This window comes from Rhodanobacter sp. FW104-R8 (assembly GCF_001617365.1).
Lineage (GTDB): Bacteria > Pseudomonadota > Gammaproteobacteria > Xanthomonadales > Rhodanobacteraceae > Rhodanobacter.
Genome location: NZ_LVJR01000025.1, coordinates 1 through 105,417, shown reverse-complemented (window position 1 = coordinate 105,417; position 105,417 = coordinate 1). Strand labels below are relative to the sequence as shown.

The 105,417-nt window shown below is 67.5% G+C and carries 125 protein-coding genes, 4 tRNA genes and 1 pseudogene (1 of these 130 only partly in view); 73 read left to right on the top strand and 57 right to left on the bottom strand.

What is annotated here, in order from left to right; all coding sequences use genetic code 11:
* On the top strand, positions 1–1,406 hold the 3' portion of the coding sequence (locus RHOFW104R8_RS07630; protein WP_407071433.1) for a protein adenylyltransferase SelO. It extends 181 nt beyond the left edge of the window; the window shows 1,406 of its 1,587 coding nt (coding positions 182–1,587); its start codon lies off the left edge, out of view; it ends in the stop codon at positions 1,404–1,406.
* A 47-nt stretch (positions 1,407–1,453) separates the two neighbouring features.
* Here RHOFW104R8_RS07630 and RHOFW104R8_RS07625 read toward each other — a convergent pair.
* Positions 1,454–1,530 (bottom strand) — tRNA-Arg (locus RHOFW104R8_RS07625).
* Positions 1,531–1,684: 154 nt separating this feature from the next.
* On the opposite strand from RHOFW104R8_RS07625, the gene RHOFW104R8_RS07620 reads away from it, so the two are divergent.
* From RHOFW104R8_RS07620 to murB, 5 genes are all read left to right on the top strand, one after another.
* The gene (locus RHOFW104R8_RS07620) at positions 1,685–3,220 is read left to right on the top strand and encodes an aldehyde dehydrogenase family protein (protein ID WP_068091360.1); all 1,536 of its coding nucleotides are present in this window, start codon (positions 1,685–1,687) and stop codon (positions 3,218–3,220) included.
* Positions 3,221–3,304: 84 nt separating this feature from the next.
* Entirely contained in the window at positions 3,305–3,607 is a 303-nt protein-coding gene (locus RHOFW104R8_RS07615) for a DUF4190 domain-containing protein (RefSeq protein WP_068091356.1), read from the top strand.
* A 7-nt stretch (positions 3,608–3,614) separates the two neighbouring features.
* A complete protein-coding gene (locus RHOFW104R8_RS17595; protein ID WP_161487753.1) occupies positions 3,615–3,758 on the top strand; it encodes a hypothetical protein in 144 nt (47 codons plus the stop codon).
* Between the two features lie 3 nt (positions 3,759–3,761).
* Positions 3,762–4,799: a quinone-dependent dihydroorotate dehydrogenase gene (locus tag RHOFW104R8_RS07610; protein WP_068091352.1), complete on the top strand. Its 1,038-nt coding sequence runs from the start codon at positions 3,762–3,764 to the stop codon at positions 4,797–4,799.
* Between the two features lie 10 nt (positions 4,800–4,809).
* On the top strand, positions 4,810–5,838 hold the full coding sequence (gene murB / locus RHOFW104R8_RS07605) for a UDP-N-acetylmuramate dehydrogenase (RefSeq protein ID WP_068091349.1): 1,029 nt from the start codon (positions 4,810–4,812) through the stop codon (positions 5,836–5,838).
* 65 nt (positions 5,839–5,903) lie between these two features.
* On the opposite strand, the gene RHOFW104R8_RS07600 is transcribed toward murB, so the two are convergent.
* Complete coding sequence (locus tag RHOFW104R8_RS07600; protein WP_068091452.1) at positions 5,904–7,151, bottom strand: MFS transporter; 1,248 nt, start codon at positions 7,149–7,151, stop codon at positions 5,904–5,906.
* A 276-nt stretch (positions 7,152–7,427) separates the two neighbouring features.
* Between RHOFW104R8_RS07600 and ppk1 the strand changes: the two genes are divergently transcribed.
* Entirely contained in the window at positions 7,428–9,599 is a 2,172-nt protein-coding gene (gene ppk1 / locus RHOFW104R8_RS07595; protein WP_068091346.1) for a polyphosphate kinase 1, read from the top strand.
* A 146-nt stretch (positions 9,600–9,745) separates the two neighbouring features.
* Here ppk1 and RHOFW104R8_RS07590 read toward each other — a convergent pair.
* Both RHOFW104R8_RS07590 and RHOFW104R8_RS07585 read right to left on the bottom strand, forming a co-directional pair.
* Positions 9,746–9,821, bottom strand: a tRNA-Ala gene (locus tag RHOFW104R8_RS07590).
* 59 nt (positions 9,822–9,880) lie between these two features.
* A complete protein-coding gene (locus RHOFW104R8_RS07585) occupies positions 9,881–10,993 on the bottom strand; it encodes an HRDC domain-containing protein (RefSeq protein WP_068091343.1) in 1,113 nt (370 codons plus the stop codon).
* A gap of 99 nt (positions 10,994–11,092) precedes the next feature.
* Between RHOFW104R8_RS07585 and RHOFW104R8_RS07580 the strand changes: the two genes are divergently transcribed.
* The 6 genes from RHOFW104R8_RS07580 to RHOFW104R8_RS07555 all read left to right on the top strand — a co-directional run bounded on the left by RHOFW104R8_RS07580 (position 11,093) and on the right by RHOFW104R8_RS07555 (position 21,642).
* Positions 11,093–13,030 carry a formylglycine-generating enzyme family protein gene (locus tag RHOFW104R8_RS07580; protein WP_068091341.1) on the top strand — a complete coding sequence of 646 codons (1,938 nt, stop codon included), beginning with the start codon at positions 11,093–11,095 and terminating at the stop codon, positions 13,028–13,030.
* A 41-nt stretch (positions 13,031–13,071) separates the two neighbouring features.
* Positions 13,072–13,335, top strand: coding sequence for a hypothetical protein (locus RHOFW104R8_RS07575; protein ID WP_068091338.1), 264 nt, complete (start codon positions 13,072–13,074; stop codon positions 13,333–13,335).
* Positions 13,336–13,700: 365 nt separating this feature from the next.
* Positions 13,701–14,825, top strand: coding sequence for a protein adenylyltransferase Fic (fic, locus tag RHOFW104R8_RS07570; protein WP_068091337.1), 1,125 nt, complete (start codon positions 13,701–13,703; stop codon positions 14,823–14,825).
* A 3-nt stretch (positions 14,826–14,828) separates the two neighbouring features.
* Positions 14,829–16,943, top strand: a complete 2,115-nt coding sequence (locus tag RHOFW104R8_RS07565; protein ID WP_068091334.1) for a type I restriction-modification system subunit M — start codon at positions 14,829–14,831, stop codon at positions 16,941–16,943.
* On the top strand, positions 16,940–18,202 hold the full coding sequence (locus tag RHOFW104R8_RS07560) for a restriction endonuclease subunit S (RefSeq protein WP_201028719.1): 1,263 nt from the start codon (positions 16,940–16,942) through the stop codon (positions 18,200–18,202). Before RHOFW104R8_RS07565 ends, RHOFW104R8_RS07560 begins: the two co-directional genes overlap by 4 nt.
* Positions 18,203–18,222: 20 nt before the next feature.
* On the top strand, positions 18,223–21,642 hold the full coding sequence (locus RHOFW104R8_RS07555) for a type I restriction endonuclease subunit R (protein WP_068091330.1): 3,420 nt from the start codon (positions 18,223–18,225) through the stop codon (positions 21,640–21,642).
* 316 nt (positions 21,643–21,958) lie between these two features.
* On the opposite strand, the gene RHOFW104R8_RS17340 is transcribed toward RHOFW104R8_RS07555, so the two are convergent.
* The 25 genes from RHOFW104R8_RS17340 to RHOFW104R8_RS16920 form a co-directional block, all read right to left on the bottom strand.
* Positions 21,959–22,044: transfer RNA gene (locus RHOFW104R8_RS17340), tRNA-OTHER, on the bottom strand.
* 90 nt (positions 22,045–22,134) lie between these two features.
* On the bottom strand, positions 22,135–23,163 hold the full coding sequence (locus RHOFW104R8_RS07550; protein WP_068091327.1) for a tyrosine-type recombinase/integrase: 1,029 nt from the start codon (positions 23,161–23,163) through the stop codon (positions 22,135–22,137).
* Between the two features lie 2 nt (positions 23,164–23,165).
* A complete protein-coding gene (locus tag RHOFW104R8_RS07545) occupies positions 23,166–23,369 on the bottom strand; it encodes a DUF4224 domain-containing protein (protein WP_068091325.1) in 204 nt (67 codons plus the stop codon).
* The gene (locus RHOFW104R8_RS17965; protein WP_275484585.1) at positions 23,366–23,713 is read right to left on the bottom strand and encodes a J domain-containing protein; all 348 of its coding nucleotides are present in this window, start codon (positions 23,711–23,713) and stop codon (positions 23,366–23,368) included. The genes RHOFW104R8_RS07545 and RHOFW104R8_RS17965 overlap by 4 nt, the downstream gene beginning before the upstream one ends.
* Positions 23,706–23,975 (bottom strand): hypothetical protein, encoded by a 270-nt coding sequence (locus RHOFW104R8_RS17335; RefSeq protein ID WP_153021655.1) that lies wholly within the window; start codon positions 23,973–23,975, stop codon positions 23,706–23,708. The genes RHOFW104R8_RS17965 and RHOFW104R8_RS17335 overlap by 8 nt, the downstream gene beginning before the upstream one ends.
* A complete protein-coding gene (locus tag RHOFW104R8_RS07535) occupies positions 23,972–24,370 on the bottom strand; it encodes a hypothetical protein (protein ID WP_068091323.1) in 399 nt (132 codons plus the stop codon). The genes RHOFW104R8_RS17335 and RHOFW104R8_RS07535 overlap by 4 nt, the downstream gene beginning before the upstream one ends.
* A gap of 207 nt (positions 24,371–24,577) precedes the next feature.
* A complete protein-coding gene (locus tag RHOFW104R8_RS07525; RefSeq protein ID WP_068091319.1) occupies positions 24,578–24,838 on the bottom strand; it encodes a hypothetical protein in 261 nt (86 codons plus the stop codon).
* Between the two features lie 25 nt (positions 24,839–24,863).
* Positions 24,864–25,328, bottom strand: coding sequence for a hypothetical protein (locus RHOFW104R8_RS07520; protein ID WP_068091318.1), 465 nt, complete (start codon positions 25,326–25,328; stop codon positions 24,864–24,866).
* A gap of 131 nt (positions 25,329–25,459) precedes the next feature.
* Positions 25,460–26,533, bottom strand: coding sequence for a recombination protein RecT (gene recT, locus RHOFW104R8_RS07515; RefSeq protein WP_068091316.1), 1,074 nt, complete (start codon positions 26,531–26,533; stop codon positions 25,460–25,462).
* A 28-nt stretch (positions 26,534–26,561) separates the two neighbouring features.
* On the bottom strand, positions 26,562–27,404 hold the full coding sequence (locus tag RHOFW104R8_RS07510; RefSeq protein WP_068091315.1) for a YqaJ viral recombinase family protein: 843 nt from the start codon (positions 27,402–27,404) through the stop codon (positions 26,562–26,564).
* Positions 27,401–27,586, bottom strand: a complete 186-nt coding sequence (locus RHOFW104R8_RS17590) for a hypothetical protein (protein ID WP_068091313.1) — start codon at positions 27,584–27,586, stop codon at positions 27,401–27,403. Before RHOFW104R8_RS17590 ends, RHOFW104R8_RS07510 begins: the two co-directional genes overlap by 4 nt.
* A complete protein-coding gene (locus tag RHOFW104R8_RS07500; protein ID WP_235605137.1) occupies positions 27,583–28,605 on the bottom strand; it encodes a DUF1351 domain-containing protein in 1,023 nt (340 codons plus the stop codon). The genes RHOFW104R8_RS17590 and RHOFW104R8_RS07500 overlap by 4 nt, the downstream gene beginning before the upstream one ends.
* 179 nt (positions 28,606–28,784) lie before the next feature.
* Entirely contained in the window at positions 28,785–28,949 is a 165-nt protein-coding gene (locus RHOFW104R8_RS17800) for a hypothetical protein (protein WP_161487754.1), read from the bottom strand.
* Positions 28,946–29,185, bottom strand: coding sequence for a hypothetical protein (locus RHOFW104R8_RS07495; RefSeq protein ID WP_153021653.1), 240 nt, complete (start codon positions 29,183–29,185; stop codon positions 28,946–28,948). The genes RHOFW104R8_RS17800 and RHOFW104R8_RS07495 overlap by 4 nt, the downstream gene beginning before the upstream one ends.
* On the bottom strand, positions 29,182–29,451 hold the full coding sequence (locus RHOFW104R8_RS07490; RefSeq protein WP_068091303.1) for a hypothetical protein: 270 nt from the start codon (positions 29,449–29,451) through the stop codon (positions 29,182–29,184). The genes RHOFW104R8_RS07495 and RHOFW104R8_RS07490 overlap by 4 nt, the downstream gene beginning before the upstream one ends.
* The gene (locus RHOFW104R8_RS07485; RefSeq protein WP_068091299.1) at positions 29,448–29,711 is read right to left on the bottom strand and encodes a hypothetical protein; all 264 of its coding nucleotides are present in this window, start codon (positions 29,709–29,711) and stop codon (positions 29,448–29,450) included. Before RHOFW104R8_RS07485 ends, RHOFW104R8_RS07490 begins: the two co-directional genes overlap by 4 nt.
* The gene (locus RHOFW104R8_RS07480; protein WP_068091295.1) at positions 29,708–30,109 is read right to left on the bottom strand and encodes a hypothetical protein; all 402 of its coding nucleotides are present in this window, start codon (positions 30,107–30,109) and stop codon (positions 29,708–29,710) included. The genes RHOFW104R8_RS07485 and RHOFW104R8_RS07480 overlap by 4 nt, the downstream gene beginning before the upstream one ends.
* The gene (locus RHOFW104R8_RS07475) at positions 30,106–30,402 is read right to left on the bottom strand and encodes a hypothetical protein (RefSeq protein ID WP_068091291.1); all 297 of its coding nucleotides are present in this window, start codon (positions 30,400–30,402) and stop codon (positions 30,106–30,108) included. The genes RHOFW104R8_RS07480 and RHOFW104R8_RS07475 overlap by 4 nt, the downstream gene beginning before the upstream one ends.
* Entirely contained in the window at positions 30,399–30,650 is a 252-nt protein-coding gene (locus tag RHOFW104R8_RS07470; RefSeq protein WP_068091288.1) for a hypothetical protein, read from the bottom strand. Before RHOFW104R8_RS07470 ends, RHOFW104R8_RS07475 begins: the two co-directional genes overlap by 4 nt.
* A complete protein-coding gene (locus tag RHOFW104R8_RS07465) occupies positions 30,647–30,973 on the bottom strand; it encodes a hypothetical protein (RefSeq protein WP_068091287.1) in 327 nt (108 codons plus the stop codon). The genes RHOFW104R8_RS07470 and RHOFW104R8_RS07465 overlap by 4 nt, the downstream gene beginning before the upstream one ends.
* Positions 30,970–31,371, bottom strand: a complete 402-nt coding sequence (locus tag RHOFW104R8_RS07460) for a hypothetical protein (RefSeq protein WP_068091286.1) — start codon at positions 31,369–31,371, stop codon at positions 30,970–30,972. Before RHOFW104R8_RS07460 ends, RHOFW104R8_RS07465 begins: the two co-directional genes overlap by 4 nt.
* Positions 31,368–31,616, bottom strand: a complete 249-nt coding sequence (locus RHOFW104R8_RS07455; protein ID WP_068091283.1) for a hypothetical protein — start codon at positions 31,614–31,616, stop codon at positions 31,368–31,370. Before RHOFW104R8_RS07455 ends, RHOFW104R8_RS07460 begins: the two co-directional genes overlap by 4 nt.
* Before the next feature lie 3 nt (positions 31,617–31,619).
* Positions 31,620–31,826: a hypothetical protein gene (locus RHOFW104R8_RS07450; RefSeq protein ID WP_068091280.1), complete on the bottom strand. Its 207-nt coding sequence runs from the start codon at positions 31,824–31,826 to the stop codon at positions 31,620–31,622.
* Positions 31,827–31,966: 140 nt separating this feature from the next.
* Positions 31,967–32,257, bottom strand: coding sequence for a hypothetical protein (locus RHOFW104R8_RS07445; RefSeq protein WP_082823556.1), 291 nt, complete (start codon positions 32,255–32,257; stop codon positions 31,967–31,969).
* 556 nt (positions 32,258–32,813) lie between these two features.
* The gene (locus RHOFW104R8_RS16920; protein ID WP_082823555.1) at positions 32,814–33,320 is read right to left on the bottom strand and encodes a helix-turn-helix domain-containing protein; all 507 of its coding nucleotides are present in this window, start codon (positions 33,318–33,320) and stop codon (positions 32,814–32,816) included.
* A gap of 84 nt (positions 33,321–33,404) precedes the next feature.
* Between RHOFW104R8_RS16920 and RHOFW104R8_RS16915 the strand changes: the two genes are divergently transcribed.
* The 8 genes from RHOFW104R8_RS16915 (at position 33,405) to RHOFW104R8_RS07415 (ending at position 36,649) form a co-directional block, all read left to right on the top strand.
* On the top strand, positions 33,405–33,632 hold the full coding sequence (locus RHOFW104R8_RS16915) for a helix-turn-helix domain-containing protein (protein WP_082823554.1): 228 nt from the start codon (positions 33,405–33,407) through the stop codon (positions 33,630–33,632).
* A gap of 95 nt (positions 33,633–33,727) precedes the next feature.
* Positions 33,728–34,063, top strand: a complete 336-nt coding sequence (locus RHOFW104R8_RS07435; RefSeq protein WP_068091270.1) for a hypothetical protein — start codon at positions 33,728–33,730, stop codon at positions 34,061–34,063.
* Complete coding sequence (locus RHOFW104R8_RS07430) at positions 34,060–34,263, top strand: hypothetical protein (RefSeq protein WP_063089460.1); 204 nt, start codon at positions 34,060–34,062, stop codon at positions 34,261–34,263. Before RHOFW104R8_RS07435 ends, RHOFW104R8_RS07430 begins: the two co-directional genes overlap by 4 nt.
* Positions 34,260–34,430: a hypothetical protein gene (locus tag RHOFW104R8_RS17585; RefSeq protein ID WP_161487755.1), complete on the top strand. Its 171-nt coding sequence runs from the start codon at positions 34,260–34,262 to the stop codon at positions 34,428–34,430. The genes RHOFW104R8_RS07430 and RHOFW104R8_RS17585 overlap by 4 nt, the downstream gene beginning before the upstream one ends.
* A gap of 151 nt (positions 34,431–34,581) precedes the next feature.
* Complete coding sequence (locus tag RHOFW104R8_RS17710) at positions 34,582–35,589, top strand: DUF1376 domain-containing protein (RefSeq protein WP_082823553.1); 1,008 nt, start codon at positions 34,582–34,584, stop codon at positions 35,587–35,589.
* Positions 35,573–35,890: a hypothetical protein gene (locus RHOFW104R8_RS07425; RefSeq protein ID WP_161487791.1), complete on the top strand. Its 318-nt coding sequence runs from the start codon at positions 35,573–35,575 to the stop codon at positions 35,888–35,890. Before RHOFW104R8_RS17710 ends, RHOFW104R8_RS07425 begins: the two co-directional genes overlap by 17 nt.
* Positions 35,887–36,126 (top strand): hypothetical protein, encoded by a 240-nt coding sequence (locus tag RHOFW104R8_RS07420; protein ID WP_068091268.1) that lies wholly within the window; start codon positions 35,887–35,889, stop codon positions 36,124–36,126. The genes RHOFW104R8_RS07425 and RHOFW104R8_RS07420 overlap by 4 nt, the downstream gene beginning before the upstream one ends.
* A gap of 31 nt (positions 36,127–36,157) precedes the next feature.
* On the top strand, positions 36,158–36,649 hold the full coding sequence (locus RHOFW104R8_RS07415; RefSeq protein WP_068091267.1) for a RusA family crossover junction endodeoxyribonuclease: 492 nt from the start codon (positions 36,158–36,160) through the stop codon (positions 36,647–36,649).
* 197 nt (positions 36,650–36,846) lie between these two features.
* Here the strand turns inward: RHOFW104R8_RS07415 and RHOFW104R8_RS17325 are convergent, their stop codons facing one another.
* A complete protein-coding gene (locus tag RHOFW104R8_RS17325; RefSeq protein ID WP_153021652.1) occupies positions 36,847–37,068 on the bottom strand; it encodes a hypothetical protein in 222 nt (73 codons plus the stop codon).
* A gap of 131 nt (positions 37,069–37,199) precedes the next feature.
* Here RHOFW104R8_RS17325 and RHOFW104R8_RS07405 point away from each other — a divergent pair, with 131 nt between their 5' ends.
* The 32 genes from RHOFW104R8_RS07405 (at position 37,200) to RHOFW104R8_RS17310 (ending at position 62,119) form a co-directional block, all read left to right on the top strand.
* Positions 37,200–37,490: a hypothetical protein gene (locus tag RHOFW104R8_RS07405; RefSeq protein WP_153021651.1), complete on the top strand. Its 291-nt coding sequence runs from the start codon at positions 37,200–37,202 to the stop codon at positions 37,488–37,490.
* Complete coding sequence (locus RHOFW104R8_RS17705) at positions 37,487–38,128, top strand: DNA methyltransferase (protein WP_068091262.1); 642 nt, start codon at positions 37,487–37,489, stop codon at positions 38,126–38,128. The genes RHOFW104R8_RS07405 and RHOFW104R8_RS17705 overlap by 4 nt, the downstream gene beginning before the upstream one ends.
* Positions 38,125–38,337: a hypothetical protein gene (locus tag RHOFW104R8_RS07395; RefSeq protein ID WP_068091260.1), complete on the top strand. Its 213-nt coding sequence runs from the start codon at positions 38,125–38,127 to the stop codon at positions 38,335–38,337. The genes RHOFW104R8_RS17705 and RHOFW104R8_RS07395 overlap by 4 nt, the downstream gene beginning before the upstream one ends.
* Positions 38,334–38,813 (top strand): HNH endonuclease signature motif containing protein, encoded by a 480-nt coding sequence (locus RHOFW104R8_RS16905; RefSeq protein WP_161487756.1) that lies wholly within the window; start codon positions 38,334–38,336, stop codon positions 38,811–38,813. Before RHOFW104R8_RS07395 ends, RHOFW104R8_RS16905 begins: the two co-directional genes overlap by 4 nt.
* A complete protein-coding gene (locus RHOFW104R8_RS17580; protein WP_161487757.1) occupies positions 38,810–38,986 on the top strand; it encodes a hypothetical protein in 177 nt (58 codons plus the stop codon). The genes RHOFW104R8_RS16905 and RHOFW104R8_RS17580 overlap by 4 nt, the downstream gene beginning before the upstream one ends.
* A complete protein-coding gene (locus tag RHOFW104R8_RS07385) occupies positions 38,979–39,320 on the top strand; it encodes a hypothetical protein (protein ID WP_068091252.1) in 342 nt (113 codons plus the stop codon). The genes RHOFW104R8_RS17580 and RHOFW104R8_RS07385 overlap by 8 nt, the downstream gene beginning before the upstream one ends.
* A 31-nt stretch (positions 39,321–39,351) precedes the next feature.
* The gene (locus RHOFW104R8_RS07380) at positions 39,352–39,594 is read left to right on the top strand and encodes a hypothetical protein (RefSeq protein ID WP_068091249.1); all 243 of its coding nucleotides are present in this window, start codon (positions 39,352–39,354) and stop codon (positions 39,592–39,594) included.
* 2 nt (positions 39,595–39,596) lie between these two features.
* Positions 39,597–40,019 (top strand): hypothetical protein, encoded by a 423-nt coding sequence (locus RHOFW104R8_RS07375; RefSeq protein WP_068091246.1) that lies wholly within the window; start codon positions 39,597–39,599, stop codon positions 40,017–40,019.
* Complete coding sequence (locus tag RHOFW104R8_RS07370; RefSeq protein WP_068091243.1) at positions 40,016–41,365, top strand: PBSX family phage terminase large subunit; 1,350 nt, start codon at positions 40,016–40,018, stop codon at positions 41,363–41,365. Before RHOFW104R8_RS07375 ends, RHOFW104R8_RS07370 begins: the two co-directional genes overlap by 4 nt.
* 5 nt (positions 41,366–41,370) lie before the next feature.
* Positions 41,371–43,638 (top strand): hypothetical protein, encoded by a 2,268-nt coding sequence (locus tag RHOFW104R8_RS07365; protein WP_153021650.1) that lies wholly within the window; start codon positions 41,371–41,373, stop codon positions 43,636–43,638.
* 3 nt (positions 43,639–43,641) lie between these two features.
* A complete protein-coding gene (locus RHOFW104R8_RS07360) occupies positions 43,642–44,784 on the top strand; it encodes a hypothetical protein (RefSeq protein WP_068091234.1) in 1,143 nt (380 codons plus the stop codon).
* A 360-nt stretch (positions 44,785–45,144) separates the two neighbouring features.
* Complete coding sequence (locus RHOFW104R8_RS07355; protein ID WP_068091230.1) at positions 45,145–46,182, top strand: phage major capsid protein; 1,038 nt, start codon at positions 45,145–45,147, stop codon at positions 46,180–46,182.
* Positions 46,183–46,240: 58 nt separating this feature from the next.
* Positions 46,241–46,558 (top strand): hypothetical protein, encoded by a 318-nt coding sequence (locus tag RHOFW104R8_RS07350; protein ID WP_068091228.1) that lies wholly within the window; start codon positions 46,241–46,243, stop codon positions 46,556–46,558.
* A 51-nt stretch (positions 46,559–46,609) separates the two neighbouring features.
* Positions 46,610–46,987, top strand: a complete 378-nt coding sequence (locus RHOFW104R8_RS07345; RefSeq protein WP_068091225.1) for a hypothetical protein — start codon at positions 46,610–46,612, stop codon at positions 46,985–46,987.
* Positions 46,988–47,058: 71 nt separating this feature from the next.
* Complete coding sequence (locus RHOFW104R8_RS07340) at positions 47,059–48,144, top strand: hypothetical protein (RefSeq protein WP_068091220.1); 1,086 nt, start codon at positions 47,059–47,061, stop codon at positions 48,142–48,144.
* Entirely contained in the window at positions 48,141–48,884 is a 744-nt protein-coding gene (locus RHOFW104R8_RS07335; RefSeq protein ID WP_068091218.1) for a hypothetical protein, read from the top strand. Before RHOFW104R8_RS07340 ends, RHOFW104R8_RS07335 begins: the two co-directional genes overlap by 4 nt.
* Positions 48,881–51,697, top strand: a complete 2,817-nt coding sequence (locus RHOFW104R8_RS07330; RefSeq protein ID WP_068091215.1) for a putative Ig domain-containing protein — start codon at positions 48,881–48,883, stop codon at positions 51,695–51,697. The genes RHOFW104R8_RS07335 and RHOFW104R8_RS07330 overlap by 4 nt, the downstream gene beginning before the upstream one ends.
* Complete coding sequence (locus RHOFW104R8_RS07325; RefSeq protein ID WP_235604341.1) at positions 51,697–52,197, top strand: hypothetical protein; 501 nt, start codon at positions 51,697–51,699, stop codon at positions 52,195–52,197. The genes RHOFW104R8_RS07330 and RHOFW104R8_RS07325 overlap by 1 nt, the downstream gene beginning before the upstream one ends.
* Positions 52,194–52,817, top strand: coding sequence for a hypothetical protein (locus tag RHOFW104R8_RS07320; RefSeq protein WP_068091212.1), 624 nt, complete (start codon positions 52,194–52,196; stop codon positions 52,815–52,817). The genes RHOFW104R8_RS07325 and RHOFW104R8_RS07320 overlap by 4 nt, the downstream gene beginning before the upstream one ends.
* Positions 52,814–53,257 carry a GNAT family N-acetyltransferase gene (locus tag RHOFW104R8_RS07315; RefSeq protein WP_068091209.1) on the top strand — a complete coding sequence of 148 codons (444 nt, stop codon included), beginning with the start codon at positions 52,814–52,816 and terminating at the stop codon, positions 53,255–53,257. The genes RHOFW104R8_RS07320 and RHOFW104R8_RS07315 overlap by 4 nt, the downstream gene beginning before the upstream one ends.
* 1 nt (position 53,258) lies before the next feature.
* Positions 53,259–53,921: a hypothetical protein gene (locus RHOFW104R8_RS07310; RefSeq protein ID WP_068091207.1), complete on the top strand. Its 663-nt coding sequence runs from the start codon at positions 53,259–53,261 to the stop codon at positions 53,919–53,921.
* Positions 53,815–55,413 carry a hypothetical protein gene (locus tag RHOFW104R8_RS07305; RefSeq protein ID WP_153021649.1) on the top strand — a complete coding sequence of 533 codons (1,599 nt, stop codon included), beginning with the start codon at positions 53,815–53,817 and terminating at the stop codon, positions 55,411–55,413. Before RHOFW104R8_RS07310 ends, RHOFW104R8_RS07305 begins: the two co-directional genes overlap by 107 nt.
* Positions 55,410–57,689, top strand: coding sequence for a hypothetical protein (locus RHOFW104R8_RS07300; RefSeq protein ID WP_068091200.1), 2,280 nt, complete (start codon positions 55,410–55,412; stop codon positions 57,687–57,689). The genes RHOFW104R8_RS07305 and RHOFW104R8_RS07300 overlap by 4 nt, the downstream gene beginning before the upstream one ends.
* Positions 57,690–57,801: 112 nt before the next feature.
* On the top strand, positions 57,802–58,632 hold the full coding sequence (locus RHOFW104R8_RS07295) for a hypothetical protein (RefSeq protein WP_068091191.1): 831 nt from the start codon (positions 57,802–57,804) through the stop codon (positions 58,630–58,632).
* A gap of 1 nt (position 58,633) precedes the next feature.
* Positions 58,634–59,458, top strand: coding sequence for a hypothetical protein (locus RHOFW104R8_RS07290; protein WP_068091190.1), 825 nt, complete (start codon positions 58,634–58,636; stop codon positions 59,456–59,458).
* 2 nt (positions 59,459–59,460) lie between these two features.
* On the top strand, positions 59,461–59,781 hold the full coding sequence (locus tag RHOFW104R8_RS07285) for a tail fiber assembly protein (RefSeq protein WP_068091188.1): 321 nt from the start codon (positions 59,461–59,463) through the stop codon (positions 59,779–59,781).
* Positions 59,778–60,101 carry a hypothetical protein gene (locus tag RHOFW104R8_RS07280; RefSeq protein WP_153021648.1) on the top strand — a complete coding sequence of 108 codons (324 nt, stop codon included), beginning with the start codon at positions 59,778–59,780 and terminating at the stop codon, positions 60,099–60,101. The genes RHOFW104R8_RS07285 and RHOFW104R8_RS07280 overlap by 4 nt, the downstream gene beginning before the upstream one ends.
* Positions 60,098–60,340, top strand: coding sequence for a hypothetical protein (locus tag RHOFW104R8_RS17575; RefSeq protein WP_161487758.1), 243 nt, complete (start codon positions 60,098–60,100; stop codon positions 60,338–60,340). Before RHOFW104R8_RS07280 ends, RHOFW104R8_RS17575 begins: the two co-directional genes overlap by 4 nt.
* Positions 60,337–60,873 carry a glycoside hydrolase family 19 protein gene (locus RHOFW104R8_RS07270; protein ID WP_068091181.1) on the top strand — a complete coding sequence of 179 codons (537 nt, stop codon included), beginning with the start codon at positions 60,337–60,339 and terminating at the stop codon, positions 60,871–60,873. Before RHOFW104R8_RS17575 ends, RHOFW104R8_RS07270 begins: the two co-directional genes overlap by 4 nt.
* The gene (locus RHOFW104R8_RS07265; RefSeq protein ID WP_068091179.1) at positions 60,870–61,163 is read left to right on the top strand and encodes a hypothetical protein; all 294 of its coding nucleotides are present in this window, start codon (positions 60,870–60,872) and stop codon (positions 61,161–61,163) included. Before RHOFW104R8_RS07270 ends, RHOFW104R8_RS07265 begins: the two co-directional genes overlap by 4 nt.
* Positions 61,147–61,335, top strand: a complete 189-nt coding sequence (locus RHOFW104R8_RS07260) for a hypothetical protein (protein ID WP_068091175.1) — start codon at positions 61,147–61,149, stop codon at positions 61,333–61,335. The genes RHOFW104R8_RS07265 and RHOFW104R8_RS07260 overlap by 17 nt, the downstream gene beginning before the upstream one ends.
* A gap of 283 nt (positions 61,336–61,618) precedes the next feature.
* Complete coding sequence (locus RHOFW104R8_RS17310; RefSeq protein WP_153021646.1) at positions 61,619–62,119, top strand: hypothetical protein; 501 nt, start codon at positions 61,619–61,621, stop codon at positions 62,117–62,119.
* Positions 62,120–62,161: 42 nt separating this feature from the next.
* Here RHOFW104R8_RS17310 and RHOFW104R8_RS07250 read toward each other — a convergent pair.
* From RHOFW104R8_RS07250 to RHOFW104R8_RS07150, 21 genes are all read right to left on the bottom strand, one after another.
* Positions 62,162–62,247: transfer RNA gene (locus RHOFW104R8_RS07250), tRNA-Leu, on the bottom strand.
* Between the two features lie 27 nt (positions 62,248–62,274).
* Positions 62,275–62,856: a cysteine dioxygenase family protein gene (locus RHOFW104R8_RS07245; protein WP_068091170.1), complete on the bottom strand. Its 582-nt coding sequence runs from the start codon at positions 62,854–62,856 to the stop codon at positions 62,275–62,277.
* Between the two features lie 49 nt (positions 62,857–62,905).
* Positions 62,906–64,015, bottom strand: coding sequence for a homoserine O-acetyltransferase (locus RHOFW104R8_RS07240; protein ID WP_068091168.1), 1,110 nt, complete (start codon positions 64,013–64,015; stop codon positions 62,906–62,908).
* A gap of 2 nt (positions 64,016–64,017) precedes the next feature.
* Positions 64,018–65,067 (bottom strand): tetratricopeptide repeat protein, encoded by a 1,050-nt coding sequence (locus RHOFW104R8_RS07235; protein ID WP_068091166.1) that lies wholly within the window; start codon positions 65,065–65,067, stop codon positions 64,018–64,020.
* Entirely contained in the window at positions 65,064–65,489 is a 426-nt protein-coding gene (locus RHOFW104R8_RS07230) for a cytochrome c-type biogenesis protein (RefSeq protein WP_068091162.1), read from the bottom strand. The genes RHOFW104R8_RS07235 and RHOFW104R8_RS07230 overlap by 4 nt, the downstream gene beginning before the upstream one ends.
* 140 nt (positions 65,490–65,629) lie before the next feature.
* Positions 65,630–66,172 carry a DsbE family thiol:disulfide interchange protein gene (locus RHOFW104R8_RS07225; RefSeq protein WP_068091161.1) on the bottom strand — a complete coding sequence of 181 codons (543 nt, stop codon included), beginning with the start codon at positions 66,170–66,172 and terminating at the stop codon, positions 65,630–65,632.
* Positions 66,169–68,148, bottom strand: a complete 1,980-nt coding sequence (locus RHOFW104R8_RS07220) for a heme lyase CcmF/NrfE family subunit (RefSeq protein WP_068091159.1) — start codon at positions 68,146–68,148, stop codon at positions 66,169–66,171. Before RHOFW104R8_RS07220 ends, RHOFW104R8_RS07225 begins: the two co-directional genes overlap by 4 nt.
* Positions 68,145–68,615 (bottom strand): cytochrome c maturation protein CcmE, encoded by a 471-nt coding sequence (gene ccmE / locus RHOFW104R8_RS07215; RefSeq protein WP_201028721.1) that lies wholly within the window; start codon positions 68,613–68,615, stop codon positions 68,145–68,147. The genes RHOFW104R8_RS07220 and ccmE overlap by 4 nt, the downstream gene beginning before the upstream one ends.
* A 24-nt stretch (positions 68,616–68,639) precedes the next feature.
* Entirely contained in the window at positions 68,640–68,846 is a 207-nt protein-coding gene (ccmD, locus tag RHOFW104R8_RS07210; RefSeq protein ID WP_068091155.1) for a heme exporter protein CcmD, read from the bottom strand.
* Positions 68,843–69,601, bottom strand: coding sequence for a heme ABC transporter permease (locus RHOFW104R8_RS07205; RefSeq protein WP_068091152.1), 759 nt, complete (start codon positions 69,599–69,601; stop codon positions 68,843–68,845). The genes ccmD and RHOFW104R8_RS07205 overlap by 4 nt, the downstream gene beginning before the upstream one ends.
* 6 nt (positions 69,602–69,607) lie before the next feature.
* A complete protein-coding gene (gene ccmB / locus RHOFW104R8_RS07200; protein WP_068091150.1) occupies positions 69,608–70,294 on the bottom strand; it encodes a heme exporter protein CcmB in 687 nt (228 codons plus the stop codon).
* A 153-nt stretch (positions 70,295–70,447) separates the two neighbouring features.
* Entirely contained in the window at positions 70,448–71,083 is a 636-nt protein-coding gene (ccmA, locus tag RHOFW104R8_RS07195) for a cytochrome c biogenesis heme-transporting ATPase CcmA (RefSeq protein WP_068095723.1), read from the bottom strand.
* 61 nt (positions 71,084–71,144) lie between these two features.
* Complete coding sequence (locus RHOFW104R8_RS07190; RefSeq protein ID WP_068095725.1) at positions 71,145–71,552, bottom strand: DUF3293 domain-containing protein; 408 nt, start codon at positions 71,550–71,552, stop codon at positions 71,145–71,147.
* Complete coding sequence (locus RHOFW104R8_RS07185) at positions 71,545–72,999, bottom strand: NAD(P)/FAD-dependent oxidoreductase (RefSeq protein WP_068095726.1); 1,455 nt, start codon at positions 72,997–72,999, stop codon at positions 71,545–71,547. The genes RHOFW104R8_RS07190 and RHOFW104R8_RS07185 overlap by 8 nt, the downstream gene beginning before the upstream one ends.
* A 78-nt stretch (positions 73,000–73,077) precedes the next feature.
* Positions 73,078–73,839, bottom strand: a complete 762-nt coding sequence (gene phbB, locus RHOFW104R8_RS07180; protein ID WP_068095771.1) for an acetoacetyl-CoA reductase — start codon at positions 73,837–73,839, stop codon at positions 73,078–73,080.
* A 114-nt stretch (positions 73,840–73,953) separates the two neighbouring features.
* Positions 73,954–74,451, bottom strand: coding sequence for a polyhydroxyalkanoate synthesis repressor PhaR (phaR, locus tag RHOFW104R8_RS07175; RefSeq protein WP_068095727.1), 498 nt, complete (start codon positions 74,449–74,451; stop codon positions 73,954–73,956).
* A 79-nt stretch (positions 74,452–74,530) separates the two neighbouring features.
* Positions 74,531–76,093, bottom strand: a complete 1,563-nt coding sequence (locus RHOFW104R8_RS07170; protein ID WP_068095728.1) for a DHA2 family efflux MFS transporter permease subunit — start codon at positions 76,091–76,093, stop codon at positions 74,531–74,533.
* Positions 76,094–76,101: 8 nt separating this feature from the next.
* The gene (locus RHOFW104R8_RS07165) at positions 76,102–77,310 is read right to left on the bottom strand and encodes an efflux RND transporter periplasmic adaptor subunit (protein WP_068095729.1); all 1,209 of its coding nucleotides are present in this window, start codon (positions 77,308–77,310) and stop codon (positions 76,102–76,104) included.
* Positions 77,307–78,779 (bottom strand): efflux transporter outer membrane subunit, encoded by a 1,473-nt coding sequence (locus tag RHOFW104R8_RS07160; protein ID WP_068095731.1) that lies wholly within the window; start codon positions 78,777–78,779, stop codon positions 77,307–77,309. The genes RHOFW104R8_RS07165 and RHOFW104R8_RS07160 overlap by 4 nt, the downstream gene beginning before the upstream one ends.
* A gap of 11 nt (positions 78,780–78,790) precedes the next feature.
* Positions 78,791–79,315, bottom strand: coding sequence for a MarR family winged helix-turn-helix transcriptional regulator (locus tag RHOFW104R8_RS07155; RefSeq protein WP_068095733.1), 525 nt, complete (start codon positions 79,313–79,315; stop codon positions 78,791–78,793).
* Between the two features lie 79 nt (positions 79,316–79,394).
* Positions 79,395–80,162, bottom strand: coding sequence for a TatD family hydrolase (locus RHOFW104R8_RS07150; RefSeq protein ID WP_068095735.1), 768 nt, complete (start codon positions 80,160–80,162; stop codon positions 79,395–79,397).
* Between the two features lie 167 nt (positions 80,163–80,329).
* On the opposite strand from RHOFW104R8_RS07150, the gene RHOFW104R8_RS07145 reads away from it, so the two are divergent.
* Both RHOFW104R8_RS07145 and RHOFW104R8_RS07140 read left to right on the top strand, forming a co-directional pair.
* Complete coding sequence (locus tag RHOFW104R8_RS07145; protein WP_068095737.1) at positions 80,330–80,917, top strand: glycine zipper 2TM domain-containing protein; 588 nt, start codon at positions 80,330–80,332, stop codon at positions 80,915–80,917.
* A gap of 28 nt (positions 80,918–80,945) precedes the next feature.
* Positions 80,946–81,449 carry a glycine zipper 2TM domain-containing protein gene (locus RHOFW104R8_RS07140; protein ID WP_068095738.1) on the top strand — a complete coding sequence of 168 codons (504 nt, stop codon included), beginning with the start codon at positions 80,946–80,948 and terminating at the stop codon, positions 81,447–81,449.
* An 83-nt stretch (positions 81,450–81,532) separates the two neighbouring features.
* Here the strand turns inward: RHOFW104R8_RS07140 and RHOFW104R8_RS07135 are convergent, their stop codons facing one another.
* Positions 81,533–81,967 carry a cell wall hydrolase gene (locus RHOFW104R8_RS07135; protein WP_068095739.1) on the bottom strand — a complete coding sequence of 145 codons (435 nt, stop codon included), beginning with the start codon at positions 81,965–81,967 and terminating at the stop codon, positions 81,533–81,535.
* Between the two features lie 485 nt (positions 81,968–82,452).
* The gene (locus RHOFW104R8_RS07130) at positions 82,453–83,256 is read right to left on the bottom strand and encodes a folate-binding protein YgfZ (RefSeq protein WP_068095742.1); all 804 of its coding nucleotides are present in this window, start codon (positions 83,254–83,256) and stop codon (positions 82,453–82,455) included.
* Here RHOFW104R8_RS07130 and RHOFW104R8_RS18000 point away from each other — a divergent pair.
* The 14 genes from RHOFW104R8_RS18000 (at position 83,255) to lpxK (ending at position 96,429) form a co-directional block, all read left to right on the top strand.
* Positions 83,255–83,554: a DUF1674 domain-containing protein gene (locus RHOFW104R8_RS18000; protein ID WP_343123790.1), complete on the top strand. Its 300-nt coding sequence runs from the start codon at positions 83,255–83,257 to the stop codon at positions 83,552–83,554. The two genes, RHOFW104R8_RS07130 and RHOFW104R8_RS18000, sit on opposite strands and share 2 nt — an antisense overlap.
* 87 nt (positions 83,555–83,641) lie before the next feature.
* The gene (gene sdhC, locus RHOFW104R8_RS07125; protein WP_068095744.1) at positions 83,642–84,037 is read left to right on the top strand and encodes a succinate dehydrogenase, cytochrome b556 subunit; all 396 of its coding nucleotides are present in this window, start codon (positions 83,642–83,644) and stop codon (positions 84,035–84,037) included.
* Positions 84,034–84,447, top strand: a complete 414-nt coding sequence (sdhD, locus tag RHOFW104R8_RS07120) for a succinate dehydrogenase, hydrophobic membrane anchor protein (protein WP_068095745.1) — start codon at positions 84,034–84,036, stop codon at positions 84,445–84,447. Before sdhC ends, sdhD begins: the two co-directional genes overlap by 4 nt.
* A 4-nt stretch (positions 84,448–84,451) precedes the next feature.
* Positions 84,452–86,239 (top strand): succinate dehydrogenase flavoprotein subunit, encoded by a 1,788-nt coding sequence (gene sdhA / locus RHOFW104R8_RS07115; RefSeq protein ID WP_068095746.1) that lies wholly within the window; start codon positions 84,452–84,454, stop codon positions 86,237–86,239.
* 99 nt (positions 86,240–86,338) lie between these two features.
* Positions 86,339–87,121: a succinate dehydrogenase iron-sulfur subunit gene (locus RHOFW104R8_RS07110; protein WP_068095748.1), complete on the top strand. Its 783-nt coding sequence runs from the start codon at positions 86,339–86,341 to the stop codon at positions 87,119–87,121.
* A 206-nt stretch (positions 87,122–87,327) separates the two neighbouring features.
* Entirely contained in the window at positions 87,328–87,576 is a 249-nt protein-coding gene (locus RHOFW104R8_RS07105; RefSeq protein WP_068095750.1) for a succinate dehydrogenase assembly factor 2, read from the top strand.
* Positions 87,548–87,988, top strand: coding sequence for a protein YgfX (locus RHOFW104R8_RS07100; RefSeq protein ID WP_068095752.1), 441 nt, complete (start codon positions 87,548–87,550; stop codon positions 87,986–87,988). The genes RHOFW104R8_RS07105 and RHOFW104R8_RS07100 overlap by 29 nt, the downstream gene beginning before the upstream one ends.
* Positions 87,989–88,085: 97 nt before the next feature.
* Positions 88,086–89,327 carry a lipoprotein-releasing ABC transporter permease subunit gene (locus tag RHOFW104R8_RS07095; protein WP_068095753.1) on the top strand — a complete coding sequence of 414 codons (1,242 nt, stop codon included), beginning with the start codon at positions 88,086–88,088 and terminating at the stop codon, positions 89,325–89,327.
* Positions 89,328–89,334: 7 nt separating this feature from the next.
* Entirely contained in the window at positions 89,335–90,033 is a 699-nt protein-coding gene (gene lolD, locus RHOFW104R8_RS07090) for a lipoprotein-releasing ABC transporter ATP-binding protein LolD (protein WP_068095754.1), read from the top strand.
* 130 nt (positions 90,034–90,163) lie between these two features.
* Complete coding sequence (locus RHOFW104R8_RS07085; RefSeq protein WP_068095773.1) at positions 90,164–92,464, top strand: DNA internalization-related competence protein ComEC/Rec2; 2,301 nt, start codon at positions 90,164–90,166, stop codon at positions 92,462–92,464.
* 99 nt (positions 92,465–92,563) lie between these two features.
* Positions 92,564–93,214, top strand: coding sequence for a MotA/TolQ/ExbB proton channel family protein (locus RHOFW104R8_RS07080; RefSeq protein ID WP_068095755.1), 651 nt, complete (start codon positions 92,564–92,566; stop codon positions 93,212–93,214).
* An 8-nt stretch (positions 93,215–93,222) separates the two neighbouring features.
* Entirely contained in the window at positions 93,223–93,654 is a 432-nt protein-coding gene (locus tag RHOFW104R8_RS07075) for a biopolymer transporter ExbD (protein WP_068095758.1), read from the top strand.
* The gene (gene msbA, locus RHOFW104R8_RS07070) at positions 93,651–95,435 is read left to right on the top strand and encodes a lipid A export permease/ATP-binding protein MsbA (RefSeq protein ID WP_068095760.1); all 1,785 of its coding nucleotides are present in this window, start codon (positions 93,651–93,653) and stop codon (positions 95,433–95,435) included. Before RHOFW104R8_RS07075 ends, msbA begins: the two co-directional genes overlap by 4 nt.
* 10 nt (positions 95,436–95,445) lie before the next feature.
* Positions 95,446–96,429: a tetraacyldisaccharide 4'-kinase gene (gene lpxK, locus RHOFW104R8_RS07065; RefSeq protein WP_068095762.1), complete on the top strand. Its 984-nt coding sequence runs from the start codon at positions 95,446–95,448 to the stop codon at positions 96,427–96,429.
* Here the strand turns inward: lpxK and hutI are convergent.
* The 3 genes from hutI to RHOFW104R8_RS07050 are packed head-to-tail and all read right to left on the bottom strand — an operon-like array spanning position 96,415 to position 100,724.
* A complete protein-coding gene (gene hutI / locus RHOFW104R8_RS07060) occupies positions 96,415–97,644 on the bottom strand; it encodes an imidazolonepropionase (RefSeq protein WP_068095763.1) in 1,230 nt (409 codons plus the stop codon). The genes lpxK and hutI overlap by 15 nt on opposite strands.
* A 25-nt stretch (positions 97,645–97,669) precedes the next feature.
* The gene (locus RHOFW104R8_RS07055) at positions 97,670–99,139 is read right to left on the bottom strand and encodes a chloride channel protein (protein WP_068095764.1); all 1,470 of its coding nucleotides are present in this window, start codon (positions 99,137–99,139) and stop codon (positions 97,670–97,672) included.
* Positions 99,140–99,164: 25 nt separating this feature from the next.
* Positions 99,165–100,724: a bifunctional GNAT family N-acetyltransferase/carbon-nitrogen hydrolase family protein gene (locus tag RHOFW104R8_RS07050; RefSeq protein WP_068095765.1), complete on the bottom strand. Its 1,560-nt coding sequence runs from the start codon at positions 100,722–100,724 to the stop codon at positions 99,165–99,167.
* 83 nt (positions 100,725–100,807) lie between these two features.
* On the opposite strand from RHOFW104R8_RS07050, the gene RHOFW104R8_RS07045 reads away from it, so the two are divergent.
* The 3 genes and pseudogenes from RHOFW104R8_RS07045 to RHOFW104R8_RS17940 all read left to right on the top strand — a co-directional run bounded on the left by RHOFW104R8_RS07045 (position 100,808) and on the right by RHOFW104R8_RS17940 (position 103,272).
* The gene (locus tag RHOFW104R8_RS07045) at positions 100,808–102,175 is read left to right on the top strand and encodes a formimidoylglutamate deiminase (RefSeq protein ID WP_068095767.1); all 1,368 of its coding nucleotides are present in this window, start codon (positions 100,808–100,810) and stop codon (positions 102,173–102,175) included.
* A 109-nt stretch (positions 102,176–102,284) separates the two neighbouring features.
* Positions 102,285–102,674: pseudogene (locus tag RHOFW104R8_RS17995) on the top strand (multidrug resistance efflux transporter family protein); the annotation flags it as partial.
* A gap of 109 nt (positions 102,675–102,783) precedes the next feature.
* The gene (locus tag RHOFW104R8_RS17940) at positions 102,784–103,272 is read left to right on the top strand and encodes a multidrug resistance efflux transporter family protein (protein ID WP_255373815.1); all 489 of its coding nucleotides are present in this window, start codon (positions 102,784–102,786) and stop codon (positions 103,270–103,272) included.
* Between the two features lie 51 nt (positions 103,273–103,323).
* On the opposite strand, the gene RHOFW104R8_RS07035 is transcribed toward RHOFW104R8_RS17940, so the two are convergent.
* A complete protein-coding gene (locus RHOFW104R8_RS07035; protein WP_068095769.1) occupies positions 103,324–103,617 on the bottom strand; it encodes a GYD domain-containing protein in 294 nt (97 codons plus the stop codon).
* Between the two features lie 318 nt (positions 103,618–103,935).
* On the opposite strand from RHOFW104R8_RS07035, the gene RHOFW104R8_RS07030 reads away from it, so the two are divergent.
* Complete coding sequence (locus RHOFW104R8_RS07030; protein ID WP_235604345.1) at positions 103,936–105,222, top strand: MFS transporter; 1,287 nt, start codon at positions 103,936–103,938, stop codon at positions 105,220–105,222.
* The last annotated feature ends 195 nt before the right edge of the window (positions 105,223–105,417 follow it).

The window sequence follows — 105,417 nt, the reverse complement described above, 5'->3', positions numbered from 1 at the left end:
TGGCGGCCACGCTCGGCTTCAGCGCGGTGGACGTCGCCACGCCCGAATTCGCCGCGTTGTTCGGCGGCAATGTGCTGCTCGACGGCATGCAGCCGTATGCGGCGAACTATGGCGGGCACCAGTTCGGCCACTGGGCCGGGCAGCTCGGCGACGGCCGCGCGATTTCGCTGGGCGAGGTGGTCAACGCCGCCGGCGAGCGATGGGAGCTGCAGCTGAAGGGCGCCGGGCTGACGCCGTATTCGCGCGGCGCGGACGGCCGCGCAGTGCTGCGTTCCTCGGTGCGCGAGTTCCTGTGCAGCGAGGCGATGCACCACATGGGCGTGCCGACCACGCGCGCCCTGAGCCTGGTCGGCACCGGCGAGACGGTGGTGCGCGACATGTTCTACGACGGCCACGCCGCGCCGGAACCCGGTGCAATCGTCTGCCGTGTAGCGCCGTCGTTCATCCGCTTCGGCAACTTCGAGCTGCCTACCTCGCGCGGCGACGTCGCGCTGCTGCGCCAGCTGGTCGAGTTCACCATCCGGCGCGATTTTCCGGAGCTCGACGGGGAGGGCGAGGCGCTGTACGCGGCGTGGTTCACCCAGGTGTGCGAGCGCACCGCCACGATGGTGGCGCACTGGATGCGCGTGGGTTTCGTGCACGGGGTGATGAATACCGACAACATGTCGATCCTCGGCCTAACCATCGACTATGGCCCGTACGGCTGGGTCGACGACTACGATCCGGACTGGACACCGAACACCACCGACGCGCAACGCCGCCGCTACCGCTACGGCCAGCAGCCGAACGTGGCGTGGTGGAACTTGAGCTGCCTGGCCGGCGCGCTGGCGCCGCTGTTCGATGGCGTCGGGCCGCTGGAAGCCGGACTGCAGCATTACGCCACCGTGTACGCCGCCGCCGACCGCGCCAACATTGCCGCCAAGCTGGGTCTGGCCGAGTGCCGCGACGACGACGTGGCGCTGATGCAGTCGCTGCAGGTACTGATGCAGCAGGCCGAGATCGACATGACGCTGTGGTTCCGCGCGCTGGCCGAGGTGGATGTGCAGGCGCCCACGCTGGCGCCGTTCGGCGAGGCGTTCTACGACGAGGCGAAGCGGCGCAAGGCCGAGCCGGCGCTAGGCGACTGGCTGGCCCGCTATGCGGCGCGGCTGGCCGACGATCCGTTGTCGCCGGCCCGGCGCCGCGAGCGGATGCGCCTGGCGAATCCGCGCTACGTGCTGCGCAACTACCTGGCGCAGCAGGCGATCGACCGCGCCGAGCAAGGCGACGCCAGCGGTATCGCCGAGCTGCTGGAGGTGCTGCGCCACCCCTACGACGACCAGCCCGGCCGCGAGGCGTTCGCGCAGAAGCGCCCGGACTGGGCGCGGCACAAGGCCGGCTGCTCGATGCTGTCGTGCAGTTCCTGAACCAAAAACAGCGAAGGCCGGCATGACCGGCCCTCGCGTTACGAAACTGGTGCCCTCGAGACGATTCGAACGTCCGACCTGCCCCTTAGGAGGGGGCCGCTCTATCCAACTGAGCTACGAGGGCAGCGGCGGGATTTTCGCATGGATCGCGTGCGGGCGCGATTTTGTTGCTCCTCCCCCTGCGCGCAGGGGGAGGGAGTTGGGCGCGGCCTGTTAGAATGGCCCATTGCCGATTTCACCCACGGCGCCCGCGGGCGCCGCACGTCCAGGAGACATCCATGTCCCATGCAATTCTCAGCGCGCTCGGCCTCGACGGCGAGCAGTCCGGCAGCTACCTCGGCCAGGGCGAGTGGTCGAAGACCACCGACGCCGGCGCGCTGCGGCCGGTGAACCCGGCCACCGGCGAGGTGATCGGCACCGTGCACGCCTCCAGTGCGGCCGATTACGAAGTGATCGTCCGGCGCGCGCAGGAGGCGTTCAAGCTGTGGCGCGCCACGCCGGCGCCGCGTCGCGGCGAAGCGGTGCGGCTGTGCGGCGAGGCGCTGCGTCGGCACAAGGATGCGCTCGGTTCGCTGGTCGCGCTGGAGATGGGCAAGATCAAGCCCGAAGGCGACGGCGAAGTGCAGGAGATGATCGACATCGCCGATTTCGCGGTGGGCCAGAGCCGCATGCTGTACGGCTACACCATGCATTCGGAGCGCCCCGGCCATCGCATGTACGACCAGTACCATCCGCTCGGCCTGGTCGGCATCATCAGCGCGTTCAACTTTCCGGTCGCGGTGTGGGCGTGGAATGCCATGCTGGCCACGATCGCCGGCGACATCTGCATCTGGAAGCCGTCGCCGAAAACCCCGCTGTCGGCGATCGCCACCCTCCGCATCTGCAACGAGGCGCTGAAGGCCGGCGGCTTCCCCGACCTGTTCTTCCTGTTCAACGACGCCGGCAGCGACCTGGCGCAGGCCTTCGTGGACGACAAGCGCATTCCGCTGATCAGCTTCACCGGCTCGACCAAGGTCGGCCGCATGGTCGGCGAGCGCGTGGCCCGGCGCATGGGCCGCTCGCTGCTGGAGCTGGGCGGCAACAACGCGATCATCCTGGACCAGACGGCCGACCTGAAGCTGGCGATTCCCGGCATCGTGTTCGGCGCGGTCGGCACCGCGGGCCAGCGCTGCACCACCACGCGCCGCCTGTTCGTGCACGAGTCGATCTTCGACGGCGTGCTCGACACCCTGGTCAAGGCATACGGGCAGGTCGAGGGCAAGATCGGCGATCCCACCCTCGCCACCACGCTGATGGGCCCGCTGAACAGCGAGGAAGCGGTGGGCGCCTATCTCGCCGCGATCGAGAAGGCGAAGGCCGCGGGCGGTACCGTGCGCACCGGCGGCAAGGCGCTGACCGAGCGCAAGGGCAACTTCGTGCTGCCGACCATCGTCACCGGACTGAAGAACTCGGACGAGGTGGTGCAGGCCGAGACGTTCGCGCCGATCCTCTACGTGATGCCGTTCAAGACCATCGACGAGGCGATCGCGATGCAAAACGACGTGCCGCAGGGCCTGTCCTCGTCGATCTTCACCAACAACCTGAAGTCGGCCGAGCAGTTCCTGTCGGCGGCCGGTTCGGACTGCGGCATCGCCAACGTCAACATCGGCACCTCCGGCGCGGAGATCGGCGGCGCGTTCGGCGGCGAGAAGGAGACCGGCGGCGGCCGCGAGTCCGGCTCGGACGCCTGGAAGGTGTACATGCGCCGGCAGACCAATACCATCAACTACTCGGACGCGCTGCCGCTGGCGCAGGGCATCAAGTTCGACCTGTGATGCCGTGAACCCGCTGCGGGCGGCGCACCGCCCGCAGCGATGGTGCAGGGCGTCGTCGTCCCACCTCATTCCGCGAGCAGACCGATGAGCTACCAACCGTCCTACCGTGCGGGTTCCGGCACCAGTCCGCTGGCCGTGGTGAGCCTGGTGTTCGGCATCCTGGCCTGGTGCGTGCTGCCGTTCATCGGCGCGATCGTGGCGATCGTCTGCGGCCACCTGGCGCGCAGCGGGATCCGCCGCAGCCCGGTCGAGAGCCGCGCCGATGGCGACGGCATGGCGGTGGCCGGGCTGGTGCTCGGCTACGCGCAGCTGGTGCTGTGCGTGCTCGGCGCGTTCGTGCTGATCGCCATGCTGGTGTTCGGCTTCACGCTGTGGGGCTGGCACTGATCGCTGCATGAATACCGACGCCCATTCCGCCGCCTTCGATCTCCGCGGATATCGCGTCGCCGGCGGCCACCGCATCGCGCCGGGTATTGCCGGGGCGGGCGCGGCAGGCTTCGATCACCCCACCCGCGCCTGCGCGGGCCAACCGGCCTGATCCATGTACGACATCCTGCGCCCGCTGCTGTTCAGGCTCGACGCCGAGACCGCGCACCGCCTCACCCTGTATGCGCTGGGCGTGGCCCAGCGCAGCGGCTTCGCCCACCGGCTGGCGAGGCCGCCGGGCGAGCTGCCGACCCGCGCTTTCGGCATCACCTTCCCGAACCCGGTGGGGCTGGCCGCCGGGTTGGACAAGAATGCCGAGCACCTCGCCGCGCTCGATGCGCTCGGCTTCGGCTTCATCGAGGTCGGCACGGTGACGCCGCGGCCGCAGGCGGGCAACGACCGGCCGCGCCTGTTCCGCTTGCCGCGGCACGAGGCGATCATCAACCGCATGGGCTTCAACAACGCCGGCGTCGACGCGCTGGTGCGCAACGTGCGGCAATCCGGCTACCACGGCGTGCTCGGCATCAACATCGGCAAGAACAAGGACACGCCGAACGAGAAGGCGGTCAGCGACTACCTGTTCTGCCTCACCCGCGTGTACGAGCTGGCCAGCTACGTCACGGTGAACATTTCCTCGCCGAACACCCAGGGCCTGCGCGACCTGCAGCAGGAGGCCACGCTGCGCCGCTTCATCTCGGTGCTGCGCGAGGCGCAGGAGCGGCTGGGCTCGCAGCACGGCCGGCGCAAGCCGATGCTGCTGAAGATCGCGCCGGACCTTTCCGAAGCGGAACTCGACTCGATCGCCGAGGTGCTGCTGCACACCGGCATCGACGGGGTGATTTGCACCAACACCACGATCGACCGCGCCGCGGTGGCCGACGACCCGCGCGGCAACGAAGTGGGCGGGCTGTCCGGCAAGCCGCTGTTCGACCGTTCCACCGCGGTGCTGTCCGGCATGCACCGACGCCTGCAGGGCCGCATCCCGCTGGTCGGCGTGGGCGGCATCCTCGACGGCAGCGACGCCGCCGAGAAGATGGATGCCGGTGCCTCGCTGGTGCAGCTCTACACCGGCCTGATCTACCGCGGGCCGCTGCTGGTGGCCGAATGCGTCGACGAGATCCGCCGCCAGCGCGAGGACGCCGATGCCGCCTGAACGCGTCGACATGGGCGGCTACACGCTCACCGAGAATGCCTCGCTGACCACGCGCAACACCTTGCGCGTGGCCGCGCGCGCGAAGCTGCTGGCCGAGATCCGCGATGCCGGCAAGCTGCCCGAGCTGCTCGACTTTCCCGCCGTGCGCAGCGACCGCCTGCTGGTGCTGGGCGAGGGCAGCAACATACTGTTCACCGGCGACTTCGACGGCACCGTGCTGGCGATGGCCACCCGCGGCGTGCAGGTGGAAAGCGACGGCGACAGCGCGCGCATCGCGGTGGCCGCGGGCGAGCGCTGGGACGACTTCGTGCGCTGGACCCTGGGCCAGGGCTACGCCGGCCTGGAAAACCTGGTCCTGATCCCCGGCACGGTCGGCGCCGCGCCGATCCAGAACATCGGCGCCTACGGCTGCGAGGTGGCCGAGTTCGTCGAAAGCGTGGAAGCGTGGGATACCCGCGAGCGCCGCGTGGCGACGCTGGACCACGCCGCCTGCGCCTTCGCCTATCGCGATTCGCTGTTCAAGCACGAGCCCGGCCGCTACATCGTCACCGCCGTGCGTTTCGTGCTGCCGCGCAGCCGCCCGCTGCGCACCGACTACGCCGGCATCGACGAGGAGCTGGCGCGGATGGGCGTGGACAAGCCCGCACCGTTCCATGTCGCCGAGGCGGTGGTGCGCCTGCGCACGCGCAAGCTGCCCGACCCGGCGGTGATCGGCAACGCCGGCAGTTTCTTCAAGAACCCGATCGTCGACGCCGCGCTGGCCGATGCGCTCAAGCGCGAACATCCCGCGCTGGCCGCATGGCCGCAACCGGACGGCCACAGCAAGCTGTCTGCGGCGTGGTTGATCGAGGCCGCCGGCTTCAAGGGCCTGCGCGAGGGCGACGCCGGCATCTCCAACCGCCACGCGCTGGTGCTGGTCAACCACGGCAAGGCCAGCGGCCCGCAGCTGTGGGCGCTGGCACAGCGGGTGATGCACGGCGTGCGCGAGCAGTTCGGCGTGCAGCTGGAGCCGGAGCCGGTCGTGATCAACCCCCTGTAGGAGCCCGCTGGCGGGCGATGCTTCTGAGTCAAAGCATCGCCCGCCAGCGGGCTCCTACAGGAAGGTCAGGCGCGTGCCGGGCGTTCCAGGTTCGGCAGGAACACCGTGATCAACCCCATCAGTGGCAGGTACGCGCACAGCCGGTAGACGTATTCGATGCCGTGCGCGTCGGCCAGCCCGCCGAGCACGGCGGCGCCGATGCCGCCCATGCCGAAGGCGAGGCCGAAGAACAGCCCCGAGACCAGGCCGACGCGCCCGGGCACCAATTCCTGCGCGTAGACCAGGATCGCCGAGAACGCCGAGGCCAGCACCAGGCCGATGATCACGGTCAGCACGCCGGTCCACAGCAGGTTCGCGTGCGGCAGCAGCAGGGTGAACGGCGCCACGCCGAGGATGGATACCCAGATCACCCACTTGCGCCCGATCCGGTCGCCGACCGGGCCGCCGATCAGCGAGCCGGCGGCCACCGCGAACAGGAACACGAACAGGTGCACCTGCGCGCTCTGCACCGACACGCCGAACTTGTGGATCAGGTAGAAGGTGTAATAGCTGCTGAGGCTGGTCAGGTAGAAATACTTGGAGAAGATCAGCAGGCCGAGGATCGCCAGCGCGCCGAGCACCTGCCGGCGCGACAGCGCCACGGCGGGCCGCCGCCGCGCCGCCGACTTGCCGCGCACGACATGATGCTGCCCGTACCAGCGCCCCACCTGCAGCAGCACCACGATCGCCAGCAGCGCCGCCAGCGAGAACCACGCCACGCTGCCGCGCCCGTGCGGCACGATGATCCAGGCGGCCAGCAGCGGCCCCAGCGACGAGCCGGTGTTGCCGCCCACCTGGAACAACGACTGCGCCAGGCCGTGCCGCCCGCCCGAGGCCATTCGCGCCACCCGCGAGGATTCCGGGTGGAACACCGACGAGCCGGTGCCGACCAGCGCTGCGGCGGCCAGCAGCACCGGGAAATTCGGCGCGGTCGCCAGCAACAGCAGGCCGCACAGAGTGAAGCCCATGCCCACCGGCAGCGAGTACGGCATCGGCCGGCGGTCGGTGACCATGCCGACCAGCGGCTGCAGCATCGAGGCGGTGAGCTGGTAGGTCAGCGTGATCAGGCCGACCTGGGCAAAGCTGAGCTGGAAGTCGTGCTTGAGGATCGGATAGATCGCCAGGATCAACGACTGGATCATGTCGTTGAGCATGTGCGCGAAGCTGATCCCGCCGAGTACCGCGTATTCGGTGGATTCGCCGGGCGGCGCCGGATCGCTGGAGAGGGGAATCGCGGAAGGGGACAGCGGGGCGCTTTCGACGCGGGTCTGCATGGGGGTGTTCGGCTGGACGGGGCGGCGCGGGGGGTGCCAACCATAGGACAAGCCGCCGCCGTTCCGCATGTGCCGGCCGTCGATGGCGGCTTGCGCGGCCGGGCCGTGTCCGTGCCGGAGCGCTGCCCGGATCCGGGCGAGAGGTGTCACCGCGGCGTCAGCGAAATGCCGCAGACTGAGCGATACCTGACCCGGCCCGGCCGCATCGGGAGCGGGCCCTGCGGGCGGCGCGCTACCATGCGGGATGCTATCCACCTCCTGTTGCATGGAGCACCGATGAACAGCCGTCTGATTCGCGGAACCTCGCCGACCGATGCTGGCACGCCGGCCGCCAACGATGCCGCGCCGGTGGCGCCAGGACCGGACCTCGGCGACAGCCGGCTGTACATCCATCGCGAGCTGTCGCAGCTGCAGTTCAACATCCGCGTGCTGGACCAGGCGCTGGACGAGCGCACGCCGCTGCTGGAGCGATTGAAGTTCCTGCTGATCTTCTCCGCGAACATGGACGAATTCTTCGAGATCCGCGTGGCCGGGCTGAAGGGCCAGATCGCGCTGGACCACGAGATGATCGGCCCCGACGGCATCCCGCCCAAGCGTGCGCTGGCCGAGATCAGCGAGATCGCGCACCGGCAGATCGCGCGGCAGTACGCGATCCTCAACGAGCGCATCCTGCCGGAGCTGGCCACGTACGGCATCCGCATCGTGCGGCGCACGCAGTGGACGCACAAGCAGAAGATGTGGGTGCGCCGCTATTTCCGCGAGGAGGTGGCGCCGCTGGTCACCCCGATCGGGCTCGACCCGACCCACCCGTTTCCGCTGCTGGTCAACAAGAGCCTCAACTTCATCGTGCGGCTGGATGGCGTGGATGCGTTCGGCCGCGATTCCGGCCTGGCGATCGTGCCGGCGCCGCGCGTGCTGCCGCGGCTGATCCGCCTGCCGCTGGAAATCTGCGAGGGCGGCGACAACTACGTGCTGCTGTCCTCGATCATCCATGCCCATGCGGAGGAACTGTTCCCGGGCATGGACGTGCTCGGCTGCTACCAGTTCCGGCTGACCCGCAACGCCGACCTCACGCTCGATCCGGAGGACGTCGAGGACCTTGCGCTGGCGCTGCGCGGCGAGCTGTACTCGCGCCGCTTCGGCGACGCGGTGCGGCTGGAGGTGGCCGACAACTGCCCGAAGGAGCTGACCGACTACCTGCTCAAGCAGTTCGGCCTCAACGAGTCGGAAATGTACGAGGTGAACGGTCCGGTGAACCTGGCGAGGCTGTTCCGCATCGCCAACAACGTCAGCTACCCGCGGCTGCAGTACCCGCCGTTCACGCCGTCGCTGCCCAAGACGCTGCTGCACGCCGAAGACCTGTTCCAGGTGATCGGGCGGCAGGACGTGCTGCTGCTGCACCCCTACGAATCGTTTGCGCCGGTGGTCGACCTGCTGCGCCAGGCGGCGAAAGACCCGCAAGTGCTGGCGATCAAGCAGACGCTGTACCGCACCAACGCGAACTCGGAGATCGTCGATGCGCTGGTTGACGCCGCCCGCGCCGGCAAGGAGGTGACCGCGGTGGTCGAGCTGCGCGCGCGCTTCGACGAGGAATCCAACCTCACGCTCGCCTCGCGCCTGCAGCAGGCCGGCGCGATGGTGATCTACGGCGTGGTCGGCATCAAGACGCACGCCAAGCTGATGCTGATCCAGCGCCGCGAGGGCAGCGAGCTGGTGCGCTACGCCCACCTCGGCACCGGCAACTACCACACCGGCAACGCGCGGCTGTACACCGACTACAGCCTGCTCACCTCCGACGAGGCGCTGTGCGAGGACGTGCACAAGCTGTTCAGCCAGCTCACCGGCATGGGCAAGGTGATGCACATGAAGAAGCTGCTGCACGCGCCGTTCACGCTGAAGAAGGCCCTGCTCGAACTGATCGCACGCGAGACCGTGCACGCGGTCGCGGGCAAGCCGGCGCAGATCATCCTGAAGATCAACGCGCTGACCGAGCCGAAGGTCATCCGCGCGCTGTACAAGGCCAGCATCGCCGGCGTGCAGGTGGACCTGATCGTGCGCGGCATCTGCTGCCTGCGCCCCGGTGTGGAAGGCGTGTCGGAGAACATCCGGGTACGCTCGATCATCGGCCGTTTCCTCGAGCACAGCCGCGTCTACTGGTTTGCCAACGACGGCGAGCCCGAGCTGTACCTGGCCAGCGCCGACCTGATGGAACGCAACCTCGACCGCCGCGTCGAAACCGCGTTTCCGATCGACGGCAAGAAACTGCAGCAGCGCATCCACAACGCGCTGCTGCGCTACCTCGCCGACAACACCAGTGCCTCGCTGCTGCAGCCCGACGGCGCCTACGCGCATCCGCCCATGGTCGCCGACGAACCCTTGCGCAACGTGCAGTCCGAGCTGCTGGACAAGCTGTGCGGAGCAGGGAGCGTCAACAGCAACGGCCATTGAGTCGCGGGCGTCGTGCCGGCGGCGGATACCCCGGCTTGCATCCGCCAGGACGATCCCGCCGTCGCCGTCGTCCGGTGCCCGCCTGCCGCGCGCTTGCAACGAAAAAGGCCACCCTGGTGAGGGTGGCCCAAATCGTTGTTTCTGATTGGTGGAGCGGATGGGGATCGAACCCACGACCTTCGCATTGCGAACGCGACGCTCTCCCAGCTGAGCTACCGCCCCACGACAAGCGGCGAATGTTAGCAGCGTGACGGGGCTTCGCCAAGACCCCGCGTGCGGATTCAGCCGGGCAGCAGCGGGACGAGGCGGTCGTGCAGCACCTCGCGGCGCCAGCCCTCCAGGAACTCGGGCCACTCGGCGGTGACCACGTATTCCTCCAGCGCCTTGCGCGGGCACAGCAGGCCGGGCGGCAGGTCGAGTTCGCCGGCGAGGGTGTCGACCAGGGTCTTCATCGCGGCCAGCGCCTTCTTCGCCTCGCCCTGCGGGTGGCCGGGGATGCGCGCGGTGGCGGCGATCTCCCCGTCGTCGACGGCGGGGGCGAGCAGCTCGAACAAGTCGCTGCGCTGGGCCGCGCGCAGCGCGCGCTGGCCGCGGCCGCGTTGCTCGAGGTCGGCGAGGCTGGCCGGCGGCTGTTGCGCCAGGCTCAGCGCCAGCGTGTCGTCCAGCAGCCACGGGCGCGGCACGTCGAGGCGGCGTGCGTCGCGGTCGCGCCACAGCAGCAGGCGGCGCAGCAGAGCCTGCCGCGCGACAGGCCAGTCGGCGGCGGCGCGCAGCGCACGCTGCGGCTGCGGGTCGCCGTCGCGGTGGCTGGCGCGCTGTTTCAGGCGTGCGCAATCCTCGGCGTGCCAGGCACGGCGGTCGCGACGAAACAGGCGTTCGGCCAACTGCTCGTGGATGGTCTGCAGGTACACCACGTCCAGCGCGGCGTAGCGGCGTTGCGAGTCGGTGAGCGGGCGTTGCAGCCAGTCCGAGCGGGTCTCGCCCTTGTCCAGTTCCACGCCGGCCAGTTCGGCGACCAGCGCGCGGTAGCTCAGCCCCAGGCCCATGCCGACGAAGGCGGCGGCGATCTGGGTGTCGAACAGGATGTGCGGGCCGTCCGGCAGCAGGGGCGCGAGGGTTTCCAGATCCTCGCCGGCGCTGTGCATGACGGTGGTGGCCGGACCGGCGCCGAGTTGCGGCTGCAGCGCGTCGCCGATGTCGAAGGCGAGCGGGTCGACCAGCGCATGGCGGCCGTTCCAGCCCAGCTGCAGCAGCGCCAGTTGGGGGTGGAACGTATTGCGGCGCATGAACTCGGTGTCCATGCCGACCATGGCGTCGGCGGGCATCGCCGCCAGCCACTCCCGCAACGCGTCGGGCCGGTCGATCCAGTCGGCGGCGGTTTCGGATGGGGGCATCGGTACTCCTTGGAGGCTGCGGGCGCGGATTGCCCTGCAGGCGGTTTGTGCCTATGGTGAGCAGCGCACGATAACAGGCTGCACCAAGGACGCCCATCTATGCCGAACAACGCAACCCTGCGCCGTCAGCGTGCTCTCGGCGGCGCGCTCGGGGTGATCGTGCTGGGGTTCGCGCTGCTGTACCACTTCTTTCCGCGGCTGTTCCACGTCAATCCGGCCGAGGCGCCGCGCCGCTCGATGTCGCTCGGCGCCGCCGCGCCGGGCAGCGGATTGCAGCCGGAACGGGGCTCGGCGATCAGCGAGCTCAATGCCGGGCCGCCGCTGACGCTGGCGCCGGCGACGGTGATCGCCGCGCGCAGCGGCAGGGGCGCGAACCTGCCCGAGCAGCTCAGCGCCGATCCGCCGGAGGTGCAGGCCCTGCTGGCGCGGGCAACCCGGGCCCTGCACGCCGGCCAGCTGGTCGGCGGCGCGAGCAGCGCCGCCGCCTTGTTCGGACAGGCGCTGAAGGAGAAGCCGGACAGCCGCCGCGCCGCGCAGGGCCTGTTCGACGTGCGCGCCAGGCTGGTGGCGGAGATCGACCAGGACATCGCGCTGGGTGACGCCGACGCGGCGCGGGAACTGCTCGTCGCCTTGCGCACGCTGCCGAACGCCGCCGCGGAAGTGACGCAGCTGGAAGCGGGCCTGAAGACCCTGGAGAAGGTGCGGCCGATGCTGGCCGATGCCGCCGGCCTGCTGCGGCGGGGCAAGGCGGACCAGCCGCCGGGCGGCAGTGCGCTGGACCTGTACCGCGAGGTGCAGAAGCTCGACCCGCAGAACGCGGTGGCCGAGCAGGGCATCTTCGAGGTGCAGCGCGCGGTGCTGGATCGCGCACTGGCGGCGGTGGCGCAGAACGATTTCGCCGGGGCCGACCGCGAGCTGGCGGCGGCGCAGGCGATCCGTCCCGGTTCGCAGCAGATGGTCGACGCGCACAAGCGCGTCGACGACATGCGCGTGCAGCGCGCCAGCGGCGTGCTGGCGCAGGCGCACACGGCGCTGGATGCCGGCAACCTCGAGCTGGCCACGAAGCTGGCGACGCAGGCGCGCGCGATCGATCCGAACCTGCCGACGCTGGCCGCGTTCGATGAACAGCTCACCAACGCGCGCCTGTACGCCAGCTACAAGCCCGGCCAGGTGTTCACCGACCGCTACATCGACCTGCCGGGCAAGACGCCGGCGATGGTGGTGATTCCCACCGGCAGCTTCCAGATGGGCGCGTCCGCCGACGACGAGGACCGCAACGACGCCGAGCTGCCGCAACACGCGGTCGCCATCGCCAAGGGCTTCGCGATGGCGCGCACGGCGGTGACGGTGGCGGAATTCCGCGAGTTCGTCCGCGCCAGCGGCTACGTGCCCGACTCGGTCCGGCTGGGCGGCGCCAGCGTGTACGACGAGCGCAGCGGCGCACTGCGCGACGATTCGGACGCGACCTGGCAGGACGACTACGCCGGCCGCAAGGCCGACGACAATCTGCCGGTGGTGAACGTCTCGTGGAACGACGCCAAGGCCTACGCCGACTGGCTCGGCCAGCGCACCGGCAAGGCCTACCGGCTGCCCAGCGAGGCGGAGTTCGAGTACGCGCTGCGCGGCGGTACCCGCAGCCGCTACTGGTGGGGCGACGGCACGCCCACGCATCCGGTGGAGAACCTCACCGGCGCCGGCGATCGCTCGCGCAGCGGCCGGCGCTGGAGCCACGCCTTCCGCGGCTATCGCGACGGCTACTGGGGACCGGCGCCGGTGATGAGCTTCGCCGCCAACCCGTTCGGCCTGTACGACATCAACGGCAACGTCTCCGAATGGGTGCTGGACTGCTGGCACGACAACTACATCCGCGCCCCCGGCGACGGCAGCGCCTGGATCAACCCGGGCTGCCGTTCCCACGTGGTGCGCGGCGGCTCCTGGGGCAGCTCGCCCGACCAGGTGGACTCGGCCTACCGCCAGGGCAGCAGCGGCGACGCACGCAGCGGCCGGGTCGGCTTCCGGGTGGTGCGGGAGCTTTAGGCGCGAAAAACTGGACTGATTCGTGGTGGATCGGGTAGGGGATGATCGAGACCACGGATGTCCAGGCCAGGTATTTTGCCTGGGTGCTGACTCGCCGCTGCCGTGGCGGTGACCTGGACCGGATCGGGCAGGCGCTATTCGACGCCGCCGTCGGCCTCAATCTCCATCAGATCGAAGCGGCACTGACCAAGGCGTTGGAAGAAAACAACACCTATTTTCAGGCCGAGCGGGAAAAACTCGGCCAGTGGGCCGAGATGCAACTGCTGGCCGCCGAGCAAAGCCTGCACGACACCACGGTCGCCTGAAGGATGCCAAACGGCGCGCCTGCGCCGCCGGCACCGTGGAGGAGCAGCCGCGATTCAGGACGAAATCAAGGTTCTGGAACGCCAGCAATGCTGCCAGCGGCAGGGGATCTTCGACGTCGAAGACGCGATCGAGGCCAAGTGGGATGCCCTGATCGCCGCACTGGGGCGCCGGCTCAACCAGCGCAGCCACAGCGTCTCCCCCGTTCCGGGTGCGCTGGAGCCTGGTTTGAAGCTGGACAGGCCATCCCATCGACATATAGGCAAAATGTGTCGATAAATGGTTTGTTTTTCGACGCGTTGTGGGCTAATGTCGATGCCTTCGACAGGCCGACAAAACGTGTCGATGACTCAGGGGAACCATCGACATGCCTTTTGATCCACAGCGGCCCCATGACGACCTGCCGGCGCTGCCACCGGCGGCTGACATCGAATCGCGCCCCCTGCTCAAGGCCTGCATCGAGGCCCGCGCCGCCCTGGCCGAGCTCAAGAGCGTCGGCGCCGCCATCCCCAACCAGGCCGTCCTCATCAACACCATCCCGTTGCTGGAAGCCCAGGCCAGCAGCGAGATCGAGAACATCGTCACCACCAGCGATGCGCTGTTCCGTTTTGCCCAGGACGAGCAGGCCGCCGATCCGGCCACCAAGGAAGCGCTGAACTACCGCGCCGCCCTGCGCGAGGGATTCGAATCGCTGGCCCAGCGCCCGCTCGGCACCGGCACCGCCGTGCGCGTGTGCAGCCGCTTGAAGAACCGCGACATGGATGTCCGCCGCGTCCCCGGTACCGCACTCAAGAATGCCGCCACCGGCGAAGTCGTCTACACCCCGCCCCAGGGCGAGGCGCTGTTGCGCGACAAGCTGGCCAACTGGGAGCGCTTCATCCACGACGCCACGGACATCGATCCGCTGATCCGCATGGCCGTCGCGCATTACCAGTTCGAGGCCATCCATCCGTTCCTCGACGGCAACGGCCGCACCGGCCGCGTGCTCAACCTGCTGCTGCTGGTGGAGCAGGGACTGCTGGATCAGCCCGTGCTGTACCTGTCCCGCCACATCCTGCGCCATCGCATCGACTACTACCGCCTGCTGCTCGCCGTCACCCGCGACGGCGCGTGGCAGGACTGGATCGCCTTCATGCTCGACGCGGTCGCCCAGACCGCGCGCTGGACCGGCGACAAGATCCGTGCGGTCCAGGCCTTGCACGCGCAGGCCACGGACTTCGTGCGCACGCACGCGCCGAAAATCTACAGCCGCGAGCTGGTCGATGCCCTGTTCGTGCAGCCGTACTGCCGCATCCAGAACCTGGTGGACGGCGGCATCGCCAAGCGCCAGACCGCCTCCGTCTACCTCAAGCAGCTGGCCGATCTGGGCATGCTGGTCGAGGTCAAGGTCGGGCGCGAAAAGCTGTTCCTGCATCCCAACTTCGTCCGCCTGCTCACCAGCGACGACCATCCCGTGCTGCCGTATGGCAGTACCGCAAGCCGGAAAGACTGATTCATGACCGTCGATCACTTCGCCCACCTCGACCAATTCGGCGCCGACCTGTGGAAGCTGGCCGACCAGCTGCGCGCCAACTCGGGGCTGGCCTCCAACGAATACTTCATGCCCATCCTGGGCTTGCTGTTCCTGCGCCACGCCACCAACCGCTACTACGCCGCGCGCAAGGCCATCGCCGCCGACCAGGCGGCCGGCAGCATGCCCAAGCGCCCGTTGCGCGATGCCGATTTCACCCAGCGCCGCGCCATGAACCTGCCCGAGGCCGCGCGCTACGACGTGATCCTGAAACAGCCCAAGGACGGCAGCCTGGGCCACGCGCTTGTCGCCGCCATGGAAGCGGTGGAAGCGCGCTTCCCGCCGCTCGCCGGCCAGTTGCCCAAGGAATACGAGAAATTCGACGACGACCTGCTCGAATCCATGATGCGCAAGTTCGACACCGAAGCCCTGCGCACGGCGGGTGGCGACGTGTTCGGCCGCATCTACGAATACTTCCTGGCCGAGTTCTCCAAGCAGGGCGCGCACGACAACGGCGAGTTCTTCACCCCGCCCTCCATCGTGCAGACCATCGTCAACGTGATCGAGCCCGACCACGGCATCGTGCTCGACCCCGCCTGCGGCTCGGGCGGCATGTTCGTGCAGTCCAGCCACTTCATCGAGGCCGAAGGCGCCGACACCATGGCCCGCGTCACCTTCTACGGCCACGAGAAAAACGAAACCACCGCCAAGCTCGCGCATCTCAACCTGGCCGTGCACGGGCTGGAAGGTTCCATCCGCGCCGGCAACGACGCCATCACCTATTACAAGGACCCGCACGAGCTCGCCGGCAAGTGCGATTTCGTCATGGCTAACCCGCCGTTCAACGTGGACGAGGTGGACGCCGACAAGATCAAGGGCGATCCGCGCCTGCCGTTCGGCCTGCCGGGCGTCAACAAGGGCAAGAAGGTTTCCAACGCCAACTACCTGTGGCTGAGCTACTTCTACAGCTACTTGAACGCCAACGGCCGCGCCGGCGTGGTGATGTCCTCGCAGGCCTCCAGCGCCGGGCGCGACGAAGCCGCCGTGCGGCAACGGCTGGTGGACACCGGCGCCGTGGACGTGATGATCGACATCCGCGGCAACTTCTTCTACACCCGCACCGTGCCCTGCCAGCTGTGGTTTTTCGACCGCGCCAAAGAGCGCGACGAGGCCCGCCGCGATGAAATCCTGATGCTCGACGCACGCGGCATCTACCACAAGGTCACCCGCGCCATCGTGGATTTCAGCCCCGAGCAGCAGCAGAACATCGCCGCCATCGTCTGGCTGTATCGCGGCCAGCGCGAACGTTTCCTCGCCCTGGTGCAGCGCTACCTGCAAGGCGCGCTCGACCACGGCCAGGCCGTGCGCGCGCCGCTCACCGCCTTCCGTGAAGAACTGAATGCGCAGCTTGATCGCATGCAGCCCTTCGCCAAGGCACAGCGCAAGAACAAGCAGGCCGAGAGCTTCAACGCGGGCTGGGATGAACTCACCGCCACCCGCGACGCGCTCACCGCCGACGCACACGCGCTGGCCGATGCCGTCGCTGCCCATGCGGAAATCTGGCAGGCGAACGTCGCGCCGGACAACGCTGTGCTGCACCGGATGCGCGAAGCGCTGCACCAGGTTGCCACGCGTTGCCGCGACCTCACCCGGCAGATCGACCTGGCTACCAAGCTCGCCGCACGCGTCGCCGACACGGCGGTAAAGGAACTCGACGCGAAGGACGCGGCAAGCTGGGACAACACCGCCATCAACAAGGGCAAGAAAGCGCTGGAAGCCGCGCGCGCCGATGCCGCCGAAGCCCTGCGCCTGACCCGCTACTTCGTGAAGCAGGCCGACTGGCTGCAGGAGCGCTTCCCGGATGCCGAACTCGTGGACGTGCCCGGCCTCGTCAGGCGCGTCAGCCGCGCGGAAGTGGCCGAACACGACGGCAGCCTCACGCCCGGCCGCTACGTCGGCGTGGCGCCGGAAGAGATCGATGAGGATTTCGACTTCGAGGAAACCCTGCGCGCCATCCATAGCGACCTTGCGGATTTGAACGAGGAGGCGGCGAAGCTCGCGGCGGTGATTGCGAGGAATTTTGAGGAATTGGCGTCGTGAGTGCGGCGCCACAAACTCTGGACGACATTTGCGAGTTCATTGTGGACTGCCTGCACAACACCGCTCCGACCCAGGACGCGGGATTTCCTTCCATAAGAACACCCAACGTTGGGCGGGGTCGGCTCATTCTTGAAGGCGTCAATCGCGTATCCGAAGAGACTTACAACGAGTGGACCAGGCGCGCTGTTCCGCAAGCAGGTGACTTGATTCTGGCAAGGGAAGCTCCTGCCGGAAATGTCGCGATAATCAAGGATGGGCAAACGGTGTGCCTCGGACAGAGAACAGTTCACCTGCGGCCAGATCGAACGAAGGTTGATCCGGACTTCCTTTGTTACTACTTGCTTGCGCCAATGCAGCAAGGCGCTTTGCTCGCTGGCGAGACGGGTGCAACGGCAACGCACGTCAATATGCGCGACATCAGACGGTTGCGCATGACAAATTTGCCTCCGCTGGACGTCCAAAAAACCGCTGGAGGCATTCTCTCTGCCTACGACGATCTGATTGAAAACAACCGGCGGCGGATCGCGTTGCTGGAAGAGGCGGCGCGGCTGCTCTACCGCGAGTGGTTCGTCCACTTCCGCTTCCCCGGCCACGAACACTCCAAGTTCATCGACGGGCTGCCCGAAGGGTGGCAACGCATTTCTCCAAGCCAACTTATCGGCCATCACATCGGTGGCGGTTGGGGCAGCGATGACCAAGGCGGCAAGGCAAGTGAGCCGGCATTTGTGATTCGTGGAACGGACATCCCCCGTGTGGAAGACGGAGAAATCGACTCCGTCTCATTGCGTTTTCATGCCGCGGCCACGCTCAAGTCGAGAATTTTGTTGCCGTACGATGTTATTTTCGAGGTGTCCGGTGGGAGCTCCAGTCAACCTGTCGCAAGGACGCTTCTAATGACGGAAGAACGTCTGAGAATGTGGAACGAACACGTCATTTGCGCCTCTTTCTGCAAGCGGTTTTCCTTTTCTTCTTCCGACGATGCCTTGTACTTCTACTTCCATGTCCGGGAGCACCGTGATCGCGGTGACATACTGGTCTACCAGAAGGAGAGTGCAAGTTCTCTGAAGAACTTTAACTTTGAAGGTTTCATGGGCTCGTATTTCTTCGCTCTGCCACCGGTGTCGTTACGGCGCCTATTTGGTGAAATGGTCGATCCGTTCGTAAGGCAACAAAGCGTACTTGCGGTTCAAAACCAAAAACTCGCCCAGGCCCGCGACCTGCTGCTGCCGCGGCTGATGAGCGGCGAGCTGACCGTATGAGGCGACGCAGGGGATAGCGCATGGCGGCGACAGGCATCAACAGCGAGGACCAGCTGGTGCAGGCCACCTTCGCCGAGCATCTGGCCAAGCTTGGCTGGGAGTCCGTCTATGCCTGGAACCACGAAACCTTCGGGCCGGACGGCACGCTGGGCCGCAAGGACACCACCGAAGCCGTGCTGACGCGCGACCTTCGGGCGGCGCTGGTGCGCTTGAATCCCGAGCTGCCGGACACCGCCATCGAATCCGCGCTGCGGCAGCTCACCGCCTTCGACGCCAGCCGCTCGCTGGTGCAACACAACCACGAGTTCTACCGCCTGCTGCGCCATGGCGTGCCGGTGACCTGGCGCGACGCCAGTGGCCACCAGAAAAACGGCCGCGCGCGCGTGATCGACTTCGACAACGCGCCTGGCAGCAATCGTTTTCTGGCCGTGCGCGAATTGAAGCTCACCGGCCTGCGCACGCCGCACTACAACCGCCGCGCCGATCTGGTGTGTTTCGTCAACGGCCTGCCGCTGGTGTTCATCGAGCTGAAGGCCGTCTACAAGAACATCCGCACCGGCTTCGACAACAACCTGCGCGACTACATGGACGAGCAGGTGATCGGCCATGCCTTCCACCACAACGCCTTCCTGATCGTGTCCAACGGCGACCATGCGCGCTACGGCTCCATCACCAGCCAGTGGGAACACTTCTACGAGTGGAAGCGGCTGGACGAGGACGACGCCGGCCGCGTGGATGCCGAGCGCCTGCTGAATGGCATGCTGGCGCACGACAGGCTGTTGGACCTTGTCGAAAACTTCATCCTGTTCGACGACAGCCGCGCCGGCGCCACGCGCAAGGTGGTGGCGCGCAACCATCAGCTGCTGGGCGTGAACCGCGCGGTGGCCTCGGTGGCGCGGCAGCAGGCGATCAAGGCGGAATTGCCCGTCGGCGAACGGCTGCGCCATCGCGTGATCGAACTGCCGCTGGCGCGCAAGGCGCCCAGGAGGCGCAAGCAAGACAAGTACTCCAAGGCGGCGGAAGAAGCGGGAAGCTACATCCCGCAAGGCCCGGTGGACATCATCGAGCGCGCGCATCCCGATCTCGGGCGCCTCGGCGTGTTCTGGCACACGCAGGGCAGCGGCAAGTCGTATTCCATGGTGTTCTTCACCGAGAAGGTGCGGCGCAAGCTGCCCGGCAACTTCACCTTCCTGCTGATGACCGACCGCGACGATCTGGACGATCAGCTGTACCAAACCTTTGTCGGCTGCGGAGCCGCCGACAAGGCCACCCCGCGCGCGGCCAGTGGCAAGGAGTTGCAAGCGATCCTGGCGCAGAGCCACGAATACGTGTTCAGCCTGATCCACAAGTTCAATCAGGACGTGAAGCCGGGCGAACCCTACAGCGAGCGCGACGACATCATCGTGCTGTCCGACGAGGCGCACCGCACGCAGGCCGGGCGGCTCGCGCGCAACATGCGCCTGGCGCTGCCCAACGCCGCCTTCATCGGCTTTACCGGCACGCCGCTGTTCAAGCAGGACGAGCTGACCCGGCGCATCTTCGGCGATTACGTGTCGCGCTACGACTTCAAGCGCTCCGAACAGGACGGCGCCACCGTCAAGCTGGTGTACGAAAATCGCGGCGAAAAGCTGGGTGTGGCCTGCGCCGATCTGAATGCGCGCATCGCCGACAAGATCGAGGAGGCCGAGCTCGATCCCGACCAGCAGGCGCTGCTGGAAAAGCTGCTGGGCAAGGATTACGAAATCATCACCGCCGACGAGCGGCTGGACCGCATCGCTGCCGATTTCGTGGAGCACTGCGCGACGCGCTGGCAATCGGGCAAGGCGCTGTTCGTGTGCGTGGACAAGATCACCTGTGCGCGCATGTACCAGCGGATTGCGCCGCGCTGGCAGGCAAAGGCCAGGGCCATCCGCGCCGAGGCCGAGACGCGCAAGCGGCAGGCGCAGGCCGCGACCGATGCGGACACCTCCGCGCAGCTCAATGCGCAGGCCGACCGCTTGCGCGAACAGGCCGCGTGGATGGATTCCACGCTGATCGAGATCGTCATCAGCGAGGCGCAAAACGAAGTGGCCGACTTCAAGCGCTGGGGCTTCGACATCGTGCCGCACCGCGCGCGGATGAAGCAGGGCTTCGAGACCGCCGGCGGCGAGCGGCTCGACATCGAGCTGGCGTTCAAGAAACCCGATCACCCGTTCCGCATCGCGATTGTCTGCGCCATGTGGCTGACCGGCTTCGACGTGGAGTGCCTGTCCACGCTGTATCTGGACAAGCCGATGAAGGCGCACACCTTGATGCAGGCCATCGCCCGCGCCAACCGCGTGTATCCGGGCAAGGATTTCGGCCTGATCGTGGATTACAACGGCATGCTGAAAAGCTTGCGCGAGGCGCTGGCGCAGTACGCGTTGGGTGATGACGGCGAGGGCGACGATGACATCGTGGTGCCCATCGAGGAGCGCGTACAGGCGTTGATCGAGGCGCTGGAAGCCACCGAAGCGCACTTGCGCAGCCTCGGCTTCGATCCTGCGCAATTCGCCGGCGCTACCGGCTTTGTGCGGACGGGCTTGTTCGGCGATGCCGTGGAAGCCGTCTACACCTCGGACACCGCCAAACGCCGCTTCGAGGTGCTGGCGCGGCAGGTGTTCACCCGCTTCAAGGCGCTGCTGACCGAACCCACCGCGCTGCAGTATGCCGAGCGCCACGACAACATCGAGGCGATCTACAAGAAGCTCATCGAACGCCGCGACACGGCCGACGTGACGGCGCTGCTGAAGGAACTGCACCGCATCGTCAACGCCGCCATCCGCACCGAAACGCCGGGTGGCGACCAGACTGCCGGACGGACCTACGACCTGTCCAGAATCAACATGGAAAGGCTGCGCGACGAGTTCGCCAAAAAGGTGAAGCACAAGGCCACGGTGCTCAAGGACATCCGCGACATCGTGGAGGCGAAGCTCGCGCAGATGCTGGGCAAGAACGCGACGCGCATGGACTACCAGCAGCGCTACGAAGACATCGTGGCCGACTACAACAACGACAAGAACCGCATCACCATCGAGGAAACCTTCCGCCGCCTGATGGAGTTGGCCGACAGCCTGGACGAAGAGCAGGACCGCCACCTGCGCGAAGGGCTGAGCGAAGAGGAGTTGGCGCTGTTCGACCTGATCCGGCGTGACGACCTGAGCAAGAAGGACCGTGAACGCGTGAAGCAGGCCAGCCGCGACCTGCTGGCTGCGATTCAGCAGCGTCTTGGGCAACTCGACCGCTTCTGGGAAAAGGAACAGACCAAGGCAGATGTCGAGACCTTCATTCTCGACAAGGTCTACGCCGACTTGCCGACGCCACCTTTCACTGAAGCCGACAAGCAAGCCGCAGCCGATCACATCTATCAGCACGTCTGGCAGCAGGCGCTGCGCGGTGACGCCGCGCGGGCGGCTCCATAAGCCGGGTGCGACCTGCCGGCCGTAGCCGCTACGGCGTCATCCTGCGGGAGCGCAGCGTGTGGCAGATGCCGTGAAGTGGATGCCGCGACTGCGTGCAGCATGACGTGGCCAGGATGCTGCACGCCGCTCCGTGTTCAGCTTGATTTGCCAGGCCCGCTGCGCGGGGCCGACGGTGAACTCGTCGCCGGGATGATCGTGTGGCTGGTGTGTTCGATGCGCAAGCCCGGTCCGGGTCGCGGCCGAACCTGGGGCAGGCTCAGCCGCGAGACAGGATTTGCGGGACAAAAACAAAGGCCCCGAACGGGGCCTTGGTCATTGGTACCGGTGAGAGGACTCGAACCTCCACTGTGTCACCACAAGCGGATTTTGAGTCCCGGTCGATCCGGTTTTGAAATCAGCGGTGTAACGCCAGACGTGCACCGCAAACCCTGCCGATTCCGTCCCTTGCGGCCCTTGTGCCAGCTAGAGGCTGCTGCGATTGCGGTGCAAATTTCAGCGGGTCGGCGTGGACTTCGCGCCGCGGCGATTGCGCACGTAGTGCTCGGTCATGGTGACCGACGAATGCCCCAGCTGCTTCTGTGCCTCGCGAATGTCGGCGGATGAATCAGCCTTGTCGGTACCGGCCTTGGCGCGCAGGTCGCGGAGTTGGAAGTCGTCCGGGTCGATGCCGGCGCTGTTGCAGGTGTCCCGGAACGCGCGGCGTAGGCGGTCATACGTCCACGGCTGGCCGTCGTCGCCCACGATCAGCCGGGTGGCGTGCACAACGTAGCCGGCCTTCCGCGTGGCGATCCGTTCGACCAGTTGCGCCAGGTCGCCGCTGAGCTCGATTCGCCGCTTCGTGCCGGTCTTGCCCTGCTTGACGTGAAGGAAGCCGTCGCGCATGTCGCGCTGGTCCATCCTGAGCGTATCGGCCACGCGCTGGCCGGTCAGATAGGCCAAGTCCATCGCGTCGCGCAGCGGGCCGCTGGCGAGCCTCCAGACCGCCGCGAACACGTCATCCTCGACGTAGACGTCCCGTCCCGTCTCCCGGTTGCCCTTGATGCCGGCGCAGGGGTTGGCCAGGGACGTGTAGCCTTCACCGCGGGCCCAGTTCCAGATGTGCGACAGCAGCGCCTTTTCCCGGTTCGCGCGGATCTTCGCCTTCGCGCTGCGCCACGCTAGGTACTGGCGCACGTGCTGCGGCTCGATCGCCTCCAGCGGGCAGGGCGGATCGTCGAAGAACGCGATCAACTGCTTCAATTCCTTCGCGTTGTCCAGTTGCGTCCGCGGGGCTTTCGTCGGGATGACGATGGCGCGATACCTGTCGGCGACATAGCGAAACGTGATGATGGCCGCGGGCTTCTCGCTGCCGGCGCGCTCGATCTCCGCCCAGCGCTTGACGGCCAGGCCGTAATCGCTCCCCAGCGCCTCCTCGCGTCGCGGGCTGCCGCCGTGATCGTAGTAGTAGAACAGTCGACCAGATCGCTGCTTGCGCACGCGCAGGCGGGGAATGGCTTCCGGACGGGTTGGCTTGCGTCCCATGCTCAAGCGGCCTTGTTGGGCTTCCACGACGCATCAGCTTGCGCCTGATCTGGTTCGCCTTCAACCGCTGCCCGGGTCACCACGGGCCAGCCGTGGGCGTCGACGTAATGCCGGATGCCGTTTTTTATGAAGAACGAGACCTGGCCGGCCTTGAACTTGCAGCGGGTCAGATCAGCGATCTCTTCGCGGGTGAGGACTAGGCTCATGCTGCTGTCGCCTCCGCGTAGGCCTTCTGGATCCGCTGGAACTGCTCGGCATCGCCGCCCTTGTCCGGGTGGTGCTGGGAACGCAGGCGCCGATAGGCCGCCTCGATATCTAGGCTTGATGCTGAGCGATCGACGCCCAGCACATCGCTCCAGTGCACCGCGCTCTCGTGCTCGATGGCTGTAAAGCCGGTGAATGCCCGGTTCAGGATCTCGGCGCCGCCGTGACGCTCAATCGCGCGCATGGCGTCCAGGGTGGCTGCGATGGCTGCGAGGTTGTCGGCGACGCGGCCCCAGCTGAAGCCGGCGGTTTTCTTCGGGGTGCGGGCGCGGAGGTGGTTACCCACGGGCGGGCCCCTGTAGCGCGGCGGTGAGCTTGTCGGCCCAACCATGCAGTAAGTGATCATCCTGCTCGGCGACGTTTCGCATTTCCGCAATCACCTCGCGCACCTCCACCATATCCACCGACTGCGCGGGCTGGGTGAGGTGGGCGTCGATGGCGTCGGCCATGGCTAGGTGACTTTTTACGCCAACGTCATACCCGGAAATGCGGAACTCATCTTCTCGGCGCCGATGCCAGTCTCGCACCTGATCCAGTGTCACGCTCATGCTTTCGTCCTCGTGGTGGGTGCTGCGGTGACCGCCTCGGCAATACCGGCGTAGCCCTTTTCCTGCGCCGCTGCACGCCAACGATCGAACATGGCAATGCGCCAGTCAGGCTCCACCTGCGCCGCCTGTGCTGGCGGGTGAGCGAATAGCGGCACAGGATGATGTTCGTTTCCGACCCTGCCGGTCATAATCATCGGTCGGCCGTCGAAATAGGCTATCTGCCCATTCGGCGTAAGCGAGCACCAAGCCAGCGGTACCGTACTCTCGGCCGCCTTGATGCGCTCTGCGTAGGCGTCGAGCATGTCCGCCGCATCATCTACCTGGGAAAGCAGCGCAGTGCCAGCACGCAACGTGCTCGCCATATCCTTGAGCTGACCCATCGAATACTCACTCATGGCGTTCTCCTTTCGCGAAGTTGGTGAGGGCGGCGCGCACTATCTCAATCGGCACGCTGGCGCAATACGTGGGGAGCTGGCGAATGAACTCGAGGCATTCCGCATCGCTCACCACGACAGGTCGTGCGGGGGGCCTCTGCTCATCCGTCCAAGCCCTCTCGCGGAGCTGGGTTTCGGGCTGGGGGAAGTTGGGGATGGGGATGCGGGTCATGACTGCACGTCCCGCGCTTTCTTCATGCGCTTGATGGCGCCGCACAGAGCCGCATTGCTTCGTGCCAAGTGTTCCGCCTGGCTGCGGTGATAGTCGCGCTGGCGCCGCGCCTCGGCCAGATCGCGCTCCAGCCTCTCGCGATCCTTGCAGGACAGTTCCATTGCATCGGCGATGCGCTGAAGGCTGCCGGCATTGATGTGCTCGACCGACGTGTTGCTGGTCCAATGGTTTCTTGATGAATCGCGAAAGTCGCTCATCCCTCAATCCTCTTCGTGGTTCGGGTCATGCCGCCACTTCCTCGCCGCCCCCGAACCCATTCAGCGCCGGCTGGTCCGGATCGGCCTGCACCTGGTCCGTACCGCCGTAGAACTCGCCGGCGCCAGCCACGATCAGCAGCACCACACTGCCGGCGGCGTCGAACAGGTTGTGGCGCTGCGCGTCGGACTTCGGCAGCGTGACCACGGCCTTGATGGCCTCCTTGACCGTGACGCTTTCCACGGTGGCGACGATGGTCGGGCGGTTCGCGCTGGCGATGATCTCGACCGCGGCGCGGATGTTTTCCTGCACGCGCTGCTGCACGCGATAAATCACATCCTGCTGCTGGTTCTCCGGCATCTTCTGCCAGACGTCCGGCGCGGATTTGAACTCGTCGATCAGGCAGGCCATGAGATCGCCAAGCATGGTGTCGGCGGCGATCAGGGCCGGGGCAGGGATCTCGGTTTCTGCGGTGTCGATACGCTTGTTCATGCGGTGGTGCTCCAGTCGTGGAATGGGTGCCGGTTACGTCATCCGGCGTCGATGCGTGATCCTCAGCCTCCCCGGAACGCGCCGGTTCTTGGCGTCGGCGCAGAGCGACCGGCTCTTGCATCAGGGTTCGGTCACTCCGCGCCAACGATCTCCGTCGCGCGCTTCTGGTACAGCTCGATCAGCGACCCGTGCTCGCTCACCGGCAGCATGTTGATGAGGTCGCAGGCGGCGTCCAGCGCGTCGCGCGTCGTCGCGTTGGCGAGGGCGTCGTGCACTTCCTTCGCCGTGAAATCGGGGCTGGTGGCTACGCGTTGCGGCTCGTCGCCGGCGGGATGCTCGTCGTGCGTCTCGACGCGGTAGTCGCCGTCGATGACCAGGGCGTTGTGCTGCGGCACGCCGGCATCAGCCTGTTCGTCCAGGCCCACGGCGCGCTGAATCTCGATGCTGACCGGCAGGTACTTGAACAACTGGCGGATGACGGTCTTCTTCGCCATCTCGTCGAAGTGGTTCGTCCACGGGCTGTCGACCGGCTTGTTGTACTTCGAGGCCGCCTTCACCGCCGCCTGGTAGCCCTGGCTGCCGTCGCGGGTCTGCTCGACCTTCGCCCGACTCATGACCTCGAACTGCACGCCGCCGCCGACCAGCTTGGCGACCGCGTAGACATGCGTCATCTCACCGGGGTCGGTGCCTTCGTGCGGGACGTGCTCCATCACTTCGTCCAGGCCGTAGGAATAGCTGAACTTGTCCTTCGCGTAGACGATGCGGGCGGACAAGCTGACGATCTGGCCGGAGCGGCGGGCGAGGTCGATCATGCCGCGGTAGCCGATGATCAGCTGCACCTCGGTGCCGACGACGCCCCACTGGCCGTTATCCAGCTTGCCGCGCTTGTCGAACGGGATCAGGTAGGCGTGGCCGAGCGCGCCGCCCGGCTCCAGGCCCAGCGCGGCGACCTGCATGATCGCGCCAAGGAAGCTGGTCTGGTCGCACTGCGCCAGCTTCGGCACCTTGCGGATCTCAGTCAGCGCGATGCGCGCCAGCCGGTCGGCGGTCATGTGCTTCGGGAGGGCCAGCGCCATCTGCGCCTTGATCTTCGGATCGGTCAGCAGGTGGGCCAGGGTCTTGTGTTCGGGCTGCTGCGCCGCAACCGCGGTGGTGCCGCTGCTGCGGTTCTGCATTTCCTGCTTGAGGGTGGATTGTTGTGCCATGGTGCGATTGCTCCGGTTATAAAACGGGTTATTTTTTGAGGTTGAAAACGCGAATTCCGTCCGAGCGAGGCTTCCAGGTGGCGATCGCGATGCCGCCTGCGGTGAGCGTCGTGGCGTCGCGCATCCAGCCTTTGACCTTGAATTCCTCCACAGCCTTCTGCGCCTCCAGCAACTTGATGCGCTGGCGCAGGGCATGCAGCTCGCTCATCGACAGCTGGGTTTCGGTGTCGGCCTCGACGGCGCGACCGGTGCCGCGCGGGTACAGGCGCAGCAGATCATCGACGTTGACCGGCGGCGGTGGCCGGCGCAGCAGGACGTGGTATTTCCAGAACCGCTCCGCCTGCCGGCGAATCTCGGCGATCAGCTCGTCGTCGCGATGCACTTCGTAAATGCGGTGATCATCGAAGCCGATCAGCGCCTGCACGTAGCAGAGCTGGCGGCCGGTGATGCCCAGACCCCACATCGCCTGCGCCGTGACGTACAGCGGCGGCTCCTCGCCCGCGTCGGGATCACCCCAGCCGTTGACCGCGTTCGGGTGGACCGTCTTGGTTTCCAGACTTGCGCCATTCTCGACTTCACCGTCGAGTTCTGCCTTCGCCCACGGGAACTCGGCGTCGGTGTACTGCTTGTTCGTGCGGACGATCTGTAGCCCGGTCTTGCGCGTGAACTTCTTCGCCGCCCACGGCTCCAGGTCGCGGCGATCTTCGAAGAACTCCGCCTTCTCCGGTGTCAACTCGTCCTGCAGCTCGTTGACGATCAGCAGGTATTCGTCCAGCGGCGTGCGGAACGGCGACAAGCCGAGGATGCCGGCGATGTTGCCGCCGCCGACGTAACCGCGGGTCGGGTTCAGGGGGGCGAGCTGGGCGTTCATGCGGTCACGCGCTCCCAGATCTCGTTGAGGCGGTCGACCTGCTTCCGCGTGGGCATCTTTCCTCGCCCCATCTGCTGGTCGAGGGAGTCGATGAACCCGCGCTCCCAGTCGGACAGCTTGCCCTCGCGCTTCTCGCAGTCGGCGATCATCCGGGCGTACTCGTCGGACCATTGCTCGCTCATGCCCGCACCGCCCGCTTCGTGCGGTTCACCGTCACGGCCTTGGCACTCCGGTCGTCATCGTTGGCCAGCGCGGCAGCGAGGTCATCGATCGCGGCATCGACGTTTCCGCCATCGTTCCGCGCCGATACCACGGCTTCCGCCGCCTCGCGCAGCCCAAGGTTTGCCAGCCGGTCGGCCTCGGCCTTCTTCGCCGCCGCCTCGCGCTCGCGCTTGAGCTGCGCCGCCTGCTCGTCCAGCTTCCGCTGCGCCTCGGCCTGGCGCTCGCGCTCGGCCTGCAGGGCGGCTTGTTCCTGCTCCCGGCGCGCGCGGTCGGCGGCCTCCTGCGCCTCACGCTCGGCCCGGGCGGCCTCGTCCCGCGCCGCCTGCTCAGCCTCACGCTGGGCGCGTTCCTCGGCGGCGAGCCGGTCACGCTCGACCTGGGCCAGCCGATCAGCTTCCGCACGCTCCGCCGCGGCCTTCCGCTCATCCGCCAGCCGGCGCTCCTCCGCTTCCCGCTGCAGCCGCTCGTTCTCGGCGCGGATGCGGGCCAGCTCCTCGCGCTCGGCTGCGATGCGCTTCTGCTCGGCCTCGTGGGCGACCTGGTCGATGTACAGCAGGTTGACTCTGGAAATCGCAGCATCGAGCGCGTCGCGCGCGGCAAGGAAGTGTTCGCCGAATTCGTCCTCGTCGAGCACCGTTTTCTGCAGCTTGGCCAGCTGCCCGGCGATGATCACGGACGGCTTGCCGACCAGCGAGCCGGGGACGTCGCGGATGGCCTGGATCTTCTTCTGGATCGCCTCGACGCGCAGGCGCTCGGCTTCGAGCTTTTCCAGGCGCTCGGACTCCGCCCGGGCTTCCTCGGCCTTGATCTGCACGTCGATCGGCTCTTCCAGCGCGACCAGCTCGGCGGTGATCCGCTTGGCCTCGGCGTCGATCAGCCGGCAGCGCTCCAGCGCCGGTGCCTTGATCTCGACGCGCTTCTTCTCCAGCCCGGTGCGCAGACCACGCAGCTCGGCGCGAGCTTCCTTCGCGGCGCGCATTTCCTTCGGCACGGTGACGTCGTACACGACGCCGGCGTGACGCTGGCGCAGGTCGGCCAGGGCCGCAGCGGTTTCGGTGTATTCCGCGATCGGCGTGAGGTTGCTGCCGGCGGTCTTTTCGGTGTTGCTTTCCATGTCGAATCCCTTGCCGGCGCGATGGCCGGCTCTGTTGAAAGTGGTCAGGCGACGACGCGCACGCGCGGTTTGACGCGCAGATGCGGCTTGATCGGCTGGCGGTGGTGACCGGCGCCGAAGAACTTCGCGGCCCATTGGGCGCGGCGCTCGTCGTTGCTGCGCGGGCGAATCGACTCGACCGTGCGGGTGTGCATCAGCGACGTGTTCACCGGAGCACCATCTTCGACACGACGCCCGGCTTGCTCTCGTCGCGCACGTAGCGATAGCCCTTCTTGTTCGGCAGCCAGCGTGCCGAGGGGCGGTGATACACGCGCTTGCCGTTGACGTAGTAGCCGCGACGCTGAACCTTGATGCGGGCGCGATTACTGTTCGGCTCCGCCAACTTGATCGGCGACGCCTTGATGAGGCTCATTGCTACGGCCCAAAACGCTGCAAGCTTGTTCATGCGATTTCCTCGGAATAGGTGCCACGCACAGCGGGATCAGCAGGCGAGGGGTCGTCCTGTCCGCTGCGCGTGGCGGTTGAAGAGGTGCTGACCGCAGCACGATCCAGGGGGTGATCTACCGGAAGGAGTGCCGGCGCTGCGGTCAGCGTTGAAGTGGTGCGCTCGGCGTAATGGCGGCGCGGCGCGTGATGGTTCGCGAGCATGCGTTCCAGCTCGGCGGTCAGCTCCGGAAGCGGGAGGGTGGCGAATTCGGTCAGGTCGGTCACGACTTGGCCTCGCGGGCGGCGAGCATGGCGTCGGCGGCTGCATAGGCGTAATCCGCCGCGTACTTGGGATCAGATCCCAAGGCAGTCCCGCACGCTTGCGCAATAACACCCTGCATCGCCTTCGCCGCGAAGTAATCGCGCAGGGTCATGCCTTGGGTTTTCCCCAACGCCGCAACATGCCGATCCTCAAGGTCCTTCGGGATGATGTAGTAATTCGTCGCTGGGAACGCCGGTCCACCATCTTTGATCCGCTCGCTCATGCCACATTCCTCCACGCCTGCACCACCTGATTCGCCGCCACCTCGCAACCCACCGCCGCCTCGATCAGCCGCAGCGCATGCCGCGATGCCGCGCAGACCTGCCGTAGGTGCGCATATGCCTGCGGGTCACGCCGACGACGCTGCCGGGCATAGCGCAGCCTCAGCAGCGGGTCGCGGTAGCCGTCGGCGATGTAGCCGGAGCCGTCGCAGAGGCTGCAGGTCGCGGAGGTGCACAGCTCGGGCTGCCAGTGGTCGCGGTCGATGGCGCCGCAGCCACCGCAGCGCGGGCAGGTGGCGAGGCCGGACCCATCGGGGTGGTGGGGCAGGCCGCGGTCGGCGCGGCTCGGGTAGCTGTCGCGGACGCGGCGACGCTGGGTGTTCCAGTTGGCGCGGTTCATGACGCGCTCCTGACGTTGGCGAGAGCGGCCTTTTGGGCCACCATCGCGGCCTCGCACTCGCGCCTAGCAAAGTGATTTGAAGCTACGCCCCGCGCCTTGCCCAGTTCCTCGAAGGCCTCGACGGCGCGCTCGGCCGCCTCGATCAGCTCGGCCACGGCTGCGCAATCAATCGCCTGCGCCGTAGCGTTTGGGTCGATGGTCCGAAAGTCGGCGATGCAGTTGTGCGTGTGCACCTTCTGTACCTTCACGCCATCGCTGCCGGTGAAGCTGATGAGCCATGCCGTGGTGTTCATGCCTTACTCCGTGCGTTTTTCACAACCACGCGAGCGGTGTCGTATGCCTGCGCGAACTTGGGAAACTCAAGCCCGAGGCGGCGGAACTCCCGGTCTAGTTCGTCGAGCTTTTTGCTAACGGCCGCATCAACATCGGCTTGCTTGATGGTCTTTCGCTGCTTGCGCGGAGCAAGCGGAAAGAAACGCAAAGCGGCCTTTCGCGCCTCTTGGGCCCGGATCACCGCCAGCACATCCACCGGCCGCGTCATGACAGCCTCCAGATCGCATCGAGAAAGCGCGTGCCGGCGTCGGTGCACAGCCACAGCGCACCGAGCATCGCGGCCAGCCAGAGCGCCGCAACGGCTGCCAGCTGCCGCCCGGTCAGCGCTGGCGGCACGTCGTCGGCCGGCGCGCAGAAGTTGGCCGGCTCGGGCTGCCGGACGCGATCGAGCATGGCGTCGACCTGCAGGGCGGCTGTCGTGCGCTCCAGGCGATCGCGCTCGGCGTCCAGTTCGCGCTGCTCCAGGCGGTAGCGCAGGATGGCGCGCTGGGCCAGAGTGGCGCCGATGTGGGGGGTGGGCTGGGTGGTCATGCCCCACCCCGCTTGCTGCGCTTGGTGGGCGCCAGTTCGGCGAGCCGATCTTTCACCTCGGCCTCGACAGGATCGCAGCCGGCGCCGACGGCGAAATCTCCGGTCGCGTGCAACAGGCTGTTGACCCGCCCAAGGCGTGCGTACAGCGCCTCCATCTCCTTGCTCAGCTCCGCGTTATCACCCTCCAGCTCGCGGATGCGGCCTTCCATGCCGCGGTAGTCGCGCGGCGCGACCTGGGCATGGTCGGTGAACTGCGACAGCGCCTGCTCAAGCCGGGACTGCGCCGGCGCACATTGTTCCGACAGCACGCGCGAGTTCGCGAGGTATTCGGCCGATGCCTCGCGCAGCTCGGTGATGGCGTCCGTCCAGGCGGTCAGGACGTTGATGGAGGCGCTCATGCGGACACCTGCTTGACCGAATCGCGCAGCATCGCGGCGTGGTCGGGGTCAATGGCGGCGTCGCGGCGGGCGATGGCTTCGACTGCAGACAGCTCACGCTGCAGCTCGGCGATCAGCTGCTGGGCTTCGGCGGGCGACATCGCGATCTTCTGGCCGGGCGCCAGCTCGACCCAGATGTCCTGGTCGCCGTGGATGCGGTAGGCGCGCGAAGCTTTTTCGGAGGTGTGCTGAGTGAGGATGTACATCGCTCAGCCCTCCCGCGCCGCGAGGCACTTCGTGGCGCCTTCGGTCAGCGCGTCGGCCAGCTCGATGGCTTGCTCGGGGGTGAGCACAAGCTCGGTGGCCTGCACCGCGTCGTTGTACGTGCCCAGAATGACGGTGCTGGCGGTCGCCTTGACGTCGGCGTGCAGCTCGTCGTGGATCTGGATGGGGCTGGATGCCCAGAGGATGTCCATGTGTCTCTCCCGTGCCGTGGTGGCGCAGAGAAAGGATCACATATCGTGTTTTATTCTGTCAACACATTTCGTGATTTATTTGCATGATGACGAAAAAAAGCCCGCCGGAGCGGGCTTGGTGGTGGCAGATGGCGCGCCGATCAGTGCCCTGGTGCGAACGGATCCTTGGTGCCTTCCTTGCCCGTGTACGGGTTCACGTTCGGCTTGCTCGACCAGTTGTCGACCTTCGTGCGGTTCGGCGCGGTCTGAACGTGGGGAGCCACGTAGGTGCCTGACTTCGTGACGTAGCCGCGGTGGTACGACGTGGTGCTCTTGTACGCCTTTGGTGTGTAGCTGCGCGCCGATGGCGCGCGGTAGCCGCGCGGGAAGGCGGCTGCGATCAGTGGCAAGCACGCGGCGGCAAGCAAAAGCATGGTAACGGTTCGTTTCATGGCTCTCTCCTTTTCACCATTAATCGCAGTCGCCCGACGCTTCGGAGACTGCGTTTTCAAGATCATCATGTGCGTCGCGCACATCTCGGAACTGCCTGTCGCAACTATCGGTGTAGTCGTGCGCAGACGCGCACCGTGCGAGATCGCGTGATGTCGACTCCAGTTGGCTTGCCGCTTCACACACAGCTTCGCACTTATGGGAATTGCTGCTGCAGCTTGATCGCATGGCGCGAGCCATCATCAATACTTGCGCGCGGTCAGTTGGAGATAGCCTGTCCAGGCTGCGCTGCCCGGTCACTACCTGCTGGTACAACTCCACCGCGTGCCGCGTGTTGTCGACCTGCGCCGTCGCCGGCTGCCACGACCAAAGCAACGCCACCGTGATGGCCGCAATCCATCTCCCTGGCTTTCTGTGCATCATTCATCCCCCAAATCCCCTGGTGGCGATCACCCACGCGCCGACTTGCGCCTTGCTTCGAGCAAGCCCGAGGCGAAGATCGCCGGACGCTCGCTCGTCGCTGCCTTGGTGTGCACGAGGTCCTTGACGATCGTCAGCTTAGGCTTTGCTCCCTCGACGGGCCCGAACTCCCTCTCTAGGAGCGCCATGAGTCGGCGCACCTTTATTTCCTCGCTCATTTTCCCTCGCCCCCTGTGGCGATAAGTCAGCGTGACGGATCACTAGGTTGTAGACCTCGGGATCCTCGTAGGCATCATCCATGCCAAGCCACAATTCATAGGCTCGGACGAACTCTTCCGGGCACTTCTCGAGGTCGTAGCCGCCGGCACTTTTGTGTCGCAAGTTCAATGCCGCGCCTGCTTTACGGACTATCTCCGGGTCGAGTTTCAGGGGGTGAGAATGGCCTGGAGCCTCACCAAATAGCTCACCAACCGGGACACCAATGGCGCGCGCAATGATCGGGATCTCGGCAAGCGCCGGCTCGCGCAAGCCGGATTCGTAGTTACCGATCCTGCTTTGCCCCGACCAGCCGCAGGCGAGGGCGAGTCCCTCCTGGCTGAGCTTGGCCGCTTTGCGAAGGCGCTTTAGGTTGGCAGCAAATTCCATGGCGCTATTGATTCACGAGCCGTGATGGCCGTCTAACACGAATGGTGTTGACTCAAACAACACGAAGCGTGATGATCGGCACCCATGAACGCACTCGACAAAGCAATCGACCATGCCGGCGGTGTTACCGCGCTCGCGGAAAAACTCGGCGTGCGTCAATCCGTGGTGAGCAACTGGAGGACACGAGGGGCTTCGCCACGCGTCCCCGCCGCTCGATGCATCGCCATCGAGCAAGCCACCGGCGGCGCGGTGACGCGCCACGACCTGCGGCCCGACGTGTTCGGCGAACCCACCAAGCAAGAGGTGGCTTGAGTCATGGGTGCGAGTTTTCAGCGTGCTGGTCACGGCAAAAAAATTTGCCTGATCCGTCTGATAACGGCTGATAACACATCGTATCGGGGATTCTCATGCAGCAACTGAGCCTCAGTCTGGAACCCGGCCTGGCCCAGCGGTACCGCGACATGCGCGAGTGTTTTGCCGCCTGCGTGTACCAGCGTGGGTTGGGCCGGGTGGCGGCAGCGTGCGACGTGGCGCCATCCAACCTCAGCACGATGTTGAGTGGAGAGCGCAACCTCGATTCGTCGCTGATCGAGAAGTACATGACCGAGTTCGGCGACACCACGCCAGCCCTGTACTGGGCGGCTCGTCACCTGCAGGACTCCGCGACGCTCAGGCAGCAGGCCATTGCCGCCATCCCTGATCTTGTCGCCCAGTTGCAACGGCTGGTGAAGGAGGCTGCATGAACACCACCATCGACCTACGCGCGCACGATGCGGCCGAGCACGGCCTGACGATCGAACAGCGCTTGCGTGAACCCCTGTTCGACCTGCAGCTCGCCCAGCGCGTGCGCGATGCGATGCGCAAGCAGGGCATGCGGGTGCCGCTCACCGAGGACGAGGCGTTCGCCGAGGCTGAGCGGCGCATGCGGGGATCCCAGCCATGAACCAACTCGCGATTGATACACAGACCGCGCGTGAAGGCGACATCCTCGAATGGGTGCTGGTCGACGAGAACTACGAGCCCGTCATCCGCGACCTGACGCGGCGGGAGGCACGCGAACTGAAGCGCGAGTGCGGAGGGCACGTCTGCAAAGTCGTGCTCGCGCACTGATGATCCGCTTCCGTCGCCGCGCCTACCGCGACCAGCCCATTCATCGGCCGGCGCCGTATGGCTTCATTGCCGAGCAGCATGCCGCCTGGCTGGATGCGATCTGCGCGCTGCAGAGGTTCCGGATGGGTGCGGGGCGGAGGGAGTCGGCGTGATGCAACCACTCGTTCCGGCCGGCGTCGATCTGCGCGACTTCGCGTTTATGCCGGTGGATGTGCAGCGCCTGCTGACGTCCGAAACGTGGGTGCTTGGCAACGGCGACGAGCGCGCCGCGGCAATGACGCTGTGGTTGGTGAGCTGGCACCAGGTACCCGCCGGCTCACTGCCGGACAACGACCGCATGCTGTCGCACCTGTCGCAGGCCAAGAGCTGGACGAAGATCAAGGCGCACGTCATGCGCGGCTGGCTGTTGGCCGACGACGGGCGCTACTACCACCCCGTGGTGGCTGAGAAGGCGCTGGAGGCGTGGCTGGAGAAGCTGGCGCAGCGCCTGAGCAGTGGCGCCGGCAACGCCAAGCGATGGGGGGCGGAGTTCGATCCCGCGCCGATTGAAGTGGAAATGATCCAGACACGCGCACTCCTGGCGGCACTCAATCCGCAATCCCGACAGCTATCCAAGCGGCGGTTATCGGGAGTCCCGTCGGGATCAAAAGATAATCCCGGTGGGAATCCAAAAAGCATCCCGTCGGGAGTCCCGTCGGGATCGCAAGAGACAGGGACAGGGACAGGGAATAAAGATCAAAAGCAAGAACCCGCTCCGCACGCGCCTTCTTCGCCAGACACTCCCGCGACCCCACCGCCCACCACCGACGCAGGGCGCGCCTGCCTTCTGCTCCGGCAAGCCGGTTGCGCTCGGGTCAACCCCAGCAATCCCGACCTGCTCGCCGCACTCGCCGAGGGCGTGACGCCGGAAGCGATCCGCGACACCTACGCCGAGAAGCCCAACGCCACGAACCCGTTCGCCTGGGCGATCACGACGGCCAGAGCACGCCACGCCGAAGGCCCGAAGCCGATCAGCACCGGACCGCCACGCGTCAACGGCACGCCGCGAATCAGCGCAACGATGCAAGTGCTCCAAGACCTCGAGGACGCGAAGAATGGAAAACTGGATCACCCGGGAAATCAGCTCCGGATTGCAGAAGCTGGTGCTGCTGAATCTTGACCACGCTCCGGCCTACGACGTGCTGAGCCGCGGCACGCTGCCGGCGTGGATCGAAGCCATCACCGCGGGACGAGCGCTGGACGAGGATCGCGATGCACCGCGACTGCGCGAGGCGTTCCGCCGCCTGATGGCGAATTGCACGCGCTGGCCGACACCGCGCGAATTGCTCGACGCGATGCCGGCACTACCCAGCGCGCCGCCGGTCGCGCGGATCGACAGCGACGACAACCGCCGTCGTGGCCTGGAGCATCTCGCGGACATCGCCAAGCGCATGGGCTGGGATCACAAGGACGCGGCATGACCACACGGCCCATCCTCCCTCGCATCGTCACCGCGCTCCTGCTGGCGCCGATGGACTCACGACAGCTCACCGCTGCGCTTTCGATCAAGCAGCCTGATGCCTGCCATCGGCTGCTGCAGTTGCACGAGGCGAGCATCGTCCGACGCGTCGGTGTTCGCCGGCAGAGCCGCCGGCCAGCCATCTGCTACGCGCTCACCAGCAAAGGCCGTCGCTGGGCCGAAGAACTGATCGCATGAGCCAGTTAAGTCACCCCCAAAAGGCCACCCCATGAGCACCCAACCCGCCAGCATCGCGCCCGCGCGAACCATCGCCAGCCCAGTCACGCTGGTGCTGCCACCAGCTCTCTCGGCCAACCGCTACTGGCGCCCCGTCAACATCGGCAAGCACATCACCATCGTCCCGACGACCGAGGCCAAGGCGTACCGGCACGAGGTGGCGACGCTGGCCCGCAAGGCTGGCGTGACGATCACACGCGGCCGTGTCTCGCTGACCGTGCGCATGTACCCAGGTCGTCCGCTCGACTGGGCGAAGCGTGCCGCGAAAGACCCGGACGGCTGGGACGACAGCGTGCGCAGCATCGACCTGGACAACGCGCTGAAGGTGCTGTTGGACGCGCTGAAGAACATCGCGTTCGAGGATGACTCGTGGGTGCGCCGGATCGACGCCGAGCGCATGGAGCCCGACGAACACGGCGCCCGCGTGGTCGTGACGATCAGCCCGCTGGTGCGCGAAGCGATCGCGCCAGAGCTACCGCTTTGACGCGGCCAGCTGCTCCAGCGCGTATTGGACAGGGTATGGCGCCGGCTTCGCTGTCGCGGTCCGCGAGGCGAGGTAGCGGCGCATCGTTGATCCGTCGATGCCGAGCAGTCGCGCGCACTCAACCTGCGACAGCCCAGATTTCTCGATCAACGCCCGGAGGTATTCCGGGCGCGGGTCGTGGCGGGAGGCGTCGGGCTTTACCACGCCATTGCTCGGCATTGGCGCGCCTGCAATTCGCGGTCCTCGGCGCGGAGCGCATGTTCTGTGCCGATGGCATCGTAGGCCTCGGCCAGCGAGCCGAAATACTCGGCGCCGTAAGTGGCATCCACGCGGCACCACCGATGCGAGGCATCGGAGAAATGCATCCCGTCAGCCAGAACGGCGCGACGCATCGCGGATGTGCTGAGAGTGTTGCTCATGTCGATCTCCTATCTGCGCCTCGCCGGGTTGGCTGGCATGGATGGACTATAGCGCCGCCTGCACTAGTGCGTCAAGCACTATTTCAGGTAATTGTGCAACGACATGGTTTAGTTATTCGCAAGCCTGTCTCATGGGGCGTGACGATCGCGCCGGGGCTGTTCTGATGCAATCCACGCAACTGCCACCGCACGGCGCCATCCGCCAGACCATCACCGGCATGGAAGGCTACTGCTACCTGTGCCAGCAGCGCGGCGAGCCATTGGCCGAATGTTGGTGGCCGCTCACGCCCGAGTTCTTCCCCGTCAAGCATCGCGGCATGACGCGCGTGCTGCACTTCGAGAAGTTTTGCCGAGCCTGCCAGCGGGAGCGCTCATCGGTGTACGAGGCGCGCTGTCGTGCGCGCAAACAGGCTGCGGCATGACGACGCGCATCGAAACCATCGGCAACGCCACCCTGTACCTCGGCGACTGCCGCGAAATCCTGCCGACCTTGCCCAAGGTGGACGCGGTGATTACTGATCCGCCGTATGGGATCAGGCGCGACGGAAAGCCGCCATCGACGTCTAATCATGGCGGGCACAAGGGTTATGAGTTTCGTGGATGGGATTGCGAGCGCCCCAACAGCGAATTGATGAGTTTGGTGCAGGCGGCTGGCGACGTTTGTGTGGTGTGGGGTGGTAACTACTTCGCCGACATTCTGCCGCCGCGCAGCAAGTGGCTGGTGTGGGACAAGGGGCAGCGAATCGACCAGGCAGATGCAGAGCTTGCATGGACATCACAGGCTGGCGCGCTGCGCGTTTTCACACTGAACCGCGCCGCCATCGCGCAGGACGGAGCTGTTCACCCAACACAGAAGCCCGTCGCACTGATGACGTGGTGCATCATGCAGGCTGCCGATCCAGCGTCAATCGTTGACCCTTTCATGGGCAGTGGTTCGACCGGAGTTGCCGCAATGGGGCTGCGCCGCTCCTTCATCGGCATTGAGCGAGACCCGGCGTATTTCGACATCGCCTGTCGCCGCATCGAGGACGCGCAACGCCAAGGGAGGCTGCTGGCATGAGAACCCGCCCACCCCGCGAAACCATCGCCCCCAAGCTCCTGCCCCACCTCGCCGAACCCATCGATGCCTACACCCTCGCCGAACGCGTCGGAACCACGTTCACGGGCTGCGAGTCGGCGCTGCGGGCCATGCACCGCCGCGGGCTGGTGCGGAAGATCGTGCGGCGGAAGGGTAGGCAGTTTCTGGCGCACAAATGGGTGCGGGTATGAACTCAGAGTTGGCAAATCGGTACTTCGATTACGACCGCGAAACGGGAGTTCTACTATGGAGAATCCACAAGTCGAATCATCATGGGAAGATTGGATCAGTAGCTGGTTCAATCAGCGAGCGCGGCTACTGGCGCGTGAAAGTCGATGGCCGTAGCTACATGGTTCACCGCATCATCTGGTTGATGGTGAATGGCGTGTTCCCGAAAGAGATCGACCACATCAATGGGATTCGGACTGACAACCGCTTGTGCAATCTGCGCGAGGCTAGCCGAAGCCAGAACTGTGCGAACAAGCGCACTCCATCCACCAATACGTCAGGCTTCAAGGGCGTCAGCAAGAGCCAGAATCGGTGGTGCGCGCAGATCAAGGTTCATGGCAGATATCGACACCTTGGAAGTCACGCAAGCCCAGAGGATGCCGCCAAGGCGTATGCCAAAGCAGCGGTGAAATTCTTCGGGGAGTTCGCGCGGCCATGACCGAGCCCATGACCTGCGACGAGTGCATCCACTTCCGACGCGACGCAATCAATCCGGCGGCGGGGCTTGGCTTCTGCCCGTTGCGCAAGATCGCGCAGTATCCGATGGCGCCGCATTACTGCAGGCAGAGGGAGGTGGAGGATGGTGCGGAGCGAGGCGGTTTGCGTGACTGAGCCGACCTGTCGCAACGCGAGCCGCCGCGGCAAGACCGCCGGCATCCCGTTCCGGCAGGCGCGCGAACCGAAGCCCATTGCGCAACTGTCCGCCGCCACGATCGAGCGTATTGCACTGCTGGTGCAATCCCGTGTCGCCCGCGTCGCCCGCGCCCGCAGCTGCTGCTGCTACGTGTTCGTGCGCGATGGACAGGTCTACGTGCTGAGCGAGGAGCTGGCATCTGCCCACCCTTGGGCGGTGCAGCACACGGCCGAGTGGGTGGGCTGCTACGGCGGCATGCCTGACCTGGCTGGGCTGGCCGACGACCTGCGCGAGATGCTTCCCTGCCGTTGACGCCTTGGCCTGTTCCTGCACTGTCGCGTGCATGGGCATCCGAGAATCCGACCGCATCACCGCCGGCCTGCGCTACGTCGCCGAGGAGGTGAGCGTGCACCGCGACGATTTCCGTCGTGACCAGCACCCGGGCGGCTCTGCACTGCTCGAAGGCTGCGAGAGCCTGGGTTACGTGCAGCGCGGCGACGGTGAGAGCGGCGATCGCTACGCCATGACCGCGGCCGGGTTGCGTCGGCTGGCGCATGCGGAGCCGGCGCCCTCTGCGGAGGACTGAGCTTGAGCGCGCCACGCAAGCACGACCGCGAGGCATTGGTACCGGTCATCTGCGCGCGGCTGGCGACTGGCGAGCCGATGACGGTGGTCTGTCGTGACATCGGCGTGCCAGTGAAGACCGTCAACGATTGGCGGCTGCAGGATGAGGGGATTCGCGAGCAGTTCCATGCGGCACGAGATGACGGTTACGACGCGATCGCGCACCGCACTCGCGCCACGGCGCGCGGCAAGGGGGAAAGCAAGGGCGGCGATAGCACCGGTGACGTGCAGCGCGACAAGCTCATCATCGACACTGACCTGAAGCTCCTGGCCAAGTGGGACCCGCGCCGCTACGGCGACAAGGTGCAGCTGGCCAACGGCGACGGCACGAATCTGCCGGCGCCGCAGTTCATCATCCAGCCCGTCGCGACGAAGGCGGCCGAATGAACGCCGCGCCGGCCAACCTCGCGCCGCAAGTGCCGTTGCAGATGCCGGCGAAGTTGCTTCCGCTCCTTGAGCCGCGCCGCTTCAAGATCCTGCACGGTGGCCGCGGTGGCGCGAAGTCGCACACGGTCGCGCAGATCCTGATCATGCTGTCGATGCAGCGCAAGCTGCGCATCCTGTGCGTGCGCGAGGTGCAGAAGTCGCTCAAGCAGTCGTCGATGCAGGTGCTGAAGGACTACATCGAGCGCCTGGGGCTGTCTCCGTACTTCGACATCCTGCTGACCGAGATTCGCTGCCGCACCACGGGCTCGACGTTCGAGTTCTCCGGCCTCAAGGATCACACCGCCGACAGCATCAAGAGCTGGGAAGGCGCGGACATCGTCTGGGTTGAAGAGGCGCACAGCGTCACGGCGCGTTCGTGGAACGTGCTGATCCCGACCATCCGCAAGGCAGGCTCCGAGATCTGGGCGACGTTCAACCCGGACCAGGAAACCGACTACGTCTACGAGCGCTTCATCAAGAACACCGACCCGAACGCGCTGGTGATCAAGATCGGCTGGCAGGACAACCCGTGGTTCGGCGCGGAGATGGAAGACGAGCGCCGCGCGCTGAAGGCCGTCAATGACGACCTGTACAACCACGTCTGGGAAGGTCATTGCCGCTCGCTAGCCGGCCTGCTGTTCAAGCGGAAGTGGTTCAACCGTTACGAGCTGGGCAAGCACCCGGCGCTGAATACCTTCCTCGCCAGCGACTATGCCGGCGGCCAGGACCCGGACCACCCGGAGCGCAAGCCGGACAACACCGAACATGGCTGCGCCGGCCTCGACTGCAACGGCGACCTGTGGTTCATCGACTGGTACACGGGCGAGGGCGAAGACCCGGACGTGTGGATTCAGGGCTGGCTGACGCTGATTCGCCGCAACAAGCCGCTGATGGCGTTCGAAGAGTCGGGCGTGATCCTGCGCACCACGAACGGCAGCATCGTCAAGGCGATGCAGAAAGCCAAGACCTACGTGCAGCGCGTGTCGATCCCGTCCGCCGGCAGCAAAGCATCCCGCGCGCTCGGCTTCGCCATGCTGGCCAGTGCCGGCCAGGTCTGGATTCCGAACACCGAGTGGGGTGATCGGCTGATCAACCAGCTCTGCGCCTTCACCGGTCAGGACGGCCGCGCCGACGACATGGTGGACGTGTGCGGGCTACTGGCGCGCGGCATCGACCAGATGCCTGAAGCCGCACAGCCGCCACCACCGCCAGCACCCGAACCCAAACCCTTCACCGATGACTGGTTCGCCGCCCGCGACAACGCGGACAAGCGGACTGCCGTCGATCGCGACCGTTACTACAGGTGACCACGATGCCCATGGACCCCACGCAAGCCGCACCTGTCGCCGATCCGTTGGCTGCGGCTGTCGTCGCACCTGACCCCGCCGAGAAGCAGAAGGCCGAGGCCAAGGAAGCGGCGGACGTCAAGCGCTGGTTCGACCGCGTCAAAGCCGCCCGCAAGTTCGACGAGCCGGCGCGCGAGCAGTACGCGAAGGATCGGCGTTACGCCCGCGGAGACTCCGGTTTCGAGGTTGACGCGAACCTGATCGGCACGTACATCGACATCCTGGAATCGTTCCTCTACGCCCGCGACCCGGATGTGGACGTGCGGCCGTCGCCGTCGTCGGAGCCGCCGACGCTGGAGGCGATGCGCGACGCTGCCGAGGATTACGTGGGCGACCTGCCGGACATTCAGCAGGCGCATGACCAGGCGTTCGCGGCGGTGCTGCAGGACAGCGGCGGCGACCAGCAGGCCGCGGCGCTGGCAGGGAAGCAGGCGGCCGAGGGGATCAAGGAGCAGCTGATCCAGGAGCAGTACGAAAAGCTCCGCAAGCGCTACCAGCGCCGCCAGCGCGACACCAAAGCCTTCGCCGAGACGCTGGAAATCATCGTGTCGCGGCTGTGGAAGGACGCCCGCCTGAAGGCCCGCGGCATCCGCTGGGTGCGTTCGGCGCTCACCATCGGCCTGGGCGTGCTCAAGGTCAGCTGGCAGGAGCGCACGGCACCGAGCCCGGAGACGGTGACCGCGATCAACGACCTGCAGGCGAACATCCAGCGCGCGGCGCGCATGCGGCAGGACCTTGATGAGGCGCAGGGCGCGGAAGAGGACGCCAAGCGCGCCGAGTACGAGCGGCAGCTGGAGACACTGCGCAACCAGTCCGAGCAGGTGGTGGCGCGTGGGCTCGCTATCGACCTGGTGCCGGCCGAGGATTTCCAGGTCGCCCCCGGCTACACGATCGCCGATCACGTCGACGCGCCGTGGAACAGCCACCGCATCCCGAAGCGCTACTGCGACGCGCAGACCGAGTTCGAGCTGCCCGACGAGGTGATGAAGCAGGCGACGCGCTTCGCCGCGCGCAAGCCGGTGATGGTGCAACGCGAGTCGGCCATGGTCGACGGGACGAAAGCCGCCGACGCCGACGCGTACGAGGACACCAACACGTCGATGGAATACAGCTCCGACACCGCGGGCGACTTCGTGATGGTGGAGGAAATCTGGGACTGCGACACGAACAGCGTGCTGACCGGCATTCACGGCGTTAAGAAGTGGGTGAAGCCGGCGTGGAACCCGACCGCGACGACGCGGTTTTACCCGTTCTTCGTGCTCTGCACGTCCGAAGTGGATGGGCAGCGGCACCCGCAGTCGCTGGTCAGCCGCAGCGCAAAACTGGTCGATGACTACAACCGCATCGGCTCCGCCGAAGCCGAGCATCGCCGCCGCAGCCTGCCCGGCATCCTGTTCCACAAGGGACAGGTTGGCCAGGAGGTGATGAACAAGATCAACAGCGCCGCCACGGGCGAGTGGACCGGCGTCGAGACGACGATGCCGAACGTCGACTTGCGCAAAGTGTTCTTCCAGAAACCGTACGCGCCGGTCGATCGCGGCCTGTACGACCGCAGCCGCATCACGCAGGAGCTGGAGCGCATCTGGGGCGTGCAGGAGGCGCTGACCGGCGCGATCAACACCGCCAAGACCGCCACCGAGGCGGATATCCAGCAGAGCGGATTCAAGGCCCGCACCAGTGGCCGGCGCGATGGCATGGAAACCATGCTTGGCGAGATGGCTCAGTACACCGCCGAGCTGGCGCGCGCGCACGTCACCGCCGAGGATGCGCAGGCTATCGCCGGCCCCGATGCGATGTGGCCCGACTACACCGGCCCGGACGATCTGCGCAGCCTGGTCGTCGTGGACATCCGTGCCGGCTCCAGCGGCAAGCCCGACACGATGGCGGAACGGCAGGCGTGGGCGAACCAGTTGCCGCTGCTGCAGAACGGCATCGTGCAGATCGGCCAGCTACGCGGGTCGAATCCCGGCGACATCGCCGACGCGCTGGAGCGGCTGCTGAAGATCACGGCTGAGCGCTCCGGCGACCGCATCGACATCGACAGCCTGATCCCGCAGTCCGGCAACGCGCCGCCGCCGGGCATGCCGGGAGCGATGCCGCCACCGGATCAGCCGGCGCCAGGCGGTCAGCCCGGCCCGCCAAGTCCCGTGCCACCCGGCATGCCGGCGCCCGGCGTGCCATCCGCCACCAACCCGCTTTCGCCCACGTCCCGCAACCCACTGTCACCGGAGTAACCCATGGACCACGAACTGATCGAAGGCCAGCCGGCCGCGCCGGCTACCGATACCACGACCGCCGCGCCTGCCGCGCCCGAGCCGTCTGCCGAAGAGGCGGCGCTCGCCGCGATGGATGAGGGGCTGAGCACGGCCGCCGAGCCTGCCGAAGCTGCGGCGCCGGTTACCGAAGCCGCCAAGGACCCGGTCGCCGATCCTGCTGCCGCGCCCGTCCCCGGAACCGCTGAGGCGGTGGCTGCTGATGCCGATGCCGCTGCGGCTGCGAAGGCTGCCGAGGCCAAGCCCGCGCCGGATGAAACCACCGAGGCCGAGATCAAAGCGCTGGGGCTCAAGGAGGGCAAGTCGTCCGAGCGCTTCCGCGAGATGGCCGGCGAGATCAAGGCGATGGCGCCGATCAAGGAGGCGCTGGAGAAAGCCGGCATCAAGGACGTGGCGCAGCTGCCCGAGCTGGTGCAGCACGCGACCGATTACAAGGAGCTGATCGGCATGGTGCAGGACACCGGCGCCACGCCCCAGCAGTACGGAATGACGCTGGATTACCTGAAAGTGGTCAACGCGGCGAACGGTGGCGATCGCGCCGCCGCCGAACAGGCGTATGCGATCGTCAGCGGCGAAATGGCCGCCCTGGCCAAGCTGCTCGGTAAGGAAGTGCCCGGCCTGCACGATCCACTGGCCGATCACCCGGACCTGCAGCAGCAGATCAACATGGGCGAGATCAGCCGACCGGCGGCGCTGGAACTTGCCGCGCTCCGGCAGGCCCAGGCGCTCGACAGCGGCCGGCGCCAGATCGAGAACCAGCGCCACGACGCGCAGGCCGAGCAGCAACGCGGCGTCGAGGGACTGAACGCCCTGGGCGCGGAGCTTTCCGCTGATCCGCAGTACGCGCAGAAGGCGCCCGTGCTGGTCGCCGCGTTGCGCGCGATGCAGGAAACCACGCCGCCGGCGAAATGGGTCGAGACGGCGCGCAAGATCTACGCCGGCATCCCGGCCATGGCGGTCGCGGCGGCGCCGGCACCTGCTCCAGCGCCAGCGCGCGTCACGCCCGGACCGGTGCGCGGCGGCGCCGTCCGTCCCGCGGTGGTTCCGGTCACCGACGACCCGTTCGAAGCGATGGAGCAAGGCATTGCCGCGGCCAACGGCGGCTGACCACTTCCCTTTGCTGCGCGCTCCTAGGTGGATATGCGGGGTAAGTGCCAACGGCAGGCGTCCCGTCGCAGCGATCATTTGAGGGGCCCAGCCGGCGGTGGCCTCAAACACCGGCAGCGGGAGGCGTAGCTTCCGCGTTGCGGTGAAAGAGGTTCTCCCTGCGCTGATCCCGTACCCCGCTTCGGCGGGGTGTTTTTTCGGTGCCGTTGACGCCTTGCGCAAACCGTGCAGAGTCACAACCGCGCACGACAAAGCGCACCACGCACGCTGTACGCCGGAGTCGCGCCCGGTAGGGCTGTACTGAGGATTCGCCTCCCTCGACGTGGATGGATCACACCCCATCACTTCGAGGTTACGACCATGCCCTTTACCGCCGCACAGATTGCGACCGGCTCGACCTACTCGCTGGCCACGTTCCAGAAGAAAGAGCCGATCGACCAGATCAACATCCAGCACGTCACGCTGGACTGGCTGATCAAGAACAAGGAGCTGTCGACGTTCGGCAACGGCTCGTTCAAGGAGCCGATCTTCGTCAACAACGGCTCCAACGCGCAGAACTACTTCGGCGCCGACCAGGTCACCTACAACGAGCGCAACCCGGCCAAGTGGACGGACTTCGGCTACGCCAACCTGCACGACGGCTTCTGGTTCGACGAGGACCGCCTGATCGCCGCTGGCATCCACCTGTCCGACGACAGCGCGTCGGTGCCGACCGCCGCCGAGAAGGAGTCGCTGGTCAACCTGCTCGGCCAGTCCTTCCGCGGGCTGAAGGCCGGCACGCAGGAAGCGCTGGCATTCGAATACCTGCGCGACGGCTCGCAGTCGGCGAAGGCGATCCCGGGCCTGGCCAACCTAATCAAGCTGGCGCCGGCCACCGGCGTCGTTGGCGGCATCGACGCGGCCACCAATACGTACTGGCGCAACAACACGAACACGGCGATCGTGGCGGCGAACGTCATCGCCCAGATGGAGCTCACCTGGAAGGATTGCATGCGTTACGGTGGCATGCTGCCGGACTTCATCGTCTGCGGTCAGGCGTTCTACGAGAACTACGTGGCGCAGTCCGTGTCGGCGGTGCAGCGTCATCTGGCGGTGCAGGGCAAGGGCGGCGCGGCGCTGGATGCGAGCGTGGAGGCGGTGAACTTCCACGGCATCCCGCTCAAGTGGGATCCGACGTTCGAGGCGCTGGACGCGCTGATGAGCACCACCACGCAGACCAAGACCTGCTACTTCCTCAACAGCAAGGCGCTGAAGCTGCGCCCGCTGAAGGGGGAGTGGATGCGCAACCGCAAGCCGGAAGGCTTGCCGGACCGCTACGTCACCTACTTCGGCCTCACGTCGAAGTACGGCCTGACCACCAACAAGCGCAACGCGCTCGCGGTGCTGACCATCGCCTGATCCACCGCCCGGCCTCACCCGCCGGGCGTCTCCCTTTTTGCAGAAGAGGCAAAGTCCCATGAGCAAGCTCAAAGTTCTCGGCGAGGCCATCTCGCTGACCTCCGCCGTCGCGCAGACCGCCGTCGCCATGAATGCCACCCCGTTCGCGCCCAACTTCAACGGCATCGTCACCGTGCATCTGGCCGGCGCCACGGGCACGCCGACCGTCAAGGTGCAGGGATCCAGCGATGGCGGCACGACCTGGGTCGATCTGGTCACCGTCACCGCGATCACCGGCCTGGTCAAGAAGGATGAGGTCACGATCTACGCGCTGATGCGCCTGAACGTCTCCGCCGTGGGCACCGCGGGAACCTGCTCGGCGTACCTGGAGGCGTGACCTTCCCGGCGCCCTTCGGGGCGCCATTCCCTGTGGCTACCGGAGATACCTGTGGACGATTCCATTATCTGCAAGCTGGTCGAGGTGCATATCGAACGCGGTCGCGACGTGCTGACCGTGGCCGTGCCGAAACACGAGATCGACGTGCTGCGCGCGGTGCATGGCCCGTCGAACGTGCGCGAAGGCGACATCACCAACCAGGAAGTTGAACTGTCGAACAGCGCCGACGCCGAGTTCGCGCGACTGCAGAACAAGTACCGGCGCGTCAATGCGTCCGACCCGGTGGGCATCGCCTACCGCATCGGCCCGAAGGGCTTGGAGGATTTCGGCTTCGAGTTGGGGCGCGGCGTGCGCGAGGCGCCACCGCAGTCGGGTGTGCGCACGCATGCGCCTGCACCGGCGGCGAAGGACAAGCCGGCGGCGAAGTAACCGGCGGCATCGTGTGGTTGCCGACAACGGCCCGGCTGAAAGGTCGGGCCGTCTTTGTATGAGGCATAGGCATGGCTGAAACCATCTACAACTGCGACTGCAACGACACCACCAACAACAAGACGCTGAAGCAGCTGCGCGACGACATGATGATCCGCCTCGGCTTCGCCGCGCAGGTCAACAACCCGCCGCCCGGTATGGCCGCGCTGCTGAACAGCTTCCTGATCGAGGCGCAGGAGCTGCTGTACCGGCGCTACGAGGTGTTGCGCACCGAGCGGTTCTATTCGTGGGCGCTGCAGGCCGGCGTGCGCATGTACGCCCCGGCCAATAATGACGAGGCGGCAGTGCTGCCGACGCCGACGCTGGCAGCGTTCACCACGGCCACCGCAGGCGGAACACTGGCGGCTGGAACGTACTCCTACCGGGTGGCTGCGAAGAACGCCAATGGAACCACGCTGGCTTCTGCGGCGGCGACCATCGCCACGACTGGCACGACCAGCACGGTTACTGTGAACTGGAATGCCGTTGTAGCGCCCACAGGGGCCTCTCCTGTCACGGGTTACGACATCTATGGCCGCACGGCTGGCGGCGAGCTGCTGCTTGCCAGCGTGGGGCTGGTGACGACCTACACAGACACCGGAGCAGCCGCCACGTCCGGCGCACTGCCGACAGCGAATACCACCGCGATCTGCCCCAAGACGCTCGACCCGCGCAAGGTGACATGGGTTGGTGTGGTTCGCGATGGCCTCTGGTGCCCGCTGATTTGCGGCATCGAACCCGAGATGTACTCGGTCAACGGCAACGGCAACGGCAACGGCTGGCCGCTGCGCTACGAAATCCGCCAATGCATCGAGGTCTGGCCGGCGCCGAGCGCCACCAAAGGCAGCATGGTGATCAAGGGTCATTTCGGGCTGGAAGCGTTCGCCGCCGACACCGACAAGACCACGATAGACGACCGGCTGGTGTTTCTGCTGGCGCTCTCCAACGCCAAGGCGCACTACGGCCGGCCGGATGCCGGCAACTACGTGCAGGAACTGGAAACCCTGATGGGCAACCTGGTCGCCGGCAGCCACCAGACACGGCGCTATCTGCCCGGCCATGACCGCCGGCAGGACTACGTGTATTCGCGGCCCACGCCGACGGTGCCTTTCGCATGACCGACATCAACCTCAATGCGCTGAAGACCGGCATCAACCGGCTGCGCACGAAGGGCGGCGCCGACCCGTCGAGCCTGTACGACCTGGTGAACGGTTACGTGACCATCGACGGCTCGATCCAGTCGCGGCCAGGCACAGTGCGGGACGCGGTGCTGCCGGCTGGAACGAAGGGACTGTGCGCCTTCAATGGCGGCATGGTGGTGTTCTCCAATTCGCCGAAAACGATGCCGGCGGGCTACACCTGCGAAGTGCTGACGCACCCCACGGATGACACGCAAACCATCGCCAAGATCCATTTCGCCGCGCCGTTCATGGGCTTCATCTACGTGGCGGCCGAATTCGCCAACGGCGATGTTTTCCACTACTGGCTGCAGTCCGGGGGCACCTGGACGGCGTCCACCATGTACAAGGTGGGCGATACCGTCCTGCCGACCGTGCGCAACGGGCTGCGCTACCATACGGTGCTGAAATCCAACCCTGCCGCGTGGGCGCCGAACGTGCCGCGCGCTGTCGGCGACGTGGTGCAGCCGACCGTCTACAACGGGTGGAAATACACGGTGGTCGAGGTGGATGGCGCCAGCCCATCGTCTGGCGCCACCGAGCCGGATTGGCCGAAGCTCAACGGCGCGCAAGTCTCGGAGGATGTCGACAGCACGCCCGCACCCGCGCCGCCGCCATCCACGCCCGGCGCGCCCGGCGGCAATCGTTACAGCAACCCGAAGCTGCGGTACAACGTATGACCGATATCTGGCAGCCCGGCAAAACCTATGTGCCCGGGGCGCTCGTCAAGCCGTCCAGCACCACGACGGTTGCGCAGCCACAACCGACCAACGGCGACTTCGAAACCGGCAACCTGACCGGCTGGTCGCAGGGCGCGAGCCGATGGGCGAACACCAGCACGACGCCATACGCCGGCACGAAATGCGTCGTGCTGTCCGGTACCGGCATCGACTCGCTCAACAACACGAACATCGTCCCGGTGAGGGTGGGGCAGCGCATCACCGCGCAAGCGATGGCGAAGCTGACCAACAACGGCACGAATGACCAGGGCGCGCAAATCATCATCGTCTGGCTGGACGCCAGCAATGTGGAGATTCCGGGCGCCGCCACGCTCGGCACTCTGATCTACGGTCAGGGCGGTTACTGGAAGCCGACGACCGCCACTGGCACCGCGCCCGCCGGCGCCGCGAAAGCCTTCATCCGCCTCAACGGCAACAACGGCACGCACGGCGGCACGCTGGAGTTCGACCAGGTCAGCTGGGACTACGCCTATCAAGCGCCGCCGCCGGGCCTGATCTTCAAGGCGACGCAGGCAGCGCCGGGAAAGAGTGGATCGGCCGAGCCGACCTGGCCGACGACTGCCGGCATCTCGGTCACCGACAACGCGGTGACCTGGCAGGGCGTGATCGCCTCGCGCGTGGTCTGGAAGGCGTCGCCGATCATGCAGACGGGCGCAACCGAGCCTGTCTGGCCAACGGTTGTTGGCGCGATCGTGCATGACGGCAACATGGACTGGATTGCCGTCAGCAGCCAGATCACCGACCCGAACTGCCCGCACAGCAAGGTCGTGGCGATCATGGCGAGCAAGGTGTTCGCCGCGGACAAGGACATCGTGCGATTCAGCGCGACCGTGAACCCGCTGGACTGGTCGAGCGCGCAGGACGCCGGCTACCTGCCGACCGGGCTGCAGCAGGCCAACAGCAACGACATGGCGGTGCTGGCGCCGTACCGCTCCAACCTGACCGCCTTCAACGCGTCCAGCTTCCAGAACTGGCAGGTCGACCCCGATCCGGCAGCAATGAGCCTGCTCGACCAGTTGGAAAGCATCGGCTCGACGTGGCAGCACGCTGCGCAGCCGGTGGGCAATGACCTGTTCTACCTGAGCCAGCTCGGCGTGCGCAGCGTGGGTATCGCGGTGGGCACGGACAACCTGGCGGCAGGTGATATCGGCATGCCGGTGGATGTGCTGGTGCGGGCGTCCGTGTCGCTACTGAACGACGGGATCATGCCTTGCTCAACCTACTATCCGAGCGCAGGACAGTATTGGATTTCATTTCAGCACCTCACGCTACAGCTTACGGGGGGGCCGAAAGATGGCGCGATTGGCGACCAGGCAAACGGAAGCTACCGGGTAAGCGGGGCGGTTCGCGGCTATTCGGTGGCCGTTGTATCGGGAGGGCTTCCTTCCGGCATCACTCTGCTGGCTACCGGCACGTACTCGGGCGCGTATACCACTGCCGGAACGTACACCTGGACGGTACGTGCTACCGATGGTGCGGGTCGATATGTTGATCTAGAACAGAGCCTCACCGTCAATCCAGGGGTTGTGATCGCTCTGCTGCATTTCGACACCGACATGACGACCGATGCGACTGGTCGGGCGTGGACGGTCAGCCCGTGGACCGAACAGATTGGGTATGCCCCCAAGCTCACCTGGCCTCAGTGGGATGGATCGACCTATGCGTCTGGTCCCGGCTCGTTCCGTATGTCGCGCGCCGGCACCACGCAGTCGCCCGAACAAGGCTTCTACTACGGCCAGGCGCGCATGTACTCGGCGCTGGGGACTTCTGGCGCGATCGACAGCACGACGGACTTCTGTGTCGAAGGTCTCGTGCGACGCGATCCGGGAGACGACAACAGCGGTGGGAACACGATGTTCCTGGATTTCGGCATTCAACTGTGGGCTACGCAGTCGAATACGGTTCCCCGCTCGGTATCTCTGCAAAACGTGCCAGCCGGCATGACTGTCACGTATACGACGGTGGATCGCACCATTCCCACGGATCGGTTCATCCACTTCGCACTGGTCAGGGCGGGATCGACCATCACTCTGTGGTGGGGCGGACAAGCGGCGGCCACGGTTTCCAGTGCGCAATTGCTGACGCTGGCGTCGACGTTCCCCGTGTCCCTTGGCACAAGTCAGAGCTCATACACGGCATGGCAAATGCCCGGCTGGCTCGATGAAATACGCATCACCAAAGGCTGGGCGCGCTACACGCAGGCGTTCACGCCGCCGAGTGGGCCTGTTGGTAGCGGCACCACGCCAGCGGTGACCATCGACCAGAGCACGGCGGATGTCTACGTCCACACCCTCAACGGCGGCAAAGGCAAGTGGTCGCGCTACCTGTTCCCGTGGTCCGTTGATGCCTTCGCGCAGCGTGGCAACAATCTGTATATCCGCCACGGCGACGAGGTGTCGGTGGTCAGTGAGGATGTGGCGACCGATAACGTGGCCGGCGTGCCGACCAACTTCGCCGGGTTGGTGCAGTGGGCGTGGCTGGACAACGGGCAGCCGGGGGTGACGAAGATGCTCGAAAGCCTCGACTACGTCGGCACCGGCCAAGGCCCGAGCTTGTCCATCGGCTACGACCAGCGCGACGCCAGTGCGTTCACCACGCCCTACCTGATCGACCCGGACACCTTGCCGGGCGACCCGATCCCGATCCCCGTGGCAGCGCCGACCTTCAGCATCAAGCTGGACTTTGCCGGCGGCAAGGCATGGACGGTCAATGCGGTGACGCTTCACCTCGACGCCATGCGAGGGCAACCGTGATGGCCGACGGAAACCAGCTCCCCGAGATCCGCCTTGGCATGCCGATCGTGCAGGACTTTGCCTACATCGCCGCCCACATGCGGCCGGACGAGATCGCGCAGTATCTGGCGCTGACCGGGCTGCCGGAATACGTGCCGGACGTGGCGGCGCGATCGCTGGTCGCCTCGCCGGGGAGCCAGTTCGTGATGGTGGGTCGCGATGGGCTGCCGGTGCTGGTCGGCGGTTTCTGCCCCGTCCGCGCCGGCGTGTACGAGGGCTGGCTGGCGGGAACACCGCAGGGCTGGGCGAATCACTGGCGCGCGATGACGAAGGTGTGCCGCGGCCTGATGGATGACCTGCTGTCCAACGGCGCGCACCGCATCGAGACGTTCGCGCTGGCCAGCCGCACGCAGGCGCACGCGTGGTACGAGCGCAGCCTGTTGATGCAGCGCGAAGGCGTGTTGCGCGGGTATTTCGCCGACGGCCAGGACGCGGTGGCATTTGCGAGGATCAAGGCATGAGCAGTGGCGGCAACAAAGCAGCGAAGGAAGCCAATGCGGCCGAGGCGCAGCGGCAGGCCGCTATTCGCGGCACGCAGTCGCGCGTCAATCAGGTCTTCAACGACCCGAAGCGCCAGGCGGACATCAACGACTTCGTCAACGCGACGCGCAGCTACTACCAGCAGGATCTGGACCGCCAGAAAGGCAACGCCGACCGCGGCCTCAAGTTCGCGCTGGCGCGGTCCGGCCTGACCGGCGGCAGCACGCAGGTCGATCAGCAGCAGCAGCTGGGGCAAGACTACGGCCGCGGCTTGCTGCAGGTCGAGCAGAAGGCGCAGGGCGCCGGCGCCAGCCTGTCCGCCGCTGATCAGGATGCGCGGTCCCGGCTGATTTCGCTGGCGACCAGCGGGCTGGATGCCACGACAGCCGCACAGCAGGCATCGGCGGCGATGCGCTCGAATCTGGAGGCTGGCAGGTCGGAAGCGCAGCTTGGCAGCCTCGCCGATTCGTTCGGGCAAACGAATAGCTTCCTGCAGAACGTGAAGGATCAGCAGAAGTTCCGCCAGGGCTATCTCGACGGGACGCCGGGCGGCAAGCGTGTCGCGCTCTACGGCGGCGCCAGCGGAGGGTACGGCGGATGATCAGGCAGGCGACGCACGACGACATTCCGCGCATCGTGGAGATGGCGGGGCGCTTCTACGCGCAGACCCGCTACGCCAGCATTGCGCCGATGGCGGAAGAGTCGGCCGCGGGGCTGGCGATCGTGATGATGGAGCAGGGCGTCATGCTGATTGCGGAGGCCGAGGGCGCCGTGGTGGGCATGGTCGGCCTGTTCATCGAGCCCTTCACCTTCAACATCGCCAAGGCGATGGCCACGGAGCTGGTCTGGTGGGTCGAGCCAGAACACCAGCGCTCCGGCATTGGTGCCGAACTGCTGGCTGCCATCGAGCCCGCGTGCCGCGCCAAGGGCGCCGACATGATCCGCATGATGTGCCTTGCAGGCCAGTGCGAAGGCGCGGAGGCGATCTATTCCCGCATGGGCTACACGCCCAGCGAACACGCCTACACGAAGGTGCTCTGACATGGCTATCGCAACCTCTACCGCCATCGGCCTTGCCCTTGCTGCCGCAGCTGCTGGCGGCCAGTACTACAACACCACGAAGACCGCAGAGCGCCAGGACAATCAGGCTGCGCTCGGCATTCGCAACCAGTCGCGCATCCAGAAGGAAGCGGACGCCAAGGTCAACGACGCCGTTGCCAGGCTGGCCGACAGCAATGCGGCATCGGCCAAGCAGTCTCGCCTCGACGACTACATGAACGTGTTGCGTCGCAACCGGTCGACCGTCGAAAACGGCCTGACGCCAAACATCGGCAGCGACACGTTCAAGACCGACGCCGCCACTGCCGCCAACGACGCCAGCAGCTACGCCGACAAGACCGCCGGCTTGATGGCACGCATGGACGCGCCGGGCATCCAGCGGCAGCAGGAGGGCTTCGACTACGGCAACCTCGCCACGGACATCGGCCTGATCGGGCGCGAGTCGCAGGGCCAGAACTTCCTCGATCAGCTGAAGCTGGGGCGGATCCGGCGCAACGCGAAGATCGACCTTGCTTCCGGCCTCATGTCGGCCGCGGCGGGTGGCGTGGCGTCAGGCGGCACATCGGCGGCATCTGGCGCAGGCAACGCATACGGCAACACGCTGTCAGCCGGTGGCGGACTCACCTACAACATGCCGAGCTACTGAGGGATTCACCATGCCTACCGGCGCACAAAATCTCGGCTCGCAACTCGGCCAGCTCATCTTCGGGCAGCCCGACGACGGCAAAGCCTACTATCAGGGCCAGGCGCTCGGCGCGCAGGTAGCTGACCGCATGGCGTCAGCACGCAAGAATCGTGCGGATGCGATGATCGGCGAGGATCGTCTGGACGCTCGGCAAGGGATAAACCCCGGCGCGCTGACGACAGCGGGCTATGCGCCGGATCAGGCGGGGTTGCTCGGCAGCATCCTGCGCAGCAACGATGTGGTCGACCTTGGCAAGCTTGGCGTCTTGCAGGCGCCGACCGCTGGCAAGGCGCTGGCGGATGCGGCAGACGCCACGCGCCTGGGTGACATTGCGATGGCGAACCGGCAGCTGGCGCTGGCGCAGGGCAAGCCGCTGGAAGCCACGAAGGTGGATCAGGGCCAGGTATTCAACCCCTACGCCGCGCCGGATCAACCGATCCAGATGACCGCGCTGGGCGATGCGATGGTGGGTGATAAGCGAGCCTCGGCGGCGCAGCACTATGCCGGCGCACAGTCCGATCTGGCGCATGCGCGACTGTTCGACAAACAGACGTCGGTGGGCGGCTTCAACCCGCGCGCCGGCGGCGATGGCGGCCTGCCGGTGCCAGCGGCCAACCCGAACGGTCCGCACGGGGATGCGTACCTGCAAGCCATCGACCCGACCAAGGCGGCGCAGGTCAAGGCGCTGGCCGAGGGCCGCATGGCCTTCCCGACCGGCACCGCGCTCAAGTCAGCGTACTGGCAGGGCATGCTGCAGGACGTGGCGCAGTACGACCCGACGTTCGACGCGGTGAACTACAACGCGCGCGCCGGCACGCGCAAGGCGTTCACCTCCGGACCGGAGTCGCGCACCGTCAACTCACTGAACACCGTGGCCGAGCATCTGGGCACGCTGTCGGATTACGCGGGTGACCTCAACAACACAGGCTTTCAGCCGTACAACAAGCTCAAGAACGCCGTCGCCGCCACGTTCGGTGACCCGGACATCGCCAAGTTCAACACGGCGAAAAAGGCCGTAGCCGACGAGGTCGCCAAAGTGTGGCGCGCCTCGGGTGGCTCGCAGATGGATATCGAAGAGAACCTGAAGAACCTGGATGGCGCGCAGTCGCCGGAACAGCTCAACGCGGCCATCGGCACGCTCACCAAGCTGATCGGCGGCAAGGTGGCGGCGCTGCAGGACCAGTACACGTCTGGCATGGGCACGACGAAGGATCTCCGGCCGCTCGTCAGCCCGGAAGCGCGTGGCGCGTTCGACAAGACCATGCAGCGGTCGGGTCTGGCGCAGGATGACTTCGGCAACATCGGCGACGCGTTGCAGGCCGCTCCAGCACCGCAGACGCCTGCGCCGGCGCAAGGTGGCTTCCAGATCGGCCAGATCATCATGCACAACGGCAAGCCCTACCGCGTGACCGGTGGCGACCCGAATGACCCCGACGTGGAGCCGGTGCAATGAAGCTTTCCGAATTGACCGCGGCTCCGCAGCAGACGGCGAGCTCGCCGGCGCGCATGAAGCTGTCCGATCTGACCGGACAGGCGCCGGCCGCACCGGTCGAGCAGCTGCCGACGCAGGTGGTGCACGCCGGTGACCAGCAGCGGGCGGAGCAGGGCGCCAACCGCACCATTGCGATCAACGACTCGCTCGGCAGCTCGCCGCTCGGCCTGGTTGCAGCGCTCGCCAACCTGGCGCGGATGAAAACGGACGCCAGCCTGCCGGAAGATTCGACGCTGCGGAAAGTGGTCGACACGACGGCAGACAACGCCATCGGCGCACCGGTGGCGGCCATGCATCACGCGCAGAACATCCCCGTGGGCCTGGGGCAGCTTGTGGCGCACGGGATCGGCGGCGGCGCAGCGGATGCTGCAGATCGCTTCGCACGCGACCGGGAAGAGACGTATCAGAGCGGCATCCCGACCAACCCCGGTAGCGTGGCAGGTGCCATCGTGGGCGAGGTTGCGCCGTTCGCCGCCGGTATCGGCTCGCTGCGTGCCGCTGGCGTGATCCCGAAGGCCGAGACGACCCTGCAGAAGCTCGGCCAGCTGGCCGTGGAAGGCGGCGCGATCGGCGCGGCACAGCCGGCGCTCGGTGACGGCAGCTTCGCGGCCCAGAAGGCGCTGCAGGTCGGCACGGGCGCCGCGACCGGCCCTGTTCTGCACGGCATCGGCAAAGGTGCCGGCGCCATCCGCAGCGGCGTCAGTGACGTGCTGGAGCATGTCCGCGACCCGCAGGCCATCGCCGACCGGCAGATCCTGGCCCGCTTCGGCAACGACCCGCAGGCCGTGGCGAACCTTCGCGCGGCTGTGCCGGATGTTCCCGGGGAGCGCCTGACCGCGGCGCAGGCCAACCCGTCGCCCGAAGCGGTGGCGCAGGAGCGCGTGTTGCGGAACAACCCGGCGACGGCGGCCGACTTCGTGCGCGGCGACAACGCCAACAACGCGGCGCGGATGGACGTCGTGACCAAGCTGGCCGGGACGGATGCCGACCTGGAGGCGGCCAAGCTGGCGCGCAAGCAGGCGGCGCAGCCATTCATCGACCAGCACTTGACGCCGGCCACGCCGGAGATCCGCTGGAACGATGCCGGCAAACAGATCGACGACGCGCTGAATAAGCCGATGACCCGCGGCGATGACTACCGGGCGTTGCAGGAGGCCCGCGGCATCGTCGCCAAGGTGAAGGGCGGCACGCTGCAAGAAGATGACGCCTACCCGATGCTGCAGGAGCTGGAGCAAAGCGTCAGCTCGCCAAGGGCACAGAAGGCATTTGCGAGCGCGTTCGGCAGCATCGACCGCAACATGATCGACCCGACGCCCATCATCAACCAGCTCGCGCTGCTGCGGAACACGGGTCAGGGAGCGCGAGCCACGATCCGGCCGGCACTGGATGCCATTGCCAACACGATCAAGGAGTCACAGAATACCCGTGGGAAGGTTCCCGTCGATGTTCTTGACTCGGTGCGGCAGAACATCAAGGACTACATCGTCAAGCCCAATGGCGCACTCGCCTCCGGTCAGGAAATCGCGGCCCTTGATCCCGTCAAAGCCAAGCTTACGGCGCTTATCGACGCCCACGCACCGGGGTATTCTGATTACCTGGCGACGTACGCGCGCAACTCCGAACCGATCAATACCATGGAGTCGGTACGGAAGCTTCTTGATCCAAACAGCCCTCATAGCCTTAACGCTGCTGGCGATCCACAGCTTGCAATTACTCGTCTTCGGCAAGTTCTGAGGGGCGACGACAAGGCGCGTTACCCGATGTCGGATGCCGCACGCAAGCAGCTCGACGCCGTGCGCGCCAGCCTCGAGCGGCGCATGATCTCCGACAACAAGCTCGCCGCATCCGGGCCCGGCACCGCGGCCGATCTGCAAGCTGGCCAAGGTTCCGCGATTGGCCGCGGGCTGTTCGGTGACCCGCTCGCCGGCAAACCCGGTGCGCTGTCGCGGTCCATCGGCATCGGCCTGGGCGGCACGCTCGGTCACATGATCCCGGTACCGGGGGCTGGCATTGCCGGCGCCATGCTCGGCGGACTGCTGCCGGAAGCAGCGCAGGGCGTGAACGCGAAGATCGCACAGCGCATCGGATCGACAGCGCTGGATTCGCAGGCAACCGCTGACTCGATCGAGCGGGCGTTGCTGAAGCAGGCGCAGAAGAAGAAGCCTGGCGCGCTCGGCGACCTTCTCATGCTGGAAGGCCAGGTGCATGGAGCGCAAAGCCAGGGGCAGCGGCCGTAAATCCTCGGCCACGAGTCAGCGTTGCTGGACGGGATGGTTTCACTGGCGGCTTCGGTCGCCCTTTCTTTTGCCCTGCCGTTGACCCCTTGCCGCACTTGGTCACGCTTCCGGCATGGCCCGAGTCCGCGTCCCCGTCCACCGCACCAGCCCGACGCAGTCGGTACTGATCGACCCTGCGGCGACTGTTGGCGCGCAGATCGGCGTGAACCTTCTGCTACCCGATGGCACGGTAGGCACGCTCGCGCAGCTGGCCGCGCTGTTCGGCAGCACAGCGACCGCCGGCACCGGCACGATCACCACCACCGATGATCTGGAAGAAGGCCAGTGGAACCTGTGGTTCACCAGCCGGCGCGCGCAGGACGCGGTGGGCGGCATCCTGGCCAACTCGACCAACGTCACCCTGGCCTACGTCGGCGGCACGTCCATCACGGCCGACCTGACCGCCTTGACGGACTCGGGTGCCGGCGCCCTGCTGGCGACCACCTTCGACGCCAAGGGCCGCAAGACCGGATCGCGGGCGGCGACCATCACCGGCACCGCGGGCCGCATCACGGTCGCCAACGGCGACGCCTCGGCGGGGCTGCCGACGATCGACCTGGCCATGGTGACCGACGCCGGCGGCGGCACGCTGCAGCGCTTTGTGCGCGATGCATGGGGGCGACTGTCCGGCACCAGCGCAGCGACCACCACCGACCTGGCCGAAGGCGCAAACCTCTACTTCACCGCCGCACGCGTGCTGGCGACGGTACTGGCTGGTCTGTCCACCGCCACGAACGCCGTCATTGCCGCGACCGATACGGTGCTCGGCGCGCTGGGCAAACTGCAGGCGCAGATCAGCGCGAACAAGGCCACCTCCGATGCCGTCCATGCATCATTTCTGACCACCATCGCCGGCACGCCCATCGTCACGCAGGCCGGTGACTTCATCACGGTGACAAACTGACATGCCGAACCTCGCGAGTCTCCCCGCAGCAGACCTTCAGGCCGGCGCGGACAACTGGAATCGTGGTTTTAAGAACTACCTCATCAACGGCGACTTCGCGATCAACCAGCGCGTGTTCGCGGGCGGGGCGTTAGCGGCAGGCGTCTACGGGTTCGATCGCTGGAAAGCGGGTACCGGCGGCTGCAATATCTCGCTGAGCGCGGGCGTGCTGACGCATACTAGCGGCCCGCTGGTGCAGGTGATCGAAGCGCCTGACCTGGCCGGCAAAACGATCACGGTGAGCGTCGACGCGCTGACCGGCGGCAACCTGACGGTGAACGTGGAGGGGGTGATCGGCACCATCGTCGCAGGCAGCGGCCGCGTCGGTGTGGCCGTCGCAGTGCCTGCCGGCAGCACCGGCAACGTGACGCTGACGCTGACGCCGGCAGGCGCGGCGGTCACCTACAAGCGCGTGCAGATCGAACTGGGCAGCGTGGCGACGGAGTTTGAGTGGCGGCCGTCGCAGATTGAACTGAGTTTGTGCCAGCGTTACGGCGAAGCTGTGAACGGCCCGCAGATTTTAGGTTTCGCGTTTTCAGCCACGGACATGATGGCTGGATACAACTTCGCCATGACGAAGAGATCAGCCCCGACAATAACGAATAAGGCTTTTGGCACGATAATCGGAAACGGGGTTGCTGTTGGGATAGCAACAGCTATTGCATTCACTGCCGCCACGCCTACAGTGAATGGATTCACTGCCGATATCACACCGCCGTCTAACCTTGTTCAAGGGTACGGTTATGTGTACCGGGGATTTTCCATCTTTGCCGACGCAGAGCTTTGATCATGTACCAACTTACCCAAAACCCCGATCTGGTCATCCGCCTCGCTGACGGCACGAGTATCCCGCGTGGGCATCGCTGGTGGGATGACTACGAGGCGTGGCTGGCTGCTGGCAACACGCCGCAGCCAGCGCCTGATACGCGCGCCGCTGATGCCCGCGCCAAGCGCGACGGGCTTATTGCCGCCTGCGACTGGACGCAGATGCCCGACTCGCCGCTGATGGCTACGCAGAAGACCGCATGGGCAACCTATCGCCAGGCGCTGCGCGATGTGCCAGCGCAGGCGGGGTTCCCAGCGGCGATCGACTGGCCGGTGACGCCATGACCGATTACGAGCGTCACCTACCACCGCTGCATGACCACCACGACAAAGACTGGAGCGCATCCGTGCGAATGATTATGCAGGGGCTGATCCTCGCCGGTGTCTTGTGGCTCGCGTCATCCATCAATAATCAAAGCTCGGCGATTATCAAGCTGCAGGTGCAGGTGGAATCCCTGCAGATGACGCTGGGCGATATTCCTAGCCTGAATAATCGCGTGACGAAACTCGAAAGCAATCAGAACGAGTTAATCCGCCGGCAAAATGCCGATGATGCGCGGTGGGAACAACTCAATAACGCGAAAGTGAAGGGGTGGACGCGATGAATCTTGTGAGCGATGCGCGCCAGTGGTGGCGCTGGCACAGCACCTACGTGTTCGCGGCGCTGGCACTCTTGCCGTCCGTGTGGCTGGCCTCGCCAGAGCTGCGCGCAATGCTGCCGGCGTCCGTGGTGGCGATGATCGAGCCGCCGCTGGCGGTGCTGGGCTTCCTGTTGCGCATCCGGCAACAGGCGTCGCTACTGCCGAAGCCGCCCGATGACGCCGGCCAGAGTGCCGCGCCGTGAACGTGCAGCAGCTGGCGGATGCCACCGGGGCCACGCTCAACCGCGCACTGCTGTGGTTGGCTCCGTTGGTGGATGCTATGCACGAGTTCGGCATCGACACGCCAGCAAGGCGATCGGCCTTCCTCGCGCAGATCGGCCACGAGAGTGGCGGCCTGCGCAATACCCGTGAGTTGTGGGGGCCAACGCCGGCACAGGTGCGTTACGAGGGGCGCGCGGACCTCGGCAATACGCAGCCAGGCGACGGATCGAGGTACCGTGGCCGCGGCCTGATCCAGATCACCGGGCGGGCGAACTATGCCGCTGCCGGCAAGGCGTTGCACCTGGACTTGATCGGCCATCCGGAAATCCTCGAAGAACCCGACATGGCCGCCCTGTCTGCGGCTTGGTGGTGGACGTCGCACGGGCTGAATGCGCTGGCGGACAAGAAGGATTTCGTGCGGATCACCCGGATCATCAACGGCGGCACCAACGGCCTCGCCGACCGCCTCGCGCGATGGGATTCGGCACGGAAGGCGCTGGGGGTGGCGGTATGACCCTCTGGCTGAAACTCAAGGGCTACCTGATCGCTGCGGGTGCGCTGCTGGCCGCACTGGGCGCCGCTGTGCTGTACGGACGCGCCAAGGGCAAGGCAGCGGAGCAGGTCAAGACGCGAGCCGCGCAGGAGGCCGCCACGGCGGCCACAGAGCAGGTCAAGGCCAACGAGGTGCGCCATGAAGTCGAAGTCGAAACCGCTAGGCTGCCCGACGCTCCGCCGCAGAAAGTGGCAGACGCTGACCCTGCCTCTGCTGCTGGCAAGCTTCGCGATGATGGCTGGGTGCGCTGACCGCGTCGTCGTCAAGACGGACTTCTGCACGCCGTGGAAGCCGATTTTCGTCAGCCGCGCAGATGTGCTGACCGATCCGACTGCCAAGGCGATCCGCGACCACGACGAGACCGGCGTCAAGCTGGGCTGCTGGCCGGCACCGAAGAAGGCGAAACCCGCACCGAAGCCGTAGGCATCCGCCGACATCGTTTGCGAATCCGGCTGAATAACTTGCAAGTCGCCCGCCGACAGAACCATTTTCCCGACGTCGGGATAATGGATAATGCCCCGGCCGTCAGGCCTCATCCGGCGATAGTCAGCCACCGTGGCGACGTGCGATCAGGCGCGGGCCGATGGCCGGGGCAACTCGCGGGATTGCGGTGCACCGGCAGGATTGCTCCGCTATTAATCGTCGCTTCTGATATCATCAAACCATGGGAAGAAGAAAAACGGTAAGCACGGATTTGCCTCCACGAATGCGCGGCAGAAGAAGGCGCGAAGGGGCAAAGCTGATCTATTACTACTGCGGCCGAGACCGTAAAGAAATCCCACTGGGAACCGATCTTGGTTTGGCGCTTGCTCGGTACAAGGAGCTGAATTCCGAGCCAGTCACCAATGCGGCGATGCCGAGCGGATTTGCGAAGGGCTTGTTTTCGCAGACGGCAAAAAGGGCGCGCCGCCGTGGCTTGCCATTCACGCTCACACTAACGGATGTTGAAGAAATGCTCGCGGAGCAAGATGGTCGGTGCGCCGTCTCCGGGATCAGATTCTCGGCTTCTGTCTATCTGGGTCAACGCATCCGGCCTTGGGTTCCTAGCGTCGACAGGCGCAAGCCAGCGGAAGGCTACACCCGCGACAATGTTCGCATCGTTTGCGCTGCGGTGAACCTGTCGATCAACCAGTTTGGCGATGAAGTTTTCTACAGGATCGCCACCGGTGTTGTGAAGAATCGGCAGAAATTGCGTATCACGAGGTAAAACGCGGTGCAACTTGCGCGGCGCACCATCGCTTGAAACCCTTGGTACCGGTGAGAGGACTCGAACCTCCACTGTGTCACCACAAGCGGATTTTGAGTCCGCCGCGTCTACCATTCCGCCACACCGGCATGTGCGAGCGGGGAATTATGCCGGGTTCAGTGCACGCGGTCGAGACCCAGCTGGCGCACGTCGCGGCCGTACCAGCGGTATTCCGGCAGCGGCCGGAACACCGAGCAGCGGGTCATCGGGCCGGAATAGATGTGCAGGCTGACGGTGACCGCGCTGTCGCTGGGGTTGCAGATGCTGTGGTATTCGTGCGGCGGGATCAGGCTGCCGGCCGAGCCGGCGCCGGCCTGGATCGAGCCGACCGGCTGGAAGCAGTAGCGCTGCGCATCGTGCTCGACCAGCTCGTACTGCACGATCTCCAGCGCACCGTTCCACACGCCCTCGACGCACCACATGCCGTCGTGGTCGTGGATCGGCGTGCCCTGGCCCGGCCCCCAGGTCATCGCCACCACGCAGTAGCCGTGCTCCTCGCTGCGGTACAGCTCGCGGCGGGCGTAGTGGTCGGGGTTGGCCTCGAACACGCAGTCGGGCAGGGTGACGGCGTTGTCGCGGATCAGCCTGCACAGGCTGTGGCGCAGGCTGTCGGTGAGCTCGTGGGTGGTGGGCTTGGCCACGGCGGCGTCGATCGCGTCGATCAGGGTGCGGCTGCCGGGAAAATCCAGGGTGAGCATGACGGTCTCGGTCGGATGCGTGATGGAACGGATCTTACCAGCGCAGCGGTCAGGAGGCCGGCAGCCGGTTCAGGAAGCCGCCGATCGCGCGACTGTAGTTGTCGATGTCGACCAGGAAGGCGTCGTGTCCCTGCGGCGAATCCAGCGCCACGAACTCCACCCGCGCGCCGGCCGCTTCCAGGCCTTCCGCGATCTGTTCCTGCTGCTGCAGCGGGAACAGGATGTCGGTGCTGACGCCGATCACCATCGCCTGCTCGATACAGATGCGCTTGAGCCCTTCGAGCACGCTGCCGCGGCCGTACTCGGCGATATCGAACCAGTCGCTGGCGCGCGACAGGTACAGGTAGCTGTTCGGGTCGAAGTGGCGCACGAAGCGGCGGGCGTGGCCTTCGAGGTAGGATTCCACCTGGAACTCGCGGCCGAACGGCTCGTCCTCGCGCTGTTCCGGATCGAGCCGGATGCGCGCGAAGCGGCCGTTCCATTCCATCGCCGAGCGATAGGTGATCACGCCGAGCTTGCGCGCGATGCTCATGCCGATGTCGGGATAGCTGGCGTCGTCGTAGCGGCCCTCGTTCCAGTGCGGGTCGAGCCGGATCGCCTCGCGCTGCAGCGAACGGATCGCGATGGCGAACGGCTGCGCCTGCGGCGCGGTGTCCACGCTGATGTGCGCGCGCACGCTGTGCGGGTGCAGCAGCATGTAGGCCAGCGCGCTCATGCCGCCCATCGAGCAGCCGATCAGGCAGGCGAGTTGGCCGATGCCGAGGCTGGCGACCACGGCGTGCGCCGCGTTGGCGACGTCCTCCAGCGCCAGTTCGGGAAAGCTCAGCCGGTACGGTTCGCCGGTGGCCGGGTCGATCGAGGCAGGGCAGGTGGAGCCCTTGTCGCTGCCCAGCGAGTTCACGCAGATCGCGAACCAGCGCGTGGTGTCGATCGCCTTGCCGGGGCCGGCCATTTCCTGCCACCAGCCCGGCGCGGGATCCTCCTCGCAGGAGGTCATGTGCGCACTGGGCGACAGCCCGGTCAGCACCAGCACGGCGTTGTCGCGCGCCGCGTTCAGCGTGCCCCAGGTCTCGTAGGCGACGTGCGCACCGTGCAGCTCGCCGCCGCGCTTCATCGCGAACGGCGAGGGCAGGGCGAAATAGCGGCGCGCGTCGCCCATCGTCAGTGCACCTTGTCGATGTTGATCTTGACCGGCGCCTTGCTGTCCACCGCGACCACGCCAGCGTCGCCTTCCAGGTCGCCGGGCTGGGCGATTGGCTGGCCGCTGCGGCTGATCCGCGCGCCGACGAAGACGCGCTGGACCGAGGACAGCCTGAACGCCGGCGTCATCGCCATCGCGTCGGAAAGGGTGACGGTGGCGGGCAACTGGGCCGGGTCGATCTTGGCGACGGCCAGCGGCATCGGCGGGCCGTTCTCTGCACGGGCATAGACGAACAGCGCATCGCCGGGGGCGAGCTTGTCCTTCAGCGCCGGCGCCAGCGTCACCTGCACCTGCAGGGCGGCGCCCTGCGGGGCAGGTGCGGCGGCGCTACTCGATGCGCTGGCCGGGGCGCCGCCGGCGCGTGCGTCGGCGACGGCGATCTGTTCGGCAACCGCCTTCGCCACCGACGAGCCGGGCTCCAGCTGCGGCAGCAGCAGGCGCCAGGTGGCGGCGGCCTCGCGGTATTCGCCGCGCTGGAAGTTGCCGATGCCCAGCAGCCACAGGCCGCGCTGGCTGTCGGGGTGCAACTGCACGGCGCGCTTGAGCAGTTCCAGCGCACGTCCCTCGATCAGGTGGTCGTTGCGCGTCATCGAATCGTTCTCGGCCCAGCCGATCATCGCCTCGGCGTTGTTGGGGTCGAGTTTCAGCGCGTGGTCGAACGCATCGCGCGCATCGGCCGGCTGGCGCAGCATGCTGCTGGTCTGCGCCAGCAGCATCCAGCCCTGCAGGTCGTCCGGCTGCTGCTGCAGGTGCGTACGCAGTTCGGCGATCGCCTGCGGCAGGCTGATCGGCGCGGGCTGGGCGGTCACCCCGTTCAGGGCGGCGGGCGTACCCACCAGCAGGTACAGCGCGCCGGCGCCCAGCGGCAGCACCAGGGCGATCAGCAGGCTCGTCACGAACACGCTGCGCGGCCGACCGGACTTGCGGCCCTGGCGCATCAGCGGCAGCAACAGCACGGCCAGCGCCACGGCGATCATCGCGGCAGCGGCAATGATAAAAACGGTCTTCACCAGTCGTCCCCGTTATCGGTGGGTGCCTCGGCGACGCTGTCGCCGCGGTTGCGCCGGCGGATCGCCGCCAGCACCACGCCGGTGCCGCCGCACAGGACCAGCAGCGGGCCGAACCAGAGTAGCCAGGTGCCCGGTTTCAGCGGCGGGTCGTACAGTACGAAATCGGAATAGCGCGCGACCAGGTACTGCTTGATTTCCTCGTCGCTCTTGCCCTGCTGCATCATCCGGAAGATCTGGTTGCGCAGGTCGCGCGCGATCGGCGCGTTGGAGTCGGCCAGCGTCTCGTTCTGGCACATCGGGCAGCGCAACTGGTGGGTGAGGTGCTGGAAGCGCAGCTCCTGCGCGTGGTCCCGGAACGGCATCGGCTCGATCGCCTGCGCATGCGCGACACCGGCAAACGTGAGCAACACCACGAAGATCACTCGCAGGAGCCCGCTTGCGGGCGATGCTCTCTTCACGGGATTCGGGATTCGGGATAGCCAGACATTCGTCTGTTGAGAGCCGGGCTCTGCAAAAGCAGGAGCATCGCCCGCAAGCGGGCTCCTACAAGGGTGGTGGCGCGTCACGGCGCCTCCTTCAGCATCGCCGCGATCGCCGGTTTGAGTTCCTTCGCCACCACGCCCTGGGTCAGCGGGCCGATGTGCTTGTAGCGGATCACGCCCTTCGCGTCGATCAGGAAGCTTTCCGGCGCGCCGTACACGCCGAAGTCGATCGCGGTCTGGCCGGGTTCGTCGGCGATCAGCAGGTCGTACGGGTTGCCGTGCCTGGCCAGCCAGTTCTTCGCGTCGGCCGGGGCGTCCTTGTAGTTGTAGCCGACCAGCGTCACGCCGAGGGACGGGCCCTCGGCGGTCAGCACCGGGTGCTCCACGCCGCACTCGATGCACCAGCTGGCGAACACGTTGAGCAGGTAGGGCTTGCCCAGCAGGTCGGCCTTGCCCACCGTCTGCGCGGGCTCGTACAGCTTGGGCAGGTTGAAGGCCGGGGCCGGCTTGTTCAGCAGCGGCGTGGGGATCGCGTTCGGGTCGTGCCGGGTATTCCACCAGATGCCGAAGCCGAACAGCCCGACCAGCAGCATGAAACCGATGAAGGGAAGCAGCCGGTTCATGCGCGGTTTTCCTGCACCTGCAGGCCGGCGACGGCGCCGGTTTCGGTTTCGGCGCCGCGCTTGAGGCGGAAGCGCTTGTCGGTGGCACAGACCAGGCCGCCCAGCATCATCAGCAGGCCGCCGGCCCAGATCCAGCGAACGAACGGCTTGTAGTACAGCCGCAGCGCCCAGGCGCCTTCGACGTTGCCGGCATCCATCGGTTCGCCCAGCGCCACGTACAGGTCGCGGGTGACGCCGGCGTCAACCGCCGATTCGGTCTGCACCTGGCCGCGCAGGTAGGTGCGCTTCTGCGGGTGCATCACGGTGAGTTCCCTGCCGTCGCGGATGACCGTGACCACGCCCTGGTCGGCCTTCCAGTTCGGGCCGTTGGCGCGGTGCACGCCGTCGAAGCGGAACTCGTAGCTGCCGATGTGCTGGCTCTCGCCCGGCGCCATGCGCACGTCGCGGGTCACGCTGAGCGACTCGGACAGCAGCACGCCGGCCACGAACACGCCCACGCCCAGGTGCGCCAGCAGCATGCCGGCCATCTCGGCCGGGTAGCGGCGGCCGCGCGGCAGTTCACGCCAGCGCTTCAGCGCGTACAGCAACACGCCGGCGATCACCCATGCCGCCGCCGCCACGCCGGCGATCGCCTTGAGCTGGCCGTCGACGAGGAAGGCCGCCGCGATCGCGCAGGCCGCCGCGGCGACGCCGGCGCGCAGCAGCACCTGCCCGATCGCCGGCGCCTCGCCCTTGCCCCAGCGCAGGAACGGGCCGAACGGCAGCAGCAGCACCACCGGCAGCATCAGCAGCGGGAACAGGAAGCCGAAGTAGGGCGGGCCCACCGAGATCCGGCCCAGGTTCAGCGCGTCGCCGATCAGCGGGAACAGCGTGCCCAGCAGCACCATCGCCGCGGCCACCGCGAACATCAGGTTGCCGATCAGCAGCACCGTTTCGCGCGAGAGCACCTTGAACGGCTTGCCGCCCAGCACCTGCGGTGCCCTGAGGGCATACAGCAGCAGCGAGCCGCCGACCACGATGGTGAGGAAGGCCAGGATGAAGATGCCGCGGCGCGGATCGGAGGCGAACGCGTGCACCGAGGTGAGCACGCCCGAGCGCACCAGGAAGGTGCCGAGCAGGCTCAGCGAGAACGCGAAGATCGACAGCAGGATGGTCCACGCGCGCAGCGAGCCGCGCTTCTCAGTCACCGCCTGCGCATGGATCAGCGCCGCGCCGACCAGCCACGGCATGAAGCTGGCGTTCTCCACCGGGTCCCAGAACCACCAACCGCCCCAGCCCAGCTCGGCGTAGGCCCACCAACTGCCGGCGACGATGCCGCAGGTGAGGAAGGCCCAGGCGATATTCGTCCACGGTCGTGCCCAGCGCACCCAGGCCTGCTCCAGCTCGCCACCGAGCAGGGCGGCGATCGAGAACGCGAACGCCACCGAGAAGCCGACGTAGCCCATGTACAGCATCGGCGGGTGGAAGGTCATGCCCGGATCCTGCAGCACCGGGTTGAGATCCGCGCCGTCTCCCGGCATCGGCAGCAGCCGGCCGAACGGGTTGGAGGTGAAGATGATGAAGGCGAGGAAGCCCACCGCGATCAGCCCCATCACGGCGATCACGCGCGAGGCGAACACCTCGGGCAGCTTCTGGCTGAACGCGGCCAGCGCCACCGTCCACACGTTGAGGATGAAGATCCACAGCAGCAGCGAACCCTCGTGCGCACCCCACACCGCGGCGATGCGGTAGTACCACGGCAGCGCCAGGTTCGAGTTGTCGGCCACGTACTGCACCGAGAAGTCGAAGCGCAGGAACGCCCACGCCAGGATGCCGAACGCCATCGCCACGAACACCGCCTGGCCCACCGCGGCCGGGCGCGCCACCGCCATCAGCGCGCGGTTGCCGCGCCACGCGCCGAGCAGCGGCAGGATGCTCTGCGCCAGCGCCAGCAGCAGGGCGAGGATGAGCGCGAGCTGGCCGAGTTCGGGGGTCATGGCAGCTTGTCCTGCACGGCGGCCGCTTCCTCGATCTTCTTGTCCGCGTGCGCCTTGGCCATGGCGTCCTTCAGCTCCTTCGGCATGTAGGTCTCGTCATGCTTGGCCAGCACTTCGGTGGCCACGAAGTGGGCATTGTCCATGTGGCCGGTGGCGATCACCGACTGGTTGTCGCGGAACAGGTCCGGCAGGATGCCGGTGTACTCCACCGGCATCGCGCCGCCGGCATCGACCACGGTGAAGGTGACCTTGAGCGAGTCGCTGGCACGCTGGATCGAGCCGGCCTTGACCATGCCGCCGAGCCGGAACGTCTTGTAGCCGGCGGCCTCGCCCGACTGCACCTGGCTCGGCGTGAGCAGGTAGTTCATGTTGTTCTGCAGCGCCAGCACGACCAGCACGGCGGCGACGGCGGCCGCGGCGAGGATCGACAGCACGATGGTGAGCCGGCGCTTGCGGGTGGGATTCATGGGCATGGCGATCGACCGCCCCGGTCAGGGGGACGCTGGAGTGGAAGGGGGCTTGCGTTCCTGTCGCGCGCTCTGACGCGCCAGGCGGGCACGAAGTTCCGTCAGCACGCGGCGGCGGCGCAGCCGCGGCGCGACGGTGTCGGCCACCAGCACGGCGAAGAACAGCGCGTAGGCCGGCCACACGTAGGCGGCGTAGCCGCCCATCGCGAAAAAGTGCTGCAGTGCGCTCATCGGCCGGCCTCGTCTTCGGCGATCCGGCGCACCCAGTCCTTGCCGCTCTCCAGATCCAGCAGGTCGGTGCGCGCGCGGCGGCACAGGCTGGCGACGTAGTAGAACTTGGTGGCCAGGGTCACCGTCAGCAGCGGCCACAGCATGGCGCCGGAGATCTTCGACGGGCCGAACACGTTGACCGTGCTGCCCTGGTGCAGGGTATTCCACCAGTTCACCGAGAAATGCACGATCGGCACGTTGATGATGCCGATGATGGCGAGGAACGCCGCGGCGCGCGCGCCCTGGCGGCGATCCTCGAACGCGTGGTACAGCCCGATCACGCCGAGGAACAGGAACAGCAGCACCAGCTCGGAGGTGAGCCGCGCGTCCCAGGTCCACCAGGTGCCCCACATCGGCTTGCCCCACAGCGAGCCGGTGACCAGGGTGATGAAGGTGAACGCCGCGCCGATCGGCGCCGACTCCATCGCCACCACCTCGGCCAGCTTGATCCGCCATACCAGCGCGATGAACGAGGCCACGCCCATCACCCCGTAGATGAACATGCTCATCCACGCGCTGGGCACGTGGATGAAGATGATCCGGTAGGCGTCGCCCTGCTGGTAGTCGGCCGGCGCCAGCACCAGGCCGCCGTACAGCCCGACAACGCCGAGCAGCAGCGCCAGCGCCGTCGCCCATGGCTGCAGCGTGCCGGCGAAGCGGTAGAACGTCGGCGGCGAGCCGAGCTTGTGCAACCAGAGCGGAATCCAGCTAGACATAACCCATCAAGCATCCAGGGCAATACGGAGGGCCGCCGCGCAGGCCAGTGGCGCCAGCACCACGGCCAGCACCAGGGCGGCAGCGAGCCAGGCGACCGGTGCGAGCCACGGCAAACCCTGTTGGGCGGCCGCCACGGCGCCGGCGGCGAAGATCACGGCCGGCACGCAAAGCGGCAACAGCATCAAGGCGAGCAGCATACCAGAGCGCCGGGTGCCGGCCGTCAGCGCCACCAGCACCGCGCCGAGCAGGCTGAGCAGCGGCGTGGCCAGCGCCAGCGCCAGCAGCAGCACCGGGATCACCGCGCCGGGCAGGTGCAGCATCGCGGCCATCAGCGGCGCGATCAGGATCAGCGGCAGCGCGGTGGCGAGCCAGTGGGCGAGGATCTTCATGCCCAGCATCAGCGCCAGCGGCTGCGGCGCCAGCACCAGTTGCTCCAGCGAGCCGTCCTCGATGTCGCTGGAGAACATCGCGTCCAGCGCCAGCAGCATCGCCAGCAGCACGGTGACCAGTACCACGCCGCCGGCGATCCGCTGCAGCAGGGTGTCCTCCGGGCCCAGCGCGAACGGGAACAGCGTAGTCACGATCAGCGCATACAGCACCGGCATCGCGATGTCGCCGCGCCGGCGCCAGGCGAGGGTGAGGTCGCGCCGCAGCATCGCGGCGCAGGCGCTGGTAAGGGCGGGACGGTTCATCGTTGTGCTCCCTCCCCTGCGCGCAGGGGAGGGTTGGGGATGGGTAACGCTCTTGCGCAAGAGTGAACCCTCTCCCGGCCTTCCCCTGCGACCGAAGGAAGTCCCTTCGGGGCAAGCAGGGGGAGGGGTCCATGCATGGAGTTTCCGGTCACCTTAATCATGCATGCGGATCCGTCGCGGCTCGCCGCCATGGAAGCTCACCGTGCCGTGGCTGGTGACCATCACCGCGCCACCGGCGTCGGTGTGCGCTTCCAGCAATGCGTTCACCAGCGCGATGCCGATGCGGTCGAGGTTCGCGTATGGCTCGTCGAGCAGCCACAGGCTGGCCGGCAGCAACAGCAGCCGGGCCAGCGCGGCGCGCTTCTTCTGGCCGGCCGACAGCCGGCGCACCGGTTCGTCCTCGTAGCCGCGCAGGCCGATCCGGGCCAGTACCGCGGCCACGCTGGCGCCGTCACGAATGCCGTGCAGGCCGGCGGCGACGTGCAGGTTCTCGCGCGGGCTGAGATCCGCCTTGAGACCGAGCTGGTGGCCGAGGAACAGGATCTCGCCGGCGCAGCGGTCGCGCTGCAGCGGTTCGCCGCGCCAGTGCAGCTCGCCGGCGCCGATGTGCAGCAACCCGGCCAGCATGCGCAGCAGGGTGGTCTTGCCGCTGCCGTTGTCGCCTTCGACCAGGGCCAGTTCGCCCGCGCGCAACCGGAAGTCCAGCGGTGCGAACACCGGCTCGTCCTGGCGAAAAAAGCTCAAGGCCCGAGCTTCGAGCAGGGGCATGGCGGTGTCGGCGGCGGTCATCGCCTCGATTGTCCGCAATGCCGAGGGCGCTTGTCCATGCGGCGCGCTGCCGCTGCGCGGGTCAGTCCAGCACCCGCAGCAGGGCGGCGCTGCCGGCTTCGCCGTGCACGTAGGCCAGCTGCCCGTGGGTCCTGGCCAGCTTGTCCAGCACGGGGACAGCCGCCCCCGCGACGAACAGGCTGGGCTCGCTCCAGCCGGAAGTGCCGACCCCGATGGCCGGATGGACGACGACGCCGGGCTGGGCCTGCAGTGCGGCCAGCAGTTCGCCCTGTGCGGCCAGGTTCTCCGCCGGCGGGCGTCGGCGCGCCTGCGGATTCCATGCCGTAATGAATGCCCACGGGCGCGAACCGACCGCGGCCGCGAGCCGGGCCGGCAGGGGCAGGTCCACGCGGATCGTTGCCCAGGTCACCGTATCCAGGCAGACGTGATAGGCGGTGGCGTGAAACGCTTCGAGCAGGGCTTCATCCATGGCGCAGTCTCGGCAGTGGCTCTAGCTTTGACTGGAACAGCCGCGCGGCGGCTTCGATGTCGATATCCGCCACGTTCGGCGTGTCGCGCAGCAGCTGTTCCAGCAAATGGTCCTGCGCCCGGCCGCGTTCGAGCGCGTAGGCATAGGGCACGTGGGTGAAGGTCACCAGGCGATAGCGCGTCATGTAATGGCCGGGGATCCGCGCGGCCAGCGCGCCACCCAGTTCGCGCTTGGCCAGGTAGTGCGGGTCGGCCACCGAGTCGCGCATCTCGACGTAGTTCTCCAGCGCCATCGCGGCGATCGCGTCGGCGTTCGGCTGGCGCACGCGCTGGAATTCGGCGAACACCCCGGCGCTGTCGTCCGGCGCCTCGGCCAGCAGGTCCGTCAGCACCACGGTGTCCTCGAAGCCGCAGTTCATGCCCTGGCCGTGGAACGGCACGATCGCGTGCGCCGCGTCGCCGAGCAGCAGCGCGCGGCCGTCCAGGTGCCAGCGCTCGAGGTACAGGGTGGACAGCGTGCCGACCGGGTGGCTGTCGAAATCCTCGCCGAAGCGCGGGATCAGCGGCAGCAGGCCCGGGAACTGTTCGCGGAAGAACGCGGCCGCGGCAGTGGCGTCGGGCAGGGTGGCGAAGCTCGGCGCGGCGCCTTGCGCCGGCAGGAACAAGGTCACCGTGAAGCTGCCTTCGGTATTCGGCAGCGCGATGCACATGTAGCCGCCGCGCGGCCAGATGTGCAGCGCGTGGGGCTCCAGCGCGAACTGGTCGTGGCCGCCGCTGTGCTGCAGCACCGCGGGCGGCAATTCGCCGGCCGGCGGGATCTCCAGCTCCTTGTAGCCGTGGCCGAGCGATTCGATCCGTTCGCCCAGCGGCGCATGCGCGTTCATCGCCGCGCGCACCGCGGAGCCGGCGCCGTCGGCGCCGATCAGCAGCCCGGCATCCCGTTCGCGCTGCACGCCCGCCTCGTCGGCGAGCCGGATGCGCTGCCGGTCGAGGTCGGCGCCGACCAGCGACTGGCCGAAGTGGAAGCGCACGCCGGCCGCCTCGGCCGCGTCCAGCAGCAGCATGTTCAGCGCGCCGCGCGAGACCGACCAGATCACCTCGCTGTCGTCCACGCCGTAGCGCTGCAGGCCGCTGGCGCCGTCCTGCGTGTGCACCATGCGCCCGCGCATCATCACCGCATGCCGCAACACGTCGTCGGCCAGGCCCGCCGTGCGCAACGCCTGCAGGCCGCGCTCGGCTAGTGCCAGGTTGATCGAGCGGCCGCCGCTGTCCATGGATGGACGAGTGCCGCGGGCGTAGGATGCGCTGGAGCGGCCCAGGATGCCGGCCAGCCGTGGATCAGGCCGCTTTTCGAACACCTCGACGGCAAAGCCGCGTCCGGCCAGCTGCTGCGCCAGCAGCGCGCCGACCAGGCCGCCGCCGATGAGGGTGATGGTGGGCTGCGCCATGCTGCGGTCCGTGGAGAAAGTCCGCCCACTGTTCCGCAAGCGGCGCGCGACTGCAATCCCGTGCGGCCGGAGCGTTCCTCAGAAACTCATGAAGTAGCCGCCGTTCACCGGCAGGTTGGCGCCGGTGATGTAGCCGGCGTCGTCGGCGGTGAGGAAGGCCACGGCGCGGGCGATGTCGGACGGCAGGCCGAGCCGGCCCACCGGGATGTCGGCGATGATCTGCGCGCGGATCTCGGCGGGCACGGCGGCGACCATCGGGGTGTCGCAGTAGCCGGGCGAGACGGTGTTGACGGTAACGCCCTTGCGCGCGGTCTCGCGCGCCAGCGCCATGCTGAAGCCGTGCACGCCGGCCTTGGCGGCGGAGTAGTTGGTCTGGCCGAACTGGCCGGTCTGGCCGTTCACCGAGCTGATGTTGACGATGCGGCCGAAGCCGCGCGCGGCCATGCCCTCGACCACGTGGCGGCACATGTTGAACACGCCGTCCAGGTTCACCCGCATCAGCTCGTGCCATTGCTGCGGCGTCATCTTGCGCAGGCTGGCGTCGCGGGTGATGCCGGCGGCATTGACCAGGATGTCGACGCTGCCGTGCTGCTGCTCGATCCGTTCGACCAGATGCCGGCAGTTGTCGAAATCGCTGACGTCGGCCGGCTCGAACGCGATGGCGCCCTCGAAGCCGGCGACCTCATCGTGGAATGCGGCCACGCGCTCTTCGCGCGAAGCCAGGTCCAGCGCGACCACCTTGCGCCCGGTGCGGGCCAGCTGCCGGCAGATTTCCGTGCCGAGGCCGCCGATGCCGCCGGTGACCAGGGCAAGGCGGGAAGAAAGGCCGGTTCGAGTCATGTTCGGATCCATCGGTGCGCTCATGCCGCAGGGCAGCATATGTTGTGCTGCAGCGATCGGGATGGGGGACAAGCGAACGGCACGCCGAAGCGCGCCGTGGGAGTCAGGCCGGAATCAGCCGGATTTCTTGCCGCTGCGGCCGGTCGCACCGGGGGTGGGAATCACCTTGGCGGCGGTGTCCATCAGGCCGCGCTGCAGCGCCTGGAACGCGGCGAGGTTGCGCTCGGTGAGGTCGTTCAGCGTGTTCCAGGGGGTTTGCCCCATCAGGCTGTTGAGCTGGCTGCGGAACTGCGTCTGCTGGTCGAGAAAGACTTGCAGGCTGCGCTCCAGGTAAGGGCCCATGAAGCCCTGCAGCGAGTCGCCGTAGAAGCGGATGATCTGGCTGAGCAACTGCGGCGACAGCATCGGCTGCCCCTTGTCCTCGTGCTCGGAGATGATCTGCAGCAGCACCGAACGGGTCAGGTCCTCGCCGGTCTTGGCGTCGCGGACCTCGAAGTCCTCGTTGTCCAGGACCAGCTGGCGGACTTCCTCCAGCGTGATGTAGCTGGAGATCTCCGTGTCGTAGAGACGCCGGTTCGGATACTTCTTGATGATGCGTTTGGTTTGTGCCATGCGGCGAACGCTAGCAGAAGATATTGCGATGCACCAGTCGGACGGGATTTTTCATGCTGCAACCGGCGGCTGCAGCATTTCAGTGGCCGACCGCGCCGCCGGCGCTGCCGAACGGCGGCTTGGCGAACCACAGCACCGGGATCAGCAGCACGAACAGGATCGCGCACCCCCAGAACACGTCGTTCACCGCCAGGGTCAGCGCTTCGCGCGTCAGCAACTGGTCGACCAGGCCCAGGCTCTGCGTGTGCGACAGCCCGGCATGCGACAGCTGGCCGACGAACTCGGTCGCCGCCGGATGGCCGGGGCTGACGTATTCGGTCAGGCTGGCATGGTGCGATTCGCCGCGATGCTGCCACAGGGTCACCATGATCGCAGTGGACACGCTGGAGCCGATGGTGCGGCAGAAGTTGGACAGGCCCGAGGCGCTGGCGATCTGGTCCACCGGCAGGCCGGACAGGTAGACCTGGTTCAGCGGGATGAAGAAGCAGGGGATGGCCAGGCCCATCACGAAGCGCGGCACCACCAGGGTGGAGAACGAGGCCGAGCTGTCGAAGGTGGAGAACCAGTACGCGGTGCCGGCGAACACCAGGAACGCGAACGTCACCACCGCGCGCAGGTCCAGCCGGTGCATGTTCTTGCCCAGCACCGGCGCGATCAGGAACGCCAGCACGCCGACCGGCGCGGTGGCCAGGCCGGCCCAGGTGGCGGTGTAGCCCAGGGTGATCTGCAGCCACAGCGGAAACACCACGTTGATGCCGAAGAACGCGAACATGCCCAGCGAGAGGCTGATCACGCCGACGGTGAAGTTGCGCTCCTTGAACAGCGACAGATCCACCACCGGATGCTTCGCGTGCAGCTCCCACACGATCAGGAAGGTGAGGCAGACCAGCGCGGTGAGGCCGAGGGTGAGGATCATCGGCGAGGCGAACCAGTCGTGGTCGTTGCCGTTGTCCAGCATGAACTGCAGGCAGCCCACGCCGACCACCAGCAGCAGCAGGCCGATCGCGTCGATCGGCGCCTTGTAGGTCTTCGTCTCGCGCTTGCGCAGCAGGCCCCAGGTGACCGCCGCCGCCGCCAGCCCCACCGGCAGGTTGATATAGAAGATCCACGGCCACGAGAAATTGTCGGTGAGCCAGCCGCCCAGGATCGGGCCGAAGATCGGCGCCACCACCACGGTCATCGCCCACAGCGCCAGCGCGATGCCCTGTTTCTCCTTCGGGTAGTTCGACAGCAGCAGGGTCAGCGACAGCGCCACCATCGGGCCGGAGCCGGCGCCCTGCAGCAGGCGGCCGATCACCAGCATCGGCATGCTGGTGGCCAGGCCGCACAGCATCGAGAAGATCACGAACAGCAGCACCGAGCCGACGAAGGTCTTCACCTCGCCGAAGCGGCGCGCCAGCCAGCCGGTGAGCGGCTGCATGATCGCGCTGGCCAGCGCGTAGGAGCTGATCGTCCAGGTGCCTTCGCTGGGGCTCACGCCGAGGCTGCCGGCGATGTGCGGCACCGCGACGTTAACGATGGTCATGTCCAGCACCTCCATGAAGGTGCTGAACGCGACGGCGATGGTGAGCAGCGCCAGCGGCGCGCCGTGCAGCGGCTTCGGCGGGGCGGCGGGGGCGGCGTCGTTCGGCGTGGCGGCCATGCTGCGGCTCAGTTTGCGGCGGTGGCGTGGGACAGGTTGGCGCGGATGATCCGCTCCGCTTCCGCGTCGGCCTTGCTGGCCATCTGCTCGTAGACGTCGGTCTGCGCCACCGGCTGCGGCGTCGCCGGGTTGGCCAGCACGCTGCCCCGGTCGTTGCGGATGTCGACGGTGACGTCGGTGGACAGGCCGATGCGCAGCGGGTGCTGATCCAGTTCCTTGTTGTCCAGCGCGATGCGCACCGGCACGCGCTGCACCACCTTGATCCAGTTGCCGGTGGCGTTCTGCGCCGGCAGCAGCGAGAACACGCTGCCGGTGCCGGCGCCCAGGCCGACCACCTTGCCGTGGTAGACCGCGTCGCTGCCGTACAGGTCGGAGACGATCGTCGCCGGCTGGCCGATGCGGATGTGGCGCAGCTGGCTTTCCTTGAAGTTGGCGTCGATCCACAGGTCGTGCAGCGGCACCACGGTCATCAATTGCTGGCCCGGCTGCACGCTGTTGCCCAGCTGCACGCTGCGCTCGGCCACGTAGCCGGATACCGGCGCATAGATCGCGTTGCGCTGCGCGGCGACCCAGGCGGCGCGGAAGTTCGCGCGGGCCTGCATCACCACCGGGTTCTGCGCCACGTCGGTGCCCTCGATCGCCGCGTGCGCCGCGGCGGACTGCGCCGCGGCGGCGTCCACCGCGGCGCGCGCCTGGTCCACGCCGTCGCGCAGGTGCTGCACGATCTCCGGCGATTCGGCCTGGGCGGCAATCAGCGGCAGGCGCCGTTGCAGATCCGCCTCGGCCTTCTTCAGGTCGAGCCGCGCCGCGACCACCTGCGCGTCGGCACTGGTCGCCGAGCTGGTCTGCTGGCGCACGCCGCGCACGGACTGGGCCAGCGCGCTGCGCGCCTGCGCGAGCCGGGTGTCGGCATCGGTGCTGTCCAGCTTCACCAGCACCTGGCCGGCCTCGACGCGCTGGGTATCGTCGGCGAGGATCGCCACCACGGTGCCCGGCACCTGTGCCGAGATCGCCACCTGGTTGCCGCCCACGTAGGCGTTGTCGGTCTTCTCGCGGGTGGAGAACACGAAGAACCAGAGCAGGAACCAGGCCAGCGCGGCGAGGATGAAGACGCCGGCCACGATCAGCAGCGTGCGGCGGCGCTTGGCCGGATCCTTCGCGGCCATGCCGCTGTCATTGGCGTCGACGGAGGTCGTGGCGGATTCAGTGGCGCTCATGGGCGGGCGGCTCCGGCGTTGGCGGAAGGGGAGGAGGGTGCGTCGGTTGCGCCGGCGCGGCGGTAACCGCCGCCAAGCGCCTTGATCAGGGCCAGGTCGGTGCTCACGGCCTGGGCCTGCAACTGGGCGGCGGCGTCGCGCTGCTGCAACAACGCGGCCTGCGCGCCCAGGCTCTCGCGGATGTCGCGAACGCCCTGGCGCGCGCGCGCCCGCGCGCTCTCCAGCAGGCGCTGCCCGGCGTCGAGCTGGGCCTGCTGCTCGCGCTGGCGGGCGGCGACCTGCTCGGCGCTCAACGCCTGCGTGGCCACCTCGCGCGCGGCGCCCAGCACGGCGCCGTCGTACTGCGCCACGGCGGCGTCGAGCTGGGTCCTGCGCACGCCGTAGTTGGCCTCGAGTGCGCCGCCGCTGAAGATCGGCAGGTGCAGCGCCGGGGTCAGCGCGAAGGTGCGGCTGCCGGCGGTGAGCAGCTTGTCCAGGTCGATGCTGGAGAGGCCGGCGAGCGCGGTGATGCCGATGTCGGGGAAGAATTCGGCGCGTGCGGCATCGGTCTGTTTCAGCGCCGCCTCGACCTGCCAGCGGCTGGCGGCGATGTCGGGGCGGCGCGCGATCAGGTCCAGCCCGGCATCGGCCGGCACGCCGCGCGCGATCGCCGGCAGCGGACGCGCCTGCAGTTCGGGCAGGTCGGCCGGCGCCACGCCGAGCAGCGAGGCGAGCGCGGCGCGGCGGATCTTCGCCGAGCCGTCGAGCGCCACCCGCATCTCGCGCGCCGCGGCCAGCTGGGCCTGCGCCTTCTGCGCTTCGTCGGGCAGGTCCACGCCCTGGCGCACGCGCAGCCCGGCGACATCGGCAAGCCGCTGCTGCGTGGCGAGCGACTGGTCGGCGAGCTGCAGCCGGGCCTGGTCGGCCTGCCAGCCGAAATAGGTATCGGCGACGGCGTACTGGATCGCCAGGGCAGCCGCGCTGCGCTGTGCTTCGGCGGCGCGCGCCTGGTCCAGCGCCGCTTCCATCGTCGCGCGCTTCTTGCCCCACCAGTCGAAGTCGTATTGCAGCTGCACGCCGAGGTCGGCCTGGTTGTACCAGGTGAAACCGAGGAACTTGCTCGGGATCAGGCCGTGCTCGCTCATCCGCTGGCGCGACACCTGCGCGCTGCCGTTGACCGACAGGCCGAGCTGGGCCGCCGCCAGCTTCGCCGACTGCTCGGCGCCCTGCACGCGGCTTTGCGCCAGGGCCAGGTCCGGCGACTGCCGCATGGCGCGGTCGATCAGGTCGTCCAGCTGCGGGTCGTCGTACTGGCGCCACCAATCGGCGGCCGGCCAGCCGGCGCGGGCGGGTGCCTGCAGGCCGGCCAGCGGCACGTCGTCGCGCAGCGCGGGCGGGCCCAGCCTGGCCGGCGCGGTGGCGCAGCCGGCCAGCATCAGCACGATCGCGGCGACCAGCACCGGGCGACCGCGGAGCGGGGCGTGCTTCATCGGTGTTTCCTTCATGGATGGGAGGCCTCGCCGAGCTGATCGAGGTTGCGGGCGAGCTTGCGCAGCAGGCGGCTGAAGTGCCGTTTGTCGGTTGCGCTGAAGCCGGCGAACATGGCGTCCAGGCGGGGGAACATCGGCGGCAGCATCTTCTGCACGAAGTGGCGGCCTGCCGTGGTGATGCGGATCACCACGCGGCGGCGATCCTCCTCGCTGGTGCCGCGGGTGATCAGGCCGCGCTTCACCAGTGCATTCGCGATGCGGGTCATGTTGGTGGCGCCCTGGCTGGTGAACTCGCAAAGCTCGCCGGGCGTCGAGCTGCCGTCCGGGCGGCTGTACAGGATCATCAGGGTGATGAACTCGCTGTGGTTGAGCTTGTGCGGCATGAGCTTGAACTCGAGCCCTTCCTCCATGCTTGCGCCGACCATCAGCATCAGCCGGCACAACCGCGCCTCCTGCTCGGGCATCTGCGGGATGAGCTGGCTCACCCGGCCGATGCCTTCATCCATCATCGCAATACAATTCGTGATGCGTGCCATTTCACTGATTCATAATTCACCAATGAAGTAAAAGATAGCAAGCCTTCGGCGAGGCTTGCAAGTGACGGATGGCAGGGTGTCAGCCGAGGCCGAAGAGGCGGCGGGCGTTGGCGGTGGTGGCGGCGGCAATGCCGGCCTCCGGTTCGCCGCGCAGCGCCGCGATGCAGCGCAGAACCTCGGCGACGCACGCCGGTTCGTTGCGTTCGCCGCGGTGGGCGGCAGCGGACTGGTCCGGGGCATCGCTTTCCAGCAGCAGGAACTCGATCGGCATCTGCGCCACGATGCGGCGCAGGCGCTGTGCACGCTCGTAGGTCACCGGGCCGCCGATGCCCAGGTGGAAACCCATGGCCCACAGTTGCCGGGCCTGCTGCTCGCTGCCGGAAAAACTGTGCACCACGCCGCGCAAGCGGCCGCTTCGGCGCAGGGTCAGGGTGACTTCCTCCAGCGCGCCGCGGGCGTGCACGATCACCGGCAGGTCGCGTTCGCGCGCCAGTTGCAGCTGACCGGCGAAATAATGCCGCTGCAACTCGCGGTCGAGGCCGTCCACGTGGAAATCCAGACCGATCTCGCCGACCGCCACCGGATGGTTTTCGTTCAGCCAGGAAGACAGCGCTTCGACATGTTTCGGCGCATGCTGGGACAGGAACATCGGGTGCAGCCCGTAGGCGGGATACAGGCCGGCATGACGGGCGCAGAGGTCGCGGATTTTCGGCCAACTTCCGGCATCGACGGCGGGAACGACCATCCTGTCGACCCCAGCCAGGCAGGCGCGTTCGATGACTGCCGCGCGATCGTCGGCGAAGGCGCGGTCATCGAGGTGAACATGGCTGTCGACGAGCTGGAACATGATTCGTTTTTCGTGCACTGGCAGAGAGTTCCGCGACCTTGACGTGAAGATAATGTAACGGGCGTGAGCTAGCTCCGATTCAGTTGGAAAACGGTTCAATGACCACACGGGTTGCTGCGGCGGGTACCCGGCAATACGGCCCAACAAAAACAGAGGAGAGGATTGTGATGAACAGGTTGACAGTCAATGTACTCAATATCGCCGTCGCGGCAGCGCTGGCCACCGGTCTCTCGGCCTGCAACCGCAACGCGGATGCGGGTGTTTCCAATGCCTCTGCCGATGCCGGCGCCAGCGCCAGTGCGGATGCCGGGGTCAAGTACGCCAAGGTGGTCAGCGTCGATCCGGTGCGCTCGACGGTGAACAACCCGAAACAGGTCTGCCACGACGAGACGGTCACGCACACCGAGCCGCCGAAGGATCAGCACCAGATCGCCGGTACGGCGATTGGTGCCGTGGTCGGCGGTCTCCTCGGCAACCAGGTCGGTGGCGGCAAGGGCCGGACCCTGGCCACGGTGGCGGGAGCGGTCGGCGGCGGTTACGCCGGCAATCGCATCCAGGCCAGCCGTCAGCATGCCCAGGTGAGCACTTCGGTCGAACGCAAGTGCGATACCGTCAACAACACCAGCAACAAGATCGTCGGCTATGACGTGCGCTACGAATACAACGGCGTCACCCGCACGGTGCGGATGGACCACGACCCCGGCGATCGGGTGCAGGTGCAGGAAGGCGTGACGGCCGTGTCCGACGCTCGCTGAAACCAACCACAGGAAAGGACGTGATCCCATGAATGCACTCCCCAGCAAATTTGCCCTGGTGTCGGCGATGGCCGCAAGCCTGGCCCTCGCCGGCTGCGCCACCGGCCCCTACGGCAACAGCGGCAATTACGATCGCGGCTATCAGGGCTCGTCGCAGGGTGGTTACGGCTATGGCGACCGGAACGTCCGCTGCCAGGCTTGCGGCGTGGTGCAGGAGGTGCAGCAGGTCAACATCGATGGCAACGGCAACGGCGGCACGCTGGGCGCGATCATCGGTGCGGTTGCCGGCGGCGTGCTCGGCAACCAGGTCGGCAAGGGCGACGGCCGCAAGGCCGCCACCGTGGTGGGTGCGGTTGCCGGCGGCGTGGTCGGCAACCAGATCGGCAAGCGCAATGACGGCGGCGGTGTCGCATGGCGCATCGTGGTGAGGCTGGACAATGGCCAGTACGCCACGGTGACCCAACGCGAGAATCCGGGTGTCCGCAACGGTGACTATGTCGAGGTACGTGGCGACCACGTCTATCCACGCTGAGTGAAGACGTCTGGACGTCTAGATGTCCAAACGGAAAAGGCCCTCGAAAGAGGGCCTTTTTTATTTCGACGCCAGTGCGAAGATCAGTTCACGGCGTAGAACGCATGTTCGCCGATCGTCACGCTGGGCCGGTTGTGCGACCACGCCGGTGCGATCGCGGTCGTGGCGAAATGATCCGCGTGCGGCACCAGCATGCGCCGCTGCGCGATCGGCAGCTGCCAGTTGCGCAGCGACGTGCCGGCCACTTGCCATGCCTTGTTGAAGGCTTCCAGGTTGTTGACCTCGAACGAGCCCGGCGTGGTGGTGATCGCGAACTGGTGCGGCGCCGTGACCACTTTGCACACGGTGTTGCCCCAGCGGCCGCGATCGAGCCGGCGCATCGCGACCTCGGCCACGGCCAGTTGCCCATTGAGGGGTTCGCTGCGTGCTTCCAGGTAGACCGTGGCGGCCAGGCAGGCCTGGTCGGCGACGGGCTGGGGCATCAGGGACGTCAACCACAACAGCATGGAAAGTTTCATGGTTCTGCCTCCAACGTGCTGTACGCGCGAAGCCGGATTGCAGCTTCATGCGCCGTTGCGGTGGACGGGCGGGCAGGCCGTTCCACCTGGATCTACCGCCATGGCCGAAACTTGTGGCCACGGCGTTTTGCCACGGGATTGTGGCGGTCGAGCGGCGGATTCGATGCCGATCGGGATTGGGGTGTCGGGCGTTGCGCGGCCGCATCGGCCGTGTTGCCATCGACTGCTGCGCACTCGTTTGGCTGCGAGGCGGTGTTCCATCCGGCGCTGCTTCTGCCGGGTCGCGCCGATTCGGATTCATCCGGTTCGTCGCGCGTATCGGCACCCCGTGTTCCGGATGCCGCGATATTCGATCGGCGGAGCCTAGTGGCGGAATTTTCCGCTGGCAAGTGCCGGGGCGGCGAAGTTTAACTGACGCTCACGATACGTTGACAAGTGTCGTCGCTAAAAACCGATGCATCACGCAGGCATCACGCGATCATCATTCATGCCGGCCACGAGGCGACGAGTTGCAGCGTGATGCCGTCGCCGAATACAAGTGCGCGCCCGCCGCCGGCATGTGCAGCAACGTCGTCGTTCAACACGACGAGCGCTTCGATGACCTCGTCCGCAACGACGGCGTCGATTACGCAACCGGCATCGCGGTCTTCGCCGCGCAGGACATCGCCGGCCTCCATCGCTTGCGACAATCTGACGCGGTGCAGGTGCCGCTTGTGTCCGCCGCGAAAGTGCAATCGCGCGACGATCTCCTGGCCGGGGTAGCAACCCTTGTCGATGGCGACGGCGTGCAGGCGATGCAGCGACAGGGCTGGCGGCAGCAGTTGATCGAGCAGTCGCGCGGGCAGCCAGGGCCAGCCCGCGCGCAGTTGCGGCAGGCGCCATGCGTCGTCGCCGATGCCGGAGGTGGTGATGCGCAGACTGTGCGTATCGCAGCCGAGCGACATGGTTTCGCCATCGTCCATGACGGTGTGCAGCGGCAGTGCCGGGCCAGTCGCGAGAGTGCGCGGCGGCAATGCCGTCACGCTGAGTTTCGAGCGGAACACGAAGCGACGCAGCGCATCGGCCATCACCGTGGCGACGCCTCCGCGCAGCAGCAGCAGGTAGCGATCGTCGGCGAGCCGGGCCAGGTGGAACAGTGCGCGCACGCGTCCTTGCGGATCGAGCCATGCACCGAATTGCCACTGGCCGGTGGCGAGCGAGCTGACCACGCTGCTGAACTGGGCATGTGCAAAAGCCGTCGCGTCGGGGCCTTCGATCAGCAGGGTTTCGGCGGGATGATGTGTCGGCATGAGACTGGCGGAGTTGGGGGCAGGCGGGGCAAGCCACAAGTGGCGACATCGTGATGCAGCGACGCCGAAGCATGGCGCATGGTTGTACTGCACTGCCGCAAGTATTAACCTTTGGCGGCTTAAGAAAACCATGTCCGATACCTCCTCTCCAGCCGAATCCACACCAGTTTCCGTTCCGGCGGAAACGACTGCCGTGCCTGTGGGCCCGGCAGCGGACAAGGCATCGGGGGAGCGGCCGGCTCCCGATCCCACGCGTTATGGTGATTGGGAAAAGAACGGGCGCTGTATCGACTTCTGAACGACCGCGCGGCGCACGTCGCCGTTGCGTATCAGGACAGGGGAAGGTGCGGCATGGGCATCAGCGATTCCACACAGGATAGCCGCCATGGCAGATACGCAACGACCGCTCTCCCCGCACCTGCAGGTATACAGGTGGCAGATACAGATGGTGACTTCCATCTTGCATCGCGCCACCGGCGTCGCCCTTGCCGTGGGCACGCTGTTGGTGGTCTGGGGGATTCTGGCGCTGGCCTCCGGCGAGGCGGCCTTCGAGCAATTCAAGACCTGCACCGGCAGCCCGGTCGGCCTCATCCTGCTGGCGGGCTGGAGCTGGGCGCTCAGCTATCACCTGTGCAACGGCATCCGCCATCTGGTGCAGGACACCGGCGCGGGCTACGCGATTCCCCAGTTCGTGCGTTCGAGCTGGTTGTCGGTGATCGGCAGCATCGTGCTGACGGTCGCCATCTGGGCCTGCGTACTGATCCATGGAGGTGCGGCATGAACCTGCGCGCGGGTACCGACGACGTGCGCAGCCAGCTGCGCCACCCGATGAAGCATGCGCGTGGCCTGGGCTCGGCGCAGCATGGCGTGGATCACTGGTGGACGCAGCGCGTCACCGCCGCCGCGCTGATCGCGCTCGGCCTGTGGTTCGTGGTCACCGTGCTCTCCCTGCTGCATGCCGACTACGCCACGGCGAAGGCCATGGTGGCCAGGCCGTGGAATGCGCTGCTGCTGATTCTGTTTGTGGTCACCGCGTTCTGGCATGCCGTGCTCGGCTTGCAGGTGGTGATCGAGGATTACGTGCACACCCGCTGGAAGGAAGTGGTGCTGCTGGTGGCGATCAAGTTCCTCGCGGTGCTGGGTGCGCTCGCGGGCGTGCTGGCCGTGCTGCGCATCGCATTGGGAGTCTGAAACCGTGGAAAGCTACAAGATCCAGCAGCACAAGTACGATGTAGTGGTGGTCGGCGCCGGCGGCGCTGGCCTGCGCGCCACCTTCGGCCTCGCCGAGAAGGGCCTGAAGGCTGCCTGCGTCACCAAGGTGTTCCCCACCCGCTCGCATACCGTGGCGGCGCAGGGCGGCATCGCCGCCGCGCTTGGCAACATGGGCGAGGACGACTGGCGCTTCCACTTCTACGACACCGTGAAGGGCGGCGACTGGCTGGGCGACCAGGACGCGATCGAGTACATGTGCAAGAACGCGCCGCAATCGGTGATCGAGCTCGAGCACTACGGCGTGCCGTTCTCGCGCACCGAGGACGGCCACATTTACCAGCGTCCGTTCGGCGGCATGACCACGCACTACGGCAAGGGCACCGCGCAGCGCACCTGTGCCGCCGCCGACCGCACCGGCCACGCCATCCTGCATACGCTGTACCAGCAGGCGCTGGCGCATGACGCCGCCTTCTTCGTGGAGTATTTCGCCACCGACCTGATCTTCGACGAGGAAGGCGTCTGCCGCGGCGTGCTGGCTCTGGACATGAACGAGGGCACGCTGCACGTCTTCCGCGGCCAGGCCGTGGTGCTGGCCACCGGCGGCTACGGACGCGCCTACTTCAGCGCAACTTCCGCGCATACCTGCACCGGCGACGGCGGCGGCATGGTGCTGCGCGCGGGCCTGGCGCTGCAGGATCTGGAGTTCGTGCAGTTCCATCCCACCGGCATCTACGGCGCGGGCTGCCTGATCACCGAGGGCGTGCGCGGCGAGGGCGGCTACCTCACCAACTCCAAGGGCGAGCGCTTCATGGAGCGTTACGCACCCAGCGCGAAGGACCTGGCCTCGCGCGACGTGGTCAGCCGCGCCATCACCATCGAGATCCGCGAAGGCCGCGGCGTGGGCGAACACAAGGACCATGCCTTCCTCAACCTGATGCATCTCGGTCCGGAAGTGATCCACGAGCGCCTGCCGGGCATCGCCGAGTCGGCGCGCATCTTCGCCGGCGTGGACGTGACCAAGGAACCGATCCCGATCCTGCCCACCGTGCACTACAACATGGGCGGCATCCCCACCAACTACCACGGCGAAGTGGTGCAGAAGAAGGGCGACGACGTCGACGCCGTGGTGCCGGGCCTGTTCGCCATCGGCGAGGCAGCCTGCGTGTCGGTGCACGGCGGCAACCGCCTGGGCTCCAACTCGCTGCTCGACCTGGTGGTGTTCGGTCGCGCGGTGGCGCACCGCTGTGCCGAACTCATCAAGCCGGGCGCCGCGCACAAGGATCTGCCGGCCAGCGCGCTGGACAAGGCGCTGGCCCGCTTCGACGGCCTGCGCCACGCCAATGGCGAGCTGCCCACCGCGCAGATCCGCCTCGACATGCAGCGCACCATGCAGGCCGATGCCGCGGTGTTCCGTACCGGCGAGACGCTGAAGGAAGGCTGCGGGAAGATCGACGCCGTGCACGCCTCGTTCAAGCAGGTGCGCGTCAGCGACCGCTCGATGGTGTGGAACTCCGACCTGGTCGAGACGCTGGAACTGGCCAACCTGCTGGACCAGGCCGTAGGCACCATGCACTCGGCCGAACAGCGTCCGGAGAGCCGCGGCGCCCACGCGCGCGAGGACTTCCCCGAGCGCAACGACGCCGAATGGATGAAGCACACGCTGGTGAAGGTGGACGAGAACGGCAAGACCAGCTTCGACTATCGTCCGGTGCACATGTTCACCCTCTCCGACGAGGTCGAGGTGGTGCCGCCGAAGAAACGCGTGTATTGAGCAAGAGCCGGGATCGGGATGCGGGATGCGGCACAGCCGGCTCCCGCACCGCGTTGACCGTATCCCGAATCCCGTATCCCGAATCCCGGACGTAAAACCATGGGCGAGTTCAGCTTACCGAAAAATTCCAAGATCCAGCCGGGCAAGCACTGGCCGGCGAAGGACGCGAAGAAGCCGCGTACCTTCCGGATCTATCGCTGGAGTCCGGACGACGACCAGAACCCGCGCATCGACACCTACGAGGTCGACCTGGCCGCGTGCGGTCCGATGGTTCTGGACGCGCTGCTGAAGATCAAGAACGAGATCGACCCCACGCTGACCCTGCGCCGTTCCTGCCGCGAGGGCATCTGCGGCTCGTGCGCGATGAACATCGACGGCACCAACACGCTGGCCTGCATCTGCGCCATCGACAAGGCGGCCTCGGGCGACGTGAAGATCTACCCGTTGCCGCACATGCCGGTAGTGAAGGATCTGGTGCCCGACCTCACCCATTTCTACGCCCAGTACGCATCGATCAAGCCGTGGATCCGCACGCAGAGTGCGGTGCCCGACAAGGAGCGCCTGCAGTCGCCGGAAGACCGCAAGAAGCTCGACGGCCTGTACGAGTGCATCCTGTGCGCCTGCTGCTCCACCAGCTGCCCCAGCTACTGGTGGAACGGCGACAAGTACCTCGGCCCGGCGATCCTGCTGCAGGCCCACCGCTGGATCGTCGACAGCCGCGACGAAGCCACCGGCGAGCGCCTGGACGACCTGGAAGACCCGTTCAAGCTGTACCGCTGCCACACCATCATGAACTGCACGCGCACTTGCCCGAAGGGACTGAACCCGGCCAAGGCGATCGCGGAGATCAAGAAGCTGATGGTGGAGCGGCGTTCCGCGTAAGCCGCGTCGTCGCGAAGCGGCGACACCGTGTTCCTTCTCCCTCCGGGGAGAAGGTGCCCGCAGGGCGGATGAGGGGCGGGTGTTCGCGGGAAAGATAGTCGAAGCTTTCTTTCCGGCGCAGGTATGCCGCAAGATTGACCCCTCACCTCAATCCTCTCCCCGGCGGGGAGAGGAGGCAAAGGAGGCGCTACGCGCGCTTTGATCTTATGGACGCTGCACGCATCAAGCGCCTGCGCTGGCGCACCCGCCGCGGTACCCGCGAGCTGGACGCGCTGTTCGGCGGCTGGCTGGATGACTGTTTTGCCGGTGCGGGCGAAGCGCAGCGGCAGGCGTTCGACGAACTGCTCGACGTGCAGGACCCGGACCTGTGGGACTGGGTGATGGGCCATGCACGCCCCGAGCGGGCGGACTGGCAGGCGATCATCGATGACATCCGCGCCCGCCATCGGCTTTGAGTACCGGCCGTCGCGGTGGCTGCGGCGGGCCCTGGTCCTGGTCGCCGCGCTGGCGGTGCTGGCGGTGGCGCTGAGCGCGCTGCCCGCGTGGCTGAAGCTGCTGCTGGCGGTGGCCGTGGCGCTGGCGACCTGGCGCCGGTTGCGCCGGCTCGCCGCGGATCCCGTCACGGCCGCCGGCTGGGGTGCCGACGGCGCCTGGACGCTGCACCTGCGCAGCCACGAAGACGTACCGGCCACGCTGGCCTCGTTCCGGGTGTACGGCGTGTTCTTCGTGCTGCTGCGCCTGCGCACGGCGGAGCAGGGCGCGCAGGCATTGCTGCTGGTGCCGGACAACAGCGACGCGGACATCCGCCGTCGCCTGCGCATGCGCCTGGCGACCGTGCAGCCCGGCGAGGCCGTGCCGCGCCTTTGACCGGGCGGCAACTTCAACGCTCCAGCGCGGTCCGAACGAATACCTGATAATGCCCGTCCGGGCGGCCCGCCCTGCGATCCCCACAAGCGACCCGCCCATGTTCCGACCGCTCGAACTCTTCATCGGCCTGCGCTACACCCGCGCCAAGCGGCGCAACCAGTTCATCTCTTTCATCTCCACCGTGTCGATCGTGTGCATCGCGATCAGCGTGGTCGCGCTGATCACGGTGATGTCGGTGATGAACGGTTTCGACTACCAGATGCGCTCGCGCATCCTCGGCGCGATCTCGCATGCCACCGTCTCCGGCGTCGGCCAGAGCGTGCAGGACTGGCCGCGCGCATTGCAGGTCGCCGAGGCGAACCCGCACGTGCTCGGTGCCGCGCCTTACGTGGAGAGCGAGGCAATGCTGCTGGCGCGGCGCTCCAGCGGCGCGCTGGTGCGCGGCATCGAACCGGCGCAGGAGCCGAAGGTCGTCGACATCGACAAGCACATGATCGAGGGCAAGCTCGGCGAACTGACACCGGGCAGCTGGAACATCGTGCTGGGCCGCGAGCTGGCGATGACGCTCGGCGTGGCCGTCGGCGACCGGGTCACCATGGCCGTGCAGCAGCTGCGCGCCACGCCGATGGGCAGCGTGCCGCGCATGCGCAGCTTCCACGTGGTGGGCACGTTCGAACTGGGCATGGAGCAGTTCGATTCCGGCCTGGCCCTGGTCAACATGGGCGATGCCGAGAAGCTCAACGACCTCGACGGCCCCACCGGCATCCGCCTCAAGCTCGACGACCTGTTCAACGCCCGTCCGGTCGCGCGCGAGCTGGCCGACCAGCTGGGCCAGGTCTACCGGGTGCAGACCTGGATGGACACCAACGCGAACCTGTTCGCCGCGCTGTCGATGGAAAAGATGGTGATGTTCATCATCCTGTCGCTGATCATCCTGGTCGCGGTGATCAACCTGATCTCGATGCTGATGATGCTGGTCACCGACAAGCAGGCCGACATCGCGATCCTGCGCACGCTCGGCGCCACCCCGCGCAGCATCATGGGCATGTTCATGGTGCAGGGCGTGCTGGTGGGTTTCGTAGGGATCGGTTTCGGCGTGGGCTTCGGCTCGCTGCTGTCGTGGAAACTGCCGGGCATCATCAAGTGGATCGAGCACACCTTCCACGTCACCTTCCTGTCGCCGGACGTCTACTACATCAGCGAGGTGCCGAGCCGCCTGCTGTGGAGCGACGTGGGCTGGACCGCGCTCCTGACCTTCGCGTTCTCGCTGCTGGCCACCCTCTACCCCGCGTGGCGCGCCTCGCGCACGCAGCCGGCGCAGGCGCTGCGCTATGAATAAGGCCGTCATGAACCCAACGACCGAAAACGTGCTGCGCGCCAGCCACGTCGCCAAGACCTACGACGAGGGCGGCCTGCGCACCGACGTGCTGAGCGACGTCAGCTTCACCCTGAAGCGGGGCGAGACGATGGCGATCGTCGGCGCTTCCGGTTCGGGCAAGAGCACCCTGCTGCACATCATCGGCGGGCTGGACACGCTGAGCGCCGGCGAGGTGGAAGTCGACGGCCGCGTGCTGTCGAAGCTGTCCGACGCCGAGCGCGGCCGCGTGCGCAACCGCTCGCTCGGCTTCATCTACCAGTTCCACCACCTGCTGCCCGAATTCACCGCACTGGAGAACGTGTGCATGCCGCTGCTGATCCGCGGCACCGCGATCGCCGAGGCGCAGCAGCAAGCCGTTGCCCTGCTGGAGCGGGTGGGCCTGGGTAGGCGCACGCACCACAAGCCGTCCGAGCTGTCCGGCGGCGAGCGCCAGCGCTGCGCGGTGGCCCGCGCGCTGGTCACGCGACCGGCCTGCGTGCTCGGCGACGAGCCCACCGGCAACCTCGACGAGGGCAATGCCGCGCAGGTCTACGCGCTGATGCTGGAACTCAACCGCGAGATCGGCACCAGCTTTGTGCTGGTCACCCACGACCCGCACCTGGCGGCGAAGATGGACCGCACCCTGGTGCTGCACAACGGTGCGCTGCAGGAAAGCCCGAAGGCCTGAACCCCGCGGGTGAATCCCGCGCTGGTGCGGGCGATGGCGGATGCCGGCGTCCGCCTACGTGTTTTTCATCCGCATCGCCGCCGCCGGGGCGCTAGGCTCGGGGCTCTTCCAGGATGGACGGGCGGGCGGCATGAGGCGATTGACGGCGACCACGGCGGCCGTGGCCCTGCTGGCCGGCGTGCTGCTGGTGCAATGGTTGCCGCAGTTGCCGCCGCGCTGGTGCCTGGGCCTGCCGTTGCCGATCATCGTCCTGCTGGCTTGGCGCTGCCCGCGCTGGCGCTGGCTCGCCTGGTTGCTGTGCGGCATCGTGTGGGCGGCGTGGCGCGGCGGCCTGGCGATGGAGTCGCGGTTGCCGCCGGCGCTGGAGGGGCGCGATCTCGCCGTCGTCGGCACCATCGCCGACCTGCCGTTGGCGCACCCGGATGCCAGCCGCTTCACGTTGCACGTCGAACGGGCCACCGCGGACGGCGAGCCGGTCGCGTTGCGCGGTCGCGTCACCGTGACCTGGTACGAGGACGCGCCGGCGTTGCCGCCGTGCAGCCGCTGGCGCCTGCAGCTGCGCCTGAGGCGGCCGCGCGGGCTGATCGACCCCGGCGGCGCCGACAGCGAACGTTCGGCGCTGGAGCGCGGCATCGTCGCCACCGGCTATGTGCGCGACGATCCCGACAACGCGCCGCTCGGCGGCGCGCCCTGGTGCGTCGACGGCGTGCGCGACGCGGTGGCCCGCGGCATCGCGGCGCGCGTGCCCGACCGCCGCGACGCGGCCCTGCTGCAGGCGTTCGCGGTGGGCGACACGCGCGGGCTGCAGCCGCACGACTGGGCGGTGGCGCGCGCGAACGGGGTCTCGCACCTGATCGCGATCTCCGGCTTCCACGTCGGTGTGGCGGCGGTGTTCGGCGTATGGCTGGCGTTGCTGGTCTACGCGTTGTGGCCGCGGCTGGGCCTGTGGCTGCCGCGGCCGCAGGCGCAAGCCGCGGCGGCGTTGCTGGTGGCCGGCGCGTACAGCGCGCTGGCCGGGTTCGGGCTGCCGACCGTGCGTACGCTGCTGATGATCGCGGTGGTGGCGCTGGCGCGCTGCAGCCGGCGCGCCGGCAGCGGCCCGCAGTCGCTGGCGCTGGCGATGATCGCGATCCTGCTGGCCGATCCGCTGGCGGTGCTGGCGGCGGGGTTCTGGCTGTCGTTCGTGGGCGTGGCGTTCTTGATGCTTTGCCTGCAGTCGCGCGGCCGCGGCCTGCGCGCGTTCCTGCACGAGCTGTCTGCCGGGCAACTGGTGATGACGGTGTCGCTGCTGCCGCTGACCCTGTGGTTCTTCGGCCAGGCCTCGCTGGTGGGCGCGCTGTCGAACCTGGTCGCGGTGCCGGTGGTCAGCTTCGTGATCGTGCCGTCGACCCTGGCCGGCATGCTGATGCTGGGACTGTGCCCGCCGCTGGCCGGGCCGGTGCTGTGGCTGGCAGCGTGGATCGTGCATGCGCAATGGTGGCTGCTGGAGCACCTGGCGACCTGGCCCGGTGCGAACTGGTACCTGCCCGCGGTGCAGTTGCATGCGCTCGCGCTGGCCCTGTTCGGCGCAGTGTGGCTGTTCCTGCCGCGCGGCGTGCCGCTGCGCTGGCTCGGGCTGCTGCTGTTCCTGCCGTTGCTGTGGCCGCCGAACCCGCGGCCGCCGGAGGGAGCGTTCCAGGCCTGGGTGCTGGATGTGGGGCAGGGCCTGTCGGTACTGCTGCGCACCCGCGGGCATGCCCTGGTCTATGACGCCGGCGCGCGCTACCCGTCGGGCTTCGACTTGGGCGAGGCGGTGGTGTTGCCGTCGATCCACGCGCTGGGCATCGCGCGGCTGGACATGCTGATGATCAGTCACGGCGACAACGACCACGCCGGCGGTGCCGGGGCGGTGGCCGGCGCGTTTCCGCGGGCGCAACGCTACGCGGGCGAGCCGTCGCGGATGCGCATGCCGACGCAGCAGTGCGAAGCCGGCCAGGCCTGGCAATGGGACGGCGTGCATTTCCGGGTGCTGGGGCCGGTCCCCGGCGAGGGCGACCGCAACAACGACAGTTCCTGCGTGCTGCTGGTCGAGGGGCGCGGCGGACGCCTGCTGCTGGCCGGCGACATCAGCACGGCGACCGAATCCCGGGTCGCGGCGGCGCTGGGCCCCGGTCCGCGGCCGGTATTGCTGGTGCCGCATCACGGCAGTAAGACCTCGTCCGGAGCGGCCTTCATCGCGGCGCTGCAGCCGCCGCTGGCGGTGGTGTCGGCGGGCTGGCGCAACCGCTTCGGCCATCCGAAACCGGAGGTGCTGGCGCGCTATGCCGACGCCCGCGTGCCGGTATTCAATACGGCGGAACTGGGCGCCATCCCGCTGGATTTCCCCGCCGATGCTCCGCCGCGGCGCGATGCCGGCTGGCGCCAGCGCCGGCCGCGCTACTGGCGCGAATGAGGAATGCCACGCCTGCCGCAGTACGGGCCGGCGGGACTGCTATGATGCGCGCTTCCTGTCAGGTAGCGCGTCCGGGGTCGAAAAGTGCTGGAGATTCTGATGGCTGGCGGGTGGGCGATGGTGCCCATCCTGATCTGTTCGGCGATTGCCCTGGCGATCGTGCTGGAGCGTTGCTGGACCTTGCGCCGCAAGTCCGTGCTGCCGCCGGGGCTGGGCGAGGAAGTACGCGAATGGGCGCGTTCCGGCCAGCTCGACCCGGGCCATCTCGACACCCTGGCCAACGGCTCGCCGCTGGGCGAGCTGCTGGCCTCCGCCCTGGTCGTGCGCCGGCAGTCGCGCGACCTGATCAAGGAGCGCATCGAGGATACCGGCCGGCATGTCGTCCACCGGATGGAGCGCTATCTCAACACGCTGGGCACGATCGCGCTGATCGGCCCGCTGCTGGGCCTGTTCGGCACCGTGATCGGCCTGATCCGCATGTTCATGGAAGTGATGGCCGGCGGCATCGGCGACCCGGCCAAGATGGCCGGCGGCATCGGCGAGGCATTGATCTGCACCGCGTCGGGCCTGACCGTGGCGATCCCGGCCTATGTGCTGCACCGCTACTTCCGCTCGCGCGTGGCCGGCTACCGCGTGGAGATGGAGAAGCAGGCCACGGCCCTGCTCGACGACCTGACCCTGTCCCCCGCGGCGGCGGTACCGGCGCGCCCGCGGCGCACGCCGGCGCCGTCCGTGCCGGGCGCAGGCTGAGCGCACCCATGCGTATCGGCAACGACCGCCGCGGCGACGACTTCGAGATCAACGTGATCCCGTTGATCGACGTGCTGCTGACCCTGCTGATGTTCTTCGTGCTGACCAGCACGTTCGTGCAGCACTCGCGCCTGCAGGTGACCCTGCCGCAGGCGAGCACGCAGGATCGCGACATGAACGCCCCGGCGCTGACCGTGATGATCGACCGCGACGGCCGTTTCTTCGTGGGCAGCGACGAGGTGATGGGCGAGGGCATCGAGGCGCTGAAGCAGACCATCGCGCGCAACGCGGGCGACGACCGCGAGCGCCAGGTGACGATCCGCGCCGACGCGAACACGCCGCACCAGGACGTGGTCACCGCGATGGACGCGCTGGGCCAGCTCGGCTTCACCCGGCTGTCGATCGCCACCACGCCGAGCAAGCCGGGCCGGGGCAAATGAATGGCGGGAAGGTCGCCGTGTGGGACGCGCAGACCTGGCGCGTCTACGCGCGGTTGCTCGGCTACACGAAACGCTATTGGCTGATGGGGCTGATCGCCCTGGTCGGCATGGTTCTGGATGGCGGCGCACTGGCGGCCTTCACCCAGAAGCTGAAGCCGATGATCGACGACCTGTTCGCGAAGAAGGATGCCTACCTGATTTTCTGGATGCCGATCTGGATCGTCGGCATCTTCGCGGTGCGCGGCATCGGCACCTTCGTCAGCAGCTACGGCATCGCCTACATCGGGCGCAACGTGGTGCAGGCGATGCAGCGCGACGTGTTCGCCGCCTACCTGCGGCTGCCGGCGACGTTCTTCGGCAATGAGCCGTCGGGACAGCAGATCTCGCGCGTCACCTACACCAGCGAGCAGGTGGCCTCGGCGTCCACCGATGCGGTGAAGATCATGGTGACCGAAGGCGTCACGGTCATCGGCATGCTGTACGTGATGCTGAGCAACAGCGCCTACCTGTCCATGGCCCTGCTGGTGATGGTGCCCGCCATTGCCTTCATCGCCACCATGGTGAGCCGCCGCTATCGCCTGATCAGCCGACGCATCCAGGGCATGATGGGGTCGATCACCGGCGCGGTGGACGAGTCGGTCAATGCCCACCACGAAGTGCGCGTCTACGGCGGGCAGCAACACGAGGCTGCCCGTTTCGACGAGGTGACCCACCGTGCCCGTCGGCTCAACCTGAAGATCGCCGCCACCAATGCGACCGCCAGCACCGCCATCCAGTCCGTCGCCGCGGTCGCCCTGGCGGTGCTGGTGTTCCTGGCGACGCGGCCCGACGTGATCGCGAACATTTCCCCCGGCGTGTTCGTCACCGTGCTGACGGCGATGGGGGCGTTGATGCCCTCGCTGAAGCGGCTTGCGAACGTGCAGGCGAACATCCAGCGCGGCGTATCCGCGGCCGAGGACCTGTTCGAGGTCATCGACATGCCGCCGGAAGTCGACCGCGGCACCCGCGAGCTGGTCCGCACGCGCGGCGACCTGCGCTTCGAGGATGTGCGGCTGACTTATCCGCGCAACGATTTCGAGGCCCTGCGCGGGGTCGACCTGGCCTGCGCGCCGGGCACGGTGACCGCGCTGGTCGGGCGTTCCGGCAGCGGCAAGAGCAGCCTGGTCAGCCTATTGCCGCGCTTCTACGAGCCGAGTGCCGGCTGCATCGCGCTGGACGGCGAGGACTACCGCGACTACACGCTGGCCTCGTTGCGCCGGCAGATCGCCTGGGTCGGGCAGGGCGTGGTGCTGTTCGACGACACCGTGGCGAACAACATCGCCTACGGCGAACTGGCCGGCGCCAGCGAGGCGGAAATCGTGGCCGCCGCCGAGGCGGCCAACGCGATGGAGTTCATCGCGCGCATGCCGCAAGGCATCCATACCCAGGTCGGGCAAAGCGGCAACATGCTGTCCGGCGGCCAGCGCCAGCGCATTGCGATCGCCCGCGCGATCCTGAAGAACGCGCCGATCCTGGTGCTGGACGAGGCCACCAGCGCGCTCGATACCGAGTCGGAACAGCTGATCCAGCAGGCCCTGCAGCGCCTGATGCGCGACCGCACCACGCTGGTGATCGCGCACCGCCTGTCCACCGTCGAGGGCGCCGACCAGATCGCGGTGATGGACCAGGGCCGCATCATCGAGCGCGGCAACCACGCCGAGCTGATCGCGCTGGGCGGGCAGTACGCCGCGCTGTACCGCATGCAGTTCCACGACCACGCGGCCGAGCAGGCCGGCGACTGAGGGAGCTTCCATGGCGCTGATCGACACGCTCGAATCAGCCTGGTACGGCGTCGGCCGGGCACCGTGGTGGGCGCGGCCGCTGGCGACGCTGTACGGCGGCGCGGCGCGTCTGCGCCGCGCGCTCTATCAAGCCGGCTGGTTGCGCAGCGTGCGCCTGCCGGTGCCCGTCGTGGTGATCGGCAACCTCAGCGTGGGCGGCACCGGCAAGACGCCGCTGACGATCGCCGTGGTCGAAGCCCTGCGCGAACGCGGTTACCGGCCCGGCGTGGTCAGCCGCGGCTACGGCGGCAGCCGGCGCGAACCGCTGCTGCTCGGCGATGCGCCGGATCCCGCGCAGGTCGGCGACGAACCGTGCCTGATCCGCGCCGGCGGCGTGCCGGTGGCGGTGGGGCGCGACCGCCCGGCCGCGGCGCGGCTGCTGCTCGATGCCGGCTGCGACGTGCTGGTCGCCGACGACGGCCTGCAGCACTACCGCCTGGCGCGCGACGTGGAAATCTGCGTGATCGACGGCGTGCGCCGCTTCGGCAATTGCCGGTTGCTTCCGGCCGGGCCGTTGCGCGAGCCGCTGGCCCGGCTGCAGCGCGTCGACCTGCGCGTGTGCAATGGCGGCCCGGCCGGGGCGGGCGAATACCCGATGCAGCTGCGCGGCGGCGAAACGGTGGCCCTGGCCGATGGCCGGCAGCAGGCGTTGGCGGACTTCAGCGGCCGGCGTGTCCACGCGGTGGCGGCCATCGGCAACCCGCGGCGTTTCTTCGACAGCCTGCGCGTCGCCGGCATCGAGGTCGTCGAGCACGCGTTCGCCGACCACCACGGTTTCGTCCCGGTGGACCTGGATTTCGCGGACGGCCTGCCGGTGCTGATGACCGACAAGGATGCGGTCAAATGCCGGCGCTTCGCCCAGGCGAACTGGTGGCGGGTGCCGGTCCGCGCCGAACTGCCGGCGGCGTTCTTCGCTGCGCTGGCCGAGCGGATCGCGGCCTCATACCGCGGCTGATTCACCGCCGATCCAGATTTCCCGTACCAACGGGCCGCCGGTCCAGTAGCACAGCTCGGCGGGCTGGCGCGCGTTCCACATCGCCAGGTCGGCGCGCTGGCCGACGGCCAGCGTGCCGCGGTCGTGCAGGCCCAGCGCGCGGGCGGCGTTGACGGTGATGCCGCGCAACGCTTCCTCCGGAGTCAGCCGGAACAGCGTGCAGGCCATGCCGGCGGCCAGCCGCAGCGACAGCAGCGGCGAGGTGCCGGGGTTGCAGTCGGTGGCGATCGCGATCGGCACGCCGTGTTCGCGCAGCGCCGCCACCGGCGGCAGCCGCGTTTCGCGCAACGCGTAGAACGCGCCGGGCAGCAGCACGGCGACGGTGCCGGCCTGCGCCATCGCCGCGATGCCGGATTCGCCGAGGTGTTCCAGGTGGTCCGCGGAGAGTCCGCCGTATTCGGCGACCAGCGCCGCGCCACCGAGATCGGACAACTGCTCCGCATGCAGCTTCACCGGCAGGCCGAGCTGTTTCGCGCGCTCGAACACGCGGCGGGTTTCCTCGCGGCTGAAGCCGATGCCTTCGCAGAACGCGTCGACCGCATCGACCAGGCCCTCGGCGGCGAGCGCCGGCAGCATGGCGTCGCAGACCAGCGCCACGTAATCGTCGCGCCGGTCCCGGTATTCCGGCGGCAGCGCATGCAGGCCGAGGAAGCTGGTGCGCACGCCGAGCCCCAGCTCGCGACCGAGCCGGCGCGCCACGCGCAGCATGCGGCGCTCGGTCTCCAGCTCCAGTCCGTAGCCGGATTTGATCTCCAGCGTGGTGACGCCGTCGGCCAGCAACGCCTGGGCGCGCGGTAGCGATTGCGCGAACAACTGTTCCTCGCTGGCGGCGCGGGTGGCGTTGACGCTGGAGACGATGCCGCCACCGGCGCGGGCGATCTCCTCGTAGCTGGCGCCGTTCAGGCGCAGCTCGAATTCGTGCGCGCGGTCGCCGCCGAACACCAGGTGGGTATGGCAGTCGACCAGTCCCGGCGTGACCAGGGCGCCGTCCAGCGACTCGACCGTGGCGGCGAGCGCGCCGGGGGCGTCCGGCAGCGCGTCCATGCGTCCGACCCAGGCGATGCGGCCGTGATGCAGCGCGATCGCGCCGTGCCCGATCAGTCCGTACGGCGCGTCGCCGGCGAACGTGGCCAGGGTGGCATTCAGCAGCAGTCGATCCCAGCGGGTCTCGCTCATGTCGGCACCGATTCCGTGTGGATGCTCAGGGTTGCCCGGGTGCCTGCGGCCGGGTCGGCGCGACCGGCTCGCCGAACGCGCTGGTGTGGCCGCCGGGCGGCAGCGGCTCGTCCGGTTCGTCCCCGGCTTCGTCGGCCGGCGGAGGGCTGGCCTGCCGGCGTTCGAAGTCCTGCACCATGCGTTCGGCGAAATCGCGGTACACCGGCGTGGGGCAGAACAGCGACGACGCGGCGCGGGCGAGCAGGCACGCGGCCATGATCGGGATCACCATGTCCTGGTTGTCGGTCAGCTCCATCGCGATCACCGCCGAGGTCAGCGGCGCGCCGGTGACGCCGGCCAGATACGCGCTCATGCCCAGCAGCACCACCGCGGCGGCGGGAGCGCCGGGCAGGAAGTGCGCGATGTTCTGGCCCAGGCCGGCGCCGACCGCCAGCGCCGGCGAGAAGATGCCGCCGGGGATGCCGGCCCAGTACGAGACCACGTTGGCCGCGAGCTTGGCGATGCCGAAACCCTGGTCCGGCATGCCGGCCGTACCCTGCACGATCGCGCGGGCCTGGTCGTAGCCGGTGCCGTAGACGCTGCCGTGCGTGCATACGCCGAGCAGCGCCAGCGCCAGGCCGCAAGCCGCGGCGAAGGCGACCGGCCAGCGTGCGCGCAGGCGGCCGACCTGCGCCAGCGGGCCGTGCCGGCTGAGCAGGATCAGCCGCGCGAACAGCCCGCCGAGCAGGCCGCCGACCACGCCGGTCAGCAGCACGGCGAGCCAGGCGTGGCCCAGCGGCAGGCTGGCCTCGACTTCGCCGAAGTACGAGTAGTTGCCCATGATGCCCAGCGAAACCACGCCGCCGATGATCACCGCGGTGAGCAGCAGGCCGCTGAAGCGGTGCTCGAAGGTGCCGGCCAGCTCCTCGATCGCGAACACCACGCCGGCCAGCGGCGTGTTGAACGCGGCCGCGATGCCGGCGGCGCCGCCGGCCAGGATGAAGCGCGAGGCAGCCTTGGGGTCGCTGAAGCCGAAGCGGCGGCCCAGCGAATAGAACAGCCCGGCGCTGACGTGCACGGTCGGCCCCTCGCGGCCGATCGAGGCGCCAGCGGCCAGCGCGATCAGGGTCAGCGCCATCTTGCCTGCGGCGATCGGCAGCGCCAGCATCCGCGTGCGGAAACCCGCGTCCTCGACATGCAGCGTGGCGATCACCTGCGGGATGCCGCTGCCGCGGGTGGCGCGCAGGCGCCCCTCGGTGGCCCAGGCGAGCAGGCCGAACACCAGCGGGGTGAGCACCAGCGGGATCCAGCTGCCGTGGCCGAGGATGCCGAGGAACAAGTGGTAGGACCAGGTGCTGGCCTTGGCGAACAGGATCGCCGCCAGCGCCACCAGCACGGCGCCGGACCACAGCACCAGCCGGCGTTTCCAGTGGTGCGGCGCGAAGAATTCGTGGCCGAGCAGCGCCTGCAGACGCGGGTTGGCTGACTTCGCTGCGGGTTCGGGCGACTCGGACATGGCGCGATTATCGCAGACTGCCCCGTCAACGCGGCCGCCAGCGCGTCTCGTACAGGTCGAAGCGGCGGTCCTTGAGGTTCTGCACCGCGCCGGCGTTGCGTGCGCTGGCCAGGCTTTCCAGGCGCAGGTCGGCGAACAGCACGGTCTCGATGTTCGGCGTGGAATCGGCGGCGATGCCGTCGCGCGCGAACGGGAAGTCGCTGGGGGTGAGGATGCAGCTCTGGCCGTACTGGATGTCGAAGTTGTTGACGCCCGGCAGGTTGCCCACGTTGCCGGACAGCACCACGTAGCACTGGTTCTCGATGGCGCGCGCCTGCGCGCAGTAGCGCACGCGCAGGTAGCCCTCGCGCACGTCGGTGCAGAACGGCACGAACAGGATCAGTGCGCCCTGGTCGACCAGGTAGCGCGCCACCTCGGGGAACTCCGCGTCGTAGCAGATCATCACGCCGATCGGGCCGCAGTCGGTCTGCACGGTGGCCGCGCTGTCGCCGCCGGTGATGTTCCACACGTTGCGCTCGCTCGGCGTGGGGTGCAGCTTCTCGCGCTCGTGCAGCGAGCCGTCGCGCAGGCACACGTAGCAGACGTTGTGGATGTCGCCGTTGGCCTGCTCGGTGGGATGGGTGCCGGCGATGATGTTGATGTTGTAGTGCACCGCCAGGCGGCTGAACAGTTCCTTCACCTGCGGCGTGTACTGGCTCAGCTTGCGGATCGACTCCACCGGCGACAGTTCCGTGTTCTCGATCGACAGCAACTGCAGCGTGATCAGTTCGGGGAAGGTGACGAAGTCGGCGCTGTACTCGGCGGCGATGTCGGTGAAGTACTCGACCTGGGTGGCGAATTCCTCGAACGAGGTGATCCGGCGCTGCTGGTATTGCACCGAAGCCACCCGCACCGAGTCGGGCAGCAGCCGTGCCGAGGTGATCGGCGGGATGTCGGGCTGGTCGAGCAGCTGCGGGTTGCGCCAGACCAGGTGCGCCGCGTAGCCCAGCGATTCGTGGTCGGACGGCACGTAGGCGCGCAGCAGGCCGATCACCTCGAAGTCGTTGGACAGCTGGAAGCTCAGCGTGGGGTCGCGCCGGCGGCCCTCCACCACCGCCTGCACGTAGGACGCGGCGTCGCCATAGCGCGCGACGTTTCGCGCCAGCCCCGGGATGCGCCCGCCGAACACGATGCCGCGCAGCTTCAGGTCGACGCACAGCCGCTTGCGCGCCTGGTACAGCCGCTGGCCGATGCGCATGCCGCGGTAGTCCGGATGCACCACCACCTCCATGCCGTACAGCCAGTTGCCGTCCGGCTTGTGGCGCGAACCCATGCCGCCGCCGGTGACCTGCATCCAGGTATGCGGCGCCAGCGCGGTGGCCTCGTCGATACGGAAGGTGGCGCAGTAGCCCACGATCGCGCCCTCGTACTCGACCACGAACTGGCCTTCCGGGAAGTGCGTCTGCTGCGAGCGCAGCATCTCCGCCGAGTGGCCCCATTCGGGCGTGTAGACCCGGGCGGTGAGCTCGACCAGGGCCGGCACGTCGGCGGGCACGGCCTGGCGCAGCAGCAGTTTCGGCTTGTTTTCGCTGTTTTTCCTGACCATCGCCGGAGTATGCCCGCGGCGGGGTGAAGGCGATTTCATCGGGCCGGTTACACTGCGCGGCATCGTCATCCGGAGCCGGAACCATGAGCAGCAACGCCATAGCCCACTTCAAGGCCGGCCACGCGTGGCGCGCCGACGGCTGGCAGGCCGGTGCCGCGCTGGGCGTGGACGCGGGCGGGCGGCTGCAGGCCACGGCGGAGCCGGGCGGCACGGCACTCGGCCGCTGGGTGCTGCCCGGCATGCCGAACCTGCACTCGCACGCGTTCCAGCGCGCGATGGCCGGCCTGGCCGAGCGCCGCGGCAAGGCCGAGGACAGTTTCTGGAGCTGGCGCGAGACGATGTATGCGTTCGCCGCCACGATCGGCCCGGATGAACTCAAGGCGATCGCCGCCCAGCTCTACGTCGAGATGCTCAAGGCCGGCTACACCAGCGTCTGCGAGTTCCACTACCTGCACCACCAGCCGGACGGCACGCCGTACGCACCGGCCGAAGCGATGTCGCTGGCGCTCATCGAGGCGGCGCGCGAGGCCGGCATCGGCCTGACCCTGCTGCCGGTGCTGTACATCAGCGGCGGCTTCGACGGCCGTGCGCTGGTCGCGCGCCAGCGCCGTTTCGGCCATGCCGTCGACGCCTGGCTGCGCCTGCTGGAAACGCTGCGCCGGCAGCAGGGCGACGAGGTGTGCGTGGGCATCGCGCTGCATTCGCTGCGCGCGGTGCCGGAGGCGGCGCTGCGCGAGGTGCTTGCCAGCGAGCTGGCGGCCACCGGCCCGATCCACATCCACCTCGCCGAGCAGGTCGGCGAGGTGCAGGATTGCCTGGCCACCCGCGGCGCGCGGCCGGTGGAGTGGCTGTTCGCGCATGCCGCGGTCGACGCACGCTGGTGCCTGGTGCACGCCACCCACCTCACCGCGGCGGAAACCGCGCAGCTGGCGCGCAGCGGCGCCGTGGCCGGGCTGTGCCCGACCACCGAGGCGAACCTGGGCGACGGCCTGTTCCCGCTGGCCGACTACCTGGACGCCGGCGGCACGCTCGGCATCGGCTCGGACTCGCACATCTCGATCTCGCCGGTGGAGGAGCTGCGCTGGCTGGAATACGGCCAGCGCCTGGCCACCCGCCACCGCAACATCGCGGCGCGGCGCCAGGGCGACAGCGTGGGCGAGACGCTGTGGCGCGCCGCGCTGCGCGGCGGCGCGCTGGCCTCGGGCCGGCCGGTCGGCGAGCTGCGCGACGGGGCGCGCGCCGACCTGATCGTGCTGGACGACGACTCGCCGCTGCTCGCCGCGCGCGACGCGCGCTCGGTGCTGGACAGCTTCCTGTTCGCCGGCAACACGCCGCTGGTGCGCGACGTGATGATCGGCGGCCGCTGGCAGGTGCGCGACTTCCGCCATCGGGACGAGGAGCACATCGCGGCGCGCTACCGCAACGTGGTGGCGCGGCTGGCCGGCGGCTGATCCGCCCGCGGGCGGGCGTGGCGGGGCGGGATCGCGCCCGCCGCGCCATCGCCGGCTACGCAAGCGCGGCGCGATTTGCCAAACTCGGTACTTTGCCCGATGGCGCCGCATGCGTACGAATGCCCTTGCCGCGGTGGGACTGGCGCTGGTCTCGGCGCTGTTCTTCACGCTTACCTACGTGCTCAACCGCAGCCTCGTCGCCGGCGGCGGGCATTGGGCGTGGGCGGTGATCCTGCGCTACCTGATCACGCTGCCGCTGCTGGCCATGGTGCTGCCGCTGCAGGGCGGGCTGGGCGAACTGCCGCGCGAGCTGTGCCGGCATGCCCGGCCGTGGCTGCTGTGGAGCAGCGTGGGTTTCGTGCTGTTCGGCGTGCCGTTGACCTGGGCGGCCAGCAGCGGGCCGTCGTGGCTGGTCGCCGGCAGTTTCCAGACCACCGTGCTGGCCGGGCCGCTGCTGGCGCCGCTGATCTATCGCGACGAGCGGCGCCGGCTGGCCTGGCGCACGCTGGCGCTGGGCGTGCTGATCGTGGCCGGCGTGTTCGCGCTGCAATGGGGCCAATGCGCAGGGCCGGCTGCATGCCGGCGACTGGCTGGCGATCGGCGCGGTGGTGCTGTCCGCGTTCGCCTATCCGCTGGGCAACCGCAAGCTGCTGCTGCACCTGGAGCACTGCGGCAGCCGGCTCAACGCGGTGCAGCGGGTGTTCGGCATGACGTTGTGCAGCTGGCCACTGTGGCTGCTGTTCGCGCTGGTCGCGTGGATCACGGTCGGCCCGCCCACGCCGCGCGAGGCGCTGCTGGCCGGCGGCGTGGCGCTGTCCTCGGGCACCATCGCCACCATCCTGTTCTTTCGCGCCACCGACATGGTGCGCAGCGAGCCGACCGCGCTGGCCGCGGTGGAGGCGATGCAGGCTGCCGAGCTGCTGTTCGCCACCGTGCTCGGCGTGCTGTTCCTCGGCGAGGCCTGGCCGCGCGGCTACGCCGCGTCCGGCGCGCTGGCGATCATCGTCGGCATTGCGCTGTTCGGCTGGGTCAGCGGGCGCGGCGCGGCAGGGCACGACGAGGAAGTGCGCGCCTTGCGCGGCGACCGCAGCGCCTGAGGCGGGAGATATGCCGGCGGTTCGTCCGGTCGGGCCGGCATACCGGTGACGTCAGGGCATCTTGCCGAGGATGGCGGTCATCTCGTCGCTGGAAAAGGCCCGCATGGTCTGCGTCCGGGTATTGCCCAGGCTGCCGATGCTCAGGATGAAAGCGGTTGCCGCCGCCTCGTCGGCTGCTTCGGAGATGATGACGATGTCGTATTTCCCCAGCGTCCAGAAGATCTCCTTGATCTTGACCCCGAACTTGCCGGCGGCCCCCTTGACGGCCTCGGCCCGCTTGGTGGTTTCCTTGATGTTGCGCATCCCCTGATCCGTGAGATGGGTAAGACCGATATAAGTCGCCATGAGCGATCTCCTCGACCGGGTGCATCTTCGACGCGGGACCGGGACACCCCTGCGCCAGCGCCGGCCCCGTGGCGCTGGCCCGTGTCTGATGTTCGATTGCGCAGCGCAGCGGCTCCGGCCGGCATGGGCAGACGGCACCGGATGCCGCGACGAAGCCCCTGCCGTCGGGCGGAACACAGGCGTTCAAGCGTGCGATCTTCCGCCAGCGCATGTATTTCCGGCGTGTAAGATCGGCTCGGGTGCGACGCGCGTTGGCCTTCGTTCGGCCGCACGGCTCTATCCTTGCCAGGTCGACCTACCCAGCAGCAGGCGGATGAGATGAAGAGTGACGTGGAGCCGGGCGCGGCAGAACCACCCACCGTCGAGGCGACCGCGCCGTACATCCACCATGGCACGCCGGCGTTCCGGCAGACCAATCTCGCACTGTTCGCGGCCGGCTTCGCCACGTTCGGACTGCTGTACTGCGTGCAGCCGCTGATGCCGGAGTTCAGCCGGCACTACGGGGTGAGCGAGGCGGGCGCGGCGCTGTCGCTGTCGCTGACCACCGGCGTGCTGGCGTTCGCGATGCTGTTCGCCGGCGGCGTATCGGATGGGTGGGGGCGCAAGCCGGTGATGGCGGCGTCGCTGCTGGTATCCGCGCTGCTGGTGCTGGTTACCGCGGTGATGCCGGACTGGACCGCGCTGCTGCTGGTGCGCACCCTGCTGGGGCTTACCCTGAGCGGACTGCCGGCGGTGGCGATGACGTATCTCGGCGAGGAGATGGACGCCGAGTCGATCGGCTTGGGCATGGGCCTGTACATCAGCGGCAGCGCGGTCGGCGGCATGGGCGGGCGGCTGATCAGCGGCGTGCTGGCCGATTTCTTCGGCTGGCGCATCGGCGTGGCGGTGGTCGGCGTGATCGGCGTGGTGGCCGGGTTGGTCTTCTGGCGCGCGCTGCCGCCGTCGCGGCATTTCACGGCGCGGCCGTTGCACTGGCGCACGCTGCTGGGGCGCTTCGCCGGCATGTTCCGCGACCGCGGCCTGCCGTGGCTGTTCGTCGAAGGCTTCCTGCTGCTCGGCGCGTTCGTCACCGTCTACAACTACCTTGGCTACCGGCTGATGGCGCCGCCGTACAAGTTGAGCCAGGCGGTGGTCGGGCTGATCTTCGCGATCTACCTGATCGGCACGTTCAGCTCGGCGTGGATGGGCCACCTGGCCGGTCAGCTCGGGCGACGCAAGGTGCTGTGGACGGTGTTCGCACTGATGCTGGCCGGGGTGGCGCTGACCCTGGCGCGGCCGCTGCCGCTGATCATCCTGGGCATCGCGGCGATCACCTTCGGCTTCTTCGGCGGCCACTCCATCGTCAGCAGCTGGGTCGGGCGGCGCGCCGGCGCGGCGAAGGCGCAAGCCGCCTCGGCGTACCTGTTTTGCTACTACATGGGTTCCAGCATCGCCGGCGCCAGCGGCGGGCTGTTCTACGCATCGCACGGCTGGAACGGCGTGGCGCTGTTCACCGGCGTGCTGGTGCTGGCCGGGTTGCTGATCGCGCTGCGGCTGTTCTGCTTGCCGCCGCTGGTGAACGTGGCGACGCCGCCGACGCCGATGAGCCGGGGCGCGATGCCGTAGCGCCTGCATCACTCCTCCCCCTGCGCGCAGGGCGAGGTGGGGAGGGGGTGCTTTTGACTTGAAGGATCAGAGCAAGAGCGAACCCCACCCCAACCCTCCCCTGCAAGCAGGGGAGGGAGGGGGTTCTACCCCGTTTTCGCGGACAGTTGAGTTAAGGCCGTAAAGGCCCGGTCCCGAACCTCGATTCTGCGTTGC

Excerpts from the sequence above, each read along its gene's own strand:
- RHOFW104R8_RS07495 (WP_153021653.1), bottom strand. The coding sequence starts at position 29,185 with ATGAACAAGCTTGCAGCGTTTTGGGCCGTAGCAATGAGCCTCATCAAG.
- RHOFW104R8_RS07445 (WP_082823556.1), bottom strand. The coding sequence starts at position 32,257 with ATGAAACGAACCGTTACCATGCTTTTGCTTGCCGCCGCGTGCTTGCCA.
- RHOFW104R8_RS07170 (WP_068095728.1), bottom strand. The coding sequence starts at position 76,093 with ATGGCCGCCACGCCGAACGACGCCGCCCCCGCCGCCCCGCCGAAGCCG.
- RHOFW104R8_RS07240 (WP_068091168.1), bottom strand. The coding sequence starts at position 64,015 with ATGGGCGACGCGCGCCGCTATTTCGCCCTGCCCTCGCCGTTCGCGATG.
- RHOFW104R8_RS07555 (WP_068091330.1), top strand. The coding sequence starts at position 18,223 with ATGGCGGCGACAGGCATCAACAGCGAGGACCAGCTGGTGCAGGCCACC.
- RHOFW104R8_RS07320 (WP_068091212.1), top strand. The coding sequence starts at position 52,194 with ATGAGCAGTGGCGGCAACAAAGCAGCGAAGGAAGCCAATGCGGCCGAG.
- RHOFW104R8_RS07135 (WP_068095739.1), bottom strand. The coding sequence starts at position 81,967 with ATGAAACTTTCCATGCTGTTGTGGTTGACGTCCCTGATGCCCCAGCCC.
- RHOFW104R8_RS16905 (WP_161487756.1), top strand. The coding sequence starts at position 38,334 with ATGAACTCAGAGTTGGCAAATCGGTACTTCGATTACGACCGCGAAACG.
- RHOFW104R8_RS07585 (WP_068091343.1), bottom strand. The coding sequence starts at position 10,993 with ATGCCCCCATCCGAAACCGCCGCCGACTGGATCGACCGGCCCGACGCG.
- RHOFW104R8_RS17580 (WP_161487757.1), top strand. The coding sequence starts at position 38,810 with ATGACCGAGCCCATGACCTGCGACGAGTGCATCCACTTCCGACGCGAC.
- RHOFW104R8_RS07220 (WP_068091159.1), bottom strand. The coding sequence starts at position 68,148 with ATGACCCCCGAACTCGGCCAGCTCGCGCTCATCCTCGCCCTGCTGCTG.
- RHOFW104R8_RS07265 (WP_068091179.1), top strand. The coding sequence starts at position 60,870 with ATGACCCTCTGGCTGAAACTCAAGGGCTACCTGATCGCTGCGGGTGCG.
- RHOFW104R8_RS07185 (WP_068095726.1), bottom strand. The coding sequence starts at position 72,999 with ATGGCGCAGCCCACCATCACCCTCATCGGCGGCGGCCTGGTCGGCGCG.
- RHOFW104R8_RS07470 (WP_068091288.1), bottom strand. The coding sequence starts at position 30,650 with ATGACGCGGCCGGTGGATGTGCTGGCGGTGATCCGGGCCCAAGAGGCG.
- RHOFW104R8_RS07615 (WP_068091356.1), top strand. The coding sequence starts at position 3,305 with ATGAGCTACCAACCGTCCTACCGTGCGGGTTCCGGCACCAGTCCGCTG.
- RHOFW104R8_RS07420 (WP_068091268.1), top strand. The coding sequence starts at position 35,887 with ATGACCACACGGCCCATCCTCCCTCGCATCGTCACCGCGCTCCTGCTG.
- RHOFW104R8_RS07600 (WP_068091452.1), bottom strand. The coding sequence starts at position 7,151 with ATGCAGACCCGCGTCGAAAGCGCCCCGCTGTCCCCTTCCGCGATTCCC.
- RHOFW104R8_RS07130 (WP_068095742.1), bottom strand. The coding sequence starts at position 83,256 with ATGCCGACACATCATCCCGCCGAAACCCTGCTGATCGAAGGCCCCGAC.
- RHOFW104R8_RS07245 (WP_068091170.1), bottom strand. The coding sequence starts at position 62,856 with ATGCTCACCCTGGATTTTCCCGGCAGCCGCACCCTGATCGACGCGATC.
- RHOFW104R8_RS07510 (WP_068091315.1), bottom strand. The coding sequence starts at position 27,404 with ATGAACGCCCAGCTCGCCCCCCTGAACCCGACCCGCGGTTACGTCGGC.
- RHOFW104R8_RS07145 (WP_068095737.1), top strand. The coding sequence starts at position 80,330 with ATGAACAGGTTGACAGTCAATGTACTCAATATCGCCGTCGCGGCAGCG.
- RHOFW104R8_RS07325 (WP_235604341.1), top strand. The coding sequence starts at position 51,697 with ATGGCCGACGGAAACCAGCTCCCCGAGATCCGCCTTGGCATGCCGATC.
- RHOFW104R8_RS07085 (WP_068095773.1), top strand. The coding sequence starts at position 90,164 with ATGAGGCGATTGACGGCGACCACGGCGGCCGTGGCCCTGCTGGCCGGC.
- ccmD (WP_068091155.1), bottom strand. The coding sequence starts at position 68,846 with ATGAGCGCACTGCAGCACTTTTTCGCGATGGGCGGCTACGCCGCCTAC.
- RHOFW104R8_RS17575 (WP_161487758.1), top strand. The coding sequence starts at position 60,098 with ATGAATCTTGTGAGCGATGCGCGCCAGTGGTGGCGCTGGCACAGCACC.
- RHOFW104R8_RS07225 (WP_068091161.1), bottom strand. The coding sequence starts at position 66,172 with ATGAACCGGCTGCTTCCCTTCATCGGTTTCATGCTGCTGGTCGGGCTG.
- RHOFW104R8_RS07075 (WP_068095758.1), top strand. The coding sequence starts at position 93,223 with ATGCGTATCGGCAACGACCGCCGCGGCGACGACTTCGAGATCAACGTG.
- RHOFW104R8_RS07360 (WP_068091234.1), top strand. The coding sequence starts at position 43,642 with ATGGACCACGAACTGATCGAAGGCCAGCCGGCCGCGCCGGCTACCGAT.
- RHOFW104R8_RS07480 (WP_068091295.1), bottom strand. The coding sequence starts at position 30,109 with ATGAACCGCGCCAACTGGAACACCCAGCGTCGCCGCGTCCGCGACAGC.
- fic (WP_068091337.1), top strand. The coding sequence starts at position 13,701 with ATGCCTTTTGATCCACAGCGGCCCCATGACGACCTGCCGGCGCTGCCA.
- RHOFW104R8_RS07365 (WP_153021650.1), top strand. The coding sequence starts at position 41,371 with ATGCCCATGGACCCCACGCAAGCCGCACCTGTCGCCGATCCGTTGGCT.
- RHOFW104R8_RS07295 (WP_068091191.1), top strand. The coding sequence starts at position 57,802 with ATGGCCCGAGTCCGCGTCCCCGTCCACCGCACCAGCCCGACGCAGTCG.
- RHOFW104R8_RS07380 (WP_068091249.1), top strand. The coding sequence starts at position 39,352 with ATGGGCATCCGAGAATCCGACCGCATCACCGCCGGCCTGCGCTACGTC.
- RHOFW104R8_RS07545 (WP_068091325.1), bottom strand. The coding sequence starts at position 23,369 with ATGAGCCTAGTCCTCACCCGCGAAGAGATCGCTGATCTGACCCGCTGC.
- sdhD (WP_068095745.1), top strand. The coding sequence starts at position 84,034 with ATGAACCTGCGCGCGGGTACCGACGACGTGCGCAGCCAGCTGCGCCAC.
- phbB (WP_068095771.1), bottom strand. The coding sequence starts at position 73,839 with ATGACTCGAACCGGCCTTTCTTCCCGCCTTGCCCTGGTCACCGGCGGC.
- RHOFW104R8_RS07500 (WP_235605137.1), bottom strand. The coding sequence starts at position 28,605 with ATGCGCGCCGCGAAGGAAGCTCGCGCCGAGCTGCGTGGTCTGCGCACC.
- ppk1 (WP_068091346.1), top strand. The coding sequence starts at position 7,428 with ATGAACAGCCGTCTGATTCGCGGAACCTCGCCGACCGATGCTGGCACG.
- RHOFW104R8_RS07110 (WP_068095748.1), top strand. The coding sequence starts at position 86,339 with ATGGGCGAGTTCAGCTTACCGAAAAATTCCAAGATCCAGCCGGGCAAG.
- RHOFW104R8_RS07395 (WP_068091260.1), top strand. The coding sequence starts at position 38,125 with ATGAGAACCCGCCCACCCCGCGAAACCATCGCCCCCAAGCTCCTGCCC.
- RHOFW104R8_RS07315 (WP_068091209.1), top strand. The coding sequence starts at position 52,814 with ATGATCAGGCAGGCGACGCACGACGACATTCCGCGCATCGTGGAGATG.
- RHOFW104R8_RS07260 (WP_068091175.1), top strand. The coding sequence starts at position 61,147 with ATGGCTGGGTGCGCTGACCGCGTCGTCGTCAAGACGGACTTCTGCACG.
- RHOFW104R8_RS07465 (WP_068091287.1), bottom strand. The coding sequence starts at position 30,973 with ATGACCACCCAGCCCACCCCCCACATCGGCGCCACTCTGGCCCAGCGC.
- RHOFW104R8_RS17310 (WP_153021646.1), top strand. The coding sequence starts at position 61,619 with ATGCGCGGCAGAAGAAGGCGCGAAGGGGCAAAGCTGATCTATTACTAC.
- RHOFW104R8_RS07355 (WP_068091230.1), top strand. The coding sequence starts at position 45,145 with ATGCCCTTTACCGCCGCACAGATTGCGACCGGCTCGACCTACTCGCTG.
- RHOFW104R8_RS07160 (WP_068095731.1), bottom strand. The coding sequence starts at position 78,779 with ATGAAGCACGCCCCGCTCCGCGGTCGCCCGGTGCTGGTCGCCGCGATC.
- sdhC (WP_068095744.1), top strand. The coding sequence starts at position 83,642 with ATGGCAGATACGCAACGACCGCTCTCCCCGCACCTGCAGGTATACAGG.
- RHOFW104R8_RS16915 (WP_082823554.1), top strand. The coding sequence starts at position 33,405 with ATGAACGCACTCGACAAAGCAATCGACCATGCCGGCGGTGTTACCGCG.
- RHOFW104R8_RS07405 (WP_153021651.1), top strand. The coding sequence starts at position 37,200 with ATGGGGCGTGACGATCGCGCCGGGGCTGTTCTGATGCAATCCACGCAA.
- msbA (WP_068095760.1), top strand. The coding sequence starts at position 93,651 with ATGAATGGCGGGAAGGTCGCCGTGTGGGACGCGCAGACCTGGCGCGTC.
- RHOFW104R8_RS17590 (WP_068091313.1), bottom strand. The coding sequence starts at position 27,586 with ATGAGCGAGCAATGGTCCGACGAGTACGCCCGGATGATCGCCGACTGC.
- RHOFW104R8_RS07415 (WP_068091267.1), top strand. The coding sequence starts at position 36,158 with ATGAGCACCCAACCCGCCAGCATCGCGCCCGCGCGAACCATCGCCAGC.
- RHOFW104R8_RS07550 (WP_068091327.1), bottom strand. The coding sequence starts at position 23,163 with ATGGGACGCAAGCCAACCCGTCCGGAAGCCATTCCCCGCCTGCGCGTG.
- RHOFW104R8_RS07565 (WP_068091334.1), top strand. The coding sequence starts at position 14,829 with ATGACCGTCGATCACTTCGCCCACCTCGACCAATTCGGCGCCGACCTG.
- hutI (WP_068095763.1), bottom strand. The coding sequence starts at position 97,644 with ATGAGCGAGACCCGCTGGGATCGACTGCTGCTGAATGCCACCCTGGCC.
- RHOFW104R8_RS07525 (WP_068091319.1), bottom strand. The coding sequence starts at position 24,838 with ATGAGCGACTTTCGCGATTCATCAAGAAACCATTGGACCAGCAACACG.
- RHOFW104R8_RS17335 (WP_153021655.1), bottom strand. The coding sequence starts at position 23,975 with ATGAGCGTGACACTGGATCAGGTGCGAGACTGGCATCGGCGCCGAGAA.
- RHOFW104R8_RS07105 (WP_068095750.1), top strand. The coding sequence starts at position 87,328 with ATGGACGCTGCACGCATCAAGCGCCTGCGCTGGCGCACCCGCCGCGGT.
- RHOFW104R8_RS07460 (WP_068091286.1), bottom strand. The coding sequence starts at position 31,371 with ATGAGCGCCTCCATCAACGTCCTGACCGCCTGGACGGACGCCATCACC.
- RHOFW104R8_RS07535 (WP_068091323.1), bottom strand. The coding sequence starts at position 24,370 with ATGAGTGAGTATTCGATGGGTCAGCTCAAGGATATGGCGAGCACGTTG.
- RHOFW104R8_RS07030 (WP_235604345.1), top strand. The coding sequence starts at position 103,936 with ATGAAGAGTGACGTGGAGCCGGGCGCGGCAGAACCACCCACCGTCGAG.
- RHOFW104R8_RS17595 (WP_161487753.1), top strand. The coding sequence starts at position 3,615 with ATGAATACCGACGCCCATTCCGCCGCCTTCGATCTCCGCGGATATCGC.
- RHOFW104R8_RS07045 (WP_068095767.1), top strand. The coding sequence starts at position 100,808 with ATGAGCAGCAACGCCATAGCCCACTTCAAGGCCGGCCACGCGTGGCGC.
- RHOFW104R8_RS17325 (WP_153021652.1), bottom strand. The coding sequence starts at position 37,068 with ATGAGCAACACTCTCAGCACATCCGCGATGCGTCGCGCCGTTCTGGCT.
- ccmB (WP_068091150.1), bottom strand. The coding sequence starts at position 70,294 with ATGAACCGTCCCGCCCTTACCAGCGCCTGCGCCGCGATGCTGCGGCGC.
- RHOFW104R8_RS07485 (WP_068091299.1), bottom strand. The coding sequence starts at position 29,711 with ATGAGCGAGCGGATCAAAGATGGTGGACCGGCGTTCCCAGCGACGAAT.
- RHOFW104R8_RS07450 (WP_068091280.1), bottom strand. The coding sequence starts at position 31,826 with ATGGACATCCTCTGGGCATCCAGCCCCATCCAGATCCACGACGAGCTG.
- RHOFW104R8_RS07055 (WP_068095764.1), bottom strand. The coding sequence starts at position 99,139 with ATGTCCGAGTCGCCCGAACCCGCAGCGAAGTCAGCCAACCCGCGTCTG.
- RHOFW104R8_RS07080 (WP_068095755.1), top strand. The coding sequence starts at position 92,564 with ATGGCTGGCGGGTGGGCGATGGTGCCCATCCTGATCTGTTCGGCGATT.
- RHOFW104R8_RS07140 (WP_068095738.1), top strand. The coding sequence starts at position 80,946 with ATGAATGCACTCCCCAGCAAATTTGCCCTGGTGTCGGCGATGGCCGCA.
- RHOFW104R8_RS17705 (WP_068091262.1), top strand. The coding sequence starts at position 37,487 with ATGACGACGCGCATCGAAACCATCGGCAACGCCACCCTGTACCTCGGC.
- RHOFW104R8_RS07205 (WP_068091152.1), bottom strand. The coding sequence starts at position 69,601 with ATGTCTAGCTGGATTCCGCTCTGGTTGCACAAGCTCGGCTCGCCGCCG.
- RHOFW104R8_RS07280 (WP_153021648.1), top strand. The coding sequence starts at position 59,778 with ATGACCGATTACGAGCGTCACCTACCACCGCTGCATGACCACCACGAC.
- RHOFW104R8_RS07610 (WP_068091352.1), top strand. The coding sequence starts at position 3,762 with ATGTACGACATCCTGCGCCCGCTGCTGTTCAGGCTCGACGCCGAGACC.
- RHOFW104R8_RS07095 (WP_068095753.1), top strand. The coding sequence starts at position 88,086 with ATGTTCCGACCGCTCGAACTCTTCATCGGCCTGCGCTACACCCGCGCC.
- RHOFW104R8_RS07340 (WP_068091220.1), top strand. The coding sequence starts at position 47,059 with ATGGCTGAAACCATCTACAACTGCGACTGCAACGACACCACCAACAAC.
- RHOFW104R8_RS18000 (WP_343123790.1), top strand. The coding sequence starts at position 83,255 with ATGAGACTGGCGGAGTTGGGGGCAGGCGGGGCAAGCCACAAGTGGCGA.
- RHOFW104R8_RS07300 (WP_068091200.1), top strand. The coding sequence starts at position 55,410 with ATGAAGCTTTCCGAATTGACCGCGGCTCCGCAGCAGACGGCGAGCTCG.
- murB (WP_068091349.1), top strand. The coding sequence starts at position 4,810 with ATGGGCGGCTACACGCTCACCGAGAATGCCTCGCTGACCACGCGCAAC.
- RHOFW104R8_RS07435 (WP_068091270.1), top strand. The coding sequence starts at position 33,728 with ATGCAGCAACTGAGCCTCAGTCTGGAACCCGGCCTGGCCCAGCGGTAC.
- RHOFW104R8_RS07430 (WP_063089460.1), top strand. The coding sequence starts at position 34,060 with ATGAACACCACCATCGACCTACGCGCGCACGATGCGGCCGAGCACGGC.
- RHOFW104R8_RS07190 (WP_068095725.1), bottom strand. The coding sequence starts at position 71,552 with ATGGATGAAGCCCTGCTCGAAGCGTTTCACGCCACCGCCTATCACGTC.
- RHOFW104R8_RS07475 (WP_068091291.1), bottom strand. The coding sequence starts at position 30,402 with ATGAACACCACGGCATGGCTCATCAGCTTCACCGGCAGCGATGGCGTG.
- RHOFW104R8_RS07575 (WP_068091338.1), top strand. The coding sequence starts at position 13,072 with ATGATCGAGACCACGGATGTCCAGGCCAGGTATTTTGCCTGGGTGCTG.
- RHOFW104R8_RS07455 (WP_068091283.1), bottom strand. The coding sequence starts at position 31,616 with ATGTACATCCTCACTCAGCACACCTCCGAAAAAGCTTCGCGCGCCTAC.
- RHOFW104R8_RS07370 (WP_068091243.1), top strand. The coding sequence starts at position 40,016 with ATGAACGCCGCGCCGGCCAACCTCGCGCCGCAAGTGCCGTTGCAGATG.
- RHOFW104R8_RS07050 (WP_068095765.1), bottom strand. The coding sequence starts at position 100,724 with ATGGTCAGGAAAAACAGCGAAAACAAGCCGAAACTGCTGCTGCGCCAG.
- RHOFW104R8_RS07520 (WP_068091318.1), bottom strand. The coding sequence starts at position 25,328 with ATGAACAAGCGTATCGACACCGCAGAAACCGAGATCCCTGCCCCGGCC.
- lpxK (WP_068095762.1), top strand. The coding sequence starts at position 95,446 with ATGGCGCTGATCGACACGCTCGAATCAGCCTGGTACGGCGTCGGCCGG.
- phaR (WP_068095727.1), bottom strand. The coding sequence starts at position 74,451 with ATGGCACAAACCAAACGCATCATCAAGAAGTATCCGAACCGGCGTCTC.
- recT (WP_068091316.1), bottom strand. The coding sequence starts at position 26,533 with ATGGCACAACAATCCACCCTCAAGCAGGAAATGCAGAACCGCAGCAGC.
- RHOFW104R8_RS07310 (WP_068091207.1), top strand. The coding sequence starts at position 53,259 with ATGGCTATCGCAACCTCTACCGCCATCGGCCTTGCCCTTGCTGCCGCA.
- RHOFW104R8_RS07155 (WP_068095733.1), bottom strand. The coding sequence starts at position 79,315 with ATGGCACGCATCACGAATTGTATTGCGATGATGGATGAAGGCATCGGC.
- RHOFW104R8_RS07150 (WP_068095735.1), bottom strand. The coding sequence starts at position 80,162 with ATGTTCCAGCTCGTCGACAGCCATGTTCACCTCGATGACCGCGCCTTC.
- ccmE (WP_201028721.1), bottom strand. The coding sequence starts at position 68,615 with ATGAATCCCACCCGCAAGCGCCGGCTCACCATCGTGCTGTCGATCCTC.
- RHOFW104R8_RS07290 (WP_068091190.1), top strand. The coding sequence starts at position 58,634 with ATGCCGAACCTCGCGAGTCTCCCCGCAGCAGACCTTCAGGCCGGCGCG.
- RHOFW104R8_RS07620 (WP_068091360.1), top strand. The coding sequence starts at position 1,685 with ATGTCCCATGCAATTCTCAGCGCGCTCGGCCTCGACGGCGAGCAGTCC.
- RHOFW104R8_RS07100 (WP_068095752.1), top strand. The coding sequence starts at position 87,548 with ATGACATCCGCGCCCGCCATCGGCTTTGAGTACCGGCCGTCGCGGTGG.
- lolD (WP_068095754.1), top strand. The coding sequence starts at position 89,335 with ATGAACCCAACGACCGAAAACGTGCTGCGCGCCAGCCACGTCGCCAAG.
- RHOFW104R8_RS07335 (WP_068091218.1), top strand. The coding sequence starts at position 48,141 with ATGACCGACATCAACCTCAATGCGCTGAAGACCGGCATCAACCGGCTG.
- RHOFW104R8_RS07350 (WP_068091228.1), top strand. The coding sequence starts at position 46,241 with ATGAGCAAGCTCAAAGTTCTCGGCGAGGCCATCTCGCTGACCTCCGCC.
- RHOFW104R8_RS07580 (WP_068091341.1), top strand. The coding sequence starts at position 11,093 with ATGCCGAACAACGCAACCCTGCGCCGTCAGCGTGCTCTCGGCGGCGCG.
- RHOFW104R8_RS07165 (WP_068095729.1), bottom strand. The coding sequence starts at position 77,310 with ATGAGCGCCACTGAATCCGCCACGACCTCCGTCGACGCCAATGACAGC.
- RHOFW104R8_RS17710 (WP_082823553.1), top strand. The coding sequence starts at position 34,582 with ATGCAACCACTCGTTCCGGCCGGCGTCGATCTGCGCGACTTCGCGTTT.
- RHOFW104R8_RS07035 (WP_068095769.1), bottom strand. The coding sequence starts at position 103,617 with ATGGCGACTTATATCGGTCTTACCCATCTCACGGATCAGGGGATGCGC.
- ccmA (WP_068095723.1), bottom strand. The coding sequence starts at position 71,083 with ATGACCGCCGCCGACACCGCCATGCCCCTGCTCGAAGCTCGGGCCTTG.
- RHOFW104R8_RS07330 (WP_068091215.1), top strand. The coding sequence starts at position 48,881 with ATGACCGATATCTGGCAGCCCGGCAAAACCTATGTGCCCGGGGCGCTC.
- RHOFW104R8_RS17585 (WP_161487755.1), top strand. The coding sequence starts at position 34,260 with ATGAACCAACTCGCGATTGATACACAGACCGCGCGTGAAGGCGACATC.
- RHOFW104R8_RS07285 (WP_068091188.1), top strand. The coding sequence starts at position 59,461 with ATGTACCAACTTACCCAAAACCCCGATCTGGTCATCCGCCTCGCTGAC.
- RHOFW104R8_RS16920 (WP_082823555.1), bottom strand. The coding sequence starts at position 33,320 with ATGGAATTTGCTGCCAACCTAAAGCGCCTTCGCAAAGCGGCCAAGCTC.